This is a genomic window from Mesonia sediminis (assembly GCF_042684705.1).
In the GTDB taxonomy this organism is placed as follows: domain Bacteria; phylum Bacteroidota; class Bacteroidia; order Flavobacteriales; family Flavobacteriaceae; genus Mesonia; species Mesonia sediminis.
In genome coordinates this window covers 230,685-346,027 of the sequence record NZ_JBHULZ010000023.1, presented here as the reverse complement: position 1 = coordinate 346,027, position 115,343 = coordinate 230,685, and the positions used below count along the sequence as shown (strand labels likewise).

General features: G+C 34.4%; 98 protein-coding genes, 1 tRNA gene, 1 other RNA gene and 1 pseudogene (1 of these 101 only partly in view). 41 read left to right on the top strand and 60 right to left on the bottom strand.

The genetic code is table 11. The features are described from left to right. Positions 1-134: the final stretch of a CvfB family protein gene (locus ACFSQ0_RS04725; RefSeq protein WP_379044864.1), read on the top strand. The gene continues 712 nt to the left of window position 1, outside the view; 134 of the gene's 846 nt are visible here — the last part of the coding sequence; its start codon lies beyond the left edge, outside the window; its stop codon occupies positions 132-134. On the opposite strand, the gene ACFSQ0_RS04720 is transcribed toward ACFSQ0_RS04725, so the two are convergent. Both ACFSQ0_RS04720 and ACFSQ0_RS04715 read right to left on the bottom strand, forming a co-directional pair. Further along, complete coding sequence (locus tag ACFSQ0_RS04720) at positions 121-1,086, bottom strand: DUF4421 family protein (RefSeq protein WP_379044861.1); 966 nt, start codon at positions 1,084-1,086, stop codon at positions 121-123. The two genes, ACFSQ0_RS04725 and ACFSQ0_RS04720, sit on opposite strands and share 14 nt — an antisense overlap. Before the next feature lie 2 nt (positions 1,087-1,088). After that, positions 1,089-1,637 carry a hypothetical protein gene (locus tag ACFSQ0_RS04715; protein ID WP_379044858.1) on the bottom strand — a complete coding sequence of 183 codons (549 nt, stop codon included), beginning with the start codon at positions 1,635-1,637 and terminating at the stop codon, positions 1,089-1,091. A 186-nt stretch (positions 1,638-1,823) separates the two neighbouring features. On the opposite strand from ACFSQ0_RS04715, the gene ACFSQ0_RS04710 reads away from it, so the two are divergent. The 3 genes from ACFSQ0_RS04710 to ACFSQ0_RS04700 are packed head-to-tail and all read left to right on the top strand — an operon-like array spanning position 1,824 to position 4,746. Then, positions 1,824-2,663, top strand: a complete 840-nt coding sequence (locus tag ACFSQ0_RS04710; RefSeq protein WP_379044855.1) for a 1,4-dihydroxy-2-naphthoyl-CoA synthase — start codon at positions 1,824-1,826, stop codon at positions 2,661-2,663. A gap of 3 nt (positions 2,664-2,666) precedes the next feature. Further along, positions 2,667-3,194: a PH domain-containing protein gene (locus tag ACFSQ0_RS04705; RefSeq protein WP_379044852.1), complete on the top strand. Its 528-nt coding sequence runs from the start codon at positions 2,667-2,669 to the stop codon at positions 3,192-3,194. After that, on the top strand, positions 3,172-4,746 hold the full coding sequence (locus ACFSQ0_RS04700; RefSeq protein WP_379044849.1) for a PH domain-containing protein: 1,575 nt from the start codon (positions 3,172-3,174) through the stop codon (positions 4,744-4,746). Before ACFSQ0_RS04705 ends, ACFSQ0_RS04700 begins: the two co-directional genes overlap by 23 nt. A gap of 53 nt (positions 4,747-4,799) precedes the next feature. On the opposite strand, the gene ACFSQ0_RS04695 is transcribed toward ACFSQ0_RS04700, so the two are convergent. The 5 genes from ACFSQ0_RS04695 to ACFSQ0_RS04675 all read right to left on the bottom strand — a co-directional run bounded on the left by ACFSQ0_RS04695 (position 4,800) and on the right by ACFSQ0_RS04675 (position 14,563). Then, a complete protein-coding gene (locus tag ACFSQ0_RS04695) occupies positions 4,800-7,211 on the bottom strand; it encodes an alpha-ketoacid dehydrogenase subunit alpha/beta (protein WP_379044846.1) in 2,412 nt (803 codons plus the stop codon). A gap of 245 nt (positions 7,212-7,456) precedes the next feature. After that, a complete protein-coding gene (locus ACFSQ0_RS04690; RefSeq protein WP_379044843.1) occupies positions 7,457-10,306 on the bottom strand; it encodes a metalloprotease in 2,850 nt (949 codons plus the stop codon). Between the two features lie 8 nt (positions 10,307-10,314). Further along, positions 10,315-11,004, bottom strand: a complete 690-nt coding sequence (locus ACFSQ0_RS04685; RefSeq protein WP_379044841.1) for an LOG family protein — start codon at positions 11,002-11,004, stop codon at positions 10,315-10,317. Between the two features lie 22 nt (positions 11,005-11,026). After that, complete coding sequence (gene uvrA / locus ACFSQ0_RS04680; protein ID WP_379044839.1) at positions 11,027-13,873, bottom strand: excinuclease ABC subunit UvrA; 2,847 nt, start codon at positions 13,871-13,873, stop codon at positions 11,027-11,029. Between the two features lie 66 nt (positions 13,874-13,939). Beyond that, positions 13,940-14,563 (bottom strand): acyl carrier protein phosphodiesterase, encoded by a 624-nt coding sequence (locus ACFSQ0_RS04675; protein WP_379044837.1) that lies wholly within the window; start codon positions 14,561-14,563, stop codon positions 13,940-13,942. 93 nt (positions 14,564-14,656) lie between these two features. On the opposite strand from ACFSQ0_RS04675, the gene glmM reads away from it, so the two are divergent. Next, positions 14,657-16,039, top strand: a complete 1,383-nt coding sequence (gene glmM, locus ACFSQ0_RS04670) for a phosphoglucosamine mutase (RefSeq protein ID WP_379044834.1) — start codon at positions 14,657-14,659, stop codon at positions 16,037-16,039. Positions 16,040-16,113: 74 nt separating this feature from the next. Here the strand turns inward: glmM and ACFSQ0_RS04665 are convergent, their stop codons facing one another. Both ACFSQ0_RS04665 and ACFSQ0_RS04660 read right to left on the bottom strand, forming a co-directional pair. Beyond that, complete coding sequence (locus tag ACFSQ0_RS04665) at positions 16,114-17,478, bottom strand: peptide-N-glycosidase F-related protein (protein WP_379044831.1); 1,365 nt, start codon at positions 17,476-17,478, stop codon at positions 16,114-16,116. A 58-nt stretch (positions 17,479-17,536) separates the two neighbouring features. Next, positions 17,537-18,460 carry a lysophospholipid acyltransferase family protein gene (locus tag ACFSQ0_RS04660; protein WP_379045376.1) on the bottom strand — a complete coding sequence of 308 codons (924 nt, stop codon included), beginning with the start codon at positions 18,458-18,460 and terminating at the stop codon, positions 17,537-17,539. Positions 18,461-18,490: 30 nt separating this feature from the next. Between ACFSQ0_RS04660 and ACFSQ0_RS04655 the strand changes: the two genes are divergently transcribed. From ACFSQ0_RS04655 to ACFSQ0_RS04645, 3 genes are read left to right on the top strand one after another with little or no spacing between them, the layout of a single operon-like run. Continuing rightward, on the top strand, positions 18,491-19,138 hold the full coding sequence (locus tag ACFSQ0_RS04655; RefSeq protein ID WP_379044828.1) for a rhomboid family intramembrane serine protease: 648 nt from the start codon (positions 18,491-18,493) through the stop codon (positions 19,136-19,138). A 41-nt stretch (positions 19,139-19,179) separates the two neighbouring features. Next, entirely contained in the window at positions 19,180-19,647 is a 468-nt protein-coding gene (locus tag ACFSQ0_RS04650; protein ID WP_379044826.1) for a copper resistance protein NlpE, read from the top strand. Between the two features lie 24 nt (positions 19,648-19,671). After that, positions 19,672-20,685, top strand: a complete 1,014-nt coding sequence (locus ACFSQ0_RS04645) for a hypothetical protein (RefSeq protein ID WP_379044823.1) — start codon at positions 19,672-19,674, stop codon at positions 20,683-20,685. A 70-nt stretch (positions 20,686-20,755) separates the two neighbouring features. On the opposite strand, the gene ACFSQ0_RS04640 is transcribed toward ACFSQ0_RS04645, so the two are convergent. After that, positions 20,756-21,871 (bottom strand): TlpA family protein disulfide reductase, encoded by a 1,116-nt coding sequence (locus ACFSQ0_RS04640; protein WP_379044820.1) that lies wholly within the window; start codon positions 21,869-21,871, stop codon positions 20,756-20,758. A 138-nt stretch (positions 21,872-22,009) separates the two neighbouring features. On the opposite strand from ACFSQ0_RS04640, the gene ACFSQ0_RS04635 reads away from it, so the two are divergent. Next, a complete protein-coding gene (locus ACFSQ0_RS04635; RefSeq protein WP_379044817.1) occupies positions 22,010-24,391 on the top strand; it encodes a GAF domain-containing protein in 2,382 nt (793 codons plus the stop codon). Between the two features lie 76 nt (positions 24,392-24,467). On the opposite strand, the gene ACFSQ0_RS04630 is transcribed toward ACFSQ0_RS04635, so the two are convergent. Further along, the gene (locus ACFSQ0_RS04630) at positions 24,468-25,652 is read right to left on the bottom strand and encodes a Pycsar system effector family protein (protein WP_379044814.1); all 1,185 of its coding nucleotides are present in this window, start codon (positions 25,650-25,652) and stop codon (positions 24,468-24,470) included. A 55-nt stretch (positions 25,653-25,707) separates the two neighbouring features. Here ACFSQ0_RS04630 and ACFSQ0_RS04625 point away from each other — a divergent pair, with 55 nt between their 5' ends. Further along, positions 25,708-29,448 carry a metallophosphoesterase gene (locus ACFSQ0_RS04625; protein ID WP_379044811.1) on the top strand — a complete coding sequence of 1,247 codons (3,741 nt, stop codon included), beginning with the start codon at positions 25,708-25,710 and terminating at the stop codon, positions 29,446-29,448. Between the two features lie 55 nt (positions 29,449-29,503). Here ACFSQ0_RS04625 and ACFSQ0_RS04620 read toward each other — a convergent pair whose 3' ends face one another. The 4 genes from ACFSQ0_RS04620 to dnaN all read right to left on the bottom strand — a co-directional run bounded on the left by ACFSQ0_RS04620 (position 29,504) and on the right by dnaN (position 32,541). Beyond that, the gene (locus tag ACFSQ0_RS04620) at positions 29,504-30,412 is read right to left on the bottom strand and encodes a mechanosensitive ion channel family protein (protein WP_379044809.1); all 909 of its coding nucleotides are present in this window, start codon (positions 30,410-30,412) and stop codon (positions 29,504-29,506) included. Positions 30,413-30,423: 11 nt separating this feature from the next. Then, positions 30,424-30,921: a Dps family protein gene (locus tag ACFSQ0_RS04615; RefSeq protein WP_379044806.1), complete on the bottom strand. Its 498-nt coding sequence runs from the start codon at positions 30,919-30,921 to the stop codon at positions 30,424-30,426. An 81-nt stretch (positions 30,922-31,002) separates the two neighbouring features. Continuing rightward, positions 31,003-31,296: a phosphoribosylpyrophosphate synthetase gene (locus ACFSQ0_RS04610; protein WP_379044803.1), complete on the bottom strand. Its 294-nt coding sequence runs from the start codon at positions 31,294-31,296 to the stop codon at positions 31,003-31,005. Positions 31,297-31,425: 129 nt separating this feature from the next. Next, positions 31,426-32,541, bottom strand: a complete 1,116-nt coding sequence (gene dnaN / locus ACFSQ0_RS04605) for a DNA polymerase III subunit beta (protein ID WP_379044800.1) — start codon at positions 32,539-32,541, stop codon at positions 31,426-31,428. A gap of 197 nt (positions 32,542-32,738) precedes the next feature. Here dnaN and pyrR point away from each other — a divergent pair, with 197 nt between their 5' ends. Genes pyrR through ACFSQ0_RS04565 form a run of 8 tightly spaced genes read left to right on the top strand, consistent with a single transcriptional unit; the run spans position 32,739 to position 39,647 of the window. After that, positions 32,739-33,284 (top strand): bifunctional pyr operon transcriptional regulator/uracil phosphoribosyltransferase PyrR, encoded by a 546-nt coding sequence (pyrR, locus tag ACFSQ0_RS04600; protein WP_379044797.1) that lies wholly within the window; start codon positions 32,739-32,741, stop codon positions 33,282-33,284. After that, positions 33,281-34,213 (top strand): aspartate carbamoyltransferase catalytic subunit, encoded by a 933-nt coding sequence (locus ACFSQ0_RS04595; protein WP_379044794.1) that lies wholly within the window; start codon positions 33,281-33,283, stop codon positions 34,211-34,213. The genes pyrR and ACFSQ0_RS04595 overlap by 4 nt, the downstream gene beginning before the upstream one ends. Beyond that, positions 34,210-34,548: a ribonuclease Z gene (locus ACFSQ0_RS04590; RefSeq protein ID WP_379044791.1), complete on the top strand. Its 339-nt coding sequence runs from the start codon at positions 34,210-34,212 to the stop codon at positions 34,546-34,548. Before ACFSQ0_RS04595 ends, ACFSQ0_RS04590 begins: the two co-directional genes overlap by 4 nt. 10 nt (positions 34,549-34,558) lie before the next feature. Then, positions 34,559-35,467 (top strand): ribonuclease Z, encoded by a 909-nt coding sequence (locus ACFSQ0_RS04585; protein ID WP_379044788.1) that lies wholly within the window; start codon positions 34,559-34,561, stop codon positions 35,465-35,467. 39 nt (positions 35,468-35,506) lie between these two features. After that, positions 35,507-36,160, top strand: a complete 654-nt coding sequence (gene pdxH, locus ACFSQ0_RS04580; protein ID WP_379044785.1) for a pyridoxamine 5'-phosphate oxidase — start codon at positions 35,507-35,509, stop codon at positions 36,158-36,160. 4 nt (positions 36,161-36,164) lie between these two features. Continuing rightward, positions 36,165-36,665: a SixA phosphatase family protein gene (locus ACFSQ0_RS04575; protein ID WP_379044782.1), complete on the top strand. Its 501-nt coding sequence runs from the start codon at positions 36,165-36,167 to the stop codon at positions 36,663-36,665. Continuing rightward, positions 36,658-38,727: a polyphosphate kinase 1 gene (gene ppk1 / locus ACFSQ0_RS04570; protein ID WP_379044780.1), complete on the top strand. Its 2,070-nt coding sequence runs from the start codon at positions 36,658-36,660 to the stop codon at positions 38,725-38,727. Before ACFSQ0_RS04575 ends, ppk1 begins: the two co-directional genes overlap by 8 nt. Before the next feature lie 14 nt (positions 38,728-38,741). After that, the gene (locus ACFSQ0_RS04565; protein ID WP_379044777.1) at positions 38,742-39,647 is read left to right on the top strand and encodes a Ppx/GppA phosphatase family protein; all 906 of its coding nucleotides are present in this window, start codon (positions 38,742-38,744) and stop codon (positions 39,645-39,647) included. 168 nt (positions 39,648-39,815) lie between these two features. Here ACFSQ0_RS04565 and ACFSQ0_RS04560 read toward each other — a convergent pair whose 3' ends face one another. From ACFSQ0_RS04560 to dnaX, 3 genes and pseudogenes are all read right to left on the bottom strand, one after another. Beyond that, the gene (locus tag ACFSQ0_RS04560) at positions 39,816-40,433 is read right to left on the bottom strand and encodes a class I SAM-dependent methyltransferase (RefSeq protein WP_379044774.1); all 618 of its coding nucleotides are present in this window, start codon (positions 40,431-40,433) and stop codon (positions 39,816-39,818) included. Next, positions 40,426-41,007: a tRNA-(ms[2]io[6]A)-hydroxylase gene (gene miaE, locus ACFSQ0_RS04555; RefSeq protein WP_379044771.1), complete on the bottom strand. Its 582-nt coding sequence runs from the start codon at positions 41,005-41,007 to the stop codon at positions 40,426-40,428. Before miaE ends, ACFSQ0_RS04560 begins: the two co-directional genes overlap by 8 nt. Before the next feature lies 1 nt (position 41,008). After that, positions 41,009-42,726: pseudogene (dnaX, locus tag ACFSQ0_RS04550) on the bottom strand (DNA polymerase III subunit gamma/tau). A gap of 121 nt (positions 42,727-42,847) precedes the next feature. Between dnaX and rnpB the strand changes: the two are divergent. Further along, positions 42,848-43,154, top strand: an RNA gene (rnpB, locus tag ACFSQ0_RS04545) — RNase P RNA component class A. On the opposite strand, the gene ACFSQ0_RS04540 is transcribed toward rnpB, so the two are convergent. From ACFSQ0_RS04540 to ACFSQ0_RS04530, 3 genes are read right to left on the bottom strand one after another with little or no spacing between them, the layout of a single operon-like run. Beyond that, entirely contained in the window at positions 43,149-43,688 is a 540-nt protein-coding gene (locus ACFSQ0_RS04540) for an RsmD family RNA methyltransferase (protein WP_379044768.1), read from the bottom strand. The genes rnpB and ACFSQ0_RS04540 overlap by 6 nt on opposite strands. A gap of 4 nt (positions 43,689-43,692) precedes the next feature. After that, a complete protein-coding gene (locus ACFSQ0_RS04535; protein WP_379044765.1) occupies positions 43,693-44,520 on the bottom strand; it encodes a DUF3822 family protein in 828 nt (275 codons plus the stop codon). After that, a complete protein-coding gene (locus tag ACFSQ0_RS04530; RefSeq protein WP_379044762.1) occupies positions 44,483-45,130 on the bottom strand; it encodes a hypothetical protein in 648 nt (215 codons plus the stop codon). Before ACFSQ0_RS04530 ends, ACFSQ0_RS04535 begins: the two co-directional genes overlap by 38 nt. Before the next feature lie 117 nt (positions 45,131-45,247). Here ACFSQ0_RS04530 and ACFSQ0_RS04525 point away from each other — a divergent pair, with 117 nt between their 5' ends. Continuing rightward, positions 45,248-46,669, top strand: coding sequence for an ATP-dependent DNA helicase (locus ACFSQ0_RS04525; protein ID WP_379044759.1), 1,422 nt, complete (start codon positions 45,248-45,250; stop codon positions 46,667-46,669). A gap of 31 nt (positions 46,670-46,700) precedes the next feature. After that, entirely contained in the window at positions 46,701-47,432 is a 732-nt protein-coding gene (gene kdsB, locus ACFSQ0_RS04520) for a 3-deoxy-manno-octulosonate cytidylyltransferase (protein ID WP_379044756.1), read from the top strand. A gap of 4 nt (positions 47,433-47,436) precedes the next feature. Here kdsB and ACFSQ0_RS04515 read toward each other — a convergent pair whose 3' ends face one another. From ACFSQ0_RS04515 to rlmD, 3 genes are read right to left on the bottom strand one after another with little or no spacing between them, the layout of a single operon-like run. Next, complete coding sequence (locus ACFSQ0_RS04515; RefSeq protein WP_379044753.1) at positions 47,437-48,135, bottom strand: DUF6048 family protein; 699 nt, start codon at positions 48,133-48,135, stop codon at positions 47,437-47,439. Further along, on the bottom strand, positions 48,101-48,616 hold the full coding sequence (locus ACFSQ0_RS04510; protein WP_379044750.1) for a DUF6452 family protein: 516 nt from the start codon (positions 48,614-48,616) through the stop codon (positions 48,101-48,103). Before ACFSQ0_RS04510 ends, ACFSQ0_RS04515 begins: the two co-directional genes overlap by 35 nt. Beyond that, positions 48,613-50,022, bottom strand: coding sequence for a 23S rRNA (uracil(1939)-C(5))-methyltransferase RlmD (gene rlmD / locus ACFSQ0_RS04505; RefSeq protein ID WP_379044747.1), 1,410 nt, complete (start codon positions 50,020-50,022; stop codon positions 48,613-48,615). Before rlmD ends, ACFSQ0_RS04510 begins: the two co-directional genes overlap by 4 nt. Positions 50,023-50,165: 143 nt before the next feature. Between rlmD and rocD the strand changes: the two genes are divergently transcribed. Next, complete coding sequence (gene rocD, locus ACFSQ0_RS04500; RefSeq protein WP_379044744.1) at positions 50,166-51,455, top strand: ornithine--oxo-acid transaminase; 1,290 nt, start codon at positions 50,166-50,168, stop codon at positions 51,453-51,455. A gap of 60 nt (positions 51,456-51,515) precedes the next feature. On the opposite strand, the gene ACFSQ0_RS04495 is transcribed toward rocD, so the two are convergent. The 15 genes from ACFSQ0_RS04495 to ACFSQ0_RS04425 form a co-directional block, all read right to left on the bottom strand. Beyond that, entirely contained in the window at positions 51,516-53,498 is a 1,983-nt protein-coding gene (locus ACFSQ0_RS04495; RefSeq protein ID WP_379044741.1) for a DUF349 domain-containing protein, read from the bottom strand. Positions 53,499-53,638: 140 nt separating this feature from the next. Then, a complete protein-coding gene (locus tag ACFSQ0_RS04490; protein WP_379044738.1) occupies positions 53,639-54,364 on the bottom strand; it encodes a shikimate dehydrogenase family protein in 726 nt (241 codons plus the stop codon). Next, positions 54,364-55,383, bottom strand: a complete 1,020-nt coding sequence (locus ACFSQ0_RS04485) for a DUF368 domain-containing protein (RefSeq protein WP_379044735.1) — start codon at positions 55,381-55,383, stop codon at positions 54,364-54,366. The genes ACFSQ0_RS04490 and ACFSQ0_RS04485 overlap by 1 nt, the downstream gene beginning before the upstream one ends. Beyond that, positions 55,373-56,305: a DUF368 domain-containing protein gene (locus ACFSQ0_RS04480; protein WP_379044732.1), complete on the bottom strand. Its 933-nt coding sequence runs from the start codon at positions 56,303-56,305 to the stop codon at positions 55,373-55,375. The genes ACFSQ0_RS04485 and ACFSQ0_RS04480 overlap by 11 nt, the downstream gene beginning before the upstream one ends. A gap of 36 nt (positions 56,306-56,341) precedes the next feature. Beyond that, the gene (locus ACFSQ0_RS04475) at positions 56,342-57,730 is read right to left on the bottom strand and encodes a tetratricopeptide repeat protein (protein WP_379044729.1); all 1,389 of its coding nucleotides are present in this window, start codon (positions 57,728-57,730) and stop codon (positions 56,342-56,344) included. A gap of 92 nt (positions 57,731-57,822) precedes the next feature. Next, positions 57,823-59,001 (bottom strand): aspartate aminotransferase family protein, encoded by a 1,179-nt coding sequence (locus ACFSQ0_RS04470; protein WP_379044726.1) that lies wholly within the window; start codon positions 58,999-59,001, stop codon positions 57,823-57,825. Between the two features lie 22 nt (positions 59,002-59,023). Further along, positions 59,024-60,715 carry an OstA-like protein gene (locus ACFSQ0_RS04465; protein WP_379044723.1) on the bottom strand — a complete coding sequence of 564 codons (1,692 nt, stop codon included), beginning with the start codon at positions 60,713-60,715 and terminating at the stop codon, positions 59,024-59,026. 72 nt (positions 60,716-60,787) lie between these two features. Further along, positions 60,788-62,059 carry an adenylosuccinate synthase gene (locus tag ACFSQ0_RS04460; RefSeq protein ID WP_379044720.1) on the bottom strand — a complete coding sequence of 424 codons (1,272 nt, stop codon included), beginning with the start codon at positions 62,057-62,059 and terminating at the stop codon, positions 60,788-60,790. An 8-nt stretch (positions 62,060-62,067) separates the two neighbouring features. Beyond that, on the bottom strand, positions 62,068-62,523 hold the full coding sequence (locus ACFSQ0_RS04455; RefSeq protein ID WP_147862575.1) for a Fur family transcriptional regulator: 456 nt from the start codon (positions 62,521-62,523) through the stop codon (positions 62,068-62,070). Positions 62,524-62,547: 24 nt separating this feature from the next. Beyond that, the gene (locus ACFSQ0_RS04450) at positions 62,548-64,758 is read right to left on the bottom strand and encodes a RelA/SpoT family protein (protein ID WP_379044717.1); all 2,211 of its coding nucleotides are present in this window, start codon (positions 64,756-64,758) and stop codon (positions 62,548-62,550) included. A 20-nt stretch (positions 64,759-64,778) separates the two neighbouring features. After that, the gene (locus ACFSQ0_RS04445; RefSeq protein WP_379044714.1) at positions 64,779-66,014 is read right to left on the bottom strand and encodes a M48 family metallopeptidase; all 1,236 of its coding nucleotides are present in this window, start codon (positions 66,012-66,014) and stop codon (positions 64,779-64,781) included. Positions 66,015-66,451: 437 nt separating this feature from the next. Next, the gene (locus ACFSQ0_RS04440; protein ID WP_379044711.1) at positions 66,452-67,252 is read right to left on the bottom strand and encodes a TrmH family RNA methyltransferase; all 801 of its coding nucleotides are present in this window, start codon (positions 67,250-67,252) and stop codon (positions 66,452-66,454) included. Between the two features lie 14 nt (positions 67,253-67,266). Next, positions 67,267-68,574, bottom strand: coding sequence for an amidohydrolase family protein (locus ACFSQ0_RS04435; protein ID WP_379044708.1), 1,308 nt, complete (start codon positions 68,572-68,574; stop codon positions 67,267-67,269). 4 nt (positions 68,575-68,578) lie between these two features. After that, positions 68,579-71,545 (bottom strand): amidohydrolase family protein, encoded by a 2,967-nt coding sequence (locus ACFSQ0_RS04430; RefSeq protein WP_379044705.1) that lies wholly within the window; start codon positions 71,543-71,545, stop codon positions 68,579-68,581. A gap of 122 nt (positions 71,546-71,667) precedes the next feature. Then, complete coding sequence (locus ACFSQ0_RS04425) at positions 71,668-72,747, bottom strand: DUF3810 domain-containing protein (RefSeq protein ID WP_379044702.1); 1,080 nt, start codon at positions 72,745-72,747, stop codon at positions 71,668-71,670. A 100-nt stretch (positions 72,748-72,847) separates the two neighbouring features. Here ACFSQ0_RS04425 and ACFSQ0_RS04420 point away from each other — a divergent pair, with 100 nt between their 5' ends. Continuing rightward, positions 72,848-74,305, top strand: coding sequence for an aminoacyl-histidine dipeptidase (locus tag ACFSQ0_RS04420; protein WP_379044699.1), 1,458 nt, complete (start codon positions 72,848-72,850; stop codon positions 74,303-74,305). A 50-nt stretch (positions 74,306-74,355) separates the two neighbouring features. Here the strand turns inward: ACFSQ0_RS04420 and ACFSQ0_RS04415 are convergent, their stop codons facing one another. Next, positions 74,356-75,306 (bottom strand): aldo/keto reductase, encoded by a 951-nt coding sequence (locus ACFSQ0_RS04415; RefSeq protein ID WP_379044696.1) that lies wholly within the window; start codon positions 75,304-75,306, stop codon positions 74,356-74,358. Between the two features lie 65 nt (positions 75,307-75,371). After that, entirely contained in the window at positions 75,372-76,274 is a 903-nt protein-coding gene (gene xerD, locus ACFSQ0_RS04410; RefSeq protein WP_379044693.1) for a site-specific tyrosine recombinase XerD, read from the bottom strand. 117 nt (positions 76,275-76,391) lie between these two features. On the opposite strand from xerD, the gene ACFSQ0_RS04405 reads away from it, so the two are divergent. Continuing rightward, positions 76,392-77,012, top strand: a complete 621-nt coding sequence (locus ACFSQ0_RS04405) for a porin family protein (protein WP_379044690.1) — start codon at positions 76,392-76,394, stop codon at positions 77,010-77,012. A 64-nt stretch (positions 77,013-77,076) separates the two neighbouring features. On the opposite strand, the gene ACFSQ0_RS04400 is transcribed toward ACFSQ0_RS04405, so the two are convergent. After that, entirely contained in the window at positions 77,077-77,667 is a 591-nt protein-coding gene (locus tag ACFSQ0_RS04400; protein WP_379044687.1) for a porin family protein, read from the bottom strand. A gap of 330 nt (positions 77,668-77,997) precedes the next feature. Between ACFSQ0_RS04400 and ACFSQ0_RS04395 the strand changes: the two genes are divergently transcribed. From ACFSQ0_RS04395 to ACFSQ0_RS04380, 4 genes are all read left to right on the top strand, one after another. After that, positions 77,998-78,483: an outer membrane beta-barrel protein gene (locus tag ACFSQ0_RS04395; RefSeq protein WP_379044684.1), complete on the top strand. Its 486-nt coding sequence runs from the start codon at positions 77,998-78,000 to the stop codon at positions 78,481-78,483. Positions 78,484-78,493: 10 nt separating this feature from the next. Next, positions 78,494-78,919: a type II 3-dehydroquinate dehydratase gene (aroQ, locus tag ACFSQ0_RS04390; RefSeq protein ID WP_379044681.1), complete on the top strand. Its 426-nt coding sequence runs from the start codon at positions 78,494-78,496 to the stop codon at positions 78,917-78,919. After that, positions 78,906-79,643, top strand: a complete 738-nt coding sequence (locus ACFSQ0_RS04385) for a Dph6-related ATP pyrophosphatase (protein ID WP_379044678.1) — start codon at positions 78,906-78,908, stop codon at positions 79,641-79,643. The genes aroQ and ACFSQ0_RS04385 overlap by 14 nt, the downstream gene beginning before the upstream one ends. Before the next feature lie 124 nt (positions 79,644-79,767). Next, the gene (locus tag ACFSQ0_RS04380) at positions 79,768-80,313 is read left to right on the top strand and encodes a hypothetical protein (RefSeq protein ID WP_379044675.1); all 546 of its coding nucleotides are present in this window, start codon (positions 79,768-79,770) and stop codon (positions 80,311-80,313) included. A 71-nt stretch (positions 80,314-80,384) separates the two neighbouring features. Here the strand turns inward: ACFSQ0_RS04380 and lpdA are convergent, their stop codons facing one another. The 3 genes from lpdA to msrB all read right to left on the bottom strand — a co-directional run bounded on the left by lpdA (position 80,385) and on the right by msrB (position 82,920). Beyond that, positions 80,385-81,773: a dihydrolipoyl dehydrogenase gene (lpdA, locus tag ACFSQ0_RS04375; protein ID WP_379044672.1), complete on the bottom strand. Its 1,389-nt coding sequence runs from the start codon at positions 81,771-81,773 to the stop codon at positions 80,385-80,387. Between the two features lie 113 nt (positions 81,774-81,886). Beyond that, positions 81,887-82,414 carry a collagen-like protein gene (locus tag ACFSQ0_RS04370; protein ID WP_379044669.1) on the bottom strand — a complete coding sequence of 176 codons (528 nt, stop codon included), beginning with the start codon at positions 82,412-82,414 and terminating at the stop codon, positions 81,887-81,889. Then, positions 82,411-82,920 (bottom strand): peptide-methionine (R)-S-oxide reductase MsrB, encoded by a 510-nt coding sequence (msrB, locus tag ACFSQ0_RS04365; protein WP_379044666.1) that lies wholly within the window; start codon positions 82,918-82,920, stop codon positions 82,411-82,413. Before msrB ends, ACFSQ0_RS04370 begins: the two co-directional genes overlap by 4 nt. A 134-nt stretch (positions 82,921-83,054) precedes the next feature. On the opposite strand from msrB, the gene ACFSQ0_RS04360 reads away from it, so the two are divergent. Continuing rightward, positions 83,055-83,882 (top strand): M48 family metallopeptidase, encoded by an 828-nt coding sequence (locus ACFSQ0_RS04360; RefSeq protein ID WP_379044664.1) that lies wholly within the window; start codon positions 83,055-83,057, stop codon positions 83,880-83,882. A 36-nt stretch (positions 83,883-83,918) separates the two neighbouring features. On the opposite strand, the gene ACFSQ0_RS04355 is transcribed toward ACFSQ0_RS04360, so the two are convergent. The 4 genes from ACFSQ0_RS04355 to recG form a co-directional block, all read right to left on the bottom strand. Further along, positions 83,919-84,143, bottom strand: a complete 225-nt coding sequence (locus ACFSQ0_RS04355) for a putative signal transducing protein (protein ID WP_379044661.1) — start codon at positions 84,141-84,143, stop codon at positions 83,919-83,921. A gap of 28 nt (positions 84,144-84,171) precedes the next feature. Then, a complete protein-coding gene (gene lysA, locus ACFSQ0_RS04350; RefSeq protein WP_379044658.1) occupies positions 84,172-85,383 on the bottom strand; it encodes a diaminopimelate decarboxylase in 1,212 nt (403 codons plus the stop codon). Positions 85,384-85,567: 184 nt separating this feature from the next. Then, a complete protein-coding gene (gene pheT, locus ACFSQ0_RS04345) occupies positions 85,568-87,988 on the bottom strand; it encodes a phenylalanine--tRNA ligase subunit beta (RefSeq protein ID WP_379044656.1) in 2,421 nt (806 codons plus the stop codon). A 107-nt stretch (positions 87,989-88,095) separates the two neighbouring features. Next, on the bottom strand, positions 88,096-90,201 hold the full coding sequence (recG, locus tag ACFSQ0_RS04340) for an ATP-dependent DNA helicase RecG (protein WP_379044653.1): 2,106 nt from the start codon (positions 90,199-90,201) through the stop codon (positions 88,096-88,098). Positions 90,202-90,305: 104 nt separating this feature from the next. Here recG and ACFSQ0_RS04335 point away from each other — a divergent pair, with 104 nt between their 5' ends. Together ACFSQ0_RS04335 and ACFSQ0_RS04330 are read left to right on the top strand one after the other, a co-directional pair. Further along, the gene (locus tag ACFSQ0_RS04335) at positions 90,306-92,390 is read left to right on the top strand and encodes a M1 family metallopeptidase (RefSeq protein ID WP_379044651.1); all 2,085 of its coding nucleotides are present in this window, start codon (positions 90,306-90,308) and stop codon (positions 92,388-92,390) included. Beyond that, positions 92,390-93,295 (top strand): patatin-like phospholipase family protein, encoded by a 906-nt coding sequence (locus ACFSQ0_RS04330; RefSeq protein WP_379044648.1) that lies wholly within the window; start codon positions 92,390-92,392, stop codon positions 93,293-93,295. The genes ACFSQ0_RS04335 and ACFSQ0_RS04330 overlap by 1 nt, the downstream gene beginning before the upstream one ends. 27 nt (positions 93,296-93,322) lie before the next feature. Here ACFSQ0_RS04330 and ACFSQ0_RS04325 read toward each other — a convergent pair whose 3' ends face one another. Beyond that, a complete protein-coding gene (locus ACFSQ0_RS04325) occupies positions 93,323-93,841 on the bottom strand; it encodes a DUF7935 family protein (RefSeq protein WP_379044645.1) in 519 nt (172 codons plus the stop codon). A gap of 2 nt (positions 93,842-93,843) precedes the next feature. Next, entirely contained in the window at positions 93,844-95,448 is a 1,605-nt protein-coding gene (locus ACFSQ0_RS04320; RefSeq protein WP_379044642.1) for an FMN-binding glutamate synthase family protein, read from the bottom strand. Positions 95,449-95,597: 149 nt separating this feature from the next. Between ACFSQ0_RS04320 and ACFSQ0_RS04315 the strand changes: the two genes are divergently transcribed. The 6 genes from ACFSQ0_RS04315 to ACFSQ0_RS04290 all read left to right on the top strand — a co-directional run bounded on the left by ACFSQ0_RS04315 (position 95,598) and on the right by ACFSQ0_RS04290 (position 103,807). Then, positions 95,598-97,922 (top strand): ATP-dependent helicase, encoded by a 2,325-nt coding sequence (locus ACFSQ0_RS04315; protein ID WP_379044639.1) that lies wholly within the window; start codon positions 95,598-95,600, stop codon positions 97,920-97,922. Positions 97,923-98,135: 213 nt separating this feature from the next. Then, positions 98,136-98,822, top strand: coding sequence for a TetR family transcriptional regulator (locus tag ACFSQ0_RS04310; RefSeq protein WP_379044636.1), 687 nt, complete (start codon positions 98,136-98,138; stop codon positions 98,820-98,822). Beyond that, complete coding sequence (locus tag ACFSQ0_RS04305) at positions 98,809-100,410, top strand: ABC transporter ATP-binding protein (protein WP_379044633.1); 1,602 nt, start codon at positions 98,809-98,811, stop codon at positions 100,408-100,410. Before ACFSQ0_RS04310 ends, ACFSQ0_RS04305 begins: the two co-directional genes overlap by 14 nt. Before the next feature lie 5 nt (positions 100,411-100,415). Continuing rightward, positions 100,416-101,756 carry an HlyD family secretion protein gene (locus ACFSQ0_RS04300; RefSeq protein WP_379044631.1) on the top strand — a complete coding sequence of 447 codons (1,341 nt, stop codon included), beginning with the start codon at positions 100,416-100,418 and terminating at the stop codon, positions 101,754-101,756. Next, entirely contained in the window at positions 101,757-103,145 is a 1,389-nt protein-coding gene (locus tag ACFSQ0_RS04295; protein ID WP_379044628.1) for a TolC family protein, read from the top strand. It begins immediately after the preceding gene. Between the two features lie 44 nt (positions 103,146-103,189). After that, complete coding sequence (locus tag ACFSQ0_RS04290; protein ID WP_379044625.1) at positions 103,190-103,807, top strand: L-threonylcarbamoyladenylate synthase; 618 nt, start codon at positions 103,190-103,192, stop codon at positions 103,805-103,807. A gap of 49 nt (positions 103,808-103,856) precedes the next feature. Here ACFSQ0_RS04290 and acs read toward each other — a convergent pair whose 3' ends face one another. Together acs and ACFSQ0_RS04280 are read right to left on the bottom strand one after the other, a co-directional pair. Further along, the gene (gene acs, locus ACFSQ0_RS04285) at positions 103,857-105,758 is read right to left on the bottom strand and encodes an acetate--CoA ligase (protein ID WP_379044622.1); all 1,902 of its coding nucleotides are present in this window, start codon (positions 105,756-105,758) and stop codon (positions 103,857-103,859) included. Between the two features lie 15 nt (positions 105,759-105,773). Further along, complete coding sequence (locus ACFSQ0_RS04280; RefSeq protein ID WP_379044619.1) at positions 105,774-106,694, bottom strand: tryptophan 2,3-dioxygenase family protein; 921 nt, start codon at positions 106,692-106,694, stop codon at positions 105,774-105,776. A gap of 134 nt (positions 106,695-106,828) precedes the next feature. Here ACFSQ0_RS04280 and trxB point away from each other — a divergent pair, with 134 nt between their 5' ends. Then, entirely contained in the window at positions 106,829-107,809 is a 981-nt protein-coding gene (trxB, locus tag ACFSQ0_RS04275; protein WP_379044616.1) for a thioredoxin-disulfide reductase, read from the top strand. A gap of 55 nt (positions 107,810-107,864) precedes the next feature. Here the strand turns inward: trxB and ACFSQ0_RS04270 are convergent, their stop codons facing one another. Genes ACFSQ0_RS04270 through ACFSQ0_RS04260 form a run of 3 tightly spaced genes read right to left on the bottom strand, consistent with a single transcriptional unit; the run spans position 107,865 to position 109,701 of the window. After that, positions 107,865-108,296, bottom strand: coding sequence for a DUF4268 domain-containing protein (locus ACFSQ0_RS04270; RefSeq protein ID WP_379044613.1), 432 nt, complete (start codon positions 108,294-108,296; stop codon positions 107,865-107,867). Between the two features lie 3 nt (positions 108,297-108,299). Further along, positions 108,300-108,965: a ZIP family metal transporter gene (locus ACFSQ0_RS04265; protein WP_379044610.1), complete on the bottom strand. Its 666-nt coding sequence runs from the start codon at positions 108,963-108,965 to the stop codon at positions 108,300-108,302. Next, on the bottom strand, positions 108,958-109,701 hold the full coding sequence (locus ACFSQ0_RS04260) for an SAM-dependent methyltransferase (protein WP_379044607.1): 744 nt from the start codon (positions 109,699-109,701) through the stop codon (positions 108,958-108,960). Before ACFSQ0_RS04260 ends, ACFSQ0_RS04265 begins: the two co-directional genes overlap by 8 nt. A 43-nt stretch (positions 109,702-109,744) precedes the next feature. On the opposite strand from ACFSQ0_RS04260, the gene ACFSQ0_RS04255 reads away from it, so the two are divergent. Next, entirely contained in the window at positions 109,745-110,905 is a 1,161-nt protein-coding gene (locus tag ACFSQ0_RS04255; protein ID WP_379044604.1) for a THUMP domain-containing class I SAM-dependent RNA methyltransferase, read from the top strand. A 26-nt stretch (positions 110,906-110,931) separates the two neighbouring features. Here the strand turns inward: ACFSQ0_RS04255 and ACFSQ0_RS04250 are convergent, their stop codons facing one another. From ACFSQ0_RS04250 to ACFSQ0_RS04240, 3 genes are read right to left on the bottom strand one after another with little or no spacing between them, the layout of a single operon-like run. Beyond that, positions 110,932-112,239, bottom strand: coding sequence for a cryptochrome/photolyase family protein (locus tag ACFSQ0_RS04250; RefSeq protein ID WP_379044601.1), 1,308 nt, complete (start codon positions 112,237-112,239; stop codon positions 110,932-110,934). Positions 112,240-112,241: 2 nt separating this feature from the next. After that, a complete protein-coding gene (locus tag ACFSQ0_RS04245; protein WP_379044598.1) occupies positions 112,242-112,937 on the bottom strand; it encodes an SDR family NAD(P)-dependent oxidoreductase in 696 nt (231 codons plus the stop codon). A 5-nt stretch (positions 112,938-112,942) separates the two neighbouring features. Next, positions 112,943-113,404, bottom strand: coding sequence for an SRPBCC family protein (locus ACFSQ0_RS04240; RefSeq protein WP_379044595.1), 462 nt, complete (start codon positions 113,402-113,404; stop codon positions 112,943-112,945). Positions 113,405-113,515: 111 nt separating this feature from the next. Here ACFSQ0_RS04240 and ACFSQ0_RS04235 point away from each other — a divergent pair, with 111 nt between their 5' ends. Then, a complete protein-coding gene (locus tag ACFSQ0_RS04235; protein ID WP_379044592.1) occupies positions 113,516-114,043 on the top strand; it encodes a hypothetical protein in 528 nt (175 codons plus the stop codon). Here ACFSQ0_RS04235 and ACFSQ0_RS04230 read toward each other — a convergent pair. Next, on the bottom strand, positions 114,033-115,067 hold the full coding sequence (locus ACFSQ0_RS04230; protein WP_379044589.1) for a M28 family metallopeptidase: 1,035 nt from the start codon (positions 115,065-115,067) through the stop codon (positions 114,033-114,035). The genes ACFSQ0_RS04235 and ACFSQ0_RS04230 overlap by 11 nt on opposite strands. A 141-nt stretch (positions 115,068-115,208) precedes the next feature. On the opposite strand from ACFSQ0_RS04230, the gene ACFSQ0_RS04225 reads away from it, so the two are divergent. After that, positions 115,209-115,293, top strand: a tRNA-Ser gene (locus tag ACFSQ0_RS04225). The last annotated feature ends 50 nt before the right edge of the window (positions 115,294-115,343 follow it).

Genomic DNA, 115,343 nt, shown 5'->3' with positions numbered 1-115,343 from the left:
ATAAATCAGAACCTGAGCAAATAAAAAAGCTTTTGGCTATGAGTAAAAAAAGCTTTAAACGCGCCATAGGTACACTATATAAAAAAAGAATGATAGAAATAAAGCCACAAGGGATTTATCTTATAGAGAATTAAGCCATCGGCGTAAATCTTCATTGGTTTTTTTAATAAATTTAGGAGCATCAAATCGGTAACCAATAACTACAGAAAAGTAGCGCACGGCGTCATCAACTTTCGCGTGTGAACTACTTGATTGATTTTGAACTTGGGTATAAGCCCGTATACCAGAGTAAAAAGAATCTGTAGTATAACCCAAACTTAGATCTAAACTACTGGTAGTGAGCAGATGCGTAGAACTACTCTCCCGGTCACTAGTGTGAAAGGCTCCTAAGCCTAACGATAATCCGCCGGCAACTAAAAAGCGTTCATTTATCACCCAATTATAGTAATAAGCAGGATTTATAGCTAATGTGTAAAAATTTGCATTTTCTATTTTATCTAAAACCCGAATTTTACGTAGTGCTGTAAACGAGTAAGAAATGGCTGGTATAAAACTACCAGCACTAATCATTTGTCTTTGATTTTCAAAATTTTTAGCCCGGAAAGAAAAATTTGGATTAAAATTAAATCCGGTTTTACCTTTAATTTTTAGTGATCTGGCATTTGGTAAATGAGAAGAAGCGTAGTCTACTGCCCGTACTTTAAAACCATTTTGTTTATAGAAATCAATCTCTTGAATCCACGGTCCTGGATATAAATTTAAAGAAAAGGAAAAAATTTGTCCATCTTCCTTATCTCGGTTACTATTAAATATTTCTGGTGCGAAGCCAAAACTAAATGCTAATAAATCATAATTAAAAGACAGACCTAAAGTTGTTTTTCTATTCGGTATAACCTCAATATTGGTTTTTAAATTTTCATTATATAAAGAAAATTCATTACTGGTATTAATCAGATTGGTTCTAATTAAAACCTTATTTGGGTATTGCCTAAAGTATTGATTATGGGCTAGACTGTCCTGCGCACGAAGACAGAATATAGTTGAGCATGCTAAAACTAGAATACAAAGTAAATCTCGTTGAAACATAATTAATTAAGATAAAAATTGAAATTTCTACCTCTTGCATTTTTGTTGCCCATATAATTTCCTCTATAATAATACCCATACGGATTTCGAATAAAGGGCCTACTCATATCTTCGTAAGCTTCATTTTTAATACCTCCGTCTCTGGTTTTTCTAGGATCTGTATCTACACTAAATTCCGTTTGACGTTTAAAATTGCTTCGTGAATCATAATAGACTTCAACCCTTTGTTTAATTTGCTGTAGTTGTCTAGTAGGTAGTTGCATAGAGTAGTTTGCCTTATTTTTGTTGTAGTGTTTTTCTTCAGCTAAAGCAAGCATATCAATCTTTTTAAAAGTAGAAAATTGATGCATCTTTATTGGCGGTATGCTAAAGTTACGTTCTTTTGATTCTATAGCGCCTAAAAAAGTGCCTAACGCAAGGCTATGGTTTTTTAAGCGCAAGGGCAATTCTAAGTTGTAATTTGTCTGTGGAATCTTTTGTGCTTGTTTTAGCTCTTGCCCATTTACAAACATAGCTATTGACATAAAAAGAAGTAATAAAAATTTTTTCATAATCAGCTTTTCGCGGAATAATTTTAAAGCAAAAACTATGCTAAAGATATTAATAATAGAGTAACTGTACTTAATTATTAGCTATTTTTGCTGTATTATCTAGTCTTTATGAAATTGTTATTACTTTTAAGACATTTGTAAATTGCAATTAGAATTAATAAAATTAAATCTTATAAAAATTTAAGCATGAGTAAAATAAATTGGCAGACCGCAAAAACATATGAAGATATAACTTACAAGAAAAGCAACGGGGTAGCTCGAATTGCATTTAACCGACCCGAGGTTAGAAATGCGTTTAGACCCAAAACTACATCAGAACTTTTAGACGCATTTCACGATGCACAAGAAGATACGAGTATTGGTGTAGTTTTACTGTCTGCAGAAGGGCCATCGCCTAAAGATGGTGTGTATAGCTTTTGTAGCGGGGGAGACCAAAAAGCACGAGGGCATCAAGGTTATGTTGGAGAAGACGGGTACCATAGATTAAATATTCTTGAAGTACAACGCCTCATTCGGTTTATGCCAAAAGCAGTGATTTGTGTAGTACCCGGCTGGGCAGTAGGAGGTGGACATAGCTTACATGTGGTATGTGATATGACTTTAGCTAGTAAAGAACACGCAATTTTTAAACAAACAGATGCAGATGTAACCAGTTTTGACGCAGGTTATGGTTCAGCTTACTTAGCGAAAATGGTGGGACAAAAAAAGGCACGTGAAATATTCTTTTTAGGGCGTAATTATTCGGCTCAAGAAGCCTTTGAAATGGGAATGGTAAATGCCGTGGTACCCCACGATGAACTAGAAGATACCGCCTATGAGTGGGCTCAAGAAATACTAGCCAAAAGTCCGACCTCTATTAAAATGTTGAAATTTGCAATGAATTTAACCGATGATGGAATGGTAGGCCAACAGGTTTTCGCTGGTGAAGCGACACGATTAGCTTATATGACAGATGAAGCCAAAGAAGGAAGAGATGCTTTTCTAGAAAAAAGAAAACCAAACTTTGATAAAATGTGGTTGCCATAAAAAATGAAAGATTTCGTAAATAATTCAATTGACCTAAATGATTTACCAGATTTTGAATCGGTTCATCTAGAAATTAGTGAAAAAAATTATTTTAAAAAGATGGTCATGCAATGGGCCATCTTTTGCCTCGTTTACAGCTTAATTTTATTAGCGCTTATGAATGCTAAATGGGGTATTCCTATATGGATTTTCAAGCTAAGCAGTTTTTTTGCTTTTAGCTTTGTTTTAATAGGCGTCTTTTTAAGTTTTAAACGCTATAAGAGTATAGGTTATGCTTTAAGACAGAAAGATGTGATTTTTCAACAGGGTTGGTTAATAAAAAAAACAACTGTCATTCCCTTTAACCGTATACAACACGTGGCTTCAAAGCAAAGTTTTTTAGATAAAAAATTGGGGCTGGCTGTACTAAGAATATATACCGCTGGTGGTTCAGGTAGTGATATTAGTATTGTAGGTCTTTTGCCTAAAGAGGCCTTAAAAATTAAAGAATTTATAATTCAGTTAATCGATGCCGAAGAAAGAACAGAATAAGCTCTTTGCTATACCACAGAATCAAAATAAACTGGGTATTTTGTTTATTTTTCTTTATTCTTTATACAAAGTTACTCGGGGTCTTATTGCCATTTTTCTTTATAGTGCTCTCACTCAAAAGCTTAGTAATTATTGGTTTTATATCACTTTGGGCTTAAGTGTATTATTCTTAACAGTATTGGTTTTTAGTTACTTATCTTATAAGAATTTTAAATTTCATATTGATTATAAAAATTATAGGTTTGTTCTCAAACAGGGTGTTTTTTCCACGAATACCCTAGATATTTCCTTACAAAGAATACAACAAGTTTATGTTAAAAGAACAATTATTCATCGAATTATAGGGGTTTGTAGTCTAGTGGTAGAATCTGCCGGTAGTTCCGATAAAGAAATTGAAATCAAGGCATTATCAGAAGATAAGGCATTGGCCCTACAACAAGAATTATTAGCGCTTAAAGCGGAAAAATATTCGGTAAATAAAGAGTTAAGTAATGACCTGTTAAAGGAAGATTTAAATGAAAATGATTTTAAACAGGCCGCAGATTCCATATCAAAGAATAATGTCGAGTGGACTTATAAATTAGGTCTTAAGAAGTTATTATTATTGGGATTAACCAGCAACTACTTCAGAGGTCTAGGATTAATCATAGTGTTTATAAGTACCGTATATGGTCAATTTTCTCAATTTGTTGATGATAATGCATATTGGAATGGGGCAGAGGAGTATTTGGAAAAAGAGTATACTAGTGTATTTGAAATAACTTTGGTATTGGTTCTCAGTTTTTTCATATTATTTGGCTTAAGTATCCTAGTAAGTATTATAGAAACTATATTAAAAAATTTTGAGCTTAAGATCACCAAGAAAAAAGAATCTTTAGAAGTTGAAATGGGTTTAAAAACCAATACAAAATGGAGTTTAAATCCGAATCGGGTTCAAATAGTAACCCGTAGCTCAAATCCATTACAAAGTCGGTTCGATTTACATCAGCTTCAATTAGCACTAATTGGCAGCGATGACCAGATTAAAAAAAATAGTCTTAGTATTCCTGCGTTGACGATAAGTAAGATGCAGCAAATTCAAAACTTTTTGTTTTCCGTAAAATTAGAAAAGGGAGAATTTGTTAGAATGTATCCTATTTGGCTGGTTAAGCGATTAGTTATAATTACACTGCTTGTTGTGGGTGCATTCTTTTTAAATTATTTTGTAGGTTGGTTTAGAATAGAATTGCTGGCCTCAATTCTAATTCCTGTTGGATTAATTTTGTTTACATTACAATTTTTTATCTTTCGGAGTTCTAAATTGGCTATCACTCCAAATTTTATTATAAAAAGCCAAGGTGTTTGGTTTAAAAAAAGAAAGTATATCGAGCTTTACAAGATACAAGCCTTTAGTGTTCATGAACCTATTTTCTTAAGGAAAAGAAAGTTGGTGCATATTACTTTTCATACCGCTGCCGGAGATTTGCGTTTTAATTATCTTCCCAAGCGTTATTGTGCTAGATTGAACTATTTGCTATACCGTGTAGAATCATCGCAACAAGCTTGGATGTAAAAAAAGCCTTCAGTTCAACTGAAGGCTTTTTATATTATAAAATCCGATTTAAACTATAGCATAGATGGAAATTGTTTTGGATTTACTTCATTAAAAATTGAATATACTTTATCAAAAACATCATCAACAGAAGGCTTAGAAAAGTAGTCCCCATCTGTACCGTAAGCAGGTCTATGTGCTTTGGCGGTCAAGGTTTGCGGTTTACTATCTAAGTGAACATAAGCATTTTGTTTTTCTACTATTTGCTGAAGTATATAAGAAGAAGCTCCGCCTGGAACATCTTCATCGATAACCAATAACCTGTTTGTTTTAGCCACACTTTTCACAATATCGTGATTTAAATCAAAAGGTAGTAGCGATTGTACATCTATAATTTCACAATCTATACCTATTTCACTTAATAACTCCGCAGCGTCTTCAATTATCCTTAATGTTGACCCGTATGAAACAAGGGTAATATCTTTTCCTTCTCTAATGGTTTCAACTACACCAATAGGTGTTTTAAACTCTCCAAGATTATTAGGTAACTTTTCTTTTAAGCGGTAACCGTTAAGACATTCCACTATTAGCGCAGGTTCATCACTGGCTAGCATAGTATTGTAAAATCCTGCTGCTTTTGTCATGTTTCGAGGTACCAACACATGAATTCCTCTTAGAAGGTGAATGATACCTCCCATAGGCGATCCGCTATGCCATATACCTTCTAATCGATGACCTCTAGTTCTAACAATTAGTGGTGCTTTTTGTTTTCCTTTTGTTCTATATTGTAAGGTTGCCAAATCATCGCTCATTATCTGTAGAGCATACAATAAGTAATCTAAGTATTGAATTTCTGCAATAGGTCTTAATCCGCGCATAGCCATACCAATTCCTTGTCCAAGAATTGTTGCTTCTCGAATACCCGCATCGGCCACTCGTAGTTCGCCATACTTTTCTTGCAAACCTTCTAAGCCTTGGTTAACGTCACCAATATTTCCGCTATCTTCACCAAAAATTAGGGTTTCTGGTTTACTGCCAAAAATAGCATCAAAATTATCTCGAATCACTATTCTGGCATCCACAAGCTCTGCCTCCTCATCATAAGTTGGTTCTACCCCTTCAATATTTATTGCTGTTGAAGAGCTCTCACTATACAAATGACTACTATAGTCCAATTGGGTTTTAGAACTAAACTCTTTTGTCCAGTTTAATAAAGTCGATTTTTGTGAAAGATTTTCTTTTATAATCAAACGCAAAACACTGCGAGCAGCTTGTAGAACTTGATGCTTTTCAGGATTTTTATGCGAAGCTAAATCTTGTATAACCTTTTCTATTTTTTGCTTTACTTGTGATTCTGAAGCTAATTGATTTAAAATATCAATCAACTGCTTTTGAGCTGTTTTCGCAGGCTCAGTAACTTTTTCCCAAGCTGCTTTTTTACCTTCGCGCACAATTTTTTTAGCTTCTTTTTCTATGGCTTCTAATTCTTCATCGTTAGCAAAGTTATTAGCAATAATCCATTGTCGTATTTGTGCGTTGCAATCAAACTCCTTTTCCCATTCTAAACGCTCTTTTGATTTGTAACGCTCGTGAGACCCTGAAGTAGAATGCCCCTGAGGTTGCGTGAGTTCGCGTACGTGAATTAAAACAGGAACGTGCTCTTCTCTTGCAATTTTATCGGCTTTTTGATAAGCTTCAATTAATTCTGGGTAGTTCCAACCGTTAACACAAATTATCTCATATCCCTCGTTTTTTTCATCACGTTGAAAGCCTTTTAATATTTCAGAGATGTTTTGTTTTGTAGTTTGATGTTTTGCATGTACAGAAATACCATATTCGTCATCCCAGACACTTATTACCATAGGAACTTGTAAAACGCCGGCCGCATTTATGGTTTCCCAAAAAAGACCCTCACTTGTACTAGCATTACCTATGGTTCCCCAAGCGATTTCATTGCCTTTATTAGAAAATAATTCTTGATCTATACCTTCAACATTTCTGTAAATTTTAGAAGCTTGAGCTAATCCTAATAAGCGAGGCATTTGGCCTGCAGTAGGTGAAATATCTGCACTTGAATTGGCTTGATTAACTATAGGTTTCCATTGGCCATCCTCTTGCAAACTATGGGTCCCGAAATGACCTCCCATTTGACGTCCTCCAGACATTGGTTCTTGTTCAATATCAGTATTACCGTAAAGTCCTGCAAAAAACTCTTCTACAGATAATAGGTTTAACGCCATCATAAAGGTTTGATCACGGTAATAACCCGATCTAAAGTCACCATTTTTAAATGCCTTAGCCATGGCTAGTTGAGGCACTTCTTTACCATCACCAAATATCCCAAACTTGGCTTTTCCTGTTAAAACTTCTCTACGACCTAGTAAACTGCATTCGCGGCTAATTACGGCTGTTTTATAGTCTTTTAAAACTTCTGACTTAAAGTCTTCAAAGGAAAGGTCTATATTTTCTTTTACTTCTTTCTGCATGCTTAAATCTTTTTGAGAACGGCACGAAGATAAGAAATTAGAATCAGATTTTCAATAGAAAATGATTTGAGGCATTAATAATAATTTCTAATTAAGGCTTTTTGATTAAAATTATCATAAAAAAACAATTTAAAAAGCCTTAATTTTTGCGTAATTCTAAAAATCGCCAATATTTATTAGCATTTTCACACTACTGGTATTTCTAATTATTTTGATTTGTGTTATGTAACTTGGGCGCGTAAAACTTAATACCAACGTCTTTTAAAAAGGCTTACAAGTGTCTTTAAATCTAAGGCCACAATAAACCGTATTTTTTGGTCGTAATTGTATTGACTAGGTTCCCAACCTAAACTTGATTGTAATGGGAAGAACACTTCAAAATAATCTTGGACTAAACTAAGCCTTATCCCAGAATCATATAGAAACTTGGCATCCTTATTTTTATTTTTTAGGATACCAGCATCCGCGTAAGCGTGAATCCAATTCCAAATACTAAAACTTCCATTAACTGTGCTTATCCATTGGTTGGCAAAACCCGGTTGAATTTTTGACTTGAAGCCGCCTTCGGCCGCAATAAACTGCTGACTAAATAGACCGCTGGTTTCACTTCTACCGTAATAATTGTAGTCAAACATATAATCTGACGGGCGGTCAAGGGCAAAGCTAAAATAATCTTCATTACGGGTATCATTAAACAAGAACGCCCCTGCAAACACACGTAGTTCTAACTGCCTATTGTTTAAAAATAATTTACGCCACTTTGTTGTTACCGAGATTTTACTGAATTTCTTAGCCACTTGATAATCAAAATTTGCAGTAAAATAATCGGCAAAGTTTCTGTCGCTATAGTTGTACTGCAAATTCATTACGCTATAATCAGGATTTTGATTGGTGGCGAATAAGCTCTGATCTTTACGAACATTTACACTTCGAATGCTTAACGATTGTCTTTGGTTACTGCGTAAATAAGGATTTCTAAAATTTAAACTAAAATAAGGTACAACACGGTAATAAAAAGCATCTGGTGCATAAGACATTCTGGTTCCACTTATCCCCAGCCGAATGGCATGTAATTCTTGGTTTTGAAAAAATGTATTGCTAGAGACACCAATAGAACCAATTAATGCATTACTATTTAAACCGATTTTTGGAGAAATATTAAAATTAAAATTTTGAGGTAAAACAGCGCGATTATGCAATTTAGGACCTATAATGAAGCCATCGTATAAATTATAATCAAATTCAGGAATTAAAAAGAGCTGCTTGTAATAGGGGTCTTCAATATCCATAAGCAACCTCACTTGGGGTGGTTTATTAAAAACTCCTTTAAGACTTTTATAGTTATTTCTCTGATTATATTCAGGTATGATTTGTTCATGATTTAAGGCTATGCGGTCTATAGCGTCTTTAGAAATATGAATCTTACCTTCTCCGTTTTTAATTCTTAACCAATGTTTACTTACTATATTCTTACCATTTAACCCGTACACGGCAACGGGTAAATTTTTATGATTTTTACTGGTTACGATTACTTGTAAAGAATCGTTTTTAGTAGTTACCTTTTTTATTTTAAAATCAATTGGTAGATTGGTTTGAATATACTCGTTAAAAAACCAATCGATTGGCTTATTTGTATATGTTTTGAATGCACTCTTTAGCTTGGCAAGGGCCAAAGTGTCTTTTTGTTTATTTTGATAAAATGCCGATATTGATTTTTTAAACGCTTCATCATTAGCTAAATAATCTTTTAAATAATTTAATCCTAAACCAGCTTTGTAAGGCGTTGCAATATTTTTATTAAATTTTAATAATGAATCTTGAGTGGTGGTTATAGCTTGGTCAAGATTAATACGCGCCATATTTTGGTACAACAATGCATAACGCTTATTAAAATCTAATTCGGAGGCATGGAACCAACGGATACCTATAAGTTCACTAAAAGCACCTAAAAGCTTGGTGTCTTCATAATAGGTTGCTACATAATTCATCATTAAATGCACTAATAAAGCTTCTTTAATCCAATTTTCTTTTCTGGGCTCTAAATTTAATTGTCCTTTTAATAGTTTATTGGTTATGGTTTTAAACATTTTAATATCATATTGAAAACCATCGGGGAAGGGGCGAATGAATTTTGGGAGTTGATTTAAACCGTAAACAGGGTTGTCGGCATAATCGGTTTTCGTAACCAGTAATTTTTCTTGATGTAAATGTCCCAGATTTTTATTTAGGTAGTGTAAAATGCGATGCACAATAATATTCCGGAAAGGCTGGGGCACCTCGTCATCTTCAATATTAGAAAACACTTGCATTAAATCGGTGTTAAACTGCTCATAATCTGGGTTGGTGGTTAGATGAAAATCTAATTGTCTGAGGTTTTTTCCGCTAAGGCGGATATTTTTAGTTTGTGCGATGTGGTTAACGTGCACTTTTTTAAAATTAGAAAAAATATAATAATTTTCTGGCACTATAAAATCAACGATTAGATCTATAGGAGCCATATAAAAATCATCTACATTTTTATGGCTATATACCTTCCAACTTTTCGCATATACGGCAGGGGTGAGCAACCAGTATCGTAAAATAAAATCTGAATCTTTATAGCCATAGCGTGTGAATTTACTATGGGGTATTTTTAAATTATATTCGAGATTAACTGAAATATGCTTTTGCGGAGGCAATTTTTTTTCTAATTGAATAACCAAGAGGTCGGGTTGATTTTCGGGTCGAAACCAATTCAAATTAGAATCAACATTTCGTATACTTATTATTTGCGTTTTACCTCTTTCTGAAGCTTTAGCGTAATGAAAATTACGTTGATAATCTTCTCTAAATCTGTAAGCAAGAGGAGTTTGTTTATGGCTAAAGGCATTTATCCAATCGTTAAGATAAATGACCTCCAGACTATCTTTTGAAGTGTTTTTAAAAGTTAAGTTTTGCGAAACTCTCATTTCCTTTTCTGCAGTATGAAGTGTAACTTGAGCAGTTACTTCGTGCTGTGCGAAAACAGAAGCGCATTTAAGTAGAATAAGAAAAAAAAAGAGGTGTTTATGCATAAAAAAACTAGGGGTACTTACTTTTAATATGTAAGTACCCATCTATTTTATTAAAAATTCGGACTTAAATTAAATTCATCGTAGAACTTATTGAGTATCTCAATAACCTCTTCTTCGGTGTCAACCAATTGTATTAAATCCATGTCGCTTGCGCTGATATTTTTAAAAGAGTCTAACAATGTTGTTTTGACCCAGTCAAATAAACCTCCCCAAAATTCGCGCCCCACTAAGATGATAGGAAATTTATCTATTTTATGAGTTTGTATTAGCGTGATGGCTTCAAATAGTTCATCTAATGTGCCAAAACCACCTGGCATTACTACAAAACCTTGAGAATATTTTACAAACATTACTTTACGCACAAAGAAGTAGTCAAAATTTAAGTTTTTATCCTTATCAATATAGGGATTGTCATGCTGTTCAAAAGGCAAATCTATGTTTAAACCAACCGAAACACCACCTGCTTGGTGCGCGCCTTTATTTCCAGCTTCCATAATACCAGGACCACCTCCTGTAATGACACCGTAGCCGTGTTCTACAATTTTGGCAGCAACGCTTTGTGCCAATTGGTAATATTTGTGATCTTCTTTAGTACGTGCCGATCCAAATATTGAAACACAAGGACCAATTCGGCTCATTTTTTCATAGCCTTCAACAAATTCACCCATTATTTTGAAAATGGCCCAACTGTCATTGGTTTTAATCTCATTCCATCCCTTGTGTCTTTTTTCGTTTCTCATATTCATTTACTTATAATGTTATTTATTTTAATTTGTTAGTACCAATCTCTTTTGCCAAGAATTGGGCAGTATAGCTTTTACTTTGTTTTACTATCTCTTCTGGGGTACCGGTCGCTACAATTTCTCCACCGTTTTTACCTCCCTCAAAACCGATGTCAATAATATGATCTGCCAATTTAATTACATCCATATTATGTTCTATAATTAATACAGTATTCCCTTTATTCACCAATTGATTTAGTACCTTCATCAATACATTTACATCTTCAAAATGCAATCCAGTGGTGGGTTCATCTAGAATATAAAAGGTATTACCAGTATCTCTCTTTGATAATTCTGTAGCCAATTTTATGCGTTGCGCTTCGCCACCCGATAGTGTAGTGCTTTGCTGTCCCAAACTGATATATCCAAGACCTACATCTTGAATGGTTTTGAGCTTCCTGTAAATCTTAGGTACCGGTTCAAAAAAATCTGTAGCTTCATCGATGGTCATCTCTAAAACATCGTTAATAGATTTTCCTTTGTAACGAATTTCGAGTGTTTCTCTATTAAAGCGTTTGCCTTGGCATGTTTCGCATTCCACGAAAACATCAGGTAAAAAATTCATTTCAATAACCCGTAAACCTGCTCCACGACAAGTTTCGCACCTTCCGCCTTTTACGTTAAAGCTAAACCTTCCTGGCTTATAACCTCTTATTTGGGCTTCGGGTGTTTTAGCAAATAAACTTCTAATTTCAGAAAAAACTCCTGTATAAGTGGCAGGATTAGATCGTGGTGTTCTGCCTATTGGAGACTGATTAATGTCTATAACTTTATCTATATGTTCAAGACCCTTTATGTTTTTATAGGGTTTGGGTTCTTTAACCCCATTAAAATAATGCGCATTCATGATCGGATATAGCGTTTCATTAATAAGGGTTGATTTACCACTTCCTGAAACACCGGTAACTACAATCATTTTTCCTAAGGGGAAAGTAGCTGTAATATTTTTTAAATTGTTACCCGTGGCGCCTTTAAGAATTATTTTTTTACCGTTACCTTCTCTTCTTTTCTCTGGTATTTCAATCGCAACCTTTCCATTTAAATAAGATGCCGTTAGGGTATTCTGTTTTAATAATTGTTTGGGACTACCTTCGCTTATAATTTCACCGCCATTTCTACCTGCCTTAGGACCTATGTCAATAACATAGTCTGCACGTTCAATCATATCCTTGTCGTGCTCTACTACAATTACAGAGTTACCTACGTCTCGTAAATTGAGTAGAGAATTGATTAATTTTTCATTATCACGTTGGTGCAAGCCTATGCTAGGTTCATCTAATATATAGAGTACCCCGACCAATTGCGAGCCAATTTGCGTTGCCAAGCGTATACGTTGTGCCTCACCACCAGATAGACTTTTCGCACTTCGGTTAAGATTAAGATAATCTAGCCCTACATCAAGTAAAAACTGTAGGCGGGTTTGAATTTCTTTAATAATTTCTTCGGCAATTTGAATTTGTTTTTTACTAAGCTGTTGTTTTATCTTAGCAAACCAAACACTTAGAGTAGCGATATCCATTTGAGCTAGCTGAGCAATGTTTAAATGATTGACTTTAAAATATAAACTCTCTTTACGCAATCTAGTTCCTGCGCAAGTGGTACAGTCAATTCTATCCATAAAAGCCTTGGCCCATCTTTTTAATTTCCTAGAATCATTGTCGTTAAAAGTTTTATCTATAAAAGGTATTACGCCTTCAAAATCTATTTTATGTGAACGTTTAACACCTAAATCCTTAGAATTTGAAGTGAATTTTTCTTTACCCCCATGCAATATCAAATTGAGTGCTTCTTGGGGTATTTTTTTTATGGGATCGCTAAGATTAAAATCATAGCGTTGCGCTATAAGTTCTAACTGTTTAAAAGCCCAGTTTTTTTTGTATGCACCATAAGGTATTAAACCGCCTGCTTGAATAGACTTCTTATTGTCTGGAATAATTTTTTCTATGTTTACTTGATACAACTCGCCAATACCATTGCAAACAGGACAGGCTCCTTTTGGTGAATTAAAAGAAAAGTTATTAGGCTCTGGATTAGGGTAAGAGATACCCGTAGTAGGACACATCAGGGTCCGACTAAAGTACCGCTCTTTTTTATCTCCATGTTTAATAATCATAAGTACATCTTCTCCATGGTCTAAGGCGGTTAGTATACTATTGTATAATCTTTTTTGCGTATTCTCTGTTTCGTCAATAGCTAATCGGTCTATGACAATCTCAATATCATGGGTTTTATACCGATCTAGCTTCATGCCTTTTTCTATATCGATAATCTCACCATCGACACGTACCTTTACAAAACCCTGTTTAGCTATTTGTTCAAATAATTCACGATAATGCCCTTTACGGGAACGGATAACTGGTGCAAGAATGTTAATCCGTTGCCCTAGATAATCTTTAGTAATTAGTTCTTGAATCTGTTCATCACTATAACTTACCATTTTCTCTCCCGTTTCATAACTATAGGCATCAGAAGCCCGCGCGTATAAAAGTCGGAGGAAATCGTAAATTTCGGTAATTGTACCAACAGTACTTCGTGGACTTTTACTCGTGGTCTTTTGTTCTATAGCAATGACGGGAGAAAGTCCTTCAATTTTATCTACATCAGGTCTTTCAAGGCCACCTAAAAATTGCCTAGCATAAGCCGAAAACGTTTCTATATACCTACGTTGGCCTTCTGCATATATGGTATCAAATGCCAAAGACGACTTACCCGAACCGCTGAGACCGGTAATTACCACCAGTTGATCTCGCGGAATCTTGACATCAATATTTTTTAAATTATGCACGCGAGCGCCCAGTACTTCTATAAAATCTTCAGAGTTTTTCATAACAATTTTTGCAGACTGCTAATTTAGCCAATATTAGCTTATAGTGAAAATACCAATCTTAAACCTTTAATAAAATTTTTCATTTGTTTCCTCAGGATATTCTTTATCTAAAAGTGCCAGCTTTTCTTGGGAGTGCTGTATTAAATCCGTAAAGAAAATTTTAAACTCATTCTGCATAGGTAAATAATGATTTTGCATAATGGGAACGGCTTCTGATAATGGTGCCTTGGTAGGAATGCGACGTGACATTTGATCTAGTATTTGAGTAATTCCCGATATACTTTGGTAACTTTTGAGCCAATTTTGCTTAATCATAATAGGGTAAAACTGATTCACTTTTTGCGGTAAAACCGATTTATGTTGGTCAAGTAAAATATAAAAATTCTCAATAAAATCATCTAGGTTTACAATGCTATACTCGGCCCAATTAACGGCTAAGAAGTGATCGTACAGCACATCATTAATTACCTTATTATAGTGTCTAAATTTGTTGAAAAACCGATGAGCACTTTGATATACTATAGGATGACTATCGGTATAGCTATCTATAGAACGATGAAGTAATATTCCCTTTTTAATAGCTGTGCTATAATTTTGATAATCGTTACCTTTTACGGCATCAGCCATAAAATTGCCCAAAGTGACCATTGGCCTTTCTTGAGATAAATAAATATGTGCCAAATAATTCATAGGCACAAGATAGGAGAAAGGCTTTGTTTAAACAAGTATTTTGCAAGCTTACAATACAACAGTATATTTGTTTTTTTAATTAATACAAAATAGATGACACTTATAAAATCAATTTCAGGAATTAGAGGTACAATTGGTGGTAGGGTAGGAGATAATCTTACCCCTATAGATGCCGTAAAATACGCCGCTGCTTACGGGACCTGGCTAAAAGAAGATAGGAATAAAGAAACCTACAGAGTTGTAATTGGACGAGATGCCAGAATATCTGGAGCTATGATTCAGCAATTGGTCATGAATACTTTAGTAGGAATGGGTATACAAGTAATAGATCTAGATTTATCAACTACTCCAACCGTAGAAATGGCCGTAAAGTTAGAGCATGCAGACGGCGGCATAATTCTAACAGCTAGCCATAACCCAAAACAATGGAATGCGCTAAAATTACTAAATTATAAAGGTGAATTTTTAAATGCTGCTGATGGAAAACGAATTTTAGAGATTGCCGAAGACGAATCATTTTCTTTTGCATTAGTGGATGAATTAGGGAAAATTACCAAAAATCAGGCTTATATAGATTTGCATATCGATGAAATTTTAGCATTAGATTGGGTAGATGTAGAAGCTATCAAAGCTGCCGATTTTAGAGTAGTAGTAGATGGCGTAAACTCTACGGGAGGCATAGCGGTACCGCGCTTACTTGATCGTTTGGGGGTTGAAACGGTTAAATTGTTTTGCGATCCTACTGGGGAGTTTCCGCATAACCCAGAGCCATTAAAAGAACACTTGACAGATCTTAGCGAACGGGTAGTTCAGGAAAATGCAGATATGGGGATTGTGGTTGATCCAGATGTTGACCGGTTAGCCTTTATTGATGAAAATGGAGCTATGTTTGGAGAAGAGTATACTTTGGTAGCTGTAGCGGATTATGTTTTAGGTAAACAAAAAGGCAATACTGTAAGTAATTTATCCTCTTCTAGGGCATTGCGCGATGTTACTCAAAAACACGGCGGATCGTATTTTGCCAGTGCCGTTGGTGAAGTAAATGTTGTAGCTTTGATGAAAGAAAAGCAAGCGGTTATAGGGGGAGAAGGAAACGGAGGGATAATTTTACCTAATTTGCATTATGGTAGAGACAGCCTCGTAGGTATTGCACTTTTCTTATCTCATTTAGCACATAAAAAACTTAGTCTTTCTGAGGTTAGAAAAACCTATCCGAGCTATTATATGAGCAAAAATAAAGCCCAGCTTACTCCTGATTTAAATATTGATGCTTTACTTGATACGATGGCGAAGCAATACAGCAATGAAGAGGTGAGTACTGTGGACGGAGTAAAAATTGATTTTTTAGAAAGTTGGGTGCACCTTAGAAAGTCAAATACAGAACCAATTATTCGTATTTATACTGAGGCAAAAACTCAAAAACAAGCCGACGAATTGGCAGAAAGATTTATGAATGAATTGGAAAGTTTAAGCTAATAAGTCTTTTAAGAAATAAAAAAAGCCTTTCGGGATCATTTCGAAAGGCTTTTTTTGTACAATAAATTAGTTGATTAATTCACAATCGCGGGACTAATTGGATTGTTACTTTGTACTACGACAAAGGTGTTGGTGGCATAAAAAGCGTCACCATTAGCACCGTTGTTGGTCCAGTTTTCATAATCATATTCAAAATTAAAGGACTGACCAGCCCAGGTACTTTCCATTTCATCAATTCTTATGGGAACCTCCATACCAGGGCACCAACCAGCGCGATCAGGTTTCCAGTTTCCTGGCTCTTGATTACTTACTGGGTTTTGTGCACAACCAATGGGTCCCAAATCGTGCGTATATTTTTGAGTACCATTTATTTTTATATAATGGGTTCTGTAGCACCATTCTGCACAACCTCTTCCGCCACTATCATAAGGTGTCGCATGTCCCCAACCAGAAATAGTAGAGCGCAAATGTATTTTTTCGGCTTCATTAGGTATACTTACCGACTTATCGAGATCAAAATTATGTGTTTTTCCATAAGGAACTCCCGAAGATGACCAATCATCATAAGCAATAATCGGTACTATGGCTGAATACTTATATTCAGGTGTACCATAAATAAAATCAAACTCAACCGATACTAGGTAACCTTTACTATTCCAACATTCTGTACGAATACGCAATTCATTATTTCCGGTAAGTAAAGATTTAAAATCGGTAACATCATATTCAAAACCACGAGGAAGTTGGCTGTTGTCATTCCAGTAAGGGGTTATAAACCTGCCCATTTCATAAAATTCACCAGTTGCAGGGTCTTTTACCTTTACATTAGCAAAAACATCCCATTCATCACAGCCACCGGCTGGACATCTTAGTTTTACAAACATTTTAATTTGGGAAACTTTATCAATATCGGTAGGAAAATCAAAACTTTGAACCGCTGATTGGTCGTGTCCATTACCAAAGGCCACACGCTTATCTGAAAAGGTGCTCATCGTTATGGTTTTCACTTTTCCTTTTGCTTGTAAAGTGATAATTTTTTCGAATTCATCACCATTTACAATTTTTAACTCACTGTTTTGTAAACCAGTTTGGGTAGGTGTAAATTTTACGTAAATAGTTTTTGTAGTTTCCTCATCCTCATTTGAAATATCAATACTTTTGGATAAATTTTCCAGATCAAATCCAATTTGGAAATCTCCCATGGTTGTAATTTTAATAGGAGCGTTGAGGTTTGCATATTGCAATGAAAAATTTCGATTACTGCTACTTCCTAGTTCTGTGTCTTCAAAAGTTAAACTGTTAATATTAGTTGAAATTAGCAAGGTTTTATCTTCTTCGGAAACAGTGGAAGAATCATCATCACTGCAAGAAAACAATACAGCTGTAAAGCCCAGAAAACACAAAAATAGCGTTTTGCAAATGTGGTTTTTTAAAATCATTTTAGTTAAAGTTTAGTTGTTATCAAATTTAAAAACTTTTAACTAAATTGTAATGATTTTAAGAAGTCTTTTCAGCATCAAATCCACTCAATTTGTGTTTCCATCTTTTGTGTGTCCATAAATAATAAGCAGGATTTTCGTTTATTTGTTTTTCGAGTAAATCGTAATACAAATCGGTTAATTTAAAATCCTCGTAACGCTTAGGGGTATAGGTTATAGGTAGTAATTCAGCTTCGTATCTTCCTCTTTTTACCTTATTAACCTTAAGGTAAACAACGCTAAGATTCAGTTTTTTAGCAAGATATTCAGGTCCGACGAATGAGGGGACTTTATGATTAAAAAAGTTTACATAGTGTTTTGCGTTTTTGGGTCTTGGAGATTGGTCGGCAACCAAGCCATAACTGCTTAATGTTTTATTTTTTTTATTTTTTAACATTATTTTAGGCACTGTTTTGTTGGGCAGCATGTGGGTATTGTACTTTCCTCTAATTTTGCGAATAAGCTTGTCAAAATATTTATTTTTAATAGGCTTATAAACACCATAAGCTTTAAAAGTAATAGAATGAAAGTGCAATGCGTGAACCCATTCATAGCTAGCATAATGACCCATTAATAAAATATAACTTTTTTTCTGGCCTTCTATTTCTTTGAGCAATTCTGGATTTAAAATCTTAAAACGGGTTTTTAGTTGTTCATCGCTCATTTTTAGGGTTTTAATCATTTCTAAAAATGAATCGCAAAAATAATGATAAAATTCTTTACGGATTTTATTTCTTTTACTGGCTGATAATTTTGGAAAAGCCAAAGCAAGATTTTGTTCTACTACTTTTCTTCTATAGCCAATTACATGATAAACCCACAAGTAGACAAAATCAGAAATCATATAAAGTAATGGAAATGGTAAAATGGCAAGAACCCATAAAAAAGGGTAACTAATAACAAATATCAATCGTTGCATGGAGGTGCATTTTGTTGCAAAGATATACTATCTTTGAACACAAACCAATGTTACATGAATAGTATAGAATTAGTCACATTATTGCTTATAGCCATCAACGTAATCGTATCATTTAAAGGCTTTCAAGACACCAATTTTTTTAATCGTTATAAATTTATGGTAGGGCCAATCAAAAATGGAGAGCGTGTTCGTTTTTTAAGTTCTGGCTTTTTACATGTTGACCCTACGCACCTCTTGGTGAATATGCTTACGCTGTACTTTTTTGCCAATGTGGTAATTTATGATCTTGGTGTATTTGCTTTCATTATCATTTATTTAGGTAGTTTAATTGCGGGTAATTTATTCTCGTTTATGATGCATAAAAAAAACAGCTATTATAGTGCTGTAGGTGCAAGTGGAGCAGTTATGGGAGTGCTTTACTCGGCTATTTTATTGCGTCCAGATATGATGTTGGGCTTATTTTTTATTATTCCCATTCCTGCATATGTTTTTGGAATAGGGTACTTACTCTACACCCTTTACGGAATGAAAGCACAAAATGATTTAATAGGGCATGATGCGCATTTTGGTGGAGCCATGGCAGGTTACTTTATTAGTCTTGTTTTAGCACCAAGCCTATTACAAACCAATTTGCTTATGGCCATATTGTTATTAATTCCTTTAATTCTGTTATTTTTTCTTAAAAGAATAGGTAAACTATAAGCTTCTGTTTATTTTAGATAAGTAACTAAATGTTTTGAATTATGAAATCTAACAGTTTATTATTATTTATTTTAATTGCTCTTTTGTTTTCTTGCAAAACAGATCAAAAAAATTCTCGTGTTGAAGATGCGCGTATTGAGGGGGTTGAACCTGAAGAGCAGGAACCTGAAGTGACTATCGATGAGCATACCAGTCGTATTTCATTAGATTGGGCTGCGACCTACGAAGGGGTTTTACCATGTGCAGATTGTGGAGGAATAGAAACGGCAATTGTGCTAAATGAAGATATGACCTATCAAAAGCAAGAAATTTATTTAGATGAAAATGAAGAGCCATTTATTTCTTCAGGTAAGTTTGTTTGGAATGAAAGTGGAAATGAAATTGAACTTAAGGAAGAAGACGGCCCCACTTATTATAGGGTTTTAGAAAATAAGCTTATTCAGTTAAACCAAGCTAGAGAGGAAATTGAAGGAGATCTTGCTGCTTCCTATTATTTGATGAAAAAGTAAGATTCTTCAATACCGTAACAAAGAATGTTTAAACCTACTGTTTCTAGCCTCCTAATCTTAGTTCTCCTTTGTGCAGCCTGCACAAAAGAAGATGAAAATATTACAGAATTTGATGGTTTATTCAATAGAACCCCAGAGCCTGTATTTGAAAGTTCTTTTGGCTTAGCAGCCGATCCTTCTGTACTTATGCTGAGAGATACACTTTTTATGTATTTCACCGCAGAAGGCGGAATTGCAGTAGTCTATTCATTAGATAATGGCAAATCATGGATGAATCCCAGTAACAATATTACTGATGATTACCTGGCGCTTAAAAAAAGATCCTCAGCATGGGATAATACCTTAGAAACTCCCGAAGTGGTAAAAGTGGATAACTTGTTTTATATGTACTATACAGGTTATAGGGAAGGAGAGTCTGATAATGAACACGTTCAAAATTATGAAATAGGATTGGCAACTTCTCAAAACGGATTCGACTTTGATAGAATTTCATCGTCTGAGGATGGTCCCATAATTAATAGAAATATTACAGACCCTTCAGCTTTTGATCATCATGCTTTAACTAGTCCAGGTGTTATTTTTGAAGAAGGATTATTTTATATGGTTTATGCCGGTTGGAATGTTTCACAAAACTGGACGGCTACAAATGCTGGTATAAGAATTTTAGGAGCAACATCAAGTGATGGTAGGGTATGGACTAAAATAGGAGAGCCACTTTTAACTAGTGCGGATATTGGTTTTAGCCCAGATGTTAATGAAGCAAGTTTGCTAAAATCAAAAATAGATGGGTATTGGTTAATTCCCTTCTCTACAGATAGAAGCATAGGATTAGCTAGGTCGAAAACTTTTTTTGGAGATTTTGAAGTGTACCCCAATGCTGTTATCAAACCTGAATTTTATTGGGATAATGAAGTAACAGCTCCAGATGGTATTATTCAAGATGGGAAATTGCGTTTATGGTTTCATGGCGTTAAGGAGCCCAATTATTGGCCTTGGGTGATCGGCTATGCAGAGCAAGATTATCCCTTTTTGTGGTAGCTAAAGGTCGTAAAATATAAAGGCGCTTGAAGTAACAAGCGCCTTTTTATTTAAAGAGTATTTCAACAAATTATTCACCCAATAATTCTGCAACTTTATTTTCTAAAGCTTGGCCTCTTAAATTTTTGGCGACAATTTTGCCATCCTTATCTAAGAGAAAAGTAGAAGGTATAGATCGTACTTGATACATTTTAGCAATAGGGTCATTCCAATATTTTAAATTAGAAACATGGTACCAGTCAAGTTGGTCATCTTCAATAGCTTTCACCCAAGCATCTTTAGTTTTATCTAATGAAACTCCAATAATATTTAAACCTTTATCGTGGTATTTATTATACATTTTTACCACGTTCGGATTTTCCATTCTACAGGGTTTACACCAAGCTGCCCAAAAATCAATCAGGGTAACTTCACCCATTGCATCTTTTAAACTAAGGTCTTCGCCTTCTGGTGTTTTAGCGGTGAAATTAGGAGCCATACTTCCTTCAGAGGTAGCTTCATTAGTTTTTATAAAAGTTGCTATGCGTTTACCGGCTGGAGTGCTTTGCGCCTTGTCTGAAAGCCCTTCAAATAAACTTTTGATTTCTGGAAGGCTAGAACGGTTCATATTGAGCATATCAGAAAGTATCATTACAGATACCAATGAATTAGGGTTATTCTTTATAAGCTCTTTTCTAAACTTACTTTCCTTTTCAATAAATGCATCACGCTCTTCATTTAACTGACTCGCTAATGCGGGATTTTCCTGTAATTCTGGGTTTCTAAACTTTTCAGATAGAGCTTTACCAGCTTTTTGTTGCTTATTAAGAAAATGCATGTACTCTTGTAGCAAATCTTGGTTATCACCTCCTTTTAAGTCAGTTTTACTTAAACTATCGGCATGTATTTCACCTTCAATTTTCTCATTTTCATAAACAAATAATACGTTCCCATTGGCATTATTTTCTAGCTTTAATATCCCTAGCCCCTGATAATCCGTATTAGGGAGAGCTAAATTAATCTTACCATCTTTTACCAGTACAGTGTCTTTTGGCTCTGGCGAACCGTTATCATTTAAGGTAGAGAAATATACAGCAGAACCCTCTTCAGCATCTATACTAGCCATTAAAGTATTATCGTTATCATTATTTTTAGAACCACAAGCTATAAGGCCTAAACTTGTGAAGAGTAGAAATAGTTTTTTCATTGTTGTAAAATTTTTATTCTTGCAAATATATTTACTTTAAAGTACAATATAAATTTGACGATATAAATTCTTGTTAATTTTAAACGCTTATTTTTGTAATCTCTTTTAAGAGCTTTAATTTTAAATATGGTAGGTAATTTGAGACAAAAAACAAAAGAAGATTTTCCATTTTCTATTCAAGTTGGTTTTAAAAAGGTTATAGACGCGTATAAGGCTCGGTTAACAACCGAGAAGAAACCTTTGGCTAAAAAATATTTGAAAGAATTACTTGATTATATTGAGGATTTTCCGGAGTTGGAAACGGGCGTTGAAGACTTGGAGCGACTATCTGATTATGAGCAACCTATTATTACCTTATTAGACGATTTGTTTCCAGATCTTTTAACCGAAAATGAAATTAAAGCCGCAGCGGTGCCAAAAACCGACATTTTCTTAGCTATTTCTGCTCGGTTCGAACGAATATTGAATGAGGCTGGTAAAAATTTTGAATTAACACCCAGAAATTTTGATAAGCAGTTAGATTATGTAAGTGGTTGTGTACTTATCTTAAACACTTTTTATAACTATAAAATAGATTTTAGTCGACCAATCTATTATGATATACCAAATAAAGAAGGGATCATAAAAACCTACCGTTTATCTGTAAATGCAGATTTTATTCAGTTTCATAAGACAAATAGCGCTCCAGATATTACCGATGCAGATGTAGACGAGCTGTTGTTAAACCCAGATGATCTTGAGATATGGAAAGAAAAATTTCCGCCCAATAGTTATATCTTTAAAGGGTTTACTCTTCTGAACCTTACTGATATTACCATAGACGATGGTATTTCTGATTTGAAATCTGAATTGCTTAATAAGAAGTTACCAGAATCTACAATGGCGAGCTTAATAGAGATTTTTAGATCTATTTTTAAATTACCAGATTTAAAAATAGGCTTCACTTTGTATGATCAAGCAAACAATAAGTTTGTGAAAATGAGTCAAGATAAAAGCTCTTACATCAATAGTTTTATTTTAGACCAGGATGATTGTGTTAATTGTCCAAAAGCTTTATGCCAACAGGGTATTAATCAATTAATCGAGAAGAAAGAAAATTTTGTGATTGCAAACGTTGAGCAATACGCTATAAAAACCAAGCATAATTTACTAGCTGAGAATTTATTGGCCCACGGAATAAAAAGTAGCATCTTTGCTCCTGTAGCGCGAGGTAATGAATTAATGGGGGTTTTAGAACTGGGTTCGTTGCGTAAAAACGAGTTAAATCGTATTAACGCATCAAAGTTAGACGATATTATACCCTATATTGTAATGGCTGTCGAGCGAAATAAAGCAGAATTTGAAAATAGAGTTAAAGCAGTAATACAATCTGAATGCACTAGTATTCACCCAAGTGTTTTATGGATTTTTGAAGAAGAAGCCGAGCGCTATATTAACGATTTAGAGCAGGATGGGATCGCTTCATTTAGAGATATAGGCTTTAAAGACATTTATCCCTTATATGGACAAATTGATATTGTTGGCTCTTCTGACGAACGAAATAAAGCCATTCAAAAAGACTTATTGAGCCAATTGCAAGTCATTACCAAACTGGTAGAAAAAGCTTTTGAATTAGAAGCAATACCTATTTATGAACAAATTATTTTTAGAATAAATGAGTTTCAAGAAGAATTGCAAGAAAATTTAAATGCGTCTAGTGAGCAACGCATAATGAACTTTATCTTTGATGAGTTAGATCCTTTAATTGATCACATAAGAACCAATGAAAAGAGTTTAAGGCAAGAAATAGATGCCTATAGAGAAGATTTAAACTCTCAATCTGGTGTTATTTATAACCATAGAAAAAATTATGATGATACGGTTCAACGTATCAATCGCAGTTTATCGCGTTATTTAGATAAGCAACAAAAAGAAGCCCAGAAAATGTATCCGCATTATTTTGAACGTTATAAAACTGATGGGGTAGAGCATAATATGTATATTGGAGCTGCTTTGGTAAATAACAGGCCGTTTCATAAAGTTTATCTTTATAACTTAAGGCTATGGCAGTTGCAAACAATGTGCGAGATGGAGAATAAGTTTTATTCTATTCAAGAAGACTTAGCTTTAAAATTAGACGCTGCATCACTCATATTGGTTTTTAGTTCAACTTTATCCATTAAATATAGAATGGATGAGAAAAAATTTGATGTAGACGGCACATATAATGCACGATATGAAATTATCAAGAAACGAATAGATAAGGCTTTTATTAAAAACACCGAAGAGCGTATAACGCAAAAAGGTAAAATCGCTATTATTTACTCACAAAAAACAGATGAATTAGAGTATCTACGCTATATTAAATATTTACAGAAAAAGAATTATCTAGGTGATGAAATAGAAAAACTAGAACTTGAAGATGTACAAGGAGTAATAGGTTTAAAAGCCTTACGCGTTAGAGTTTTATATCATCTGCCAGATGAACCTAATCAAATTAAGTTTACCTATGAAGATTTGATGAACGAATTAAATCCGTAAAGCAAACCAAAGAATTAGTCTATGCTTAATACCAAATTAAATAGATGAAAAAAGTAGTGTTATTTATTTGCCGTTTTTAAATTGTGCTAAAAGCTAAAATAAAAGCTATTACCGATATGATTATACCGGTCATAAATATGGTATAGGTCCATCTCAATAATTTATATTTTCTATTTAAAACAATTCCTAAAAGGTAAAGATCCTTGGTTAGGGCTTCGTAGATATAATCATTATCTTTTAGAATTTCATCAATTGCCCATTTATATTGATCAAATTTCATTTTATGAAAATTACCAAAAAACAGAATGTTTACTTCTCTGTTTTTTACTTGCTCCTTTGTGAATTCACCCGTACCAACATTAGGCCGGGTAGACATGATTGATAAAATCATTGATGCAACACTAAAACAAACCAAAACCAAAGTAGGCATCATTAAGTGGCGGTTTGAGGCTGCATCTAATTTGGGTATAATGTTGGCAAGTGCTAATGAAATTATAATGGCATTTACAGAAAGTAAAATGTTAGCTTTGGTGTCTGCAATATCACTTAATTTAATATGATTGCGCAAGGCGGTGCGATAAAGGGTTTGAATTCCGCGGTCTGGATTATTACTTTTGTATTTTGCTTTTAACTTGGCTTTTACTCTTTCCTTATCTAATTTCTTTTTAAGCTTTTGCTGACTTTGGAGCAGTTCTAATAGATTTTCTTCTTTCTGAGCTTTCCAGTTTTTTACGGCATGTGGTGTATAAAACTGATGTTTCACAGTAAAGAGCTCGATGTTTTCTGCAATCCACTCTGTTGGTGAACAGTTTTTGATATTCAATAATTTGAGCTCTTGCCTTAATAATTCACTTATATCTTCGAAATAATCTTTGGCTAAATGAGAGTAATCTGCATCTTTTATAATTTTATCTCCTATTTGCTTGGGTTCAATATGGCTTTTTGTTTGCTCTATATAATGACAAACCCTATCAATCAAATCAGCGTCGGCATTTACCTGGCTTAAGAAATCCTGTGAAATTTTAATACTTTCATCTTCGTGTTGTTTGTAAGTCTTGGTGTAACCAGTGTCATGTAGCCAGGCGGCTAAGATCAGCGGTTGATGCTCTTTAACATGAATTTCAGAATTTTCAATTAATTCTTTGGTACTTTTAACAACGCGCTTTGTATGATTGAAATTGTGATAAACAAATGTATTAGGTAATTTTGTAGCGAATAATTCAAAAACAAAAGTTTCTGTTTGTGCTATTAAATCTTTCATAAGGTGCCTCGTTTAATAAAGCAAAGTACAAAAAAAGTAAACTGTATTTATATTTATGATTAAAAATAACATACTTCTAACAATTTCGGTATTATTTTTTTTAGGATGTGCCTCTTATGAACCAAAATATAGAAACCAACAAGAATTTTTAGATACCAGCTATCCGGCTCATAAAGAACTGGCGCATCGCTTTTTACTCGTAGGCGATGCCGGCTATGCCAAAGAAAATGGGAAATCTGATGGTATGAAAGTTTTTGAACAAGCCTTAGAAGCATTTAATGTGAAAAATTCACATACTTTATTTTTAGGGGATAACATATACCCAGACGGAATGCCAGAAGTAGGAGATCCTGGTAGAGCTGAGGCTGAATATCGTATGGGAGTTCAAATTGAGGCGAGTACACCAAGTCTTGGTGAGGTAGTATTCATACCAGGAAATCACGATTGGTATCATAACAGAATTCATAGCCTAAAAGAACAGCGTGATTTTATTGCCAAACATATGCCCAATAAAAAAGATACTTGGGCACCCAAAACAGGTTGTGGCTTTGAGGTGCGTGATATTTCAGATGATGTGGCCTTAATTATTTTAGACACACAGTGGTATCTAGAAAATTGGGACAAAAGCCCTACTATTAATGATAATTGCCCCGAAATTAAAACTAGGGAAGCTTTTTTACAGGAATTTGAATCAGAATTAAAGAAAAATCAAAATAAGAATATTGTTGTGGCTACACACCACCCGCTTTATACTAATGGTGTACATGGTGGTACCTATCCAATAGAAAGGCATCTTTATCCTTCACAAAAGACCATTCCATTACCCATTCTAGGTTCTTTAGCTGCATTGATACGCACAACTGGCGGAGTAAGTATTCAGGACGCTCAAAACGAGCGTTATAAATCTATGGTTGACCGTTTGTCTACTATTGCTCATGAATATGAGAATGTCATTTTCGTTTCGGGGCACGAACACAATTTACAGTATAATATTTTTGAGGGAGTACATCAAATTGTTTCTGGATCTGGATCTAAATTATCTTACGCCAACTTAAGAAATACAGGTCAATTTGCTTATCCTGGTCAAGGTATGGCGGTATACGATATTTTTAAAGACGGCTCTACCTTTGTTCGATTTTATAATTTAAAAGATGGAAAGTTAAATGAAATTTATCGCAAAGAAGTTTTTCCATCTAGAAAAAGTCCAGATCGGTTTATAAAAGATTTTACAAAATATAAACAAAAATTCATCAAAGCTTCAATCTATAAAAACGCAGACCAAGAAAAAGAAAAAAACAAATTATTCACCAGTATTTGGGGCAATCATTACAGAGATCTCTATTACCAGGAGATTCAAGTGCCAGTTGCTTTTCTAGATACACTCTACGGCGGATTAAAAGTTGTTCGTGCAGGAGGTGGTCATCAGACTAAATCTTTGCGATTGGAGGATAAACAAGGAAGGGATTATAATTTACGAGCATTAAAAAAGAATGCACTTCAATTTTTACAAACGGTCGCCTTTAAGGATAAAAAAATTAAAGATGATTTCAAAAATACTTTAGCTCAAGAAGCTATTGAAGATTTTTATACGGCTGCACATCCTTATGGATTTCTTGTTGTGCCTACACTGGCTAAAGCTATTGGTGTAGCTCATACTAATCCTAAGTTGTTTTACATTCCCAAACAAGCCGCTTTAGGGAACTATAATGACGAGTATGGCGATGAAATATATATGCTTGTTGAAAGACCTGAAGATGATTGGTTAGGCTCTGGTAAATTTAACAATCCAAACAAAGATATTCAAAGCAGTTCAGGATTGTTTGAACATCTAAGACGTGATGAAGAATATAAATTAGACGAGTCTGCCTATATACGTGCCAGACTGTTTGATATGCTTTTAGGTGATTGGGACAGGCACCAAGATCAATGGCGATGGGGTGAAAATAAAATGCCAAATGGTGATAAAGTTTTTTATCCTATACCACGAGATCGCGATCAAGTATTTTCTAATTATGATGGTGCTTTTTTTGCCACGGTTAGAGGAATAGCGGGTTTTGCCAATCAATTTGGGACTTATGAGCCCATGATTAAAGATTTAGCTTGGTTTAATTCGGCTGCAGCCGGATTAGACCGTACTTTAATTCAAAATCAAGGAAAAGGAGCTTGGATTCAACAATCTAAATTTATTCAACAAAATTTGAAAGATGAAGACATCGAAATAGCTTTTAAAAGACTTCCTAAAGAAATATATCAACACGAATCCACTCAGTACATACTAGAAACCTTAAAGAAAAGAAGAGATAATTTAGCAGAAATTGCCACTAAATATTATGATTATATAGCCAGATTGGCCATCGTTACCGCCACAGATAAAGATGATTATATTGATATTACTAGACTAAAAAATGGAGATACTCGTGTTGCTATTTACAGAAACATAAAAGGGGCAAGAAAATACTTGGTTAGCGATAAAGTGTATAAAAAAAGTGAAACAAATGAAATTTGGGTGTATGGTTTAGATGATGACGATGAGTTTTTAATTGATGGGAAGGGGCGAAACCCAATTCATTTAAAAATTATTGGAGGCCAAAATAATGATATTTACAAGGTCTATAATAAATATAATTTAAAAATTTATGATCATAAATCTTTGCCTAATACCTTTGATGAAGCCATAAATGCAAAAATTAGATTAACGGATAGTTATGAAATAAATAATTTTGATAAGGATAAACGTATATATAACGCATCTACCATATTACCCGCCTTGGGCTATAACCCAGATGATGGTGCAATCATAGGCCTGCAAGGTACCTATACCATCAATAAGTTTAAACGTAACCCATACTCTTCTCAATACAAATTAAAAGCCGGATATTATTTTGCTACAAAGGGATTTGATTTAGAAGGGAGAGGAGAATGGGCGAATATCTTTGGAAACTATAATTTATGGGCCAAAGGTCGAACTACCAGTCACAATTTTGCGGCGAATTATTTTGGATTAGGTAACAACACAAGAAATCAAGAACATACGCAGAACAAAAGCTATGACTATAATAGAGTTAAAATTAGCCGTACAGAAGTAGCGTTGGGAGCCATAAATAGAACTCCTTTTGGTAGTGTTTTTGAAGCTAGTTTAGGGTTTGAAACGGTTGAATTGGATGACTCGCCTAACCGTTATATAACTGAAATAGCTTCACTCAGCGCCCCGAATTTATTTGAACGGAAATACTTTGCAAAATTAGATGCAAGTTATACCTATGAGAGTTATGATAATTATTTAAACCCTTCGCGCGGGATGGAGTTTAAATTGAATCTAGGCGCTACGATTAACACAAAAAACACTCAAAGATATTTTGGGAGAATAGAGCCTTCAATATTATTTTACAATGCGATTTCTACTAATAGAAAACTTGTGTTAAAAACTCACTTAAATTCTAAAGTATTACTGGGAGATGATTTTGAGTTTTATCAAGGAGCGCAATTAGGTGGCGACAATGGTTTAAGAGGATATAGGAACGAACGTTTTACAGGAGAATCTTTTTTAGTTACCGGTGCAGATTTACGGTATAGTTTTAATCAATTTAGAACACGTTTTTTGCCGTTTCAGATTGGAGTGTTTGGCGGAGCAGATTTAGGTAGAGTATGGTTAGATGGAGAAGAAAGTAGTAAGTGGCATCCAGATTATGGTGGTGGTGTTTTTATTACTTCGGCCAATGCTGTAAACGGTACTTTAAACTTATTTCATGGAGATGAAGGTTGGCGCTTTAGCTTTGGTTTTGGGGTTAGTTTTTAAATAAAAAAGAGTCAGGCACAAACGCCTGACTCTTGACTTAACATTAAAATAAATTTTATGTTTTTTGCTGAAAAGAAATAGTTTCAGATCTAAACTTGTTCTTTCCAAAATCTAATGTTCTTATAGGGAATGGGATATTGATATCATTTTCATCAAAAGCTTTCTTAAGAGCTACAATAGCTTTGTGTTTAGCAAAAAGAATATCCCGCTGTTTAGAAACCTCAGCCCAAAACCGAATGGTAAAATTAATAGAACTATCACCAAATTCGGTATAAGCCAATTCAACTTCTTCTAGATTTTCTTGATTAAATAATTCAGAAATTGTCGATTTAGCGATTTTCTCAACAACTTCGAGATCAGATTCATAACCTACTCCGCAAGAGAGTGAAACACGTGATCTTTGAGTATTAGAGAAATTTTTAAAAGGATTTTCAACAATTTTCACATTCGGTATAACCACCAAATTGTTATCGGATTGCTTAATGACAACATTACGTAAATTTACTTCTATAACCTCACCTGAAAAACCATTGGACTCAATCCAATCTCCTACTTCTAATTCTGGCCTAAAACTGAGTATTACGCCAGAGAAAGTATTGTGTAGGGTGCCTTGAAGGGCTAAACCAATGGCTAGACCAACCACTCCAGCACCAGCTAGCACAGAGGTTAAAACTTTGTTTAAATCTAAAACGCCTAAGGCCACGAAAAAACCAATGGCAATTACAATGACTTTAACAACACTTGTTGAAATGTTAATGATAGAGCGTGCTACGTTTTTATGCTCTAACAGTCGTCTAATTAGTTTAACGCTATATTTTGCCAATAAATAAAATAGGATTAATACTAAAATTGCCAAAATAATATTTGGCAATTTTAGTATTAAAGCATCTAACCAACTACCTAATTTATTCCATAAATCGGCTACGGCATCTGTGATGTTAAAAATTGAATCTTCTTCTTTCATTTAGTGTGCAATTATGCGTCAATAGCTTTGTGGGTATCTTCGGTTTTCATTGACCAAGCATCTAGCATCCAACTGGTTTTTTCTAATTCACCTATATATGCTCCAATCATATCAATTGTTCCTTCATCCTCGGCGTCATCTGCTTTTTCAACCACCAAACGCATTTGCTTTAAAATTTTGCTATGATCCTCTAAAAGTTCTTTTACCATAGCTTTATCAGTCTTTTTAGAAGTCGATTCTTTAATGTTTGACAAGTCTAAGTATTCTGAATAGTTACTTGAGGGTTGATATCTTAGGGTTAAAATACGTTCTGCAATTTCATCAATTTTTTCTTTTGCATCGTTATACATTTCTTCAAATTGCTCGTGCAAATAGAAAAAACTAGTACCTACAATATTCCAATGAAAGTTTCTTAGTTTCTGGTAATACATATGGTAATCGGCCAGCAAAACATCCAATTGTTTAACTGTTTTACTTGTTTTTTCGTTGTTTAGATTTAAATAACTCATATTTTCTTTTTTAATTTTAAACAAAAATACTATAAATAAAAATGATTGTAGATCAATTTAATATAAAATTAACTTATCTCTTTATCGTTTTAATTTATTCAGGAGTTCTTCAGAGATTTGCCCGCTATAGGTGCCATAGGCATCTGTCAATAATCCCTTTTTGCCATTTTTGGTTGTAATAGCGTAAAGAATAGAATTATCTGAAGGATTAGACATCCCTTCAAATCTATATACCTTGTCTATTTCAAACTCATTTGGTTTATAACTTTCTTTGTCTTTTTTGTTTTCTATGTGCTCATCCAATAAATTAAAATCATAAGTATACCCTTTTTCTTTTAATTGATTCATCGCTTGTGATAAAGTTTTATATTCCATAATTTTTTTGTTTGAATTTAGTATAATGCTCAAAGAATTCAAATTTAAACGACTTGTTTAGTATAAATTTAACGCAAAAAAAGGCAATGAATTTCATTGCCTTTACTAATTTTTATGAGATAATATTGCTTAGCTGTTGAGCATTACTGGCATTACAAGCATGGTTACATGCTCACCCTCCTCAAGACCATCTTTTGGGGTAAGAATTCCTGCTCTATTAGGAAGACTCATTTCTAACATCACTTCTTTAGCATTTAAATTATTCAACATCTCTGTTAGAAATCTTGAGTTAAATCCAATTTGCATATCATCTCCCTGATAATCACAAGTAAGTCTTTCTTCTGCTTTATTGCTGTAATCAACATCTTCTGCAGATATGTTTAATTCTGCACCAGCAATTTTAAGCTTTACTTGATGCGTTGTTTTATTGGAGAATATTGAAACCCGTTTAACCGAATTCAGAAATTGAACACGATCTATTATTAGTTTGTTTGGGTTTTCTTTAGGTATTACCGCTTCATAGTTTGGATATTTACCATCGATTAAGCGGCAGACCAATTCAGTTTCCTCTATAATAAATCTGGCATTTGATTCGTCATATGATAATAACACATTGCTGTCACTGTTACCTAATATACTTTTAAGTAGATTTAATGGTTTTTTAGGCATAATGTAAGATGATTCTGTTTGTGCAGATACATCTTCTCTCGTATATTTAACTAATTTATGCGCATCTGTAGCTACAAAAGTTAGGCCTTCTGGTGAAAACTGAAAATAAACTCCACTCATTACAGGTCTTAAATCATCGTTGCCAGAGGCAAATAAAGTTTTACTTATAGCTGTTGCCAATACTTCTGCCGGAACCTTGGTACTATTAGGTTGATCTAGTTCTACAGCTTTTGGAAATTCATCTCCATCGGCATAAGCCAAGGCATATTTACCGTGGCTAGAACTCAGCTCTAACGTATTGTTTTCTGCTACGAAAGTAAGTGGCTGTTCAGGAAAAGTTTTTAGTGTATCCAATAATAGTTTAGCTGGTATAGCTATTTTTCCTTCGGCATTAGAATCTACTTCAAGTTTGGCAGACATAGTAGTTTCTAAATCTGAAGCCGATACTACAAGCTCAGATTGATTAAGCTCAAATAAAAAATTATCTAAAATCGGTAAAGTATTATTGTTGTTTATTACACCACCTAAAACTTGTAATTGTTTTAATAGGTAAGAACTAGAGACTATAAATTTCATATTTTCAATCATTCAAAAGATTTATCTATTACAAATATATCTTATTCTATTAATTAAACTCGAGATAGCAGAAGTATTTATTAACAGAGATTTTCACAATTACATAAGGTTAGATAATTTAATTTTGTGAACGGTAGGAGTTAATCTAAAAAATAAATTTAACTACATTTGCTTTTGTTATAAGATTAATTAAACCCATGAGTCAAAGAATTCTTTTAAATGCTAAAGAAATTGAAATAATCCTACAGCGTTTAGCTTGTCAGTTACTCGAAAAACATGCGAAATTTGATGACTGTGTGCTTATCGGGATTCAACCCAGAGGGATTTATTTAGCCGAGCGTATTGCTGCAATTTTAAAAGAAAATTATAAAGTTGAAGCTTTAAAATTGGGACAATTAGATATTACTTTTTACCGGGATGATTTTAGGAGAGGGGTAAAAACCCTAGAAGCGAATAAAACGCATATAGATTTTTTGGTCGAAGATAAAAATGTCATTTTTATTGATGATGTTTTATATACAGGAAGAAGTATTCGTGCAGCTCTAACGGCCATTCAATCTTTTGGTAGACCAAAAGAAATAGAACTTCTTACTCTTATTGATAGACGATTTAGTAGGCACTTACCCATTCAGCCAGATTATAACGGAGTTCAAGTAGATGCCATAAATCAAGAGCGTGTTGAGGTAAATTGGAAAGAGAATAGTGGAGAGGATAGTGTATATATAGTAAAAAATAAAATATGAGTGAGCTTAGTGTAAATCACTTATTGGGTATTAAATACCTAAAGAAGGAAGATATAGCGTTAATATTTAAAACGGCTAAGCATTTTAAAGAGGTAATTAATAGGCCGATAAAAAAAGTCCCTTCTCTAAGAGATGTTACAATTGCTAATTTGTTTTTTGAAAACAGTACGAGAACAAGACTGTCGTTTGAATTAGCAGAGAAGCGGTTAAGTGCAGATGTAGTTAACTTTTCGGCAGCTTCTTCGTCGGTTAAAAAGGGAGAAACCCTAGTAGATACTGTAAATAATATTTTAGCAATGAAAGTGGATATGGTGGTTATGCGTCACCCTAACCCTGGAGCCGGTATCTTTCTTTCAAAGCAAGTAGACGCCAGTATTATTAATGCTGGAGATGGCGCTCATGAACACCCTACACAAGCCTTATTAGATGCCTTTTCAATACAAGAGGAACTGGGTGATATTGCCGGCAAAAGAGTACTGATTGTTGGGGATATACTTCATAGCCGAGTTGCTTTAAGTAATATCTACGCGCTAAAAAAAATGGGAGCAGAGGTAATGGTTTGTGGGCCAAAAACGCTAATTCCGAAGCACTTACATAAACTAGGTGTAAAAGTTGAAACAAATCTAGATAAGGCTTTGGCTGGGTGTGATGTGGCTAATATGTTGAGAGTCCAAAATGAACGTATGGACGTTAATTATTTTCCGAGTACCAAGGAGTATGTAAAACAATACGGTCTTACAAAAAAGCGACTGGAAAAGCTAAATAAAGAACTGGTGATTATGCATCCAGGACCCATAAATAGAGGGGTAGAATTATCTAGTGAATTGGCTGATTCTGATCAGGCTATTATCCTTGACCAAGTTGAAAATGGGGTGGCCGTTAGAATGGCAGTAATTTATTTATTGGCAGCTAAAATAAAACAATTATGATTATAGAAAATAAAGAGAACTATTCCTTGTTGCGAGATGAAAAAAATGATATCAAGTCTTTTGTAAGTTACCTGAAGAATTGCATACCCAAAGATTTTAGCAATAAGAACTTGGTTGTTGATATTCTAAAGTACGGAACCTTAGAGCTTGAAGAATTACTTTTATTCTTAAGTATATCCAATCAACACAGAAAACAAAAATGCTCTTTTGTTATAGTAAATGATACGATAATGATTGATCGGGTGCCAGAGGAATTAATAGTTGTTCCAACCTTAAAAGAAGCTGAGGATGTCATTCAAATGGAAGAAATAGAACGTGATCTAGACGCATTTTAATATACTGTTTATGCAGCTTACTGTACTGGGTTGTTATTCGGCAACCCCAAGAACTTTTAATCATACCACATCACAGGTTTTGCAAATCAAAAATCACTTATTTTTAATTGATTGTGGTGAGGGTACTCAAGTGCAGCTAAGAAGAAACAAAGTCAAATTTTCACGCATAAAACATATATTTATATCTCACCTTCACGGAGACCATTTTTTTGGTTTGGTAGGACTTATTTCTACCTTTAATTTATTGGGCCGAAAAACAGATTTACATATATATGGCCCTAAAGGAATTAAAGAAATAATTGTTCTTCAATTAAAATATTCAAAAACTTGGACTTGTTATAATCTGTATTTTCATGAGCTTGAATCCAATCAGCCTCAGGTACTTTTAGAAGATGATAAAGTAATTGTTGAGACTATACCTCTAAATCATCGTGTTTATACTAACGGTTTCTTATTTAAAGAAAAGCCGGGCGATCGAAAGCTTCTGATGAATGAGGTTTTAAATTATGAAATAGATAAAGCCTATTATAAAAGTATCGTAAAAGGCAAAGATATACTTCTTGAAAATGGCGATTTAATTCCCAATGAAAAATTAACCGCACCACCTAAACCTACAAAAAGTTATGCATTTTGCAGTGATACGGCATACTACCCTATAATAGTTGAACAAATAAAAAATGCAACCGCTTTATACCACGAAGCAACTTTTCTAGAAAGCCACGCCCATCTTTGTGCTTCTACAATGCATTCTACGGCCAAACAAGCAGCCATAATCGCCAAAAAGGCACAGGTTCAACAATTGATTCTAGGGCATTATTCTACCCGCTATGATGACATTAATAATTTTAAAATTGAAGCGCAGGAGTTTTTTGAGAATGTGATTTGTGCTCAAGATGGTCTAACTATTACTTTTGATTAAATTTGTTTTTCCTTAACTGATAATCTTGTAAATTGCAGTATGGAAAATAAACTACACGACTACCGAAAATCTTATGAAAAATTTTCTTTAGATCTCGATAAAGAAAATAAGGATCCTATGATGCTCTTTACGGAGTGGTTCAAAGAAATTGATGAAAATGATTTAGCAGACGAAGTGAATGCGGTTAACTTAACAACCATAGAAACCGACGGTTTCCCGAAATCTAGAATTGTTTTGCTAAAATCTTTCTCTAAAGATGGTTTTATTTTTTACACCAATTACAATAGTGACAAGGGGCAAGCTATAGCTAAAAACAATAAGGTAAACCTTAGTTTCTTCTGGCCTCAAGCTGAACGTCAAGTGATTATTAAAGGCTTAGCCGAAAAGGTAGATGCAAAAGAATCTGATGCTTATTTTTATTCAAGACCTAAGGGCAGTCAAATGGGCGCAATTGTATCTAATCAAAGTCACGAAATTCCCAACAGAGAATATTTGGAGGATAAATTAAGTGCTTTAGAAAAAGAAGTTGCAGAAAATAATAAAGAAATAAAACGTCCAGATCACTGGGGAGGTTACTTAATAAAGCCCACAGAAATAGAATTTTGGCAAGGTAGAGCCAATCGTTTGCACGATAGGTTTTTATTTAGCAAAAATGGAGAGAACAATTGGAGTAAAAAACGCTTAGCCCCTTAAATTCATGAAAAGCTTAATTCTTGTTCGTCATGGTAAATCTTCGTGGAAAGAAAGTTTGCCAGATAAAATGCGCCCCTTGAAGAAACGGGCTTTTAGAGATGCAAATTTAGTTTTGGATGCACTAAAACCCAATTTAAACGTCACAAGTAAAATGCTAGTGCTAAGTAGTACAGCTACTAGAGCCATAACAACAGCACAATTGTTCAAACAAGGATTGAATGTCTCAGAAAGTGAGTTTAAAAGACTAGATGCGTTGTACACTTTTGACCATGAAAATCTAATTGATATAATTCAGCAACAGCATAGTAAATACAATACTATTATGTTATTTGGTCATAACCCAGCGTTTACAAATCTTGTTAATCTATGGGGTGATAAGCCAATTATCAATATTCCTACGACAGGTTTAGTTAAAATAGACTTTCCAGATACAGAAGATTGGAGTAAATTAAAACAGGGTAGGGTGGACTATTGCTTGTTTCCTAAAAACCTACGGAATGAGTAAAAAGTCTGGTTTTAAGTATACCAATAGGGAGATAAGTTGGCTTCAATTTAACGCCCGCGTTTTGCAAGAAGCGGCCGACAACAGTGTGCCCTTAATTGAGCGATTAAGATTTTTAGGGATTTTTTCTAATAATTTAGATGAATTCTTTAAAGTACGCTATGCCACGGTTAAGAGAATTATGCAAGCAGGTAAAGGAGCAAAGAAAGCCTTAGGAGGTATAAGTGCTAAGAAATTACTAAAACAAATCACCCAAATAGTTATTGAGCAGCAAGCTCAGAGCTTAGAAATATTAAAGACAATTCAAGCGGAATTAGAGGCCAATAATATATTCATTATCCGTGAAAACGAAGTAAACCAAGAGCAAGCCTCGTTTTTAAAAGATTATTTCCTTCAAAAGGTGAGTCCGGCTTTGGTTACAATAATTTTAGATGATCTAGAAGAAATGCCTAGTTTAAAGGGTAGTGCTGCCTATTTGGCCGTTACTATGCATTTAAAGAACCCCGATGAGGTAAATAGAAATAAGCGTTATGTTCTTATTGAAATTCCTAGAGGTATTGATCGTTTTGTCGAGTTGCCTTCTAATGACGACCGGAAATATTTAATTATTCTAGATGATATAATACGCTATAATCTAAAAAATTTACTGAATATTTTTGACTATAAAAGTATAACGGCACATATGATTAAAATTACCCGCGATGCAGAATTGGATATGGCTGGTGATTTAGATAAAAGTTATATTGAAAAATTGTTAAGCAGTATAAAAGATAGGATTATAGGTGAGCCTGTGCGCTTTGTTTTTGATAAAACCATACCACGTGATACGCTGAAGTATTTACTTACTAAAATGGGCTTGGATCATTCAGATAGTATTATCCCTGGTGGCCGTTATCACAATAGACGGGATTACATGAAGTTTCCTAGCCTGGGAGCAAAACATTTATTATATAAAAAGGTACCTGCTTTACCCATTAAAGATTTGCCATTGCAAGAAAGTCTTTTAAAAGCTATTGCACAAAAAGATTATCTGCAATATACGCCTTATCATACCTTTTCTTATACGGTTAAATTCTTGCGAGAAGCAGCAATCGATCCTAAGGTGAAGTCAATTAAAATTACCATATACCGACTGGCAGAAGTTTCTCATATCGCCAGTTCTTTGGTAAATGCCGTGAAAAACGGAAAAAAAGTAACTGTATCTATAGAATTAAGAGCGCGGTTTGATGAGGCTAACAATATTAGATATGCAGAACAGATGCAGCGTGAGGGGGTAAATTTAATATTTGGAGTTCCTGGCTTAAAAGTACACGCAAAGGCTTGTGTTGTTGAGCGCCTAGAAGAAAAAAAGAAAAAGAGGTACGGTTTTATTAGTACGGGAAATTTTAATGAAAACACGGCAAAAATTTATACAGATTTTACGCTTTTTACTTGTAATCAAGATATTTTAAAGGAGGTGAATCAAGTCTTCGATTTTTTTGAAACTAATTACAAGGTTTCTAAATACAAGCATCTTATAGTTTCACCGCATTACACTCGCAATACATTCGCAAGGTTAATTCAGCAAGAGATAGATAATGCAAGACAAGGCTTGCCTAGTGGGATTCAATTAAAACTGAATAGTTTATCGGATTATAAGTTGATTGACAAGCTATACGAAGCCAGTAATGAAGGAGTTAAAATTAAATTAATTGTTAGAGGTATTTGCTGCTTAATTCCTGGAGTGCCTGGAATGAGCGAAAATATTGAAGCCATTAGTATCGTAGATAAATATTTAGAGCATCCTCGATTATTTATCTTTAATAATGCCAATCAGCCTAAAGTTTATATATCTTCGGCAGATTGGATGACTAGAAATTTAGATTACCGGGTTGAAATTTCTTGTCCTGTTTATCAAGAAAACATTCAAAAAGAACTTATTGAAACCTTTGAGATTTGTTGGAAAGATAACGTAAAAGCCAGGAAGTTCTCTGCACAAGAAAATAACCACTATGTCTCGCAGCAAGAGCCAATAGTGCGCAGTCAATTTGCAACTTATGACTACTATTTAGAAAAGATAAATTAAAAAAATATATTGTTATGCTTAGCATAAAGAAATACGCCGCAATAGACATTGGATCAAATGCAGTACGTTTGCTTATTGCAACCATAACTGAACCCCAAGAACAAGCCCCAATTTTTAAAAAGACTTCATTGGTTCGGGTTCCTATTCGTTTAGGTGAAGATGTTTTTCTAAAAGGAAAGGTTTCAGAGTCCAATAAGAAGAGAATGCGAGACACCATGCAAGCCTTTGCATTATTGATGAAATCTCATAAAGTTCTTAAGTATAAAGCTTGTGCTACCTCGGCTATGCGTGATGCAGAGAACGGCCAAGAACTGGCACAAAACATTAAAGCAGAAACCGGTATAGATATCGAGATTATAGATGGTGAACACGAGGCTGCTATGATTGCCACTACAGACTTGAGAAATCTAATTCAAAATGATAAAAACTACTTGTATGTCGACGTAGGCGGGGGAAGCACTGAGCTCAGTTTTTTTACGGAAGGAGAAAAATTGGCTTCAAAATCTTTTAAAATAGGGACAGTGCGTTTACTCAATGATAGAGTTGAAGAAAGTTTGTGGAATGAAATGAAATTATGGATACAGAATGTCACGAAAAGATATACAAAGATATCCTTAATTGGTTCTGGAGGTAATATCAACAATATATTTAAGAGTAGTGGTAAAAAAATAGGCAAACCTTTGAGTTACTTTTATTTAAGTTCTTATTATCAAATGCTAACCTCCTTAACCTATGAGGAGCGAATTGTTAAGCTTAATCAGAATGCAGATCGTGCCGATGTGATAATACCAGCTACTAAAATTTATTTGTCTACTATGAAATGGAGTAGGGCGCGTAAAGTTTATGTACCTAAAATAGGTTTAGCCGATGGAATTATTAAATATATGTACAATGAAGAACAGCAACAAACTATATTTTAATCTTTAGGAGGTAATTTCCTAAAACGCAAATAAAAAATAGTCAGCATCATTAATAAACCAAATCCTCTAAAATAGAATCCTTCTATATGCCAAGTGAATAAATTCGCTACAAAAAGAAAGAGGCAAAACAGTAATAATAACAGCGAGGTTTTTTTAGTCATTTTGATTTTATTTTTTTTGAAAAATACATATAGTGAAATTTTGGTTTTTCTGGGCGGGGGTTTGATGATCTTCTTCAAAAAAATCAATAAGCTTAAAGTCGCCTCCGAAAATTTCCTTTAATGAGTCGGGGCTGTGTTGTTTAACAGGTAATCCACTGCATTTTTCTGGACCATCCTTACTAAAGCTTGCAATGGCAAGAAAACCACTTTCTGCTACATACTCCGCTGCTCGTTTAACATATGCCTCAATTTTATTTTCATCATTGAGAAAATGAAATGCCGCTCTGTCATACCATAGATCAAAGCTAATTGATGTTTGAAAACTTGTTACATCGCTAATTATCCAATTGATTTGTTTAGCATTAGTTCCTAATCTTTTTCTTGCTCTTTCAATCGCATTTTTAGATATATCGAGAACGTGAGCATTTTTAAATCCTTTTTCAATAAGAAAATCGGCAACAAAACTATCGCCGCCTCCTATGTCAATTATGACCGAATTTGCATTCAACTTTACACGCTGAACTACCTTTTTAAAAGTATCTACATTGGGCTGGTACCAACTAACAGTATTTAAGGGTTTGTTTTTATAGACGTCTTCCCAATGTTTTTGCATTTTGTTATCCATGAATACTATGTGTTTTACCAAGATTTTTCATTATTTCTGCTTCATACTCCAAAAGTTCATTCCACTTTTTATTCACGGTTTCTAAATCGCCATATTTTCTGGCAAACTTTAAAAACATAGTATAATGGTTAGCTTCACTAATCATTAATTTTTTATAGAATAAGCGCAAATCTTTATCTTTTAATTGCTCAGATAATAACTTGAATCTTTCACAACTTCTAGCTTCTATTAGTGCAGCATATAATAAACGATGTACCATTTGGTTTACTCGGCTTCCTCCCTTAGGGAAAAATTTAAGTAATTCTATAACATATTCGTCTTTTCGGTCTCTTCCTAAAGCAAAACCTCGTTCTAATATAAGATCATGAACCATTTTAAAATGACTCATTTCTTCTTGAACCAAACTAATCATCTCTTTGACCAAGTCTTCGTATTCAGGAAAACTAACTATTAATGAGATAGCCGTTGATGCTGCTTTTTGTTCACAAAATGCGTGATCTATTAAAATTTCCTCTATATTTTTTTCAGCTATATTCACCCATCTTGGGTCTGTTGGTAATTTAAGTCCTAACATATTATTTTATATCTAAATCAAACAATCTTCTTAGTTTTTCTAAGTTGGAATTCTTTTGTACTAATTTGTCAAATTTTTCACGGCTTGTAAATGCATATTTTTTGGCGACCTCCTCATTAACCGCAATTGATAAATCTACAAACGAGTTTTTTACCTGATTACGAATATAGCTAATTAGCGGTCCTTGTGCTCTTTCTAGTTCAACTTTCATTGTACTGTTGGGCAGGGTGATATGTAAGGTTTTGTCTTTAAGACTTGGTCTATCGGTTTCTAGAATAGAGGCTAGAATTTTCTCTCCTTTCTTTTTTAATTTTAGAACATATTCATCCCAAGCCAATAGAGCTTCACTCTCCGTAAAACTTTCATTTAATTTTTTGGGCTGGTTTTCTTCTCGTTGCAGTTTTTTCTGCTTCAGTTCCTTTTTCTTGTCAATACTCTTTAAAGACAAACCAGAAACGGCTTTTGGTTTAGCTTTGCTTTTGACTTTATTTAAGTTAGAAGCGGGTGGTGGGTGGTGATCTTGCTTGTAAGGTGTTTTTTGATCTTTTACATTATCAACTTTAGCGTGGGCATGTTCTTGTGTTTCAATAACCTGTTTTTGTTCTTTTTTAACCGAAACAAAGTTACTGGCAGGAATTATATAGGGTTCAGCGTTTTTTTTTTACCTTCTGTAATCGAAGCGAGTTGCATTAAGCATAATTCTACCAAAAGTCTCTGGTTCTGCGCTTCCTTATACTTGAGATCACAGGAATTTGCCAATTCAATTGCTTCTTTTAAAAAATCGGTGTTCGCCAGTTGGGCTTGTTCAAAATATTTCTTTTTAGTTTGCTCCCCTACTTCTAATAGTGCAATTGTACTTTGTTCTTTACAAATAAATAAATCTCTAAAATGGGCAGCTAAACCTGCAATATAATGTTGACCGTCAAAACCCTTAGCTAACACTGAATTAAATTGTAAAAGAAGTTGTGGTATATTTTGGTTTAAAATGTGCGTGGTGGCTTCAAAATAAACTTCATAATCTAAAACGTTTAAATTTTCAGCAACAGCTTGCCTGGTTAAGTTTGAGCCACTAAAGCTCACCACCCTGTCATATATAGAAAGGGCATCGCGCATAGCCCCATCTGCTTTTTGAGCAATTATGTGTAAAGCATCATCTTCGGCTTGAACTCCTTCTTGTTGAGCTATTTTAGCCAAATGGTTTTTAGCATCTAAAACACTTATTCGCTTAAAATCGAATATTTGGCAGCGCGATAAAATGGTTGGAATAATTTTATGCTTTTCTGTAGTCGCTAAAATAAAAATGGCGTGGTTTGGCGGTTCTTCTAAAGTTTTTAGAAAGGCATTAAAAGCACTCGTAGAAAGCATATGCACCTCATCAATAATATAAACCTTATACTTTCCCGTTTGAGGGGGAATGCGTACTTGATCGGTTAACGAACGAATATCGTCTACAGAGTTGTTTGAAGCTGCATCAAGTTCAAAAATGTTAAATGCAAAATCTTGCTCTATTTCGTTTTGTGCTTGTTGATTGATTTTCTTTGCTAAAATTCGTGCACAAGTAGTTTTACCCACACCTCGAGGCCCTGTGAAAAGAAGCGCTTGAGCTAAATGGTTGTTATTAATCGCGTTTTGCAATGTGTTGGTAATTGCGCGCTGACCTACCACATCCTCAAAAGATTCTGGTCTATATTTTCTTGCTGATACTATAAAATGTTCCATCATCGCAAATATAGCAGATTATTTTAAAATTATGCTTTCTCAAAATGACTTAAATGCAGAAGTATAAAAAGTAAATTAATGCTGCTTAGCTTTGCTTTTAATTTAATATTATCTTTGCAAAAAAGTAGGCCGTCTTATCGCTTTTAATTTATTGAAAGAGGAAAGTCCGGACACCACAGAGCAGTATAATGGCTAACGGCCATCAATTGTGAAATTAGGACAAGTGCAACAGAAAGAATGTACAGGTTAAGCTGTAGTGAAATCAGGTAAACTCTATACGGTGCAATGTCATGTAAACCAACTTTAAGACTTGCTCGGTCATTGTTGGAGGGTAGACAGCTAGAGGTTTTTGGTAACAAAAACTCCAGATAAATGATAAGATTTTCTTATTAGAAAAACAGAATCCGGCTTATAGGCCTACTTTATTTTTTAAAAAAACTAAAAACAGATCCGCCGTAGCGACGTTCGTCCGAAAAATAGGCTAAGCTTGATAGCGGAGTAGTTTTTGGATGCTCTATAATAAGTACTCCTTCGTCTTCTTTAAGATGTTTTTGGTCGAATACCAATTGTACAATTTCTTCAAATTGGTCTATGGTAAAGTCATAAGGAGGGTCGGCAAAAATTAAATTAAAGCTTTGATTAGCGCTTTTTAAATAAGTGTAAACATCTTTTTTTATTGTATTTATTTGAATGCCTAAAGCCGAACTGGTTTGATTTATAAATTTAATGCAATTGTAGTGCTTATCTACCGCAGTTATTTGAGAGCACCCTCTTGAAGCAAATTCATAGCAAATATTGCCAGATCCTGCAAATAAGTCCAGTACATTTAATTCTGTAAAATTATAAGTGTTATTTAAAATATTAAACAGGCCTTCCTTGGCGATATCGGTGGTTGGCCGAATAGGCAGTTTCTTAGGAGCTGTTATACGTTTACTTTTAAACTTTCCTGAAATGATTCTCATAATTTTATGAATATAAATGGATGAAGCTCTGTTTTGTTTCTAGATTTTTAGTATCTGTTATTTCTTTATTTATTTTAACGTTTACAAAATATTTATACATTAATCTGTATAAAGCACTTTCTTGGTTAAGAGGAGATAAGAATTGCAATGGAATTTCTTGTGGTGAGATACTCAATTGTTCAAATACAAAAAGCGTATAGTATAAAAAGTCTTCTTTTGAAGTATAAGGGTACACATTGCACAATTTTAATTTATCACCTTGATATATGCACAGAAAAAAATAATCTGTAAAAGCGGTAACTGTTGTTGTGAAATCTTGCGCTATATTTTTTTTTGCTATCCCGTGTGTTTTTTCTATTATATTAGAGGCAAGATGATTAAAGTTGAAATCGCCAAAATTTTCAATAAAAAAGTTGTTAATGGCTGTAAAGGGTATAAAAATTAAACTTAAATCTAAAGGTTTAATAGTATCTGTATATACCTCGTCTGTAGCTAGAATTTTAGTATTATATTGTAAATATTGAGCGGCGCTTAAATTGGTATAGTAGGGGGTAGGGACTACAGTAAAAAGCCTGTTAGCGTAAGTCACCTTAAGTTGTTTAATAGCTTCTCTGAAATCTTTTATTTTAGGAAGAAATTCCTGCTCGAGAAGTTTAATTATTTCTGCTATACGTAAGCTGTTTGTTAACCATTTCTCTGTTTGAAAAAGAATTCCATTTTGATCCTTTACAAAAAAAGAAAATCCATCTTGAGCAATCAAGATGGATAAACTATAATTTATTTTAGTAGGTGTATTACTCACTAGATCCGTATACTTTTGGCCAGTTTCCATTGGTATTAACTTCGGTCATCGAACCAATCTTAAGGTATTCACCGTTTACACCATCTACAGAAATCACTTGTTTTTCCTGCATTATTAAATCAGGATCTTGATCGGCTAATATCTTATCTTTAGCTACTTTCACCTCAAATACCGGAATAATAGTTTTTCTTTTTTTAATTTTTCCCGCGTCAATTTCAAATGTTACAGATTTATCGGTTGTGGGTACATATTTTAAATTCTTATAATCTTTTTGCTTAAACAAAGAATCTTTAACCGGTACATAACCCAAAGTATCTATAAGCGTAATACTCTTATACTGGTCTACACCATATGTTTTTTTGTACTCTTCATCTAGAACGGTAGTGTCTCTACGCTGAGTTACTGTAAATTCTGCGGTGTCTATAAACCTTACCAATCCATCAAAATCATCAGAGAAAACACCAGTAACTTCTTTATGCGCCAATTGTGCTTCTCGAATGTCTTTTAATTTATTAATTACCTGTTGATAACGCTTTTCTTTAATTTTGTTAAACTGAATGGGGTCATAAATTGAATTAAAGGTTAGGTAACCTAAAAACCCAATTACCACCCATAAAATTAATTGAATAACAAGTTTCATATGATTTCTTTTTATTTACTAAACGTGTATGTGCACAAATCTACAATTTTTTTTTGTTCGTAAAAGTTTCATTGGTTAAAAATGCGTTTTTTATCTTTGAAAATTTAAGCCTCATTTATGACAGCCCCAGAATTTTTTAAACTTCTAATTAAATCTTTTTCTCATTCCCCTAACTTAAAACAAGAAAGTGCCCTCCAAAAATTAAGCCATTTTCTTGTTTCAAAAGATAAAGAATTAATGTTTGTACTAAAGGGGTATGCAGGTACAGGAAAAACAAGTTTAATTGGTACTTTAGTCAAAAGCTTATGGCATATCAATTCTACTCCTATCCTTATGGCCCCAACGGGAAGAGCGGCCAAGGTTATGGGTAATTATTCAAATTACCCAGCACAAACCATTCATCGCAAAATTTATTACCCCAAAAAATCGAGTGGAGGTAAAATAAGTTTTACATTACAAAAAAATAAGCATAAGAACGCGGTTTTTATTGTAGATGAAGCCAGTATGATATCTGACTCAACTTTTGATAAGAAAGGGCTTTTGGACGCTTCGCTGCTTGATGATTTAATTGAATATGTTTATAATGGTCGAAATTGTAAGCTACTATTTATTGGAGATACCGCACAGCTTCCGCCAATACATCATAACCTTAGTCCGGCATTAGATGCCGAAACACTCTCTAAACAATACGATAAGACGGTAGATGAAATAGAATTGACTCAAGTGATGCGCCAAGAAGAACTTTCTCTTATTCTTGAGAATGCAACCGCTATACGAGAGCAAATAAAAGATGGTGATTTTGCTAATTTCCAGTTTAGTAAAACAGGAAGTGATTTTATTCGCTTGGTAGATGGTTATGAGATTATGGACGCAATTAATGCGTCATATGATAATAAGGGGCACGAAGAAACTGCTATTGTAGTAATGTCTAATAAAAGAGCTAACATTTACAATGAGCAAATTAGGTCTCGAATTTTATTCCGCGAAAGCGAAATTGCTGCAGGAGATTTTTTAATGGTGGTAAAAAACAATTACTTCTGGATCAAACCAACTTCTGAAGCAGGCTTTATAGCCAATGGTGATATAATTGAAATTCTTGAGATTTTTGCCGTCAAAGAATTGTATGGTTTTCGATTTGCCGAAGTTAAGGTGCAGATGGTTGACTACCCTAAAATGAAGCCGTTTGAAACCGTCATTATGTTGGATACCTTGCAAATTAATGCAGCTTCTTTACCCTACGAGCAGGCTAATTTATTGTATAATGAAGTGATGAAAGATTATGCCGGTGAGACTGTAAAATACAAGAAGTTTCTTAAAGTTAAAAACAATCCTTATTTTAATGCTTTACAAGTAAAATTTAGTTATGCTATGACTTGTCATAAAGCACAAGGAGGGCAGTGGGATACGGTTTTTATTGAACAGCCTTTTATTAGAGACCAAATAGATAAAGAATACTTAAGGTGGTTATACACCGCTTGTACGCGTGCCAAAAAGCAAGTTTATCTTATTGGCTTTAAAAATAGTTTCTTTACGGATTAAATGCGTAAATTTCGGCAAAAATAGTTGTAATATGAAAGTAATTGCGATGATTCCGGCACGCTATGATGCCAGCCGTTTTCCAGGTAAATTAATGCAAGATCTTTGTGGGGCTAGTGTTATTTTACGTACCTATCAAGCTACTTGCAATACCAATCTTTTTGATGATGTGATTGTGGTAACCGATAGTGATATTATTTTTAATGAGATCACAACAAATGGAGGTAAAGCATTCAAGAGTATCAAAGATCATGCTTGTGGAAGCGATAGAATTGCTGAGGCGGTGGCACATATAGACGCCGATATTGTTGTGAACGTACAAGGAGATGAACCTTTTACCTCCGGTACCATTCTAGCGTCACTTCTTGAGGTTTTTAAAAAAGATGCAAAACAAGAAATAGATTTAGCATCTTTAATGACACCGCTGCACGATAAACAAGATATTGAAAATCCAAACAATGTAAAGGTGATTGTAGACAGAGATCAAAAAGCGCTTTATTTTTCTCGATCTGTTATTCCATTTGTTAGAGATGAAGATAAAAAGATCACGCATTACAAGCATATTGGGATATATGCTTTTAGAAAACAAGCCTTACTCGATTTTGCTAATCTACCTATGCTAGATTTAGAAGCTGCAGAAAAAATTGAATGTCTTAGGTACTTAGAATACGGTAAAACTATAAAAATGGTAGTTACCGACCAGCCTGTAATTGGTATTGATATACCAGAAGATCTTGAAAAGGCAAGAAAAAAATGGGCTAACTAATTTTTTACTTTTTAGTTATAGGGATAAGGTAGCTTAAAGTATAACCGTAACCAACCCCTATGGCACTATTAGCGTTTACGCGATTAAACCCTGGGATATAGAGATTTCCAAAACCATCTGGTTTTTTTTGATTAAGCATTACTTTTAATTGAAGGTGTATGCCAAGAAAAAGATTGTTAAAAAGTTCGGCTTTTGCACCACCCTGAATTTCAAACCAATGCGCTGAAAGACCTTTAAATTCACGGTTAACAGTTCTTAAGTCTCTGGGAAAAAATAGATTGGTATTGTATATTTCAAAGGCTTCTAGATGCTGATTAAAATTGGCATAGCCATATCTAAAACCTGCATAAATTTCATTTTGCATATTAGCCCAGTTTTCGTAAGCATTATAGTTTACTCCTAGCTTAAGGTATTGCCCCTGCGTATCTCCATATAGGTAATCTTCGTCATATTTCTTTTTGTCCCTTCCTATTTCCCCAGCCAAATATAATTTTTCGGTAATTCTGTAATCAGCAGCAATTTCAATTCCTTCGAAATCATTATCTAAAAAACTACGGGTTAAATTAGCCAAATCAACGCCAACACGTAAACCATATTTATTTTGGGTTTTAATAGCGCTTAGTGAGTCAGATTCTTGTGAAAATCCGTACAAACTAAAAAAACAATAATTAATGATAAATATAAAGGTGAGTTTCTTGTTCATTTAGAATGTTGTTGGGTTGTATAACTTCAAAATTTTTTATCCAATTTTCATCTTGATTTTCTTGCGTTAAAAATGCTTCTAATTCATAAAAGACTACTTTAAAACCGCAAGCTCTATTCACATATTCTTCTACTGGCGCGTAGGTGAATTGTAAGCTATCAGCATTAGCGTTATCAATCCCCTCGGGATTGGCGGGAATATCTTTTTTAAAGATAAACTTTGTGTTGTTTTGCCTGGTTTGAAGTGGAATTTTAATAATTGAGTCAGTTACAGGTGAATCAAATAAAGGGTTCACACTTAATTGGTCATAAACTTGAAGCCGATTAACTGTCTTGGCTTCAATAGGGTTTTCGATGTCTAAAAATTTAATGACTAATAAAGGTGTAGTAGGGGTAGCGCCAGAGCAAATATCATCTTTTTGACATCCGTAAAAACTGATTATTGCCAAAAATAAAATACCTATAATTGATCTATTTCTCATCGTAATTCAAGTTGTACAACGTTTTCAACGTGATGGGTTTGAGGAAACATATCTACTGCTTGTGTTTTTGTTACCTGGTATAGCGCATCTAGCATTTGTAAATCTCGAGCTTGAGTGGCCGCATTACAGCTTACATACACAATACGCTTGGGTTTTATATTAATAATTTGCTCAACCACATCTTTATGCATACCCTCTCTAGGCGGATCGGTAATTATAACATCGGGTGTTCCATTTTGTGCAATAAAGTCTTTTGTAAAGACTTTACGCATATCGCCTACAAAAAAATCGGTATTTTTTATATTGTTATTTTTGGCATTCGCCTTGGCATCTTCGATGGCTTCGGGAACCACTTCAACGCCAACAACTTTTTTAGCTTCTTTAGCAACAAACTGTGCAATAGTACCTGTACCGGTATATAAATCATAAACCAATTCATTTCCCGTTAACTCAGCAAAATTACGTGTTATTTTATAGAGTTCATAGGCTTGGGCAGAGTTGGTTTGGTAAAAAGATTTTGCTGTAATCTTAAACTGCAAGCCTTCCATTGCCTCGATAATATAATCTCGTCCAGCAAAGCACAATACCTCTTGATCATAAATAGTGTCATTTCCTTTTTCATTAATGACATATAAAAGCGAGGTGATTTCAGGAAAATTATCTTTTAAATAGCCTAAAATTAAATTTATTTTCTCTTCATCTTTATAGAAAAATTGTACCAAAACCATGACTTCCCCTGTAGAGGAGGTTCTAATCATTAAAGTGCGTAGAAGGCCCTCCTGCTTACGCGGATTAAAAAAGCTAACGTCCTGCTCGCTGGCAAAACCTTTAATACCATTCCTGATAGCATTACTAGGGTCTTGTTGAAGATGACATTTTTTAATGTCTAGAATTTTATCCCACATACCAGGAATATGAAAACCAAGCGCATTTCTATCTTCAATTTCTTTTTGGCTATTTATTTCATCTAAGGTCAACCAGCGGCTGTCACTAAACGAAAACTCCATTTTATTTCGATAGAAATATTGCTTTTCGCTTCCTAAGATAGGAATAACCTCTAGTGGATTAACCTTACCAATACGGGTAAGCTGATTAATTACCTCATTTTCTTTAAAATGCAATTGAGATTCATAATTCATATGCTGCCATTTACAACCTCCGCAAGTGCCAAAATGTTGACACTCTGGTTCGGTTCTTCTGTCAGATAATTTTGCGAATTCAGTTGCTTTAGCGAAATAATAGGCTTTTCTTTTCTTGTAAGTGCGTACTGTTGCGATATCGCCAGGAACAGCGTTATCTATAAAAATAACTTTACCATCGGGTGCTTTGGCAACTGCTTTACCTTTTGCTCCTGCCTCGGTAACCGCTACATTTTCAAATATCTTGTTTTTATTTCTTCTGGCCATAGCTCAAAAATACTAAGTTTTGTGATGAAGAGGTTTAGATTATCCTAAACATTTAGTATTTTGCAAACATATCAAAAAAATGGGTGATTTCTCCCCAATAAGCAGGAATCAAATTTAGTTTAAGAAAGAAAAAAGAAAAAAGCATGTCAGTTGTAACAATTAAATCATCTCAACAAGCAATTGAGTTAGAAGAAAAACACGGTGCCCATAATTATCATCCATTACCTGCCGTATTAAAGAAAGGTGAAGGAGTTTTTATGTGGGATGTAGAAGATAAAAAATATTATGACTTTTTATCGGCCTACTCAGCCGTAAACCAAGGTCATTGTCACCCAAAAATTATTGGGGCTATGACTAAACAAGCTGAAACTTTAACGCTTACTTCTCGTGCATTTCACAATGATGTACTTGGTAAATATGAGAAATTTGCTACAGAATACTTTGGCTTTGATAAGTTACTGCCAATGAATACAGGTGCAGAAGCGGTTGAAACTGCTATTAAAATTTGTAGAAAATGGGCTTATGAAAAGAAAGGAATTCATGAAAATGAAGCGCAAATAATTGTAGCTGAAAATAATTTTCACGGTAGAACAACAACGGTAATTTCCTTTAGTAATGATGAGGGGGCACGCAAAAATTTTGGGCCCTACACACCTGGTTTTTTAAAGGTGGGTTATGATAATTTAGAACAACTAGAAGAGGCACTAAAAAATACACCTAACGTAGCCGGTTTTTTGGTCGAGCCTATACAAGGTGAAGCTGGGGTGTTTGTTCCAAGCGAAGACTATTTAAGTGAGGCGCGAAAACTATGTAAAAAGTATGGTGTATTATTCATCGCCGACGAAATACAAACTGGTATTGCTAGAACGGGTTCTTTATTAGCTGTATGTGGTAATTGTACTTGCCAGAATAAATGTGAGCAGCAATCTGAAACTTATGTAAGACCAGATATTTTAATTTTAGGAAAAGCCTTGTCGGGTGGAGTGTATCCTGTTTCTGCTGTTTTAGCCGATAATGAAATTATGGACGTTATTCAGCCGGGGCAACACGGTTCTACCTTTGGAGGAAACCCTGTGGCATGTGAAACTGCTATTGCGGCACTTGAAGTGGTGTATGATGAAAATTTAATTCAAAATGCACGCGAACTTGGAAATTATTTTAGAGCAGAAATGAATAAATATATTGCCAACTCTAAAGTAGTTAAGCTGGTAAGAGGTAAAGGTCTTTTAAATGCAATTGTAATTAACGATATAGAAGAAAGCAGTACGGCTTGGAATATCTGTGTTGATTTAAAAGAAAACGGCTTGCTAGCAAAGCCTACACACGGAAATATTATTCGTTTTGCTCCGCCTTTAGTTATTACCAAAGAGCAATTGGATGAGTGTATAGCTATTATTACTAAAACATTATCTAAGTTTGAAGACCAAGTATAAAGAGTAATTATATGAGGAATAAAAAAGGGTGTTGTTTAAACACCCTTTTTTATTTGCCTCTTAACTATCGATATTTCTAAGTTTCTTTAACTTGGCTTCCCAAGTTCCTAATTCTTGTTTTTTTCTTTCTATGTTTTTTAAAACTTCTTTAACCAAAGGATTGCTTTCATCTGCATTGGAGAAGAACTGCATATTGTTTTCTAGTTGTATGATCTCTTGGTCGGTCTCTTCAATACGTTTTCTTATAAAAAACTCTTCTTTTCTCAATTTATCTGCACCATCAGCTTGATCTAGAGATTGTAATTTATTCTCGTACTTTAAAAGCTCCGATTCTCGCTTAGAGATATCTAATTGTTTAAATAGTTGATCTAGGGCTTTATTGAATTTACCTTCAATGTATTTCATTTTAAAAGGTACGTGGCCTAAATCTTTCCAGATATTAATTTGCTCTTTAATAAGCTTAAGAGCTTCTTGGTGATCTTGAGGAAGAGTTAAGTTTTTTACCTTTTCAAGTAACTCTTTTTTCTTTTCAAAAGCCTGCATTTCATCTTTATTTTCTTCATTTTGCTTTTCGTGAAGCCTATTGAAATAATGGTTGCATGCTTTTTTAAATCTTTTCCAGATTTTATCACTATCTTTTCTAGGTACGTGTCCTATTTTTTTCCACTCACTTTGAATGCGTTTCATTATGGGAGTGGTTATTTTAAACTCTAAATTATCTTTATTTTCTTCGGCAATTTGTACCAGTTCAAGTTTTTTGCTTAAATTCTCATATTGTTCTTTTTTCAAGTTCTTATAGAAAGCATTTTTCTTTCTATTAAAAGACCTTACGTTTTCCTTAAAACGTTTCCAGCTTTCTTCTGCATTTTTTTTTGGTACCTTACCAGCTTTAAAAAACTCATTGCGCAAAGATTCAATTTTTCTTATGTTGGCTTGCGCTTGTTTATGAGAGGTGATTTCTTCTTGAGCAATATTTTTTATACTGTCAATTATTTCATTCTTTTTTTCAAGATTTTTCTCACGTGCCTTGTCTAGTTCTTCAAAATAAGCTTGCCTGTTTTCGTGAATTTTTTTTGTGGCTGCACTAAACCTTTCCCAAATATCTTCTCGATATTCTTTGGCAACAGGCCCTACTTCTTCTTTCCACATTTTATGTAACATTTGTAGCTCTCTAAACGCTCTATTAATGTTAGTCTCTTGGGTGAGTTCTTCCGCTCTAGCGATCATTTTTAACTTTTGATCTAAGTTGTGCTTAAAGTCTAGATCTCTAAACTCACGGTCTAAATGTAAAAAATCATAAAACACCTCAACGTGATGGTGGTAGGTTCTCCAAATATCTTTATAATCTTCTCTAGGTACTGGCCCTGCTTTTTTCCAACGCTCTTGTAATTGTTTGAATGTTGCGAAACTATTATTCATATCGGCACTGTCGCCAATCATTCCCTTTAGCTCTTCGATAATGGCCAAGCGCTCTTTAAGATTTTGATTTAAGTTTTTCTTTAACTCTTCATAATGCTTGTTGCGTTGTTCTTTATACTTAAAGTAGACCTCGTTAAATCGTTTTTTAGTAGGACTTGAATAATGAAAATCTATAATATTACCGCCTTCTTCTAAGAAATCTTCCTTTTTCTGCTCCATTTCTTCATCAAATTTACTATCAAATTCTAATTTGATTTCTTGAACGTGGTCGCGTATTGTTTGAATTTTCTCAGATTTTAAAAGCTCATCCAGCTCCATAACTAACTCATTCATAGTCATGGCGTGATAGTCTTTCATTTCAATATCGTGGCGTTTTTGTAAATCTTCATCTTCATTCTCTTCGGCCAAAGTTTCATCTAACTCATCATGTATTTTATCTGAATCTTGTTCTGGTTCTGAATTATGGTCTGATGTAGCACTGGCTTTAGTCTGAGCGTCAGTCGCTTGCTTCTCCATTTCTTCTGTATCGCTCCCAGGTGCTGGCATGTTTTGCTGAACATCCTTAGATTTTTCTATGTTTTCTTGATTTTCAGTACTTTCTCGTTTTGCTTCTTTATCAGACATATTTTTCAATGTTTAGGTTCATAAATAATGTGGAAAGATACTATTAAAGGCTTGTTTCTGCAAAAAAAATATAATTTTAAACGGCTTAGAGTAATAACTTTTAGCAACTTAAAAAACGAGCAGATCTACTAAAGTATTATTTATTCTTGCCAAATAGTCCAAGATCGATTTGCTTGATGAAACAGCATCGCTTGGCCATTAGCAATTTTTGCTCCTCTTATTTTCCCTTTTGCAAGAAACTCAGTTAATGTAGGGTTGTATACTAAATCGTATAAGAGATGAGTTTTACTTAAGGCATCATAGGGTATTTTGGGAGATTGTTTAATATCTGGATAAGTACCTAGTGGAGTTGCATTAATTATAAGTTTATGATCAGTAATATCATTTTCGTTTAAATCTTCATAATTCAATTGACCTTCTTTAGGCGATCTACTTACAAACTTATATTCAATCCCCATAGCTTCAAGAGTATAGGCTACTGCTTTTGAGGCGCCTCCTGTACCTAATATTAATGCTCGACTGTGATTGCTTTCTAAAATAGGGAATAAGGCTTTCATAAACCCAAAAGCATCTGTGTTGTAACCAATCTTTTTTTGATCAATTATTTTTACGGTATTCACCGCTTTAATTTTGGCAGCTTCATCAGATAATTCATCTAAATAAGGAATAATACTTTCTTTAAAAGGTATGGTAACATTAAATCCGTCAAGGTTATTTTTTGCTAATACAGTGGGCAACTCATCTATCTCGTTTAACTCGAAATTATCATAGGTCCCATCAAAGTTTTCTTGGACAAATTTATCTTGAAAAAAAGTTTTAGATTTTGAATACCCAATATCCTTACCAATTAATCCGTATTTTTTCATTATTTTAAATTTTTTGTATTTGCACCGTAGAGACCTAATCCGTAAACTAAAATTACACCTAAAAAAATAAAAGCCACAGCAATATAATTTTGAGTGTCTTGAAAATCAGGTAAGTATCTGTTGTAATTATCAATGATAAAATTTCCATTTGCATCTATTAACCGTTGCCCTTGCATATCTATTTTATAGACTTTTTCTTTCCATGGCCAAACAACGCCTAAAGATCCCGTTATAAAGCCTATAATGGTGGCGAAGGTAATGTTTTTATAGTGTTTGAGAACATAACCAAGCAGGTGAGAGAGAGAGACCAACCCAACCAAGGAGCCAGCGGTAAAACTGGTTAGAATTTTTAATAAATGTACGCGTTTTTGATCTTTAAGAAAACCTAAATTTAACGATGCTAGATCTTTTAAAGTGTCAAAGAGCGCATTTACAGAGTCAACCAAGAGCAATACATAATTGCCTACTAGTATTAAGATAAATGACCCCGAAAGTCCGGGTAAGGTCATTCCTGAAACCCCAATAACGCCACAAAAAAAGACAAACCATAGGTTGTCATTCTCAGTGGCCGGTTCTAACAGACTTATACCACCACCCACTAATAATCCTAAAATTATAAAAAGCACGTGGCGGAGAGATTTAACTTTGAAATCTTTTGCTATGTAAAAAATTGAACCGATTATCATGCCAAAAAAGCCAGACCACACATATAACTCATAGTGAAGTAAGAAGTAATCTAATAGTTTGGAAACTGAAAAATAACTAATAACCATTCCTAAGACCAGTAAACCTAAAAACGATGCGTTTACATAATTTAGAAAACTTTTATACCGCTTCTTGTAAAGTAAGAGTAGCGCCTTTCGATTGAATTTTTGAAGCGAATAGATAAATTCTTCATAAAAACCTGCTACAAAAGCAACAATACCACCAGAGACCCCGGGTACTTTGTTGGCTGCACCCATAGCCAATCCTTTTAAAACTAAAAAGACCTTATCTTTAAAACTTCGCTTATTTTGCATTATTGGTTTGTTTTTTAGCGGCTTTTCTTTCTAAAAACAAGATACTAAAAAATCCAAGAAGCATAAACAATATGCAACTCCATGTTTGTGGCTCACCCTTAAAGTTATCTGGTAGTACAGATTGTTCTGCTAAAACGATTGTTTTCTCTCTAATTGTTATTGAATCAATGGTGTTTTTCCAAGGCCAAATTTTGTTTAATGAACCTGCGATGAAACCAGTTAGCAATGCTAAAGTTAAATTTTTATAATGATTAAAAAGCCATTTTAGTACTCTTGAAAAGCTTAGTAATCCCATTATAGCCCCTAGGGCTACCGCTAATATTCGTTTGAAATCAAAATCGTGAACTGCCTGCGTGATGGTTTGATAGCTACCTAATAATACTAAAATAAAAGCACCACTTATTCCAGGTAAAATCATGGCGCAAACGGCAAAAGCTCCCGATATAAACAAAAACCAATAACTAGTGTTTTGGGTAGCAGGTGGCAAAATGGTTATTCCGTATGCAATACAAGCCCCTATAATTAAGGTTGTTAGGGTAGCACCTCGCCAATTTTTTATTTCTTTTCCCACCAATAGTATACTCGCTAGAACCAAGCCGAAGAAGAATGACCACACAAGTAGTGGCTCCGTCTTTAACAAGTAATTTGCCAGACGCATAAAGCTAAAAACGCTAACTAAAATTCCTGTTAAGAGGGCTAGAAGAAATCCACCATTTAATTTTTTCCAAAAAGACCAAAAACCTTCCGTTTTCCACACTTGAAAAAGTCTTAAATTAACATTGGAAATACTAGAAACAAGTTCTTCATAAATTCCAGTGATAAATGCAATTGTACCTCCAGAGACACCGGGTATTGTATCTGCAATTCCCATAGCGATTCCCTTAAGACTGATTTTAAGGTAGTCTTTAGTGTTTCTACTCATAATTTAGTGTTTACTGTGATAAAAGCTTGGAATTGCTTATTGATACGATTTAATAATTTCTTGAATACTTGGTCTGTCAAATATCGTTTTAAATAATGGATATACTACAGGGAGATATTCTTTGTTAACTTCAAGGGCCTTCACGAGGTATTTATAACCTAAGGTTCCTTTATTGTTTACAAAATAAAGCGCAGCTAACCTATAAATTACCTCCTCGGTTTCAGGATAAAATTCTGCTGCTTTTTTAATTACGCTTAAAGCGGATGCTGTCTCGCCAATTTCAATTAAGACATCGGCGTGAGAAACCCAAGTTTCTAATTCGTAATTGCCTAATTCTATACTCTGTTTATATCCTTTTTCAGCCTCCTCTAAAAAATTTAGCTTCTGATTGATTTTTGCATAAAGTTTCCAATATCGCACATTTTCTTGATCAATTTCGATGGCTTTATCTATAAAATACAGGGCTTTGCGATAGTTTTTTTGCCTAAAGAAAAAATCAGTAATAGCCAGCCAAGCTTTATCGAGTAAAGGATCTTCGGTAGTGGCTTTTTGTAAATAATGAAGTGCAACATCTAGAATTTCAAGTTTTTCATAACATTTCCCTATGCGTAAATAAGCGTAGGCAGAAGGGTCTTCTAATTCTAAAGTAATCTGGTAATTTTTTATTGCTTCTTGAATTCTATTCATTTTTTCAAGTACCTTGCCCTTTTCAAAGTAGGCCCCCATAAAATATTCATCGGCCAGTAAAGCATAATCAAATGCTTGCAAAGCTTTCTCTAAATTATCTTCTTTCTTATAAGCCTTTCCCAATTGGTGCCAGGCTACTTCGCAATACGGATTTTTATCTAAGTAGTTTAATAAGAATTCAATGGCTTGTTTATTCTCACCTAAAACATCAAAACAATAAATTACATTATGCAAAGAGGCATAATCTTCGGGATCATCTTTTAGACAAGCCATATAATGTAATTTAGCATTATCAAAGTCTTCTTCAAACATATACTCCATAGCTAAAAGAGCGTGAATATCTGAAGAATCTTTTGATAATTTTAGTGCTTTTTTTAGTAGTTGTATCGCTGTTTTATGATCATCTCTTTTAGAATAAATATTGGCTTTTTGAATATAAATCTCCTCATTAGAAGGCTCAATTTGTTCTAGTTTATTTAAAATTTGATTGGCGTCACCCAATTTATTCTCCATAATACTTACCTCTACCTTAAACAATAAAAGTTGTATAGATTGTGGGTGTTGGTCAAGCCCTAAACGAATAGCTTTTTTAGCTAAAGAAAGCTTACCCAAGTCAAGGTAATGATGAATAATATTTTCAAATTCAATAGAGTCAAAAAACAAAATATCATTTGTTTTAAGCATCGACTCAAATCGATTGATAGAGAAATTAGGTTCTTCGTTATGATTCAAAAACATAGGTCAAAGCTTGTTAAGCATAAAGTTAAGTCCAAAAAATAATAAAATAAAGGCTTTTAAGCTATTCTTGTTAACAAAGTAATTAACAAATCTTATACCAGATCGTCTAAAATATCCAAGATAATCTTACAACCTTTTTCAATTTCTTGATGATTAATTGTAAGTGGAGGAGTTATTCGTACGGCGCGTTTTTCGAATAAAAGCCAAAATAAAATTAGCTTTTCTTTTTGTGCCCTTAAAATCAATTCATTAGCTGTATTTTCATCTTTCATTATCAATGCTAACATGAGTCCGGTGCCTCGCACTTCTTGTATTAATTCGTGTTGCAACAGTGACTTAAAATGCTTTTCTTTTTCTAAAATTGTTTTAAGAAATTCTGGTTTTTCTACAATTTTTAAAGTAGCTAAAGATGCTGCTGCTATAAGCGGATTACCGCCGAAAGTAGTTATATGGCCCATTTTTGGATTGTCGCTAAGTAAATTGATCAATTTGCGTTGCGCAACAAATGCGCCAACGGGTAGGCCGCCAGCCATACCTTTCCCGATTACTAAAATATCGGGTACAACACCATACTTTTGAAAAGCAAATAAAAATCCTGTTCTTCCAAATCCTGGTTGTATTTCATCTAAAATCAATAAAGCGCCAACTTCTTCACAACGACTTTTAACTTCTTTTAGGTAATTGTTCGTGGGTTCTATAATTCCTGCTCCTCCCTGAATGGTTTCCAATATAACCGCAGCTGTATTGGAAGATATTTGATTAAGTTGATCGGTTTTATTAAACGCAATATGCTTAATTTCTGGAATTAGTGGGTAAAATGGTGCCTTTCGCTCTTCAAAATCCATTAAACTTAGTGCGCCCATAGTATTGCCGTGATAAGCGTTTTTGGCTGCGATGATTTCTTCTCGTCCGGTCGCTCTTCGCGCCAATTTAATAGCGCCTTCTATGGCTTCTGTACCACTGTTTACCAAATAGGTTGAAGCTTGCGGAATAGGTAATAATTGTGCTAAATGTTTGGTGTAATTTACAGCGGGTTTTTGGGCATATTCTCCATAAACCATCACGTGTAAATATTTATCTGCTTGTATTTTTATGGCTTCTATAACTTTGGGGTGACAATGACCAACACTACACGCAGAAACTCCAGCAACAAAATCTAGATGAGCCTCATTATTGGTGGTGTAAATGTAGCTGCCTTTGGCATGGCTTATTTCTAATCCAAGTGGGTGCGGAGTGGTTTGAGCTTGATATTTTAGAAAATCTAAATTCACTTATATAACAATTATAATATAGTTAATTCTCTTCAGGTTTAGTTTCGTAAATCATTTGATCCTCCTCACGAGGGGTGAGCAATTCTTTATTCAATCGGGAACTTTCATGAATTTTTTCCTGCTTATCTGTGTCTTTTCCTTTATTGAAGAAATTTGGCTCTTCATTAGATGGTAAAGGTATTCCTTCTATTTTGGTTAGGGTAGGAGTAGGTTTTCCTCTAAAAAGGTCGTTTTTAGACTCTAAACGCTCATTTCCCCGCCAATTAAACCCTTTAAGTTTACGGGCATTTTTTGGTAAATCCTCTTCTCTGTAGAGGATTTGTTTCGGGTTTTTGTAATAATAAATCTTGGCAATTTCTTGGTCTTCAAATTCTATCTTAATTGAAGAAGAAATCACTGTATTTATCCCGATGAGTTGTTGTTTATCATCTCTACTGTAAAATATGGTTTCTGTGTTTTTGATAAAGTTAATTTCTTTTAGTTCATCCTTTTCAAATAATCCGAACATTTCTTTTCCCTTGACTTGATTAAATCCGCCAAGGCTATCTTTTTGAATCATAAAAGCGTTATAAAAGACTTTTAAACTATCGAGTTTGTTGGTTTTTGGATGGTTGAGTAGGTGAATGGTATCTCCAGTTAATTGATTTTCACCAGAAAACACAACTGGTTTTCCCAAAAGTTTTGAAATACCTAATTGCTCATTTACAACAATAGAATCACATTTCCCGTTCATATCCTTTTTATAAAAACGAGTATCTCGAAATCCGCGAATAAGTCGCTGTTTAGTAGGCCCGGTAATCATTAAGGTGTCACTATGTACAAACAAAGTGTCGTTTTCTTGTTTTATCGCACCCAATGCTCTTTTTGTTATAAAAACGGAGTCTTTTTCGCGGTACACCTCTGCATAATGCCCCGTGAGTATAGAGTGATTAATGGTATCTGTCACCCGAATGTTATTAGTAGCCGAAGCAAAATTTTTACTTCGGTTAAAATAAATGCTGTCTCCCTCTAATTTTCTATTTTTATAATTTACGGTAGAATTTTTTACAAAATAGCCTTCATCACTCTGGGTATCATAAAAACCACGCTCACAATAAATTTGGGTTTCTTTTCCAGTAATGGTAGAAGGACCATACAAATAGGCATGTTTGCTTTGCGTAAAGTAGTTTAGTTGACTAGAATTAATGGTGTATTCTGGATGATTAACCAGAACATCGTGCAAAAAGCTTAATTTTTCTTGCTCTAGAAAATACCGACCTACTTTACTTGTTATGGTAGTTGCGGAATCCCTCACAGTTCCTCCACTTCTATAAAAAACTTGTTGTACATCACGTTTAAAAAATAACGTATCTGTTGTGAGTCTGCTGGTTTTTGTTTTTAGATTAACTTGATTGCTGGCAAATGCAAATTGTGTCTCCCCGTCATACTCGGCGTATTTACTAGTTAAAGTAATGGAATCGCCTTGCTTCATCTTTACATTCCCTAGCGCTTTAAAAAACTGATCTTTTTCATAGAAAATGGCCTGATCACACCAAACATTAATTCCTTCGTGAGTGAAAAACACCTGATTGTCTACTTTACTAAAGAGAAGGGCACCGGGGTATTTATCCTCATCGGTTATGGTTCTATCGCTGGTATAATCAATTTTGTTTTCTTGCGCATAGCCAATGGTAATGCACGCAAATAAAATTAAAAAAAGAGATGAATTTTTCAAGCTTTAAAGTGTTTCAAAAATTTTCTATTGGCAAAAAACGCTCCAATTTTTATTTGAAGCGTTTTTTATTTCTTAGCGTATAATAGTCTGTTTTCTATCTGGTCCTACCGAAACAATTTTAATAGGGACTTGTATAAAATCTTCAATATACTCGATATACCTTTTAAAATTATCGGGAAAATCATCCTCCTTATTTTTTTGAGTTAAATCTTCTTTCCAGCCTGGTAAAGTTTCATAAATTGGTTCAAGACTTTCATCTTCAATGGTATAGGGGAAATGTTGAATTTTTTCACCTTGATACGTATAAGCGGTACAAATTTTTAGTTCCTCAAACCCACTCAAAACATCGCCCTTCATCATCATAAGTTGGGTAACCCCATTAACTTGTACGGCATATTTTAAAGCTATTAAATCTAACCAACCACATCTTCTTGGGCGACCAGTAGTAGCTCCAAATTCCCTACCTACTTTTGCCATTTTTTCTCCATTTTCATCAAATAATTCTGTGGGAAAAGGGCCACTACCAACACGGGTGGTATAGGCTTTAAAAATACCCATAACTTCTTGAATTTTGTTTGGAGCCACGCCTAGACCAGTGCAAGCACCAGCAGCAGTTGTATTGCTTGAGGTGACAAATGGATAGGTGCCAAAGTCAATATCTAATAGAGAACCTTGAGCACCTTCGGCCAAGATAGTTTTACCAGATTGTTGAGCTTGATAAATATATTCTTCAGAATCGATGAACTGCAGTTCTTTTAGTCGTTCTACGGCTGTAAAAAATTCGGTTTCTAGCTCTTCTAAATTATATTGAATGTCCACATCATAAAACGAAATCATCGCTTCGTGCTTATCGGCCAATTGTCTATATTTTTCTTTCCAGTTATTGAGTTCTAAATCTCCTATACGTAAACCGTTTCTCCCGGTTTTATCCATATAAGTTGGTCCAATTCCTTTTAGGGTAGAACCAATTTTAGCCTTACCCTTGGCGGTTTCTGAAGCCGCGTCAAGCAAACGATGTGTTGGCAATATGATATGTGCTTTTCTTGAAATCAATAAACTTTTTTTAAGATCAAGATCAAATTGATTTAAATTGTCAAGCTCTTTTTTGAAAATTACAGGGTCAATCACTACACCGTTACCCACTAAATTTATAGTATTGGGGTGAAATATACCAGAAGGTATAGTGTGTAATACGTGCTTAATACCATCAAACTCTAAAGTATGCCCTGCATTTGGCCCACCTTGAAAGCGAGCAATGATATCATAATTTGAGGTAAGTACGTCAACAATTTTTCCTTTACCTTCATCTCCCCATTGGAGTCCTAATAGCAAGTCTACTGCCATAAAATATGTTATTTAGGTGTTTTTTTTGTTCCGTAGAAATAGAGTGAATGGTTATTTATCTCTATATCAAAAACTTCTTCTATTGTTTGTTTAATTGATTGTATTCGTGGATCGCAAAACTCAATCACTTCACCGGTATCGGTGAGTATTACATGATCATGTTGTTTGTCAAAATATGATTTTTCGTATTGAGCCTGATTTTTTCCAAATTGATGCTTTCTAACCAGTCCGCATTCCAATAAAAGCTCTATTGTGTTATATAGCGTAGCTCTACTTACCCGATAATTCTTATTCTTCATGGTAATGTACAGCGATTCGATATCAAAATGATCTTCACTTGCATATATTTCTTGAAGAATAGCAAAACGCTCGGGGGTTTTACGGTGCTTCTTTTCTTCTAAATACTTAGTAAAGACATTTTTTACAATGGCTTGATGATTTTCTTTTGACTGATTTGCTTCCATAATTAAAAATGCAAATTTAAGCTTTTATTCACGGGTAACTTTGTTTATTCCCTTAATTTTTTTCAAACGTTCCATCAACTTCTTTAAAATGGTTTTGTTTTTCACGATAACAGTAATTTTTCCTTCAAAAACCGAGTGGTTACTTTTAAAGCTGATCTCTTGCATATTAACGTGAAGGTTGTTTGATATTTCCTTAGTGATGTGACTCACTAACCCCAAATCATCTAAACCGGTTAACTTTATTACAGCTTTAAATTCTTCTTGAGTAGAGTCTATCCATTTCGCACTTATAATACGGTAAGCGTAATTACTTTGTAATTGGATGGCGTTAGGGCAATCTTTTTTATGAACCTTTATCCCTTCTGTGGTGGTCAAAAATCCGAAAACATCATCACCAGGTATTGGGTTACAGCAGTTAGCTAAATTATATGGTAACTTGTCATTTTCTTTTCCAAAGACCAACAGGTCATACTGCGTTGTAATTTCTTCTTTGTGTATATCATCTGGTATACTGGGTTTTCTAATTTTATTTTTAAAATAATTTACAAAAGCATTACTACGAGAGGCACTAAATTCTTTAAGCGCCACGTTATCAATGGTGCCAATTCCTACACGGTAAAATAAATCTAAGCTGGTTTTTATTTTAAAATACCGAACCAATTGGGTGATTGTTTGTTCGTTAAAGGGAATTTTTAGAGATCTTAGTTTTCTTTTTAAGATGGCCTTTCCGTTTTCGGCTAGTATTTTTCTATCTTCTTTTAAAGCCGATTTTATTTTAGATCGAGCTCTTGCCGTTGTGGCATAGTCGAGCCAATTTTTATTGGGTTTTATGGTTTCTGATGTAATTATTTCTACTTGATCTCCGCTTTTTAAAACGTGACTTAAGGGGACTAATTTACCATTAACTTTGGCTCCTCGAGTTTTTAAACCAACATCGGTATGAATACTAAAAGCAAAATCAAGTGGTGAAGCTCCCTTTGGTAAAGACTTAATTTCACCTTGAGGGGTGAAAACAAAAATTTCCTTCGAGTATAAATTTAACTTAAATTGTTCGACAAAATCTACCGCATTACCTTCGCTATTTTCTAAGGCCTCTTGTAATTTATTGAGCCATTGTTCAAGATTTTCATCTTCTTGCTCGGCACCATGTTTGTATTTGTAATGAGCAGCATATCCTTTTTCGGCAATTTCATTCATTCGTTCGCTGCGAATTTGTACTTCTACCCAACGGCCCTTTGGTCCCATTACGGTAATATGCAGTGCTTCATAACCTGTTGATTTTGGCGAAGAAATCCAGTCGCGTAATCGAGTGGGATTAGGTCTAAAAAAATCAGTGACTATAGAATATATTTTCCAAGCCAAAAACTTTTCTTGATCTGGGGTGCTGCTATATATTATTCGAATGGCAAATTTGTCGTAAATCTCTTCGAAGGCTATATTTTGTTTGATGATTTTCTTGCGAATTGAAAAAATAGATTTGGGTCTACCTTTTATTTCAAATTCAATTGCTTCTTTTTCTAAGGCATTAGAAATAATGTTTGAAAATTCTTGAATGTACAGATCTTGGTCTTCTTTACTCTCTTTCATTTTATCAAGTATTTCTTGATAAACTTCTGGTTCGGTGTATTTTAGACTTAAATCTTCTAATTCGGTTTTGATGTTATAGAGGCCTATTCGATGTGCTAAGGGTGCATAAATATACAAGGTCTCTGATGCTATTTTTATTTGTTTATCATCGCGCATCGACTCCATTGTCTGCATATTATGCAGCCTGTCTGCAATTTTAATGATGATTACCCGAATGTCATCATTTAGCGTAAGCAGCATTTTTCTAAAATTCTCCGCTTGTAAAGAGATGTCTTTTTCGGGCTTCAGGTTGGTGATTTTAGTAAGACCCTCAACAATTTTGGCTACTACATCGCCAAACATCTCAGCAATATCCTCTTTAGTGTAAGCTGTATCTTCAACAACATCGTGCAATAAAGCTGCTGCAATTGAAGTGGCATCTAAGCCAATCTCTGATGCTACTATTTTCGCAACCGCAATGGGATGAAAAATATAGGCTTCGCCAGACTTTCTTCGTTGCTCTTTATGTGCATCTACCGCAACATCGAAAGCTTTACGGATGAGTTTTTTGTCCTCTTCACTTAACTGCCGGTAACTTATACGCAATAGCTCTTTATATTCTTGGGCTATCTTCTTGTTTTCTAATTCTAATTCTTGTTCACTTATCATATATCTAAGATACTAAAAGTCTATGATTTTTCTAAATTATTAATTCGTTGTAAAAGGCTTGGGTGAGAATAATACATAAATACGTAGTAGGGATGGGGCGTTAAATTGCTAAAACTGTTGCTGGATAATTTTTTTAATGCCGATATTAAAGGCTGTGCCCCGTAAGTTTGTTGAGCATATTCATCGGCTTGATACTCAAATTTTCTACTTAACATATTCATCAATAAACCGGTTACCACAGAAATTGGCGTGTAAAGAATACCAAAGGCAATAAGACCAACGTGAAAACTAGGCTGGCGAACACCAAGCGCTTCAGACAACAATGGGTTCCCTATAAATAAGGAAAACAACCACAGTGTGAGTCCTGTAGTAATTAATGAAATTAAAAGGTTAAATAAAATATGTTTTTTTTTATAATGTCCCACTTCGTGGGCTAAAACCGCTACTATTTCTTCTTCGTTTAAATCGTGTACAAGGGTGTCGTACAAGGTAATTCTTTTTTCTTTACCTAAACCAGAAAAATAGGCATTGGCCTTTGTACTTCTTTTAGAGCCATCAATGATGAAAATTTTTGTCAAAACAAAACCTACCTGCTTGGCGTAGCTTTCAATTTTATCACGCAAGGTACCCGGCTCTAGCGGCGTTTGTTTGTTGAATAAAGGCACAATAAGTTTACTGTAAAACATATTAAGAAAAATAGAGAAAATACCAATCGAAATCCAAGCATAAATCCAAAAATGGTCTTCGGTAATTTGATACAGTTTTATAACCAAGGCGAGCATACCCCCACCAAAGATAGCGGCTAATAGCCAAGCTTTAAGCTTATCTAATACAAAGGTTTTTTTTGAGGTTTTATTAAATCCGTAACGTTCTTCAATGGTGAAGGTACTATAATAGGTAAAAGGAGTAGTTAAAATATCGTTTGTTAGCAGCATTACGCCAAAAAATATAAGCGCCACAATTGTAGGATGATCACTAAAATTTCTAGCAAAATTATCAATAAAAGCAAATCCATCTAAGAAGAAAAAGGCTAAGGTAATTAGCAGCGAGAAACTTGCGGTAAGTACACCAAATTTATAGCGTGTTTTTTTATATGCTTGAGAACTTGAATAAGCTTTCTCATCATAAATGTCTTGTAGTTTAGGAGGTAATTTATCTTCAAAATGCTTAGCGTTTAGAGCACCTAATAGTTGATCGAACGCAAAATGAAGAATCAAAATACCAATGAGTAAATAAAACAAAATAGTTGGGCTCATAAAGAAAACATATTATTTACGTTGCAATATATTTAGTAATAGAGGAATAACCAAGATTTGCTTAGATGGGTTTTATGATAATTATCAACCAAAGCATTAACATTTACATCTTTCATACATAAAAACTATTCCAAATTAAGGGTGTTTAGCAATATTTTTTAAAAATCTCTGCTTGGTCTGGCTTTAAACTTTAACCTCTATTTACCTCTGATTGTTTTCAAATTAAAATTTAGAAATGTGTTTTATCGTTCAGCTTCTAAAACAAAACATAGGTAAAGGTTTTGAGAGAACATTGCCGAATGCTGGAGGTTAATTAGTTAGGAAAATAGTCGCATTGGCAGTCTTTTAAAGCCGATTTTTAAGTTGTTTTCTATTCATGAATTTCATTGTATTTGAATAAGACTTAAGCGAAGTATTATTTGGCTTAAAGCGGATAGTTATTTGAAGTTGCGCTGGCGCTTGGCCTCATAAATTAAAATTCCGGCTGCGACCGATACATTCATAGAGTCAATTTTTCCTAGCATGGGAATATGAATATTTTTTGTGGCGGCTTTTCGCCAAGTTTCACTTAAGCCTTTGTCTTCTGTTCCTACAACCAAAGCCGTTGAGTTTGTGAAACTTTGATTGGTATAGATTGCTGAGTCTTGCAAGATAGCTGTATAAATAGCAATATCGTTTTTTTTTAAATAGCTTATAATCTCTGAAGTAGATCCACTGGCAATCTGATTGGTAAATACACAACCTACACTTGACCGAATGATATTGGGGTTGTAAATATCGGTTTTAGGGTTAGCTATACAAACGGCATCTACATTGGCGGCATCGGCGGTACGTAATAATGCACCGATGTTCCCTGGTTTTTCAGGCGCTTCGGCAATCAACAACAACGGGTTATCACTTTTAAATTTTAAATCTGCTAAAAGGTGTGGCTTAGAAGCAGCTACGGCAATTAGTCCTTCTGTGCTTCCGCGATAAGCAATCTTTTTGTATACCGCTAAGCTGATTTCAATTTTTTCAAGTGCCTCAAATTTTAAACTTAGATCTGTGTCACTTCCAAGTATTTCATTGCAATAATACAGCTCTAACAACTGGTAACCAGCTTCTAGGGCGAGCTCAATCTCGCGAGCACCTTCAATAATAAACTTTTGTTCTCTAAGCCTTACTCTTGACTTTTCTTGTAGCTGGATTAAATGCTTGATACTTTTGTTTTGTGTGCTGGCTATACTTTTATGATTCATGAGTAGGACTTAAACTATTTTTTGTATTTCTTGCTATAACGTTCATATAGCTTGGTTTGATGAGTTTTTAAACTTACTGCCCGACCATCTATAAAGGCGTGTGTTAGTTTGTTTCCCCGCATATCTAAGGCATCACCTTCGCTAATAAACAAAGTAGCCGATTTGCCTACTTCTAGTGATCCATAATGGTTATGAATACCTAAAATTTGAGCATTATTATGAGTTATGAGTTGTAGTGCTTGTTCTTTTGAGAGACCATAAGCGGCACAAGTACCAGCATAAAACGGAAGGTTTCTGGCATTCATTCGCTCCATATCGCCGCTTGGCTCTAGTCCGACGAGAAGCCCGGCTTGCGTTAATTGAGTAGCCAATTTAAAAGGGGCATCATAATCTTCATCGTCTTTTCTTGGTAAACTGTGCGGGCGATTAACTAATACTGGAATTTTTGCATTTTTAAGTTCGCTGGCATAAATTAAAGCTTCATATCCACCTACCAATACGATTTTTGGAATTTGTAAATTTGTTTTAAATTGAAGTATATCAGCAATTTGCTGTTTTGTGTTGGCGTGAATGTATAAGGTTTTATTTCCGCTAAACACCGGTTTAACTGCCTCAAAAGCAATACTTTTTGTGCCAATCTCTTTAGATCTATAGCTTTTTGCCTGCTCGAGGTAAACTGTAAGTTTATTTACTTCTTTGGTGTAATTTTCTAAATCTTGTTTAATTTTTTTCTTTTTATCTAGGTGGCTCATTCTCTTATAAATAGATGGCCAATTAAGATGGATACCGTGGTCCTTGTTTATATAGGCGTCTTCCCAGTTCCAAGCATCGAGTTGAACCACAGAAGATGTTCCCGATATTCGTCCGCCTCTAGGAGTAATTTCGGCAATAAGAACCCCATTTGGCCGCATAGATTCAACCACCTTACTTTCGGTATTGTATGCGATTAAACTACGTATATGAGGTAAAAAACTACCGGTTTCATTTTCATCTTTAGAAGCTTTTACCGCATCAATTTCTACCAATCCTAGAGTGCTGTTAGGTACTATAAAACCTGGGTAAATATGTTGGTTATTGGCTTTAATAATTTGTGTATTGGGTTTTAGTGGGTGATTTTCATTCGCCTTACCGATATATTCAATCTTACCATTATTAAAGTCTATGCGTGAATTTTTAATAACCTCGCCTTTACCGGTGTGTAATGTTGCACCTTGTATGCTAATAGCGCTTTCTTGTATTGCTCCTGGGGTTTGTTGCGCATTTACATTTAAAGCAAAAAACAACAAAATTAATAGTAGAGTAGTGGGATATAAGGATTTCATAGTTTTAAATTCTTTCTTCTAAGGTGTCGCAATGCATTAGTATTTTTTCATCTTCAACAACATCTTGCGTTTCTGATCCGCTTTGACTGGCATCTAAAGTTTTTTGTATCAATTTATTTTTCAAGGTATTGTTTTGCGTACGAAGTAATTTGTCTTTCTCTAAATCAAAATACAATTTACCATCTACAAAAGTTTTTTCCGCTTTAGCGTAGATAGATAAAGGATGATCACTCCATAATACCAAATCGGCGTGTTTCCCTTCTTTTATACTTCCCACATAATTATCGATATGTAATAATTTAGCGGGGTTAAGCGTTACTGTTTTCCAGGCTTCTTCTTCGCTTAAACCTCCGTATTTAATAGTTTTGGCAGCTTCTTGATTTAATCTTCTACTCATTTCGGCATCATCAGAGTTTATCGCAGTGACAACGCCTTGATTATGCAAAATTGCTGCATTATAAGGTATTGCATCATTTACTTCATATTTATATGCCCACCAATCAGAGAAAGTTGAGGCACCAGCACCGTGTTCTTTCATCTTATCGGCAACTTTATATCCTTCTAAGATATGAGTGAACGTATTTACGGTAAAACCGAATTGTTCGGCCACTTTCATAAGCATATTAATCTCACTTTGAACGTAAGAGTGACACGAGATAAAACGTTTAGAGCGGATAATCTCTAACAATGTCTCTAATTCAATGTCTTTGCGATAATTCGGATTGTTTTTTATCTCTTGCTCGTAGGCTAAAGCTTGATTAAAATAATCGATATAAACTTGTTCAACTCCCATACGGGTTTGAGGAAATCTATAGCCGTTACCCCAGTTAGATTGTTTCACGTTTTCACCCAATGCAAATTTGATAAATTTAGGAGCTTGCTCAAAGATAAGCTCATCGGGTTGATGCCCCCAGCGTAATTTTAGTATAGCCGATTGACCACCAATTGGGTTAGCCGACCCGTGTAATAACTGGATGGTAGTTACGCCACCAGCTAAGTTTCTATAAATGTTAATATCTGTAGGGTCTATAACATCTTCCATTTGCACTTCTGCGGTTGAATTATGACCAGCTTCATTAACAGCAGAGGCTGCAATATGTGAATGTTCGTCTATAATTCCTGAGGTTAAGTGTTTGCCGGTTGCTTCTATTATAATAGCATTACGGCTTGATAAATCTCGCCCTATTTTATGAATTAAACCGTCTTTTATTAAAACGTCGTAGTTTTCAATAATTCCCAGCTCCTCATTGGTCCATAGGGTTGCGTTTTTAATCAAGAATTTTTTAGTTTCTGGTAAGGTTTTAAAACCATAGGCCATATTAGGAAATGAAACAGGGGCAAAGTTTGGTTTTTCCAGGTCTTCTTGCTCATTCTTTGCTTGCTTCTTTTTAAAGTTTTCATCTCGCACAGCGGTTAATTTCCTCTGCTTACCATTTGGCGTGTTTAACCATATATTTAAACGCTTTTTTTCTCTAGGTGCTTCGATTAGCAACCTATACATTCCCATTTCGTTAGATTCAGGAATTTCGAATACTAATGTTTGATCTTTACCTAATTGTTTGTGTTTAAAATCGATCTCCTCTCCATTCCATAGCAATTGACTAGGTTGTTTTTTTTCATACTCGTAAACTAATGTGAGGGGAAAGTCTATAGCACTAACATTATATTTACCAATAGGGGTTAGCGCTTCAAGCGAATTTAAATTATGTAGCTCTCCCTGAATAACGTGTGCCAGTATAGCGCTATTTTCCTCAAAATAGGGCGTGTTAGTAATAAAAAAGTTTGCCAACTTATCGGTATGTAAGCTCCCTAATCGATGATCTTGCCGTAGTAGTTGAGCGGGTTTGCTGGTTAAGGAAGCCAATGCAACCTCTTGCGGTAATCCGTATTCAATAGCCAACAATAAATTGGTTTTAAAGGAAGCCAAATCTTCTAAACCTTGAGCTGTTATGGTAAATGGAATTTCATTTTTATGCAGTAGCATTAAATTTGCTGGTGCTTGATCCCATCTTTTTAATTTCTTGAGACTAATTTTTTCTGCAACGTGTGGATGACTTATTGTGTAGGGTTTAGGAAAGTCAAGGGGTGCAATTATCGTATTGCCCATTTTTCTTAACGTACTTAAATTCTCAAACTCAAACCCGTTACCCTTGACTAAATATTTTTTACCAAACTCTTCGCCTATTTTTATTGCCCGGAGCTCATCTAAACCATTGTCGGTAATAAAAATTTGAGGTAAATTTTCTTGTTTTATTAAAGCCTCGAGTGCTAAATCTTTATAATCTGAAATATTGTTTTTATACCAATTAGCATCTAAATAAGTTTGTCTAATTAATGCCATTGCTCCCATTGTAGAGGTAGGATACATTTGATTAGAGAGAATGCTTTTATCAAAAGAAAGAACTGTACTTGCTTTTTTCTTTATTATACTTTGTATTGCGCCTTGGTTTTTAACTAAGCTTACAAGGCTAGAGGTGCCGCGCATAATTCCATCGGGATAATGTGTATTAACTACACCAAAACCAATTTGCAGAAGTTTCTTAGCTTCCTCTTCTTCATATTCAAAAAACAGGCTGGCGTTAGTCTCTGGTCGTATATGGTCATTCCAATAATGGCCTGTCCTAGTGGCATCGTAACCGTTTCCTTTTTTAGCCTGTTCTTTTGTCGGCTTTTTGATACCAAATTCACTGGTTAAATCAATAAAAGAGGGATATAAGTGTTTGCCATCTAAGTTTATGGAAATATAATTGTCTTCAACAGCAATTTGTTTTGCTATTTTCACAATCTTGCCCTTAAAAACAAGTAAATCTCCTTTAAAAGGTTTTTCATTCGGATTGTGAATAACGGCATTTTGATATAGGGTATGGGCATCGTACCTGCTTTTTACCCCATCGTTTTTAGGGAAATATTCTTGGGCTTGCGCTGTAGTAAATAGGAGCAATATCCCAAAATAGGTTAAAAGATTTCTCATTCTCTTTAAATTTAAGGCCTAAAAATAGTAAAATAATTTAACCTAACTCTTTTGAATTCTTCCATCAAATACGCTCCATTCATTAATTCAGAACGAGATTGCTTTACATTATGAGTGAAAGGTTAATACGTGGCAAGCGTTTTGGTCTGATAAAAATCATTAACCAATAAAGCAACGACATAATTATAACTTTTCATTCCCAGTGGTTGATTATTGGCTTTTAAAAATTGATTATAAAATGACTTGAAAAGTGGTTCCAACGGATTTTGATGCGCCTGCCAGAAATCACCAACTTCTTGGTAATTTTGGAGTACACCAGTATTAAGCAAACCAATTAAATTATCGGCTTGACAGGGGTCTTTTTGCATAAGATCGCCTAAGCAATATTGCAAAGCAAAAGCATAACCGGCAAAACGAATGGCAGCATTGCTATGATTCATACTTACTTTGCAAGCCATAAAATTAGCCTCATTCTCTTTAGCATACCCAATTTGATGACCTATTTCATGGCTGGTAGTGGTGGGTAGCTTAAATAAAGGTATTCGCGTATTAACTTGCGCCTCGTTGGTTAATGGATTTAAATAACCATTAAACCCCATATAGCTCAGGGGGATGCTTAGTAATGAGGGTTTTATGCTGGGGTTTTCATAAATGAAATTTGCGTTGGTTTTGGCCAGATGATGGTAGCCATCTGTCATTAACCGTCCAACTTCAAATTTATGAAAAGAAAACTCCACTGGTTTGTTTTCATTTTGGGTGAGTTGTAACTGAAGTTTATTTGTTTTTTCAATTAAATGCTCGGTATAATTATTTAATTCGGGTAAATTATAATCCGCTTTAAGCTGAAGGCTGTGATGCAAAGGTTGCCTATAAAAATTATACCCCCAGAATAAATGGAAGAAAAATATTAGAATAGAAAAGAAAGCTAATAATTCTACGCCCCATTTGTTGAATTCACGAAAATTATTTCTAATACGCTTATAAATCCAACGAAGACTGATAAAAATAAGCACCCCATATAAAACATCACCTACAGAAAAGGGTATAAAACCAAAAGCCAAACGAAGTAAACTGGAAAGATAAGGATAAATACCTTGACTGTAATATAGTTCTACCCATTGTGGTTGTGTTTTTAAAAACTGTAAAAACATAATTTGAATGGGTAAGAAAATTGCAAAAGCAATGAGAATTTTTCTTTTCAAATTTTTTATTTCAAATGTAAAGAAAAACCAATAAAAACGGGTATATTTTTATTCTTCTTACAGAAACAATACCTTTGTGAAATATATAAAAATACAGAGCATGAACGAAGAAATAAGAAATTTAGAGCCTAAAGCGATTTGGAATAATTTTGCAGACTTGAATGCTATCCCAAGGCCTTCAAAAAAGGAGGAAAGGGTGATTGCCTTTATGAAAGCTTTTGGTGAAAAATTAAATTTATCAACACAAGTTGATCAAATTGGAAATGTAGTGATAAAAAAGCCAGCTACACCAGGATATGAGGACAGACAAACTATTGTATTGCAGTCTCACCTTGATATGGTTCATCAAAAAAATAACGACACCGAGTTTGATTTTGATACGCAGGGAATAGAAATGTACGTTGAAGGAGACTGGGTGAAGGCAAAAGGAACTACCCTAGGAGCCGATAATGGCTTAGGAGTAGCAACTATTATGGCTATTCTTGAAAGCGATACCATCGAGCATCCGGCAATTGAGGCTTTATTTACCATTGATGAAGAAACCGGGATGACGGGAGCAAAAGAATTAGATGACAGTATTCTCGAAGGCACTATTCTACTTAATTTAGATACCGAAGAAGATGATGAGATTGGTATTGGTTGTGCCGGTGGTATAGATCTTACTGCTACGCGAAATTATGATCAAGAAAAATCGCCGACAGATTCTACAGCTATTAAAATCATTGTGAATGGTTTAAATGGAGGTCATTCGGGTATGGATATTATTAAAGGTTTAGGAAACGCCAATAAATTAATGAATAGAATTTTATTAGCTACTCAAGAAAATGGACTTCGTGTTGCCGAAATTCAAGGGGGCGGCCTTAGAAATGCTATTCCTAGAGAAAGTGTTGCAAAGGTAGTAGTTGCCAATAATCAATTAGACGCATTTAAAGCTAGTTTTAATGCTATTGTACAGGACATTAAGATAGAATATCAAGGATTAGAGAAAGAATTGAATATACAATTTGAGGCAATTGATAGCATTAAAGAAGTAATGGCTGTTGCCGATCAAAAATTAGTATTAAATAGTTTAGCCGCGGCACATAATGGAGTGTTTAGAATGAGTCCTGCCGTTGAAGGTTTGGTTGAAACTTCAAATAATATCGCTAAGGTAAGTTTGGAGGCGGGTGAAGTTAAAATACTTTGCTTGACGCGCTCTTCTGTAGAATCTTCTAAGCATAACTTGGTATCTAGCTTAAAAGCTAGTTTTGAATTAGGCGGTTTTAAGGTGGATTTAAGTGGGGATTACCCGGGTTGGGCTCCGAATCCAAATTCACAAATGGTGAAAAATCTTGCAGAATTATATGTAAGGCAGAATGGTGAAGAAGCCAATGTAGCCGCATGTCACGCAGGATTAGAATGTGGAATCATAGGTAGCCACTATCCAAAAATGGACATGGTTTCTTTTGGCCCAACAATACGAGGTGCACACTCACCCGATGAGCGGGCGAGTATTTCGTCTACCCAGAAATTTTGGAAATTTTTATTAGAAGCATTAAAAGAAATACCAAAAAAATAAAAACTAATTAAAAAAAGCTTAGCATTTCGCTAAGCTTTTTTTTGTAAAAATTATTCGTCGTAGATATTACTATAAGGATTGCCTGGAGTTACAAAAAATTCACCATTAACGTATCGATAGTGTTTATCTAAGTGTTTAATTTTTTCTAAGTCTTCACGGTCTAAATTTATAGTTAAGCTATTTAAATTCTCTTTTAACCGGTGAGTATTGGTAGACTTGGGTATAACTGCATTTCCTTGTTGTACAGACCAATTAATTAATACTTGTGCAGCACTAGCATCATGCTTTTCGGCTATTTTTAGGATGGTTTCGTTTTCTAAAAGAGAAGGCTCGTTCTCGGCCTTCATCTCTGGTATGCGGTCTTGACTTCCCAAAGGTGAGTATGCTGTTAATAAAATATTATTTTCTGTACAAAAATTATGTAATTCGTTTTGTTGTAAATAGGGGTGTAGTTCTACTTGATTCATTTCTGGATAATCCTCTGTTTTATCCATTAAATCTTTCAATTTTTTTATACTAAAATTTGAAACCCCAATATGTTTAACCAAGCCTTGCTTTTTTGCCTCAAGCATAGCTTCCCAAGTTTCGATTATAGGAGCTTCTTCTATAGAAAGATAATCACTATCTTGCTGAGGGAAATTTGTTACTTCTGGTTTAAAAGCTACAGGCCAATGAATTAAATAAAGGTCTAGATATTCTAATTGTAAATCGGATAAAGTCTTTTTTAGGGCCGGAATTACATCTTCTTTTAAGTGCGCATTATTCCATAACTTTGAAGTTATAAACACGTCCTCACGTTTAATATTTCCTTGTTTAAAAACGGAATTAAAAGCTTTTCCTATTGCAGCCTCATTGCCGTAAGTTGCAGCACAATCTATATGTCTGTATCCTTGTTCTAATGCCGTTTTAATGGCTTCCTCGATTTCTTTATCGCTTGATTTCCACGTGCCCAGCCCAATTGCAGGTAGTGCGTCTCCATTTTTAAATTTTAATTCTTTCATTTTTTATTTTAAAGGTAAAAACTAGTCCGTAAAGGCAAGACAAAAAAGTTTAGTTTAATATTTATTTAATATTTAGTTCGTGGATGATAATTTTCCATTACGGTTTTTAGATGTGACCTATCCAAATGCATATATACCTCTGTAGTGGTAATACTTTCGTGGCCTAACATTTGCTGGATGCTGCGAAGATCGGCTCCGTTTTCGAGTAGGTGAGTGGCAAAAGAATGTCTAAAAGTATGCGGACTTATATTTTTTTTGATACCGGCATATTTGCAGAAATTTTTAACTAGGGTAAATATCATTGCTCGCGTAAGCTGCCTGCCTCTTCTGTTTAAAAACAAAATGTCAACACTTTCTTCTTTTACCGGATCTAAAACTCTTATTTCTTTTATGTAGTACGTTATGTAGGTAATGAGACTTTCTGTTACAGGGACTAATCGCTGCTTGTTACCTTTTCCTGTAACTCTTATAAAGCCTTCTTCAAAAAATAAATCTGATAACTTGAGGTTTATTAGCTCAGATACCCGCAGACCGCAACCATATAAGGTCTCTAAAATAGTGCGATTCCGTTCACCCTGTGGATGACTCAAATCTATGGCAGCAATAATAGCATCTATTTCTTGAACACTCAATGTGTCGGGTAGTTTTCGACCAATCTTAGGCGTTTCTACTAATTCCATCGGGTTGTCTGTTCGATAATTTTCGTGCACCAAAAATTCAAAAAAGCTTTTTAATCCAGAAATTATCCGCGCTTGAGAGCGAGCATTGACCACTTTATTTAACTCAAATAAGAAACTATAAATACTAGTGTCTTTAACTTGAATTAGCGAAACTGAAGCCTTTTCTTGTTCTAAAAATTTGGTTAATTTAACAATATCTAATTCATAATTCACGATAGAATTGTAAGATAAACCGCGCTCCAATTTAAGGTAAGTCTTATAATTCTGAATGAGTTGGCTTGATTCCATACGGTAAAAATAAACATTTAATGGGTATCTTAGACATTAGGGAAACTTTAGTGAGTACTTAATATATCTTTAAGAGACTGAGCCGTATGTTTGCTGTAAATCATTAAAAAATAAATTATGAAAAAATTAGTTTTAACTGCAATAGTTGCAGCAGCAGGAATTTTTGGCGCTCAAGCTCAAGCCAATTCAGATTTGGTTAAATTAGGTGTAAAAGGGGGAGTAAACCTGGCTACAGTAACTGGAGATGATTTTGATAGTCCAGATTCTAGAACGAGTTTTAACGCTGGTTTTGTAGCCGAAGTTCCTTTTTCTGAGCGCTTTTCTGTGCAAGGAGAGGTATTGTACTCGGGTCAAGGCTTTGATGCAGTGCGAGTAGACCAAGATAATTTTTTAGATAATGATGAAAATATCGAGGTACAATTAGATTATATTCAAATCCCTTTACTTGCAAAAATATATTTGGTTGAAGGTTTAAGTGTAAGCGCAGGACCACAAATAGGTTTCTTAGTAAATGACGAAATAGATTATAAGCCTAATAGCGATAGTGGAGACATTGATATTGATGGCGCTTTAGAACCAGAAGATATTGACATTAGTTTAGCAGCTGGTCTTGAGTATGCTTTTGATAACGGATTTTTTATAAGTGGGCGCTATAACTACGGGTTTAGCGAAATTATAAAAGATGTAGATGTACACAACTCTGTTTTGCAATTCGGTATTGGGTATACTTTTAAATAACATGAATTTAGATTGAAAAAAAGCGATTGAGTTACTCAATCGCTTTTTTTATGGCTTAAGTTTTTTAAAACTTATAAATAAGTCCAAAATTTATATCATTTGTATCAATACCAAAATCAAAACGTTTGGTAGCTTCGGCTCCATCACTATCCGGTTTAGCCGAACTATAACCTAGGATTCCAACACTTGCCTCGATAGCAAAGTTGTTTGATAAAAAATAACTAACACCAGGCATAAACCCAATATTTAAACCGTTTACTTTATTATCAAAAATATCTTTGGTGTGCCCATATCCTAAATTTAATTCACCATAGGGGGTAAAGCGTTTTCCTGGTAAAAGGTAATAGCGACCAAATACTCCTACTTCAAAAGTTGAATTATCCACGGTATCACGGCCTCTTGAATCTTCTGCAGTATTCTTACTGTACCCTAACTGAGCACCGACAGCAAAGAAGTCATTTACAAAATAACCAAAACGCGGAATAATGTTAAAATTACTTGATTTAGAATCATCTGGATTTTTTGTAGTGCTGTAACCTACAGATCCAGATATAAACATGTCTCCGGTATCAAATCCTGGATTTTCTCCAGTTTCTTGAGCTTGAGCAAAAGTCAGGCTAAATACCGCCACTGCGCTTAAAATAAACTTTTTCATTTTATGTATAGTTTTAAATTTAGAGCAAAGTTAATCACCGCTTTTTAAATTTTATTTATAGAAATTGTTCTCATTTAATTCAAATTAAAGTGTAATTGATTTAAATATTTATGTTTTTAGGAATGAAAGGAGGCTTTGGAGCAAAACAATTATCAAAAAATGATTTTTTTAAGAGATTTTTGAAATATGACATTTAACAAAAAATTAAACTATAAAAATACCTGAATAAGCTTACCTAGGCTTAGACTTCAATACATAATTAATAAGGGGGTTCCAGAAATAAATTGCATTTTCTTTTGTACATTCGCTTTAACTTAAAATAAAAATAGAATGAAAAAAATTGTTCTTGCAGCCCTTATTTTTGTAGCCTTTTGTGGTATTTCCTATGCACAATCAATTCAAACCGGAATTTCTGGAGGTTATTTAAATGTTGAGGCCAATAATAAAGATGAAAACGGATTCTACGCAGGTTTGTATATTGAAGCACCTTTAAGTAATAGTTTTGCTTTAAAACCTAGTTTGCTTTACGGAAATGTTAGCGACAATAATTTACTTTATTTTCCAGTAGTTTTAAAATATTACTTATTATCAAATTTAAGCGTGCAAGCGGGTCCGCAAGCTACTTACATTTTTGATATACCCAACAGTGATTTTAAAGATAGATTGGGCTTAGATTTAAGTATAGGAGCAGGCTTGAAACTTTTAAAAGATTTTACAGTGAGTTTAGATTATGGTTTTAAAATTGCAAAAAATAGTGAAACCTTTCAGTCAAGCGATTTTAATAGTTTAATGATAGGCTTATCTTTAGACTTATAAATCGAACAAAATGAAAATTCTTATCATAAACGGACCCAATTTAAATTTACTGGGAACACGAGAACCCCAGATTTACGGAACTTCAAATTTCGAGAATTATTTAGGTGAATTACGTCAAGAATTTAAAGAAATAAATATTGACTACCTTCAATCTAACCACGAAGGTGATTTAATCGATGCATTACAAATTGCGGCAGATAAGGTAGATGCTGTTATTCTTAACGCAGCTGCCTATTCGCATACCTCTATTGCATTGGCAGACACTGTAAAGGCCATTCAAACACCAGTTGTCGAGGTGCATATTTCAAATATTTTTGCCCGCGAATCTTTTCGCCATCATTCTTACTTAAGTGCGGTTTGTAAAGCTAGCTTATCTGGCTTCGGACTTAGAGGCTATGCTATGGCGATATACTATTTAAAGCATGAAAACAACTAAAGCTTATTTAAATTGGAGCTCCGGTAAAGATGCTTGCTTAGCTCTAAATAATATACAACAATCTAAATCTTTAAGTGTTGAGCTTTTACTAACAACTTATAACGCAGATTTAAATCGGGTAACCATGCACGGTGTACCCATCTCTTTGGTAGAAGCGCAAGCTAAATCTCTTGGACTACCTTTAGATTTTCTTAGCTTAAAAGGAGATGTTTCGATGACCACCTATAATGCAGCGGTTAAAAAAAAAGTTACTTCGCTTAAAGCGGAAGGATTCACAGCGAGTGTTTTTGGAGATATCGCCTTAGATGATCTAAAAGAGTATAGAGAAAAACAATATCGACCTTTAGGAGTTGAACCGATTTTTCCGCTATGGGGAAATGACACACAAAACCTAGCTAATTATTTTATCGATTTAGGGTTTAAAGCAATAGTTATAGCAGTAAGTGCTAAGAGGTTAGATGCTTCTTTTTGCGGTAGAATTTATGATAGGGAATTTTTAAACGATTTACCAAAAGGGGTTGATCCTTGTGGAGAAAATGGGGAGTTTCATACTTTTGTTTATGACGGACCCAATTTTAAATTTCCAATACCCTTTAAATTAGGAGATAAAATCATGCAAAGCTATCAGCCGAGTAAACGTAACGATAAAGACGATTGCTTTAAAAACCAAAGCTTTTGGGATAATCAATTTTGGTTTCAAGAAGTAATACCAATTGATTCATAACTTAACAATTTACTTTATTATTTTAGAATACCGACCGTTATTATAAGATAGTTTTAAGAAGGCGTTTTGAAAAATTAAGTTTTGTATTAACGATTTTTGATCATAATCTAAAATCAAATATATTATGCGAAACAAAATTTTATTTCTATCCCTTTTAATCTGTAGCTTATTTTTTAGCGCTTGCAGCGATGACGATGTAGTAGATAGAATTAGAACCATTAGTGATATCCCAGTAAGTGTTAGTAAAACAGTTGACTATTTACCAATTAATGAATTCAACTTCCCAATTGAAACTAGCGTTAATCTGCGTGCAGAGTTAGAAAAAGAGCTAGGAACAGATGAGGCAATAAATCAAGTTGAAGAAATAGAACTAGACGATATCGATATTGTTTTGGTCAGCGCCGATGACCAGAATAATTTTGATTTTGTTGATTCTGTGACTTTAAGCGTTCGTAAAGATGGTCTGGATGTTATGCAGGTGGCCAGTTTAGATAATGTGCCAAAGGGAGTCGAGCGAATTAGTTTAAACACCACAGATGCTTATTTAGACGATTATTTAAGTGCCGAAGATTTAAAATTAATTGTGCAATTTACCAGTACAGAAGATGCAAATAATATTACGGTTACTTTAGATATGCAATTTGATGCTAAAGTAAACCCATCTTTATAATTAAAAATAAGTAAATCAAAAAAGCCGAGAAGTTTAGAACTCCTCGGCTTTTTCTTTTTTATAATTGATGATTATAAATGAATTACTTCATCATAAGCATCGGCTGTAGCCTCCATAACCGCTTCACTCATAGTGGGGTGAGGGTGAACCGCTTTTAAAACTTCGTGTCCGGTAGTTTCTAATTTTCTACCCAATACAGCTTCGGCAATCATATCGGTCACACCAGCACCAATCATATGGCAACCCAACCATTCGCCGTATTTAGCATCAAAAATCACTTTTACAAAACCATCTTTCTTACCCGAAGCGCTAGCTTTTCCTGAGGCAGAGAAAGGAAATTTACCTACTTTAATTTCGTAACCTTGTTCTTTTGCTTGCTTTTCAGTTAATCCTACGCTGGCAATTTCGGGTGAAGCATAAGTACAGCCTGGAATATTGCCGTAATCTAAGGCTTCAACCTTCATTCCTTTTATTTTTTCAACACATAGAATTCCTTCAGCTGAAGCTACGTGAGCTAAAGCTTGGCCTGGGGTAACATCACCAATAGCATAATAACCCGGAACATTTGTTTGGTACCATTCATTTACCTGGATTTTATCTTTGTCGACTTGAATACCAACTTCTTCCAATCCTATATTTTCTATATTCGTTTTAATTCCCACGGCACTTAAAACGATATCTGCATCTAAAATCTCTTCTCCTTTTTTGGTCTTCACCGTAGCTTTAACACCATTTCCAGATGTATCTACTTTTTCAACAGAAGCATTGGTCATAACCTTTATACCTGATTTCTTGAATGATTTTTCAAATTGCTTTGAAACATCAATATCTTCAACTGGTACAAGATTTGGTAAATATTCTACAATAGTAACCTCGGTTCCCATGGCATTGTAGAAATGGGCAAATTCAACGCCTATAGCACCAGAACCTACTACAATCATTTTTTTAGGTTGCTTTTTTAGGGTCATAGCTTGGCGGTATCCAATTACTTTTTCACCGTCTTGCGGTAGATTTGGTAATTCTCTAGATCTGGCACCTGTAGCAACAATAATATGATCTGCTTCGTAAGTTGTGGTTTGGTCGTCTTTAGCAACCTCTACTTTTTTTCCTTTCAATAACTTTCCGAAACCTTCAATGACGTCAATTTTATTTTTTTTCATTAAAAACTGAACACCCTTACTCATCCCGTTGGCCACATCACGGCTTCTTTTTACCACGGCATCAAAATCTTTATCGGCTTCTTTAACTTTTAAACCATAATCTTCTGCATGCTTCAAATAGTTAAAAACTTCGGCACTTTTAAGCAGTGCTTTCGTAGGAATACAACCCCAGTTTAGGCAAACCCCTCCTAGACTTTCTTTTTCTATTACAGCGGTTTTAAAACCCAATTGGGAAGCTCTAATTGCGGTAACGTATCCACCCGGACCGCTTCCAAGTACAATGACATCATATTTACTCATAGTATTGTTTTTTATCTGTAGTAATGTGCTGCGAATTTAAACAATAATCCCCATAACCAAAAGAGTAGACTTTAATATCTACTCCATGTTATAGGGATTTTTTTACACGTTAACTAAAACTCTTTTAAACTTAACTTTTCAGATTCGAGTGCTTGAGTTAATTGATTATAAGTCGATAGATCTTTTTTAGGGTCATTTGCAAAGTCTGAAGGTAATACAACAAAGCGAAAAACTTGATTATCTGTAAAACCAAAATCAAGGTTACTTAAATCAAAATTACCATCTATTAGCAATTCTACATCTAAATCGGTGTGGTTGTAAACATATTGAATAGTTCCCTCCGGTAAAAAAAAGTTTTGCGGGATAAGACTCCACGTTTCAACACTATTTCCGTTAACATTTTGTACTTCTAGGCGATAAACCAGTATAGCATCAGAGGGTTCTATTGCAATCTCTGGTGGTATATCAAGTATACGTGTAAAAAGATTGGCATTAAAATCATAATTAAAGTCTACGTTTTCATACTCAAAGGTTTGTCCTAGAATATTGGTTCCGTCTAAGCCTGGTGGCCCCATAGGTCCTCGATCGCCTTCGCAACTCCATAAAATAGGGAAGGCTAATAATAATAGTAATTTTTTCATTCTTCGTCTTTTTTAAAATTTAAACTAACTGAGTTTACGCAATATCTTTTTCCTGTTTGGGTAGGGCCATCATCAAAAACGTGACCTAAATGACTTCCGCAGGAGGCACATAATATCTCGGTTCTTATCATTCCTAAAGAGGTGTCTTTTTTATATTCTATGCTTCCCTCAATAGCTTGGTCAAAGCTAGGCCAACCACAATGAGCATCAAATTTAGTATCACTTTCAAACAATAAGGCATCACAAGCTTTACAGTGGTATTCGCCCGATTTAAAATGCATATTATATTCTCCTGTATGTGGCCTTTCGGTTCCTTTTTGTCGCAAAATTCGATATTCTTCTGGCGTCAAAATAGACTGCCATTCCTGTTCAGTTTTTTGTACTGAATAATTTATCTCTTTATTCATATTTTTCTTATCAATTTTAGCTTTTTCATTCTGTTTTTGGGCTTGAGAAGTACAACTTACGAATAATAAGGTAAAACCGATTAAAATTAAATTTTTCATGTTTTTTCTTTTAGACGAAACAAGTTTCGTGCCGTTTTTTATATACTTTTACGGAGTGTTTTTTGTTAAAACCTTAATAAAGGAAAAACGAATACTATCATATTTTTCTATATTGAAACAAAATTTAAATTACCATGAAAAACAAATTTGTAATTTTATTAAGTTTTATTTTTCTGATTTTGAGTGGCTGTAGCCAAAATCCGTTTACGGGAAAAAAAACATTGGCCCTAGTGCCCAATGCACAAATTTTGCCGATGGCTTTTCAACAATATGATCAGTTTTTACAGGAAAACCAGGTTGTTGAAAATACTTCAGAATCCAGGATGGTTAAAACAGTTGGACAAAAAATTGCTACTGCTGCGCAACGTTGGCTGAATGCCAATGGTTATCAAGGATATCTAGAAGGCTACCAATGGGAGTATAATTTGGTTAAAGATGACCAAGTTAACGCATGGTGTATGCCAGGAGGTAAAATTGTAGTGTACACAGGAATTTTACCCATTACTAAAAGTGAAGCTGGTTTGGCTGTTGTAATGGGCCACGAAGTAGCACACGCTTTAGCCAATCATGGCCAACAGCGTATGAGTGCTAGCCAATTACAACAATTGGGCGCTGTGGCTACCGCCGTTGGCTCTCAAGCAGCGGGTGTTAGCGAAGAAAATGCGGCTTTATTGAATCAAGCTTATGGTATAGGCACACAAGTAGGTTTAATGTTACCCTATAGTAGGAGCCACGAAACTGAAGCTGATAAAATAGGACTCACACTAATGGCTGTAGCAGGTTATGATCCTCACGAAGCAGCCGATTTGTGGCGACGAATGAAGGCTCAAGGCGGACAAGCTCCTCCAGAGATTTTATCAACTCACCCCTCTAACGATACGAGAATTAATAATCTTGAGGTATGGGCCGATGAAGCTATGGCTGAAGCCAAAAAATTTGGAGTCACCACTTTTAAACGATAGATAAAAAAACCCTTCTGAAGATTCAGAAGGGTTTTTTTATTCAGGAAAAGTAGCTTGAACAATTTTTTTTGCCTCTGATTGGTGGGTTTTTGGAACAAATAGCTGTACCTGATTAATATCGCCGCCATAGAAACCAGCTCTTAATCCAGATTCATAATTATTTTTTTTAATACTATTGATGCCAGCTTTTTCTAGGATATTCTGTAAAAATTGAATGTTGACATCGCTTCCAGTATATACCAAAGTTAAGATTGTGTCCATTTTTTATTTGTAAAATACAATAATTTTATTATTCTGGCAATGCTTGTATAAGTTGTTTATCGATTAAATCCTCAAACTTTTCTCTTTCACGTATAAGGTAAAGATCTTTTTTATAAAGCATCACTTCGGCTGGCCTTAATCTAGAGTTATAATTACTTGCCATTGAAAAGCAATAGGCTCCAGCATTCTTAAAAGCTAGATAATCACCTTCGTTGATTTCGCTTATTTGCTGGTTATTAGCAAAAGTGTCTGTTTCGCAAATATATCCCACAACCGAATAAAAGCGTTTGTGGTTTTTGGGTTGAGAGATATTTATAATTTCGTGTTTTGCTCCATAAAGCATCGGTCGAATAAAGTGATTAAAGCCAGAATCAACTTGAGCAAAAACGGTTGAAGTGGTTTGTTTAATTGCATTGGTTTTTACCACAAAATATCCTGCCTCGCTTACCAAAAACTTCCCAGGTTCAAAAGTAAGGGCAAGTTTTTTGCCATAAGACTCACAAAAATCTATAAATCGTTTGCTTAGCTTTTCTCCTAAGTTTTCAATATCTGTTTCTATATCATTTGGTCCGTAAGCCACCTTGAAGCCACTACCAAAATCAAGAAATGATAAATTTTTAAAATGTTTGGCGGTATCAAATAAGATTTCGGCTGCTTGAAGAAACACTCCAATATCTAAAATATCACTACCCGTGTGCATATGGAGACCGTTTATATTCATTTTAGTGTTGGCAACTATGCGTAAAATATGCGGTAATTGGTGGATAGAAATTCCAAATTTAGAGTCTATATGGCCTACGGAGATATTAGTGTTTCCGCCAGCCATTATATGTGGATTTATACGTAAACAAACCGGTACTTCTGGATAGTTGTTTCCAAATTTTTCTAATACGTTTAAATTGTCAATATTAATCTGTACGCCTAGGCTTACGGCTTCTTCTAACTCTGTAAAACATACTCCATTTGGCGTGAAAATAATTTTTTTAGGATCAAATCCTGCGTGTAACCCTAATTTAATCTCTTCTATGGAGACGGTATCTAATCCGCTCCCACATTCCTTTAAAATATTGAGAATATTCAAATTAGATAATGCTTTTACAGCATACCTAATTTCTAAACGTTCAATAGAATTGAAGGCATTTTTTAGGCGGTGAAATTGTTGCTTAATTTTTTGCGCATCATAAACATAAAGGGGCGTGCCAAACCTTTCGGCTGCCTTAATTAAATGTGAATTTTTCATTTTTATTGGGGTATAAACTAGATTTTATTTCAATCACAGCCTAAACCGCAAAAAAGTGGTCTTTTTTAAAATTTAATAATATTAAAGGGTATAAGAAAATGGTGTTTATTCTTATAAAAGTTAAGATTTTTTATTTTTTAAAAGCACTAATATTGGGGTATTAAGCTAATTAATTCGGTTCCTTTTATCTCAACTGGGCGTCGAGTTCTTTAGCCAGTTGTTTTTGTAATTTATTCATTACTTTATCTATTTGTTTATCAGTCAAAGTTTTATTTTTATCTAAAAAAGTAAAACTTACTGCATAACTCTTTTTGTTTTCTGGTAATTCTTTTCCTTGATAAACATCAAATAAATCAACAGACTGCAAACATTTTTTCTCCGTTTTTAAAGCCAGCTCATAGATTTGCTTAAATTTTACGGAATCATCCACTAATAGGGCAAAATCTCTTCTTGAAGAAGGATATTTGGGAATAGGTTTATACTTAATATTTGTCTTGCTAATTAATTCTATTATGGCGTCCCAATTAAAACAAGCCGTTAGTACTTCTTGTTCTATATCAAACTCCTTTAAAATTGACTTTTTAACAACTCCAAAATTTACTAAATTGATATTCTTTATACTATAGGTTAATCCTTCTGATAAATCATTAGAATTGGTAGGGACAATATTAAAATTGGTTATATTTAATCGTGACAATATACCCCCTACAACACCCTTTAAATAGAAGAAATCAGTTGGTTTCGTAGTCTCAAACCAATTATCTTCATTTCTGTTTCCAGTAACAATTAGCTGTAATTGCTTATTTTCTTTGTATCCTTTTTTATTTTGATAAATCTTCCCGAATTCAAAAAATTTAAGATCGGTATTCTGTCGATTTATATTATAGGCGATAGCTTCCAATCCGCTAAACAGCATAGATTGGCGCATTACACTTAGTTCTTGACTTAGTGGATTTAGGATTTCTACATTTTCTTCTTTTACCAGATCTTTATTTAGAGCGGTATAATCTTTGGTTAGTGAATTGGCCATCATTTCGTGATAACCTTGGGCCACTAATTGTTGAGCGATAAGATTTTGTATTTTAAAATCTTCATATCGGTTAGTGTTGGCTATGGTTGCATTTAGTTTTTCGCTAAATTCAATATTATTATATCCATAAACCCTTAAAATTTCTTCAATTACATCAACCTCTCTTTGTACGTCCACGCGATAGGCAGGAATTGTAAGGCCTAAACCGGTTTCTGTAACGTTATTGACGCGAATATCTAAAGATGCCAAAATAGACTTGATTATGCTAGGATCTAATTCTTGCCCTACTAAGGAGTTTATTTTTTTAAACGTTAAAAATACTTGAAAATCATTTATTTTTTTTGGGTATATATCATCTAAATCACTAGAAACAAAGCCTCCTGCAATTTCTTGAATTAAAAGGGCTGCTCGTTTTAAGGCATATTCTGTAATGTGAGGATCTACACCGCGCTCAAATCGAAACGAAGCATCAGTGTTTATACCATGTCTTTTAGCTGATTTTCTCACGCTTACCGAATTAAAGTACGCGCTTTCTAAAAATACGGTAGTAGTTTTTTCTGTCACCCCAGAATTTAAACCTCCCATAATCCCTGCCATACAAATAGGGCCGTTTGCATCACAAATCATAAGATCTTCTTCGTGAAGCTCACGCTCAACACCATCTAACGTCGTAAATTTTGTTTTTGCTGCGAGCGTTTTAACTTCAATCTTGTTACCTTTAATAGCTTTAGCGTCAAAGGCGTGAAGCGGTTGACCAAGCTCATGCATTACATAATTGGTGGCATCAACAATATTGTTTTTCGGAGTAATTCCTATTGCTTTTAATTTGTCTTGTATCCACGTGGGAGATGCTTTTACTTCAACATCAGAAAGGGTAATACCGCAATAACGAGGAGTTAATTGATAATCTTGAACTTCAATTTGTACGCGGTGACTACGTTTCTCTACATGAAAACCGCTCACCGATGGGGTGTTTAGCGAACCGTTGATGTCGTGTCTTAGCAAACCAGCTTTTATGTCTCTTGCGACACCAAAATGACTCATAGCATCAGCGCGATTAGGGGTAAGGCCAATCTCAAAAATCTTATCATAGGTTATTTTAAAAACCTGATTTAAAGGTGTGCCTGGTTTTAATTTACTATCTAGCACTAAAATCCCTTCATGACTTTGTCCTAATCCTAATTCATCTTCGGCGCATATCATTCCAAAGCTATATTCACCTCTTATTTTACCTTTCTTTATTTTCCAAGCCTCTCCTTTATCATCATACAATTGGGTCCCAATGGTAGCCACCGGCACTTTTTGACCTTCGGAAACATTTGGGGCACCACAAACAATTTGTAAGTTTTCCTTTTCACCGATATTAATTTGGGTAAGCTTTAATTTATCGGCGTTGGGGTGCTGGATACAAGAAATGACTTCGCCTACTACAATTCCTTCTAAACCGCCTTTTACCGACTCATAATCATCAATACCTTCTACCTCAAGACCTAGGTCTGTAAGTAAAACCTCCATTTTTTCTGCACTCCAATCTGTTTTAATAAATTCTTTAATCCAGTTATATGAAATTTTCATAGGTAATCATCTTGTTTTATGGGGAGCAAATATAAAATTTATTTTTTCATTAAAGCTTTAAATATCCATTGGCTTCGGTAGAATTCTACAATATTATGAATTTTTGTTTAACTGATATATTTCCAATTTTTTTTGTTTTTGGTAATATTCAAATAGGTGTTTTTTACCCGGGTATGTTCAGTGAGTTCTAATCGAGCATCTTTTTCAATAATTTTCTTTGCCCACTGACGGGCTTGTTGTAAGATATCTTGATCTTGAACAATATCAGCAATTTTCATTTGTAGTATACCACTTTGTTGGGTGCCCATTAAATCTCCAGGTCCACGCAGTTTTAAATCAACTTCAGATAGTTTAAAACCGTCGTTAGTTTGAGTCATCGCCTCTAACCTGGTTTTGCTATCGTTAGAAAGTTTTTGCCCTGTAATTAAAATACAAAAACTTTGTTCGGCACCACGGCCCACCCGTCCTCTTAATTGGTGTAACTGCGATAAACCAAAGCGCTCGGCACTTTCAATCACCATTACACTTGCATTGGGTACGTTAACACCCACTTCTATAACCGTTGTAGCTACCATAATTTGGGTTTCACCTTTTACAAAACGATTCATCTCAAACTCCTTGTCAGCTGGTTTCATTTGCCCGTGAACCACCGAAATTTGATATTCTGGCATAGGAAAATCTCTAGCAATACTCTCATACCCATCCATCAAGTCTTTATAATCCATATGTTCACTTTCTTGAATCAACGGATAAACAATATAGACTTGTCTACCTTTTTTAATTTCTTTTCTGAGAAAATGAAATACTTTTAATCTATTACTATCATAGTGGTGAACCGTTGTAATAGGCTTTCTACCGGGCGGAAGTTCATCAATTACAGATATATCTAAATCGCCATAAAGACTCATGGCAAGGGTTCTTGGAATTGGCGTAGCGGTCATGACCAGAATGTGAGGGGGTAATTGATTTTTGGTCCATAATTTTGCCCGTTGAGCAACTCCAAAACGATGTTGTTCATCAATAATAGCTAAGCCCAAATTTTTAAAGACAACCTTATCCTCTAAAAGTGCATGGGTACCTATAAGTATTTTGAGTTCTCCCGACTCCAGACCTTCATGAATTCTTTTGCGGTCTCTAAGCTTAGTTGAGCCAGTTAATAAATCTAGCTCTATATTCATAGGTGCACAAAGTTCTAGTAACCCCTGATGATGCTGAGTAGCTAGAATTTCTGTTGGCGCCATTATACAAGCTTGAAAATCATTATCTAAAGCTAATAAACAAGATAAAAAAGCTACCATTGTTTTCCCAGAACCAACATCACCTTGTAATAGCCTATTCATTTGAGCACCAGTGCCCATGTCATTTCTAATCTCTCGTACAACTCGTTTTTGAGCATGAGTTAAGGTAAAGGGCAAATGTTGCCCATAAAACTCTTTAAAAAATCTGCCTACTTTTGTAAAGTTATAGCCCTTAATTTTTTGTTTCCTAATTTTATTCTTAAGAATCAGTTGTAACTGAACATAAAATAATTCTTCAAATTTAAGCCTATACTTGGCTTTAGCTAACAACTCAGCGTTTTTTGGAAAGTGTATATATAAAAGGGCTTTTGCTTTAGGCATTAGGTTTAGCTCCTTTAGAAAATAATCGGGTAAAGTTTCAGAAAATTGCTTGTAAGATAACTTAATTAGATTCTCTATGGCTTTAGAAATAATCTTATTACTCACGCCACGCTTACTTAGTTTTTCTGTACTTGGATAAATGGGCTGCATCAAGCCACTTAAACTTTTTTTCTGTTCTTCAAGGCTTTTAAGGTCTGGATGAGGCATAGAAAATTGCCCGTTGAACCAATTAATTTTACCAAATATAACATATGCTGTGTTTAATTTTAGCGATTCTCTTATCCATTTAATACCCTTAAACCAAACCAATTCTAAGCTACCTGTATTGTCTGTAAAACTAGCGACCAAGCGTTTGGTTTTACCCTGGTCAATAGTCTTAAAATGCGTGATTTTGCCTACAATTTGTACTTCTGCATCATTTCTTTGTAGTTCGTTTATCTTGTAATATTTAGTTCTGTCAATATACCGGTTAGGAAAGAAATGCAATAAATCTGAATAAGTATAAATACTCAGTTCTTCCTTTAACAGTTTAGCCCGATTTGGACCAATTCCTTTGAGGTAATCTATTGGAGTTAATAAATAAGTTGAGTTCATAGGGCTAAGATAGTTTTTGTAAAAAGTTTTCGCAACTACAATGCCCTTAAAATAGGTTAATTTAAACCAATTAATTTTGTATTTTTCAACACCAAAACGCTTTTATGAAAAAGATTTATTTGTTGTTTCTCCCTTTTTTCTTTACGGAATTGATTTGTGCTCAAAATCAGACACATTTAGACATTAAAAATATAAGTGCATTTTTAAAAATTAGCCCCGTTAAAAAGCAGGTGGCCGGTGAGGTAGAACTTCAATTTATCTTAAATAAAGCATGTGATTCTATCTTTTTAGATGCTAAAAATATGAAAGAAGTAGTTTTGAAAACCCCACAAATATCCGTGAAAACTACATCGCAAAAAATATGGTTTTATAACGATTTTAAGGTAGATAGTTTGTATTCAATTCAATTTAAATACCTGGCAAAACCCCAACAAACCTTATATTTTAATAATTGGGAAACTCCAGAAAGAGCTCAAATTTTCTCGCAAGGACAAGGTAAATACACCTCTCACTGGTTACCTAGCTTAGATGATATGAACGATAAAATAGAATTTGATCTAAGTTTTGAAGCACCCCGAGATTATACCCTAATTAGTAACGGAAAATTAATAAGCAAGAATGATTTGGAGGAGGTGTCCCGCTGGACTTATGATATGCAAAAACCGATGAGCAGTTACTTGGTAATGTTAGCTTTAGGGAAATTTGATTATAAAAAGATACAGAGTAAATCAGGCCTCCCCATTTACTTGTATTACGCCCCAAGACATCAAAATTTGGTTGAACCTACTTACCGGTATACCCAAGAAATTTTCGATTTTCTAGAGTCAAATATTGGGGTGGCTTATCCTTGGCAAAATTACAAACAAGTACCCGTTAAAGACTTTTTATACGCTGGGATGGAAAATACAGGAGCTACAGTGTTTTCGGAGCAATTTTTAACGGACTCTATAGGCTTTGTTGATCAAAATTATGTCAATGTAAATGCCCATGAATTGGCTCATCAATGGTTTGGCAATTTAATTACTGAAACCAGCTCAACGCATCATTGGCTGCACGAGGGTTTTGCTACTTATTATGCGTTGAAAGCAGAGCGAGAAATTTTTGGTGACGATTATTTCTATTATTCTATGTACCAAACCGCAGAACGATTATCTGAAGCGAGTCAATCGGGTAGAGGAGAAGCGCTTTTGAATACAAAAGCGAGCTCACTCACCTATTACCAAAAGGGAGCGTGGGCGCTATTTTTTTTAGAAAATAAATTAGGCGAGTCAGTTTTTAAAAAGATTGTGAAAAGTTTTTTAGAAAAATATGCTTACCAGAATGTTAGAACCGAAGATTTTATAATGCTAGCCGAAGAAATTTCAGGCAAGGATTTAGGTTGGTTTGAGGAAAAGTGGTTATTAGCAAATACATTTCCTTCTTATGAAGCAATGAGACTTTTAAGCACCAATGAATTTATGCAAAAATATTTAGCATTAAACGCATTAAGAGAGCTTCCACTAGAGCAGAAAATTAAAGATTTAAAGAATGCACTAAGCGTTCCAGTAAATGATTATTTGGGGCAAGAGGCAGTAATTCAATTGAGTTTAGAAAATACCCATTCACCCGAAGTGGTTGCTTTACTTAAAATGGCGCTTAAAAGCGAATCTTTACTGGTAAAACAGAGTGTAGCACTGCATATTGATAAAATTCCGCCCACTTTAAAAGAAGAATATGAGCAATTGCTATATGAAAAATCATATACCACACAAGAAGCTGCACTTTTAAATTTATGGATCAATTTTCAAGAAAATCGAGTGAGTTACCTAGATCAATTAAAAGACAAGCACGGTTTTTACAATAAAAGTTTACGGCACCTCTGGTTAGGTTTACATCTAGCAACTCCGTCTTATGATCCGCACAATAAATCGATAATCTTTCAAGAATTGAATCAGTATACCAATGCTCTTCATGATATTAGTATTAGACGAAATGCTTTTTCTATAATAAGGCAAATTAATTTATGGTCAGATGAAAGTTTACTCAATTTAATAAAAGCTACTCAGCATTATAATTGGCGTTTTTATAGCTTCGCGCGTAATTTGATTAAAGAATTAACAAAACAAAGAGAGTTAAAAGAACAGATAATTGCTCTCAGCCAACAAGTAGAATTTAGGAATAAACAATTTTTAAAAACAATTTTAGATTAATGAAGGCATTGGTTATTTCGGGTGGGGGTAGTAAAGGCGCCTATGCAGGAGGTGTAGCTGAATTTTTAATTCGTACACAAAATAAGAAATATTCTATCTTTGTTGGTTCATCTACGGGTAGTTTATTAATTCCTCACTTAGCTATCGGTAAATTAGATAAGCTGTACAATACTTATACACAGGTTACGCAATCAAGTATTTTTAGTATAAATCCTTTTACCATTAAGAAAAAAGAAGATAGGGAGTATGTAGGTATTAATTTTATTAACACCTTAATCCAGTTCATTAAAAATAAACGTACGTTTGGAGAGAGTAAAAACCTACACAAACTCATACGTCAAAAAATCACACCAGAAGAATTTCGATTGATTAAAGAAAGTGTAACCGATGTAGTGGTCACCGTTTCTAATCTTACCAAAAACAAGGTGGAGTATAAATCGATAAAGAATTTTAACTATGATGAATTTTGTGAATGGATTTGGATTTCTTGTAACTACGCGCCATTTATGAGTCTGGTTAAGAAAAATGGTTGTGAGTACGCCGATGGAGGTTTTGGTTCATTAGTACCCATTCGTGAAGCAATACGGCGTGGTGCTACAGAAATTGATGCAATTGTGTTAGAATCTGAAAATATGGAACATAATAAAGTACTGGGGAACAACCCTTTCTCGCTTATGGTAAATCTTTTCGGATTTATGCTCGACCAAGTTGAACGAAGTAATATAATTGAGGGAAAGTTGGCAGCCATAAATAATAATGTAACCCTAAACCTATATTACACACCTAGTAAATTAACAGAGAATTCATTGATTTTTGACAAAAAATTAATGTCAGAATGGTGGCAGCAAGGTTACTTATATGCACAAAAAAAAGCAGCTCATTTAGAAGAGAATGAGCTGCGTTAGGATATTTTTATTCTAAAGTTGAAAAGCTTACCACAAGCCTTTAACTTCTTGCTTAATGTAGGCCAAACCAGTTTGACTAGGTGAACTTTTTTCCATCATTTCAGATAAAATAATTTCTCTTAACTTAGTAGGAGAGTCAACACTCTCGCTCATATTGGTTTTTCGAATAAGAGCAATTGTTGCGTTTTTGGTAGCTCTAATCGCATTCCAGCAACCTTCACTTACATAAATCTGTTGCGAGATATTGTGTTCAAATTCTTGTTCTATGTGATGTATGAGTAAATTTTCATACTCATTTTTATCTTCACTAGTTGGTTTTATTCTAATAAGCAAACTGCCTGGATCTATACGTTCAAGTAAAATTGTTAGTCGTTCTAGTGCTTGTAATCTAATGGGTAAGGTTTGTTTACTGTTTTGCCTTCGCAGCTCAAACAATTGTTTTTTATTTTCAGCTTTAAAATAACCATCAAAGAAATAGTAGCTTATTAAAGCCACTAAAATAGCCGGTAACAAGTAAAAAGCTAGTTGTATTAAGTTTTCTTCCATAATTAATATCTTACTGTATCTTTTTTAACGTCTTCTTCAGATTTTTCTTTTTGATAATTTCCTCCAAGGTAAGGACAGTTTTGAATTGCTTCCATACCTTTAAATTCAACCTTAGTTTTATGATACTCATAGGCATCTGCTAATGTCTTGGTGAAATCTTGATCACTCAGGTTAATGTTTACATCATCCATAGTAAATTCACAAGGGTGTTCATAACCACAAGCGTGCGTAATTTCTAATACTTCTTTTCTAAAGTTTTTAAAATAAAAAAGATTTCGCTTGGCTTTGTCTTTGACATCAATGCCGCGTTGCAACCATTTGTTTTGTGTTGCAATACCAGTAGGACAGGTGTTGTTGTGGCAAGATTGGGCCTGTATACAACCTATACTAATCATAGCTTCGCGTGCAACGTTTATACAATCTGCTCCCATGGCAAAGGCCATAATAGCCGAGGAGGGAAAACCTAATTTACCACTACCTATAAAGAAAATATCTTTGGTGAGATCATAATCTTTAAATATTCTATAAACACTTTTAAATCCATAGGCCCAAGGCACAGCAACGTGATCGGCAAAACTAGGAGGTGCAGCACCTGTACCTCCTTCACCGCCATCAATACTGATAAAATCTGGTCCTTTTCCTGTTTCTTTCATCAATTCAGCCAATTGCTTCCAACCTATAGTTTTACCAATTGCGGCTTTTACACCAACTGGTAGGCCTGTTTTGTCTGCAATGTCTTCGATGAAATCAACCATTGAAGGAACATCGGTGAAAGCCGAATGATATGGGGGTGAGATAACATCCTTATTTAAGGGGACATGTCTAATTTCTGAAATCTCTTTGGTAATTTTAGAAGCTGGTAAAACACCTCCTTTACCAGGTTTAGCTCCTTGTGAAAGTTTAATTTCTATTGCCCTAATTTGAGGGTTGTCTTCGCACAGTTTAACGAGTTTATCCATACTAAAATTTCCTTCATCATCACGAATTCCAAAATAACCCGTTCCTATCTGTAACATTAAATCGCCGCCTTTTTTATGGTAAGGAGATACACCTCCTTCGCCTGTGTTGTGAAAAGCATTGGCCATTTTTACTCCTCGGTTTAAAGATTCAATAGCTTTCGCCGATAAACTTCCAAAGCTCATAGCCGAAACATTTATTGCCGAAGCAGGCCTATATGGTCTTCTGCGATTTTTCGAAAGACCCATTACCTTAGCACAAGGTAAAAAATAAGGATCATTTACATTTGGATGATTTTCGGGCAATCTATAGGGCATCATCGCATTATTGATAAAAATATAATTAGTTGCGTAAATGTCACGATCACTTCCAAAACCCTCATAATTATTTTGATTTTTTGCCGAAGCGTAAATCCAACCTCGTTGAATCCTATCAAAAGGCAATTCTTCGCGGTTGTTTGCCACGATATATTGGCGAAGCTCAGGACCAATACTTTCTAACATATATCTGAAGTGTCCGACCACAGGAAAATTTCTCGTGATAATATGCTTTTTGTTGAAAAACAAATCCCGTATCGCAACTATAAGCACCACAATAAGTAGCCATTGCCACCAGGCAAGGTTACCTAAAAAATCAAGAATAGCATCCATTAAATTTGAATTAAAGCAAAATTTTATTTTTGGACTAAGGTATTTAATTTATTCGGTAAACTAAAAAGTTTTTATTTTTATATCTCTAGAACTTTTATGAGTTTAATTTTTAATTTTTTGATAAATTCACGCCTCAAAAAAAATGCATTGTGAATAAATTTATAGAAGGACTTAATGAAGCGCAAAGAGCTCCTGTTTTACAAAAAGACGGAGCAATGATTGTTATTGCTGGTGCTGGATCTGGAAAAACTCGTGTACTTACATTTAGAATAGCGCACCTTATGCAACAGGGAGTAGACCCTTTCAATATACTTGCTCTTACTTTTACCAACAAAGCAGCTAGAGAAATGAAGGCGCGAATTGCAAAAATTGTAGGTGCGAGTGAAGCTAAAAATTTATGGATGGGTACATTTCACTCTATCTTTGCTCGTTTGCTTCGTATTGAAGCCGATAAGTTGGGTTACCCTTCTAATTTTACAATCTATGATTCTGAAGATTCTCAAAGATTAATTAGAACTATAATTAAAGAGAAAAACTTAGACAAAGACATTTATAAGTATAAACAAGTATTTTCTAGAATTTCATCTTTTAAAAATAGTTTAATTACTGTTAAAGCATATTATGCCAATCCCGATTTGCAAGAGGCCGATGCTATGGCCAAAAGACCACGACTTGGTGAAATTTATGATGAGTATGTAAAAAGATGTTTTAAGGCGGGAGCAATGGATTTTGACGACCTTTTGCTTAAAACCAATGAATTGCTAACTCGTTTTCCTCGCGTTTTAGCTAAATATCAAGATAGGTTTAGGTATATATTAGTAGATGAATACCAAGATACCAATCATTCGCAGTATTTAATTGTTAGGGCGTTGAGCGATAAGTTTCAAAATATATGTGTTGTAGGTGACGATGCTCAGAGTATATATGCCTTTCGCGGAGCTAATATCAACAACATTTTAAATTTTCAAAAAGATTATGAAGACGTTAAAACTTATCGTTTAGAACAGAATTACCGCTCCACTAAAAATATTGTCAACGCGGCCAACTCGGTGATAGACAAAAATAAGGTAAAGCTAGAAAAAGTGGTGTGGACTGATAATGATGATGGTCCTAAAATTCAAGTCAACCGACTTCTAAACGACGGGGAAGAAGGTCGATTTGTTGCTAGTTCTATCTTTGAAAACAGAATGAATAACCACCTAAGCAATGGCGATTTTGCCGTACTTTATAGAACCAATGCACAAAGTAGAGCTATAGAAGACGCGTTAAGAAAGCGCGATATTCCTTATCGCATTTATGGAGGAACTTCATTTTATCAAAGAAAAGAAATAAAGGATGTTTTGGCTTATCTACGGGTTATAGTAAACCCGAATGATGAAGAGGCCTTAAAAAGAATTATCAATTATCCCGCTAGAGGTATTGGGGCGACTACCCTAGATCGCTTAATTCTAGCGGCAAACTCATATGATAAATCTATATTTCAAATCATTGAACATTTACACGAGCTCAATACTGGAATCAACTCCCGCACAAGAGGTAAATTAACCCAATTTGCTACGATGATAAAGAGTTTTCAGGTTACCGCAAAAAATTCTGATGCTTTTGTGCTTACCGAAATGGTAGCTAAAAAAACAGGATTGGTTCAAGAACTAAAAAAAGATGGGACGCCAGAGGGAGTTGCGCGTATTGAAAACGTTGAAGAATTGCTTAATGGATTAAAAGATTTTGTCGAAGAGCAAAAAGAACTCGCTGATGCTACGGGTAATATTTCTGAATTTCTTGAAGATGTCGCTTTAGCCACCGACTTGGATAATGCAACAGATGATGAAAATAAAGTAGCGCTAATGACCATCCACCTAGCAAAGGGCTTGGAGTTTCCATATGTTTATATTGTAGGTTTAGAAGAGGATCTATTCCCTTCAGGGATGAGTATGAATACGCGATCTGAACTTGAAGAGGAACGCAGGTTATTTTATGTTGCCTTAACAAGAGCAGAACAAAAAGCTTATTTAACTTACACACTGTCTCGTTACCGTTGGGGAAAACTTATAGATGCCGAACCTAGCCGTTTTATAGAAGAAATCGACGAGCAATATAAAGAATATCTCATGCCGCCCGATGAACTAAGAGGTAATTCATTTGTGAATCCAGATTTATTTGGTGAGGTCGATAAAAGTAAATTAAGGCAAAATAAGCCAACTCCAGGAGTGCCTCCTCCAGCGCATAAGCCAAGTGAAGAGCAACTTCGCAAATTAAGAAAAATAAGACCTCAAAACAGCCAGAGTACCGCAAAAATAGATAAAGAAGTACTACAATTAGAAGTAGGTGCCGCGGTTGAGCACTTACGTTTTGGGCGGGGTAAGGTAGTAGGATTAGAAGGGGTTGGTCAAGATAAAAAAGCAGAGATAAATTTTGAAAATGGAGGGCTCAAAAAGTTATTACTTCGCTTTGCTAAATTAAAAATTTTAAGTTAAGCTTTAGCTGAATACCTAAACGAAAAAAGCTTAAAGGGTATTTGAAATAGGACATTTCCTATAAGACATCAATTACAACAAAAAGCGAAAAATTATCGCCTTTTGTTGCTAAAACTAAACTTATGTTATGAAAATGTAAAATTCAATAGATTTTCTTATTGATAACATAATTTTAATAGTATTACTACTATCTTTGCAAGTAAAGATAACGCTATGAATAAACTGGTTAATCAATTACATTTTGTTATTCCACCAGTTATTTACCTTAAAAATCCGTTAGAGACCGCGCTCGGACGTAAAATTCTTAAGCATTCTATTGAGTTGATGCAAGACCAAGGTTTAGACGGTTTTACGTTTAAGAAACTTGCCAATCAAATAGGATCTAATGAAAGCTCTATTTATCGTTATTTTGAGAATAAACATAAACTTTTACTATATTTGATTTCTTATTATTGGCGCTGGATAGAGTATAATTTGGTTTTAGAAACCCAAAGTCTAACCCAGCCCACCGCAATTCTTTTTAAAACGATAGAGATTCTTACCGATTTACCACAAGATTTACCACATCACGAAATCATATCTATTAAAAAATTACACGCTATAGTGGTAGAAGAATATGCCAAAGCATTTCAAGTTCACGATGTTGATTATGAAAATAAAGCAGGAAATTTTAGAGTATACAAGCAATTAGTAGAACGTATAAGTACAATTATTCAATTAACCTTACCTGATTACACATTTAAGAAATCGTTAGCACATCAATTGGTGCAAGGCTCTTTAAAACAACATTTTTTACGTAAACATTTCCCCAATTCAATTGAAGGCGAAGAAGAAAATGGGGTTCAAGAATTTTTTATGGATTTATTTAAAGATAAAGTAAAACTCTATGGAAACAAATAGAATACCAGCTTTAAAAAAAATAGTTAATTTATTAGCCTTAGATAAAAAGGATATTCTTCAAATATTATATTATGCTATTTTCGCAGGGATTATCAGCTTAAGCTTACCGCTGGGTATTCAGGCCATTATTAACTTATTACAAGGAGCTCAAATTAGTAGTTCCTGGATTATATTAGTAACCATTGTAACCTTGGGGGTTGGTTTTGCAGGAGGGTTACAAATATTACAATTGGATATTATAGAAAATATTCAGCAAAAATTATTTGTCCGTACCTCTTTTGACTTGATTTATAGAATTCCGAAAATAAGGGTAAGAGAACTTATTGATAAATATCCTCCCGAATTAGCTAACCGTTTTTTTGATGTAATAAATTTACAGAAAGGACTACAAAAGCTGCTTTTAGATGTACCTGCCGCAGTTTTACAAATATTGTTAGGATTATTACTATTAAGTTTATACCATCCATTCTTTATTGTGTTTGGATTCCTACTGGTCATTTTGTTTTATATTTTGCTGCGTTTTACCTTTGATAAAGCATTAGTTTCTAGTCTGCAAGAGTCAAAAAGTAAGTATAAGGTAGCTTACTGGGTGCAACAAGTAGCCAAAAACTACATCAGTTTAAAAATTGCCTCTAATAATATAGAATTAAATAAAAACAATAAACTAGTTGAATCTTATTTAGAGCATCGGCAAAACCACTTTTCTATTTTAAAAAGCCAGTTTAAAATAATGGTCATTTTTAAGGTTACGGTAACTGCTGGGTTGCTAATTATAGGAGGATTGTTGGTACTTAATCAGCAGATGAATATCGGACAGTTTGTGGCAGCAGAAATCATTATTTTGTTATTGATTAATTCTGTTGAAAAACTAGTATTGGGTCTTGAAACAATTTATGATGTTTCTACGGCCATTGAAAAATTAGAAGAAATAGGTGAAAAAAAGTTAGATTTTAACACCGATACTTTAAGTCAAGAGATTAGCCTTTTTCCATTGCATATTTTTAGGCTGCAAAGCAGTAAATTGAGCGTAGCTGATTTAGTCATAAACCGTGGTGACCAAATTAATGTGGTAGGGAACGATTTAAAAACCCGAGATCTTTTCTATTATCTTACTGGAGTTAAAAAGTCGAAAGATGGCAAAATATATTTTGACGGACGTGAAATCTATACAGTATCATTAAAAAATTACCGCAACTATCTTGGCTTAGTTTTACGCGACGACCAAATTTTTGAAGGTACCTTATGGGAAAATCTAACCTTAAACAGGAAAGACATTAAAGAAAAAGATGTTTTTTCTATACTTTCCTATTTTAATTTGATTGAAGAGATTCAAACTTTACCATTTGGCTTGCAGCAATATATTGTACCAAATGGTGATGTGATAACTTTTAAATTAGAACAGCTTATTTTTCTATTAAGAGCACTGCTTAAAAAGCCCAAGATGCTTTTTGTTGAGCACGCTTTTGCGAACCCCGACTCGTATTTAGAAAAATTAATTACTTATACTCGAGAAAATGAAATTACTTTGATTATATCAAGTAATCAAAAGCTTTCAAACCAATTAAAAATTGTTGAAATTAAAGAATAGAAGCTATGCGCAATTTTAATGATGATGCCTTTAATGCAAAAAATGAACTGGCCAGTTTTAGTGCCTACCAGCTTTTGTTCAAAAATAAGCATAGTGGCTACCTTACTAAAATTTTACTCTTTAGTTTTTTGTTACTTTTTGTGTTTATGTTCTTACCATGGACACAAACCATAGCGGGTAATGGATACGTCACCACCTTAGAACCGAATCAGCGTCCGCAAACCATACAATCTGTAATACCCGGTAGCATAGAGAAATGGTATGTGCGAGAGGGAGATTATGTTCAAAGGGGAGACACTATTTTAAAAATAAATGAAATAAAAGAAGCATATTTTGATACCTTACTTATAAAGCGAACAAGTGAACAAATTGATGCTAAATCGGGTGCAGTTAATGCCTATCAGGATAAAATTACCGCTTTAAACAACCAATTAAGGGCGCTGCGACAAGAAAGAAGACTAAAGACTGAACAAAACAAAAATAAAATTAAACAAATTCAACTTAAGTATAAAAGCGATAGTATAGCCTTAGAGGCAGCTAAAATTGATTTAGCAATTGCTAAAAAACAATACGAACGAAATGAAGAACTCGAAAAAGAAGGCCTAAAGTCTTTACAAGATGTAGAGGAGAAGCTTTCTAAGTTTCAAAAGAACCAAGCCTATGTTATTGAACTTGAAAATAAATTACTCACCTATAGTAACGAATTATTAAATGCACAGATTGAAGCCAACAGAATTCAAGCTGAGTTTGATGATAAAATCAGTAAGGTTCAAAGCAATATATCAAGTACATCCAGTACTCAATTTGAGGCAAGAGCACAGGTTAGTAAATTAGAAAATACATTAAGCAACTACCAAGTGCGTCAAGATTTATATTATGTTACTTCTCCTATTTCTGGTTTAATCAATAAAACATTAAAGACTGGTAGAGGAGAGGCATTAAAGGCAGGTGAAAAAATTGTTACTATTATGCCAGATAATCCAAATTTAGCGGTTGAAACCTATATTGAGCCCTTAGATTTACCATTGGTACGTTTAGGTAGCGAGGTGAGAATACAATTTGATGGTTGGCCTACTATTATTTTTAGCGGATGGCCAAATGCTTCTTATGGTACTTTTGGAGCAAAGGTGGTGGCCATAGATAACAATATTAGTGCAAATGGAAAATATCGCTTGTTATTAGCACCAAAAGAAGATGAACCTTGGCCAGATGCGCTACGTGTAGGTTCTGGAGCTCGAACCCTTGCTTTATTAAAAAATGTGCCGGTGTGGTATGAAATTTGGCGAAATTTAAATGGTTTTCCTCCAGATTACTATGTTCTTGATAATAAATCCGTAAAGAAATAAATGAAAGCAATCAACTTTATTTGTTTTGTGTTATTATTAGTCTTTACCCCAATTAGGGTAACAGGTCAAGAAGAAATTTTTGGTATAGACGAGTATTTAGCACTTATAAAAAAACATCACCCGGTTATAAAACAGGCAAATCTTAAATTGTCTCAAGCCGAAGAAAAACTATTAAAGGCGAGAGGCTTGTTCGATCCAAAACTTGGTGGTAAGGTAAAACAGAAAGATTTTAAGGGTACAGGTTATTATGATTTATGGCAAGGTGAAATCAAAATACCAACTTGGTTTGGTATTGAACTTCAATCACAGTATAATTTGGCCGAAGGTTATTATGTAAATCGACAAAATATAACTCCAGAAGAAGGCTTATGGTCGGTTGGGGTTAGTCTTCCATTAGCCAAAGACTTGCTATATGATGACCGTAGAAATGCACTAAAACAGGCAAAAATTTTTCAAGATTCAGAAAGAATTCAGCGTGATATCAAAACCAATGAAATTTTAACTAAAGCCTTGAAGGCCTATTCTTATTGGATACTTTATTATGAAAATAAACAGGTGTATAAAACTTTTTTAGAAAATGCCATCATAAGAAATCAAGGAGTGGTTAAAAAGGCTTTAGCGGGAGATATCCCCACAATAGATACACTTGAAACACATTTATTTGTGAAAAAACAAGAATTGGCTTTTAACGAGGCCAAACTACAGGAGCAAAAAGCGAAATTGGCCGTATCCAATTTTTTATGGGTAGAAAATGTTCCCCTAGCTATAACTGATGAGTTAGTTCCAGATTCTAATATAATTATGGCCCAATTAGTACCTAATCTTATCGGTTTAGATAACTTTCAAGTAAACCAGCATCCTCAAGTTCAGTTGCTAGAAAATGATCTTACTGCACAAGACTATAACTTGCGTTTAAAACGTAATAATTTATTACCCGATTTACGCATAAACTATAATTTTTTAACCGAGCAATGGATCGACCGATCTGTTTTTAATGAAAATGATTACACTTTTGGTGTTGTCTTTAAGTTTCCTTTATTTTTAAGAAAAGAACGCGCAGACGTGCGCATAGCAAAATATGAGATTGAGAAATTAAACTATGAAAAATCGGCGCTTGCCTTTCGTTTAGAAAATGACATTAAGGCTCAACAGGTTTTAATTAATACACAGATAAATCAGCTTTATATTTTAGAAGAAATAGTAGATGGTAGTCAAAAATTAGTAAAAGCAGAGCAACGTTTATTTGCTCTAGGAGAAAGCTCTATTTTTTTAATCAATAGCCGTGATAATAAATTTATAGAGAACAGGATAAAACTTAATAAAGTTAAAAATAAATTAAATTTAGCTTACGCGGAATTGATTAGTCTTTTACAACCAAAAATTGATTAGCTTTAAGGTATCTTATAAATAGCAAATTTTTAAAACTGAATATTATGGCAGAATTGATAAAAATCTATGAAGAAAATCCATCTCCTAAGGCTATTAAACAAGCAGTTGATATTTTAAGGAATGGAGGTTTGATTATTTATCCCACAGATACCGTATACGGTCTAGGTTGTGACATTACCAATACGGCAGCTTTAGAAAAAATAGCACGCATAAAAGGAGTAAAATTAGAGAAGTCGAACTTTTCTTTTATAGTTGAAGATCTAAGTAATCTTTCGGAGTACGCAACTCTTAACAATCAAAATTTTAAACTTTTAAAAAGGAATTTACCAGGACCTTATACTTTTATTTTGCCTGGCTCAAGCAAACTACCTTCGGTTTTTAAAAAGAAAAAAACGGTTGGTATTCGCGTGCCAAATAATGCGATAGCTAAGGCGATTGTTAGTGAATTGGGTAATCCTATTGTCTCTACTTCTATAAAAGACGATGATGAAGTATTAGAGTATACCACAGACCCTTCTCTTATACTTGAAAAATGGGAAAGATTAGTAGATGCTGTGATAGATGGTGGCTACGGCGATAATCAAGCTAGTACCGTAATTGATTTAACAGGCGAACAACCAGAGGTTATTCGCGAAGGAAAAGGTAGTTTAGAGATTTTTTAAATCTAGCTCTAAAAGTAAAAGGCAACCCAAAAATGGGTTGCCTTTTACTTTATAACGCAGCTTTTTTAATTTTCTCAACAATTTCAGAGTTTACTAGAGTTGAAATATCCCCCATATTTTCTGTTTCTTTAGAAGCTATTTTACGCAAAATTCTTCGCATAATTTTCCCACTTCTTGTCTTAGGTAATTCTGGCACAAATTGAATTTTATCGGGTTTGGCTATCGCCCCCACATTTAATACAATTTTGTCTATAATCTCTTGTTTAAGTGCATCACTCTCTTGTATTCCATCATATAAAATAACAAAAGCATATAGTGCGTTGCCCTTTATTTCGTGAGGAAAGCCAACAATAGCACTTTCAGAAACAGCTTCGTGTTCTCCGATAGCATTTTCTATGGGTGCAGTGCCTAAGTTGTGACCAGAAACTATTACTACATCATCTACACGCCCTGTGATTCTATAATTGCCTGTGGCATCGCGATAGGCGCCGTCTCCAGTAAAATAATAATTGGGGTAAGTGCTAAAATAGGTTTCTTTAAATCTTTGATGATCATTCCAAATGGTACGTGCCATTGCAGGCCAAGCCGACTTGATGACCAAGTGACCTTCTGCCTTTTGTCCGTTAAATTCGATTTCCTCTCCTTGCCCATTTATCAATGCAGGCTCAACTCCAGGTAGGGGTAAAGTAGCAAAGGCAGGTCTTGTTGCTGTTACTCCCGCTAATGGGGCTATCATAATACTTCCTGTTTCTGTTTGCCACCAAGTATCTACAATGGGGCATTTTGTTTTACCTATATTATCGTTAAACCAATGCCAGGCTTCTTCATTGATAGGTTCTCCTACACTTCCTAAAACTTTTAAAGAGCTTAAATTATGTTCTTCAACGTGCCGTAAAGGCTGTTTTGCTAATGCACGAATTGCCGTGGGAGCGGTATAAAAATGGGTAATTTTAAATTTCTCTATAATTTCCCAAAACCGATTGTAATCGGGGTAACTGGGAACTCCTTCAAACATAAGACTTGTAGCTCCAGAAGCAAGGGGGCCGTATATAATATAAGAATGACCTGTTATCCAACCTATATCGGCGGTACACCAATAAATGGCATCAGCGTCGGTTTGAAATACATTTTGAAAGGTATAACTGGTTCCAATCATGTAACCTGCTGTTGTATGTACCATTCCTTTTGGTCTTCCGGTAGAACCCGAGGTATACAAAATAAATAAAGGATCTTCAGCATTTACGGGAGTGGCTTCGCAATCTAAACCAACTTGTTGCATCTCATCAAACCAGAAAGTATCGCGATTGGGATGCATTTGGGTAGGGTTGATGGTTCTTCTATATACAATTACATTTTCAATGCTAGGGGTGTTTTTTAAAGCTTCATCACAAATTTCCTTTAACGGAATTGATTTTGTACCACGAAAATATTCATTGGCGGTAATTAATAATTTACAAGAACTATCGTTGATTCGGCTAGCCAAGGCTTTACTTGAAAACCCAGCAAAAACTATGGAGTGTATTGCGCCAATTCGTGCACAAGCCAACATTGCGATTGCCAACTCAGGAATCATGGGCATATAGATGCAAACCCGATCTCCTTTTTGAATTCCTTTACGTTTTAAAACGTTTGCGAATTGCTTTACTTTTACCAGCAACTGCTTGTAGGTTATAATTCTAGATTCCTCGTTAGGATCATTTGGCTCCCAGATAATTGCGTTCTTATTGGGTTGAGATTCGGCATACCTATCTAAACAGTTCTCGGTTATATTTAGTTCGCCATCTTCAAACCATTTAATATTTGGTTCTTCAAAATCTGCTTTTAAAACTTTTGAATAGGGCTTTCTCCATATGAAGTCTTTTGCAATAGCATCCCAAAACGATGCGGGGTCTTGAATACTTGCTTTGTAAGCTTTTTTATAAGCGGCGAAAGATTTAATTTGATGATTCATACCAAAGAATTATATTTAAAAATTAGGAAAGTCTTTATAATTTAAAATTTCTTGATCTGTCCAAACAGAAGGGAAAAATTTCCGCTGTTGGTATTTAGGATGAAGGTATTTCATCCATTCAGATCCTCCTGTAGCAGCCTTACCTTCTCCTTTTTTATTTAAATAATGTTGAGCAGTGTTAAGGTGTACTATAGGCCAAAGCACATTATAGGCATTATCAAATTCTCTAACAGCTTCGAGTAAAGAATCATTTATAACACCATATTTATCAAGACGTTCAGCCAAGGTGTTTCCTTTTACGCTATCGGCTAAAGTAATAAAATCGGCTAAATATTTTTCTTCAAACTGTCTTAAAGTTAAAGATTTTTTACCCGTTTTACGGTTGTGTCCGGCATCTTTCCAGTAAATGTGTTCAAAATAATCTTGTGTGGTAGGTTTACTAGGTAGACGTTCACGCCCCTTAGCGTTTATAAGATTGATTAGGGGGGTACAATAAATTTCTAATATTCTAAATTGAGCACTTTGAAACCCACTTGCCGGTGTTAAGGTTGCTCTAAAAACATTATAATCGTCATAATCCATTCCAAAGCGCATTACATCAAAAGAAGTCATTAACATTCCCGTATACCGATTTAATCGAACTAGTTTTTCTTTGAAAATTTCTTGTTCGGGTAAATCACCATGAACCAGTTGTTTAATTTCATGAATCATTAGTTTTAAAACCAATTCGGTAATTTGATGATACATGATAAAGATCGCTTCATCTTTAAAATCTGTTCTTGGCTTCTGTAGGGTTAAAAGGGTGTCTACTTGAATATAGTCCCAATAGTTTATAGGTTTGGCTTGTAGCAATCCATTCAAATAATTCTCAGGATTTTCTCCCAAATTATTATATTTTTCTTCAATTTGCTGAATCACTTTATCCTGGGTACTCATAAGGTTTTTATTAGTGGTTAAAAGGTAAAAATAATTTTAAATTGTTAGAACTTATCGAGTGATAAAAATTCTTCATTAATTTAATTCTGAAATGTAAGGCTTTCTTGTTATTTTTACCAAGAAATTTGAAAATTATGGCAGAAGAAAATAAAATGGAAAGAATAAAATGCTTAATTATTGGTTCTGGACCCGCGGGTTACACGGCTGCGATTTATGCCGCAAGAGCCGATATGCAACCAGTTGTGTACACAGGTATGGAGCCTGGAGGCCAGTTGACTACAACTACAGAAGTAGATAATTTTCCAGGTTATCCCGAAGGGATCGATGGTCCAACTATGATGGTGCAATTGCAACAGCAGGCAGAACGTTTTGGTACCGAAGTAAGAATAGGTATGATTACCGAAGTGAAATTAAGCCAAGAAGTTGGAGGTGTTCACAAAGCTTGTGTAGACAACAAAACCTGGATAGAGGCACAAACAATTATTATTTCTACCGGTGCAACGGCAAAATATTTAGGTTTACCTAGTGAACAGCGTCTACGTGGAGGTGGTGTTTCTGCATGTGCAGTTTGCGATGGTTTCTTTTATAAAAACCAAGATGTGGCTATTGTAGGTGGTGGTGATACAGCAGCAGAAGAAGCTACTTACCTAGCTAATATATGCAATAAAGTAACCATGCTGGTAAGAAAAGACGAAATGCGTGCCTCTAAAGCTATGCAACACCGTGTTACTTCTACAAAAAATATAGATTTGCGTTATAATACAGAAGTAGATGAGGTTTTAGGAGACCAAGTAGTTGAAGGTTTGCGTATGGTTAATAATCAAACTGGAGAAAAAGAAGAAATAAAAATAACAGGTCTATTTATTGCTATTGGTCATAAGCCTAATACCGATATTTTTAAAGATCAGTTAGAGATGGATGACGCTGGTTATTTAATCACAAAGGGTAAAACTACAAAAACCAATATTCCTGGCGTTTTTGCCAGTGGTGACGTTCAAGATAAAGACTACAGACAAGCCATTACAGCGGCGGGTACAGGATGTATGGCAGCTTTAGATGCCGAGCGTTATTTGGCAAGCGTTGCAACACCAGAAGAAGAGGTTTCGGCTTCTTAATTTAAAGGTTTAATTATTTTAAAAAAAATCCGTATAATTAACTTTACGGATTTTTTTATACTTTTATAAAATCATAGTATTCAATAAAAAAATCCTCCAAAGCCAACATATTTTTATTAAAAAAAGAAATCACAACTTCCCAGGATTTCTTATTATGAATACTAACTTTTTCTTTTAATGGGATATATATATAACCGATATATTTACCTGGAATAACCTCGTAATTTGCGTCAAAAATAAAATCAGGATTTACCTCATCTAAAAGCAACTGTTTTATACTTAAAAATTTATCCCAATATATTTGCTGTTTTTCAGAATCGTGTGCGTCAATCTGAATTCCAAGATTTGCTTTTTTGGTATCAAAATTAAATTTAAGGTCAATCGCTTTAATTTTAGTATTGTACAGTATCCATTTTTTCGGACTTTGTTTCCCAAAATGAGTCCAAAACTCCTCTCTAATTTTTTTTGATTCCGATTTGCTAAACATTGATTATAAAAAATAAGCTGTAATAACCCCAACCAAGATAGCTAAAACCTTAGATAGGTTAAATTGATGATTTTTAGATGATTCAAATAGAATGGTAGTAGAAACGTGCAATAAAATACCAATAACAACTGCCTCAATATATATATTGAACTTTGCTAATCCCGTAAAATATTGTTGGGTTAAGCTTCCTAATGGTGTCATTAAAGCGAATATAATTAGGAACATAAAAACTTTTATGCGAGAAAGCGAAGAGTAAAGTAAAAAAGAGCTAATTATTATTGCAATCGGAACTTTGTGAATTGCCACACCCCAAAGCAAGTGATTATGTCCGTGTAGTGGATAGCCTTCCAAAAAAGAATGTAAACACAAGCTAATAAAAAGCAATACAGGAAAATTGGTTTCACTTTTATCAATATGTATATGTCCGTGTTCAGCGCCCTTAGACAAAAATTCTAAAAACAATTGTAGTAAAATACCTAACATTGTACATACACCTACTAATTTGTTGTAGTCCTTATAAACGTGTGGTATAAATTCAAATACGGTAATAGCCAATAAAAAAGCGCCACTAAACGATAAAAGCAATTTTATCGCATTCGCATTGTATTTTATTAGCCTAGCTATTATTACACCAATAAAAACAGCTAGAATGGGTAAAAAACTACTCATCTGCGCGATTTACGATTAGTATCATTCTTGGTGATTCGGTTAGGTCAAAATCAGCTAATTGATAATCGCCAAATACGTTCACTAGATTAAGCTCTAGCTGATTAAAAAACCTTTCAAAGTCAGCTAATTCAAACGCTCTTACCCTTTCAGTAAAATTGAAGCATTGCCCCTCGGCCTCAAAGCTAATGTCTTTATAAATATACCGGTTATCTATTCGGCGTTTGATATAAAAATTAATTCCATCAACCAGTTTATTTTCCTCCTTTACCAGATTTTTTTGAACATGATTTTTATTCACAAAATCGATAACAGAACAAGCCTTTGGCTTAAGTTGCTTTTTAAAGGCTTTTAAAACCATTAGATTATCTTCATCATCTTCAAAATAACCAAAGCTGGTAAACAGGTTAAAAATAGCATCAAACTTGGTAGGCAGTGCTTTGCGCATATCTTGTCTTTTAAAATGCAAAGATTCATTGGCATACTGCTCTGCAAATGCTATATTATTAGCAGAAAGGTCTATACCCGTTACTTCAAAGCCTATTTTGTTTAAGAAATTGGCGTGTCTTCCTCTACCACACGCCACATCTAAAATATGTTTTCCGCATTTTAAATCTAGTTTTTTAACTAGATTATTCATAAAAAAAGCAGCCTCTTCTTCATCTCTATGTTTATAGAGTTTATGGTAGTGAGGGGTATCAAACCAATGTGCGTACCATTTTTTATCGTCAATTCTCATAGCCCACAAAAATAATGTATTTTTGCCGTAAGAGAATTTATATATGCAAAATAATTTTGAAATGGTGGCCAAAACCCTTTTTGGATTGGAGGAGGTTTTGGAAACTGAGTTAAAGAACTTAGGCGCAATTAACGTTAAAAAGGGTGTTCGAAATGTTCGGTTCGAAGGAGATAAAGGCTTTATGTATAAGGCAAATTTAAGTCTGAGAACCGCAATTAAAATTTTAAAACCCATTAAGCAGTTTAAAATATTTAATGAAGACGATTTATATAAAAAAATATACGCTATAAAGTGGGAGAATTTTTTAGATAACAATGGAACATTAGCGGTTGACGCAACGGTGCACTCTAGCCGATTTACTCATAGTAAATTTATTGCCCTTAAAACCAAAGACGCCATTGTAGACCGGTTTAGAGATCAGACCTCAAAAAGACCCAATGTTGATTTAGATTATCCAGATTTAAGAATAAACATTCATATTGAAGAAAGTCTTTGTACAGTTTCACTAGATAGTTCTGGGCAATCGCTTCACAAACGTGGATACAAAACGGCAACTAATATTGCACCAATAAATGAAGTACTGGCTGCCGGTATGCTTTTACTGAGCGGGTGGGACGGTCAATCACATTTCTTAGACCCAATGTGTGGTAGCGGTACATTATTAATAGAAGCTGCAATGATTGCGTGTAATATACCACCCAACTTAAATAAAAAAGAATTTGGTTTTGAACGTTGGAAAGATTGGGATGTTGATTTATTTGAAAAGATAGAAGAGTCGGTTTTAAATAAAATACGTGGTTTTGAGTATGCTATTATTGGGTACGATAAAGCCCCTTCTGCGGTGCGAAAGGCACAAGATAACGTTAAAAATGCAAACTTAGAAGAGTTCATAAAAATTGAACAATTAGACTTTTTTAACAGCGAAAAACCAGTAGATGGCCATTTACATATGGTATTTAATCCCCCTTACGGGGAAAGGTTGTCGATTGATATACCTCGGTTTTACTCTAGCTTGGGAGATACTTTAAAACAAAATTATCAAGATACTCAAGCTTGGTTTATTGTATCTGATTTTGAAGCGATAAAAAATGTAGGCCTACGACCTTCTCGGAAAATAAAGCTTTACAATGCTAAGTTAGAAGCCAAGCTATTGAAATATGAGATTTATTCAGGCACAAAAAAAGTGCATAAAATCAAAAAATAAGAGCGATTTAGAAGTTTATAAAGCGTCTATTTCTGAACAGCCGCTTTATAAACTTTTAAACATCTCTCTCGAGCCTCTTTATGCTCTACTATAGGAGAAATATAGCTTTCTGTTTCCAGTTCAGGTATCCATTTCTTAATGTAATTTTTATCCTTATCAAATTTTTCTAATTGGCTATGCGGATTAAAAATTCTAAAATATGGCGCAGCATCAACACCACAGCCCGCAACCCATTGCCAATTACCTACGTTTGAAGCCATCTCGTAATCAAGTAGTTTTTCAGCAAAATAAGCTTCACCCCACCGCCAATCGATTAACAGGTGTTTACATAAAAAACTACCTACCACCATTCGTACTCTATTATGCATTAATCCTGTTTGATTCAATTGACGCATTCCTGCATCAACAATAGGGTATCCGGTTTTACCTTCTTTCCATTTTTTAAACTCTTCTTCATTATTTCGCCAAGCGATATTATCGTATTTTTTCTTAAACGCATTGGTTGCTGTCTCAGGAAAATGATACAAAATCTGCATAAAAAACTCTCTCCAAATCAATTCTTTTAGAAAGAAATCATCTTTAGCTTGCAGCGCCTTCTTTATTATTTTTCTTAACCCGACACTTCCAAAGCGTAAATGCGGACTTAGGTTTGAGGTAGCCCTCTTTGCCGGTAAATCTCTATTTTCTGAGTATTCATTTAGGGTAGTAGGGGTAACATCATATTCAGGAAAAGAAATTGAAGATTTTTCAAAACCAATATCCGAAAGACTTAAATTAGGTAGCCGAGAGTTCTTATAATAATTACTGGTGAATGAGCTGGTATAAAAAGGTTCTGCCATAGCTTCCTTAAAAGCAGAACGCCATTTTTTCATATAAGGGGTGTATACCAGATAGGGTTCGCCATTGTCTTTTACTATTTCTTCTTTTTCAAAAATTACTTGATCTTTATGTGTAATAAAATCTATTTTATGATCTTGGAGTAATTCTGCTATTTTTTTATCTCGCGAAATTGCATAAGGCTCATAATCCCGATTGGTAAATACTTGTTTTACATCATACTCTTTTACTATTTGCTTAAAAATGGTAACCGGTTCTCCATAAAATATTGCAATTGAACTTCCGTATTCATCCTGTAAAACAGACCGCATCGTTTGTAATCTTTCATAAATAAAAGTGACTCTGGGGTCTTGTTTAGGTAATTCACTTAAAATTTGCGAATCGAAAATAAAAATTGGCAAAACAGGGTAATCAGACTTTAATGCTTCTAACAAACCTTTGTTATCATCAAGTCTTAGATCCCGTCTAAACCAAAAAAGATTTAATTCTTTTGACATATTTAAAGTTTTACCGAAGACAGACCACCATCTACCTTCATAATTTGGCCAGTAATCCAACTGCTATCTTCACTTAGTAGAAATTTAACCATCGTCGCAATATCACTAGGCTTACCGATACGCTTCAGAGGATGTCGCTCGTTCATACTTTCTAACTTCTTTTCGTTGTTTAGCATTTTATCGGCTAGACCTGTATGGGTTAAAGATGGCGCAATAGCATTGACGCGAAGGGTAGGGGCATTTTCGGCTGCTAAAGCACGCGTAAAGCCTTCAATTGCTCCTTTTGATGCTGCTACGCTGGTATGAAATGGCATTCCCAATTGTACCGCTACTGTGCTAAAATATACAATACTAGGATGATCTCCTTTTTTTAGCTTAGGTAAAAGTGCTCTTGTTATGCGAACTAATGATAGAAAATTCTTTTGTAAATCTACCTCAAAATCATGGGTTTTAAGTCGGTTGAAAGGTTTTAGATTTATGGTTCCTGGGCAATACACCAATCCGTCAAGGTTATCTGGTAAATCAAGTGTGTTAATATCATCCTGAAAGGCATCAAAATTCAAATGTTTTGCTTTGGTTTCTGATAATTCACCTTGGCTACGTGAGGCGACAATGACGTTATGCGTATCGTGTAACAGTTTAACAGTTTCAAATCCTATGCCTTTGCTACCGCCAATAAATAAAATTGTTTTTTCCATAGTAATTAAAATTTACCAAATAGTTTCTCTAACTTTTGGGTTCTGTAATTAAAAATCTCCTCCAATTTTGGTTGAACCAATATCGGATGAGCCATTTGTCCAAAAATTCCTAAAGGTAATTTGTAATGCACAATATCTTCCATTTCTACACCTTCAGGAATTTCATTTATAAAATGCTTGTGGTGCCACAGGGAGTAGGGGCCAAACCTTTGTTCATCTACAAAATATCTACCTTTTTCAACATGAGTAATTTCTGTTACCCATTTGGTTTTAATGCCAGCAATAGGCGTTACGATATACTCAATAATTTGTCCGGCATACATGGGTCGATCTGCCCCTGATTGAATATGGAACCCCATATAGTCTGGAGTAATGATTTTTAGATTTTTAGGATCTGATAAAAAGTCCCAAGCTTGTTCTACCGAAATAGGAAAACGCTGTTTACTTTGTAAAGTATAAATTTTCATATTTCAAAAGTACAATTTTCGGTGTTTAATAAAATAATATAAAAGTTAAACAAAAGTTATTTTCTTATACAGTTGTTTTTCTTAAATATTGTCTATTTTTGATAAAAAAACATGCGTTTACTTTTCCTATTTTTATCTATTAACTTAATCATCGGCTGTAAAACCTCACAAATAGTACCAGAAAATTATAGTGCAATTAAGTCTATTAATTGGCAATCTGGTTGTATACCAGAAAGCGCTTGTGCAGCTGAAATAATGGGTAATAAAAAAATGATTCTTATAAAAGATGAGGTAAGTAACCAAATTTATCCTCAATTTGTAGCCGATAGTAGTAAGCAAATCATAAAACTTACTAGCCGAATTAATGCCGATAAGATGCATCTTGACCAACATTATTTTGAGGATATATATATCGAGCTTCCTAATAAGTATTATCCCATTAAGGCCACCAATATTGAACTACTTCAGTACAAGGTTTTGTTACACAAATCCTGTTACTGTAGAGGTGAAGCTGGTTATTATGCTATACAAAACGGGGAGCTAAATATCTCTGATAAAAGTTTAAGTCTTTCATTTATTGTTCCTGAGGCCAATATCCGTTTAAACAAAATTCAAGTCAAGCTTAATACTAATCGTTAAATTGTGTGTTTAATTTAGGTCTATTTTCACCGTTGACTAAAGACCAAGCCGTATGAAATATCAATTTTGTGCGTAATGCAAGAAGGTCATAGTTTATTTTGTCTGGCGTATCGCTAATGCGATGGTAATCTTCGTGCGTTCCATTAAAATAGAAAATTACAGGAATATTATTTTTAGCAAAATTGTAGTGGTCACTCCTATAATAAAACCGATTGGGATCATTGTCATCATTAAAGGTATAATCTAGGGCTATTTGTGTAAATTTTTCATTGGCTTCTTCAGAAATATCATGCAAGTCTTGACTTAATTTATCGCTACCAATTAAATAAAGGTAATTAGGATTATCTTTGTGTGTTTCATCAATTCTTCCTATCATATCAATATTTAAATTAGCAATGGTATTACTTAATGGAAAAACAGGATTTTCAACATAATAGCGAGAACCTAATAATCCTTTTTCTTCTCCTGTAACGTGTAAAAATAAAATAGAACGTTTGGGACCGTGTCCTTGCTCTTGAGCTAATTTAAATGCTTTGGCGATCTCTAATATGGCAACCGTACCAGAACCGTCATCATCTGCACCGTTAAAAACATTGCCATTTTCGTCTATGCCTTCGTGATCTAAATGTGCCGAAATAACTAATACTTCTTCTGGTTTTTCGCTTCCGCGGATAAATGCCAATACATTTTCAGAATCTTTAAATTTATAGTCGAAAAATGAAGTAAGGATAAATTGAAAATATTCTTCATTTCCCCAAGCAGATGGAATATTTAATTCTTGATATACCTTTTTTAAATACTGAACCGCCTTTTTTTGACCTGGTTCTCCGGTTTCTCTACCTTCAAATTCATCTGAAGCATATATATATAAATGCTTTTTTAGGTTTTCTTTATCTATAGTATTTGCGTATTTTTCTTCTGTAGATATTTCTAATTCTGTGTTATGGTCTTTTATTTTACAAGATTGTAAACAAAAAACAAAAAAAATAAAAAGTAAGAGTGGTTGCTTAAGGAGTTGAGCCATATTGATTTATTGTTTAAAAGCAACGAATTTACAATTAAAGGAGCTAAAAAAAAATTCTTTTTTCTTGAATATATTTTTGAGAAACCAAAAAAGCGTTTATATTTGCAACCGCAATCGGGTGTTAAGCTCGGTAGACGCTTAGGAGAAATGGCAGAGTGGTCGAATGCACCGGTCTTGAAAACCGGCGAGGGTCACACCTCCGGGGGTTCGAATCCCTCTTTCTCCGCAAAATAAAACCCACAGTCAAGACTGTGGGTTTTTTGTTGGTTTCTTCAC

Bases quoted from the DNA above. Each gene is read 5' to 3' on its own strand.
- ACFSQ0_RS04720 (WP_379044861.1), bottom strand. From the start codon at position 1,086: ATGTTTCAACGAGATTTACTTTGTATTCTAGTTTTAGCATGCTCAACT.
- ACFSQ0_RS04715 (WP_379044858.1), bottom strand. From the start codon at position 1,637: ATGAAAAAATTTTTATTACTTCTTTTTATGTCAATAGCTATGTTTGTA.
- ACFSQ0_RS04710 (WP_379044855.1), top strand. From the start codon at position 1,824: ATGAGTAAAATAAATTGGCAGACCGCAAAAACATATGAAGATATAACT.
- ACFSQ0_RS04705 (WP_379044852.1), top strand. From the start codon at position 2,667: ATGAAAGATTTCGTAAATAATTCAATTGACCTAAATGATTTACCAGAT.
- ACFSQ0_RS04700 (WP_379044849.1), top strand. From the start codon at position 3,172: ATGCCGAAGAAAGAACAGAATAAGCTCTTTGCTATACCACAGAATCAA.
- ACFSQ0_RS04695 (WP_379044846.1), bottom strand. From the start codon at position 7,211: ATGCAGAAAGAAGTAAAAGAAAATATAGACCTTTCCTTTGAAGACTTT.
- ACFSQ0_RS04690 (WP_379044843.1), bottom strand. From the start codon at position 10,306: ATGGGTACTTACATATTAAAAGTAAGTACCCCTAGTTTTTTTATGCAT.
- ACFSQ0_RS04685 (WP_379044841.1), bottom strand. From the start codon at position 11,004: ATGAGAAACGAAAAAAGACACAAGGGATGGAATGAGATTAAAACCAAT.
- uvrA (WP_379044839.1), bottom strand. From the start codon at position 13,873: ATGAAAAACTCTGAAGATTTTATAGAAGTACTGGGCGCTCGCGTGCAT.
- ACFSQ0_RS04675 (WP_379044837.1), bottom strand. From the start codon at position 14,563: ATGAATTATTTGGCACATATTTATTTATCTCAAGAAAGGCCAATGGTC.
- glmM (WP_379044834.1), top strand. From the start codon at position 14,657: ATGACACTTATAAAATCAATTTCAGGAATTAGAGGTACAATTGGTGGT.
- ACFSQ0_RS04665 (WP_379044831.1), bottom strand. From the start codon at position 17,478: ATGATTTTAAAAAACCACATTTGCAAAACGCTATTTTTGTGTTTTCTG.
- ACFSQ0_RS04655 (WP_379044828.1), top strand. From the start codon at position 18,491: ATGAATAGTATAGAATTAGTCACATTATTGCTTATAGCCATCAACGTA.
- ACFSQ0_RS04650 (WP_379044826.1), top strand. From the start codon at position 19,180: ATGAAATCTAACAGTTTATTATTATTTATTTTAATTGCTCTTTTGTTT.
- ACFSQ0_RS04645 (WP_379044823.1), top strand. From the start codon at position 19,672: ATGTTTAAACCTACTGTTTCTAGCCTCCTAATCTTAGTTCTCCTTTGT.
- ACFSQ0_RS04640 (WP_379044820.1), bottom strand. From the start codon at position 21,871: ATGAAAAAACTATTTCTACTCTTCACAAGTTTAGGCCTTATAGCTTGT.
- ACFSQ0_RS04630 (WP_379044814.1), bottom strand. From the start codon at position 25,652: ATGAAAGATTTAATAGCACAAACAGAAACTTTTGTTTTTGAATTATTC.
- ACFSQ0_RS04625 (WP_379044811.1), top strand. From the start codon at position 25,708: ATGATTAAAAATAACATACTTCTAACAATTTCGGTATTATTTTTTTTA.
- ACFSQ0_RS04620 (WP_379044809.1), bottom strand. From the start codon at position 30,412: ATGAAAGAAGAAGATTCAATTTTTAACATCACAGATGCCGTAGCCGAT.
- ACFSQ0_RS04615 (WP_379044806.1), bottom strand. From the start codon at position 30,921: ATGAGTTATTTAAATCTAAACAACGAAAAAACAAGTAAAACAGTTAAA.
- ACFSQ0_RS04610 (WP_379044803.1), bottom strand. From the start codon at position 31,296: ATGGAATATAAAACTTTATCACAAGCGATGAATCAATTAAAAGAAAAA.
- dnaN (WP_379044800.1), bottom strand. From the start codon at position 32,541: ATGAAATTTATAGTCTCTAGTTCTTACCTATTAAAACAATTACAAGTT.
- pyrR (WP_379044797.1), top strand. From the start codon at position 32,739: ATGAGTCAAAGAATTCTTTTAAATGCTAAAGAAATTGAAATAATCCTA.
- ACFSQ0_RS04595 (WP_379044794.1), top strand. From the start codon at position 33,281: ATGAGTGAGCTTAGTGTAAATCACTTATTGGGTATTAAATACCTAAAG.
- ACFSQ0_RS04590 (WP_379044791.1), top strand. From the start codon at position 34,210: ATGATTATAGAAAATAAAGAGAACTATTCCTTGTTGCGAGATGAAAAA.
- ACFSQ0_RS04585 (WP_379044788.1), top strand. From the start codon at position 34,559: ATGCAGCTTACTGTACTGGGTTGTTATTCGGCAACCCCAAGAACTTTT.
- pdxH (WP_379044785.1), top strand. From the start codon at position 35,507: ATGGAAAATAAACTACACGACTACCGAAAATCTTATGAAAAATTTTCT.
- ACFSQ0_RS04575 (WP_379044782.1), top strand. From the start codon at position 36,165: ATGAAAAGCTTAATTCTTGTTCGTCATGGTAAATCTTCGTGGAAAGAA.
- ppk1 (WP_379044780.1), top strand. From the start codon at position 36,658: ATGAGTAAAAAGTCTGGTTTTAAGTATACCAATAGGGAGATAAGTTGG.
- ACFSQ0_RS04565 (WP_379044777.1), top strand. From the start codon at position 38,742: ATGCTTAGCATAAAGAAATACGCCGCAATAGACATTGGATCAAATGCA.
- ACFSQ0_RS04560 (WP_379044774.1), bottom strand. From the start codon at position 40,433: ATGGATAACAAAATGCAAAAACATTGGGAAGACGTCTATAAAAACAAA.
- miaE (WP_379044771.1), bottom strand. From the start codon at position 41,007: ATGTTAGGACTTAAATTACCAACAGACCCAAGATGGGTGAATATAGCT.
- ACFSQ0_RS04540 (WP_379044768.1), bottom strand. From the start codon at position 43,688: ATGAGAATCATTTCAGGAAAGTTTAAAAGTAAACGTATAACAGCTCCT.
- ACFSQ0_RS04535 (WP_379044765.1), bottom strand. From the start codon at position 44,520: ATGGAAACTGGCCAAAAGTATACGGATCTAGTGAGTAATACACCTACT.
- ACFSQ0_RS04530 (WP_379044762.1), bottom strand. From the start codon at position 45,130: ATGAAACTTGTTATTCAATTAATTTTATGGGTGGTAATTGGGTTTTTA.
- ACFSQ0_RS04525 (WP_379044759.1), top strand. From the start codon at position 45,248: ATGACAGCCCCAGAATTTTTTAAACTTCTAATTAAATCTTTTTCTCAT.
- kdsB (WP_379044756.1), top strand. From the start codon at position 46,701: ATGAAAGTAATTGCGATGATTCCGGCACGCTATGATGCCAGCCGTTTT.
- ACFSQ0_RS04515 (WP_379044753.1), bottom strand. From the start codon at position 48,135: ATGAACAAGAAACTCACCTTTATATTTATCATTAATTATTGTTTTTTT.
- ACFSQ0_RS04510 (WP_379044750.1), bottom strand. From the start codon at position 48,616: ATGAGAAATAGATCAATTATAGGTATTTTATTTTTGGCAATAATCAGT.
- rlmD (WP_379044747.1), bottom strand. From the start codon at position 50,022: ATGGCCAGAAGAAATAAAAACAAGATATTTGAAAATGTAGCGGTTACC.
- rocD (WP_379044744.1), top strand. From the start codon at position 50,166: ATGTCAGTTGTAACAATTAAATCATCTCAACAAGCAATTGAGTTAGAA.
- ACFSQ0_RS04495 (WP_379044741.1), bottom strand. From the start codon at position 53,498: ATGTCTGATAAAGAAGCAAAACGAGAAAGTACTGAAAATCAAGAAAAC.
- ACFSQ0_RS04490 (WP_379044738.1), bottom strand. From the start codon at position 54,364: ATGAAAAAATACGGATTAATTGGTAAGGATATTGGGTATTCAAAATCT.
- ACFSQ0_RS04485 (WP_379044735.1), bottom strand. From the start codon at position 55,383: ATGCAAAATAAGCGAAGTTTTAAAGATAAGGTCTTTTTAGTTTTAAAA.
- ACFSQ0_RS04480 (WP_379044732.1), bottom strand. From the start codon at position 56,305: ATGAGTAGAAACACTAAAGACTACCTTAAAATCAGTCTTAAGGGAATC.
- ACFSQ0_RS04475 (WP_379044729.1), bottom strand. From the start codon at position 57,730: ATGTTTTTGAATCATAACGAAGAACCTAATTTCTCTATCAATCGATTT.
- ACFSQ0_RS04460 (WP_379044720.1), bottom strand. From the start codon at position 62,059: ATGGCAGTAGACTTGCTATTAGGACTCCAATGGGGAGATGAAGGTAAA.
- ACFSQ0_RS04455 (WP_147862575.1), bottom strand. From the start codon at position 62,523: ATGGAAGCAAATCAGTCAAAAGAAAATCATCAAGCCATTGTAAAAAAT.
- ACFSQ0_RS04450 (WP_379044717.1), bottom strand. From the start codon at position 64,758: ATGATAAGTGAACAAGAATTAGAATTAGAAAACAAGAAGATAGCCCAA.
- ACFSQ0_RS04445 (WP_379044714.1), bottom strand. From the start codon at position 66,014: ATGAGCCCAACTATTTTGTTTTATTTACTCATTGGTATTTTGATTCTT.
- ACFSQ0_RS04440 (WP_379044711.1), bottom strand. From the start codon at position 67,252: ATGAATCATAAAAGTATAGCCAGCACACAAAACAAAAGTATCAAGCAT.
- ACFSQ0_RS04435 (WP_379044708.1), bottom strand. From the start codon at position 68,574: ATGAAATCCTTATATCCCACTACTCTACTATTAATTTTGTTGTTTTTT.
- ACFSQ0_RS04430 (WP_379044705.1), bottom strand. From the start codon at position 71,545: ATGAGAAATCTTTTAACCTATTTTGGGATATTGCTCCTATTTACTACA.
- ACFSQ0_RS04420 (WP_379044699.1), top strand. From the start codon at position 72,848: ATGAACGAAGAAATAAGAAATTTAGAGCCTAAAGCGATTTGGAATAAT.
- ACFSQ0_RS04415 (WP_379044696.1), bottom strand. From the start codon at position 75,306: ATGAAAGAATTAAAATTTAAAAATGGAGACGCACTACCTGCAATTGGG.
- xerD (WP_379044693.1), bottom strand. From the start codon at position 76,274: ATGGAATCAAGCCAACTCATTCAGAATTATAAGACTTACCTTAAATTG.
- ACFSQ0_RS04405 (WP_379044690.1), top strand. From the start codon at position 76,392: ATGAAAAAATTAGTTTTAACTGCAATAGTTGCAGCAGCAGGAATTTTT.
- ACFSQ0_RS04400 (WP_379044687.1), bottom strand. From the start codon at position 77,667: ATGAAAAAGTTTATTTTAAGCGCAGTGGCGGTATTTAGCCTGACTTTT.
- ACFSQ0_RS04395 (WP_379044684.1), top strand. From the start codon at position 77,998: ATGAAAAAAATTGTTCTTGCAGCCCTTATTTTTGTAGCCTTTTGTGGT.
- aroQ (WP_379044681.1), top strand. From the start codon at position 78,494: ATGAAAATTCTTATCATAAACGGACCCAATTTAAATTTACTGGGAACA.
- ACFSQ0_RS04385 (WP_379044678.1), top strand. From the start codon at position 78,906: ATGAAAACAACTAAAGCTTATTTAAATTGGAGCTCCGGTAAAGATGCT.
- ACFSQ0_RS04380 (WP_379044675.1), top strand. From the start codon at position 79,768: ATGCGAAACAAAATTTTATTTCTATCCCTTTTAATCTGTAGCTTATTT.
- lpdA (WP_379044672.1), bottom strand. From the start codon at position 81,773: ATGAGTAAATATGATGTCATTGTACTTGGAAGCGGTCCGGGTGGATAC.
- ACFSQ0_RS04370 (WP_379044669.1), bottom strand. From the start codon at position 82,414: ATGAAAAAATTACTATTATTATTAGCCTTCCCTATTTTATGGAGTTGC.
- msrB (WP_379044666.1), bottom strand. From the start codon at position 82,920: ATGAAAAATTTAATTTTAATCGGTTTTACCTTATTATTCGTAAGTTGT.
- ACFSQ0_RS04360 (WP_379044664.1), top strand. From the start codon at position 83,055: ATGAAAAACAAATTTGTAATTTTATTAAGTTTTATTTTTCTGATTTTG.
- ACFSQ0_RS04355 (WP_379044661.1), bottom strand. From the start codon at position 84,143: ATGGACACAATCTTAACTTTGGTATATACTGGAAGCGATGTCAACATT.
- lysA (WP_379044658.1), bottom strand. From the start codon at position 85,383: ATGAAAAATTCACATTTAATTAAGGCAGCCGAAAGGTTTGGCACGCCC.
- pheT (WP_379044656.1), bottom strand. From the start codon at position 87,988: ATGAAAATTTCATATAACTGGATTAAAGAATTTATTAAAACAGATTGG.
- recG (WP_379044653.1), bottom strand. From the start codon at position 90,201: ATGAACTCAACTTATTTATTAACTCCAATAGATTACCTCAAAGGAATT.
- ACFSQ0_RS04335 (WP_379044651.1), top strand. From the start codon at position 90,306: ATGAAAAAGATTTATTTGTTGTTTCTCCCTTTTTTCTTTACGGAATTG.
- ACFSQ0_RS04330 (WP_379044648.1), top strand. From the start codon at position 92,390: ATGAAGGCATTGGTTATTTCGGGTGGGGGTAGTAAAGGCGCCTATGCA.
- ACFSQ0_RS04325 (WP_379044645.1), bottom strand. From the start codon at position 93,841: ATGGAAGAAAACTTAATACAACTAGCTTTTTACTTGTTACCGGCTATT.
- ACFSQ0_RS04320 (WP_379044642.1), bottom strand. From the start codon at position 95,448: ATGGATGCTATTCTTGATTTTTTAGGTAACCTTGCCTGGTGGCAATGG.
- ACFSQ0_RS04310 (WP_379044636.1), top strand. From the start codon at position 98,136: ATGAATAAACTGGTTAATCAATTACATTTTGTTATTCCACCAGTTATT.
- ACFSQ0_RS04305 (WP_379044633.1), top strand. From the start codon at position 98,809: ATGGAAACAAATAGAATACCAGCTTTAAAAAAAATAGTTAATTTATTA.
- ACFSQ0_RS04300 (WP_379044631.1), top strand. From the start codon at position 100,416: ATGCGCAATTTTAATGATGATGCCTTTAATGCAAAAAATGAACTGGCC.
- ACFSQ0_RS04295 (WP_379044628.1), top strand. From the start codon at position 101,757: ATGAAAGCAATCAACTTTATTTGTTTTGTGTTATTATTAGTCTTTACC.
- ACFSQ0_RS04290 (WP_379044625.1), top strand. From the start codon at position 103,190: ATGGCAGAATTGATAAAAATCTATGAAGAAAATCCATCTCCTAAGGCT.
- acs (WP_379044622.1), bottom strand. From the start codon at position 105,758: ATGAATCATCAAATTAAATCTTTCGCCGCTTATAAAAAAGCTTACAAA.
- ACFSQ0_RS04280 (WP_379044619.1), bottom strand. From the start codon at position 106,694: ATGAGTACCCAGGATAAAGTGATTCAGCAAATTGAAGAAAAATATAAT.
- trxB (WP_379044616.1), top strand. From the start codon at position 106,829: ATGGCAGAAGAAAATAAAATGGAAAGAATAAAATGCTTAATTATTGGT.
- ACFSQ0_RS04270 (WP_379044613.1), bottom strand. From the start codon at position 108,296: ATGTTTAGCAAATCGGAATCAAAAAAAATTAGAGAGGAGTTTTGGACT.
- ACFSQ0_RS04265 (WP_379044610.1), bottom strand. From the start codon at position 108,965: ATGAGTAGTTTTTTACCCATTCTAGCTGTTTTTATTGGTGTAATAATA.
- ACFSQ0_RS04260 (WP_379044607.1), bottom strand. From the start codon at position 109,701: ATGAGAATTGACGATAAAAAATGGTACGCACATTGGTTTGATACCCCT.
- ACFSQ0_RS04255 (WP_379044604.1), top strand. From the start codon at position 109,745: ATGCAAAATAATTTTGAAATGGTGGCCAAAACCCTTTTTGGATTGGAG.
- ACFSQ0_RS04250 (WP_379044601.1), bottom strand. From the start codon at position 112,239: ATGTCAAAAGAATTAAATCTTTTTTGGTTTAGACGGGATCTAAGACTT.
- ACFSQ0_RS04245 (WP_379044598.1), bottom strand. From the start codon at position 112,937: ATGGAAAAAACAATTTTATTTATTGGCGGTAGCAAAGGCATAGGATTT.
- ACFSQ0_RS04240 (WP_379044595.1), bottom strand. From the start codon at position 113,404: ATGAAAATTTATACTTTACAAAGTAAACAGCGTTTTCCTATTTCGGTA.
- ACFSQ0_RS04235 (WP_379044592.1), top strand. From the start codon at position 113,516: ATGCGTTTACTTTTCCTATTTTTATCTATTAACTTAATCATCGGCTGT.
- ACFSQ0_RS04230 (WP_379044589.1), bottom strand. From the start codon at position 115,067: ATGGCTCAACTCCTTAAGCAACCACTCTTACTTTTTATTTTTTTTGTT.